The 111,481-nt window shown below is 66.4% G+C and carries 107 protein-coding genes and 2 pseudogenes (1 of these 109 cut by a window edge); 50 read left to right on the top strand and 59 right to left on the bottom strand.

The features are described 5' to 3' along the window. Nucleotides 1-20 precede the first annotated feature (20 nt). The 3 genes from ald to PCA10_RS12220 all read left to right on the top strand — a co-directional run bounded on the left by ald (nt 21) and on the right by PCA10_RS12220 (nt 4,493). Nucleotides 21-1,142 carry an alanine dehydrogenase gene (gene ald / locus PCA10_RS12230; protein WP_016492399.1) on the top strand — a complete coding sequence of 374 codons (1,122 nt, stop codon included), beginning with the start codon at nt 21-23 and terminating at the stop codon, nt 1,140-1,142. Nucleotides 1,143-1,532: 390 nt separating this feature from the next. Beyond that, nucleotides 1,533-3,425: a methyl-accepting chemotaxis protein gene (locus tag PCA10_RS12225; RefSeq protein WP_016492398.1), complete on the top strand. Its 1,893-nt coding sequence runs from the start codon at nt 1,533-1,535 to the stop codon at nt 3,423-3,425. A 222-nt stretch (nt 3,426-3,647) separates the two neighbouring features. Beyond that, a complete protein-coding gene (locus tag PCA10_RS12220) occupies nt 3,648-4,493 on the top strand; it encodes an EamA family transporter (protein ID WP_016492397.1) in 846 nt (281 codons plus the stop codon). Here the strand turns inward: PCA10_RS12220 and PCA10_RS12215 are convergent. Then, nucleotides 4,490-4,813, bottom strand: coding sequence for an I78 family peptidase inhibitor (locus PCA10_RS12215; RefSeq protein WP_016492396.1), 324 nt, complete (start codon nt 4,811-4,813; stop codon nt 4,490-4,492). The two genes, PCA10_RS12220 and PCA10_RS12215, sit on opposite strands and share 4 nt — an antisense overlap. 169 nt (nt 4,814-4,982) lie before the next feature. Here PCA10_RS12215 and PCA10_RS12210 point away from each other — a divergent pair, with 169 nt between their 5' ends. Beyond that, nucleotides 4,983-5,864 (top strand): pseudouridine synthase, encoded by an 882-nt coding sequence (locus tag PCA10_RS12210; protein ID WP_016492395.1) that lies wholly within the window; start codon nt 4,983-4,985, stop codon nt 5,862-5,864. A 139-nt stretch (nt 5,865-6,003) separates the two neighbouring features. Then, nucleotides 6,004-7,404, top strand: coding sequence for a dihydrolipoyl dehydrogenase (gene lpdA, locus PCA10_RS12205; protein WP_016492394.1), 1,401 nt, complete (start codon nt 6,004-6,006; stop codon nt 7,402-7,404). Between the two features lie 167 nt (nt 7,405-7,571). On the opposite strand, the gene PCA10_RS12200 is transcribed toward lpdA, so the two are convergent. Beyond that, nucleotides 7,572-7,997, bottom strand: coding sequence for a GNAT family N-acetyltransferase (locus PCA10_RS12200; RefSeq protein WP_016492393.1), 426 nt, complete (start codon nt 7,995-7,997; stop codon nt 7,572-7,574). A 149-nt stretch (nt 7,998-8,146) separates the two neighbouring features. Next, nucleotides 8,147-8,833: pseudogene (locus PCA10_RS12195) on the bottom strand (L,D-transpeptidase family protein); the annotation flags it as partial. Between the two features lie 230 nt (nt 8,834-9,063). On the opposite strand from PCA10_RS12195, the gene PCA10_RS12190 reads away from it, so the two are divergent. The 4 genes from PCA10_RS12190 (at nt 9,064) to PCA10_RS12175 (ending at nt 11,772) form a co-directional block, all read left to right on the top strand. Continuing rightward, nucleotides 9,064-9,942: a LysR substrate-binding domain-containing protein gene (locus tag PCA10_RS12190; protein ID WP_016492391.1), complete on the top strand. Its 879-nt coding sequence runs from the start codon at nt 9,064-9,066 to the stop codon at nt 9,940-9,942. A 154-nt stretch (nt 9,943-10,096) separates the two neighbouring features. Next, a complete protein-coding gene (locus PCA10_RS12185) occupies nt 10,097-10,489 on the top strand; it encodes a tautomerase family protein (protein WP_016492390.1) in 393 nt (130 codons plus the stop codon). Nucleotides 10,490-10,734: 245 nt separating this feature from the next. Beyond that, the gene (locus PCA10_RS12180) at nt 10,735-11,220 is read left to right on the top strand and encodes a GNAT family N-acetyltransferase (RefSeq protein ID WP_016492389.1); all 486 of its coding nucleotides are present in this window, start codon (nt 10,735-10,737) and stop codon (nt 11,218-11,220) included. A 303-nt stretch (nt 11,221-11,523) separates the two neighbouring features. Further along, entirely contained in the window at nt 11,524-11,772 is a 249-nt protein-coding gene (locus PCA10_RS12175) for a hypothetical protein (RefSeq protein ID WP_144276969.1), read from the top strand. Nucleotides 11,773-11,948: 176 nt separating this feature from the next. Here the strand turns inward: PCA10_RS12175 and PCA10_RS12170 are convergent, their stop codons facing one another. Together PCA10_RS12170 and PCA10_RS12165 are read right to left on the bottom strand one after the other, a co-directional pair. After that, nucleotides 11,949-12,692 (bottom strand): anti-sigma factor family protein, encoded by a 744-nt coding sequence (locus PCA10_RS12170; RefSeq protein WP_016492387.1) that lies wholly within the window; start codon nt 12,690-12,692, stop codon nt 11,949-11,951. Continuing rightward, on the bottom strand, nt 12,689-13,195 hold the full coding sequence (locus tag PCA10_RS12165) for a sigma-70 family RNA polymerase sigma factor (protein WP_016492386.1): 507 nt from the start codon (nt 13,193-13,195) through the stop codon (nt 12,689-12,691). Before PCA10_RS12165 ends, PCA10_RS12170 begins: the two co-directional genes overlap by 4 nt. Nucleotides 13,196-13,334: 139 nt before the next feature. On the opposite strand from PCA10_RS12165, the gene PCA10_RS12160 reads away from it, so the two are divergent. The 7 genes from PCA10_RS12160 (at nt 13,335) to PCA10_RS12130 (ending at nt 17,946) form a co-directional block, all read left to right on the top strand. Further along, entirely contained in the window at nt 13,335-14,393 is a 1,059-nt protein-coding gene (locus tag PCA10_RS12160; protein ID WP_016492385.1) for a catalase family peroxidase, read from the top strand. Further along, entirely contained in the window at nt 14,390-14,950 is a 561-nt protein-coding gene (locus PCA10_RS12155; protein WP_016492384.1) for a cytochrome b, read from the top strand. Before PCA10_RS12160 ends, PCA10_RS12155 begins: the two co-directional genes overlap by 4 nt. A 47-nt stretch (nt 14,951-14,997) precedes the next feature. Next, nucleotides 14,998-15,255: a DUF2790 domain-containing protein gene (locus tag PCA10_RS12150; protein ID WP_016492383.1), complete on the top strand. Its 258-nt coding sequence runs from the start codon at nt 14,998-15,000 to the stop codon at nt 15,253-15,255. 152 nt (nt 15,256-15,407) lie between these two features. Further along, complete coding sequence (locus PCA10_RS12145; protein ID WP_016492382.1) at nt 15,408-15,728, top strand: hypothetical protein; 321 nt, start codon at nt 15,408-15,410, stop codon at nt 15,726-15,728. 119 nt (nt 15,729-15,847) lie between these two features. Continuing rightward, entirely contained in the window at nt 15,848-16,948 is a 1,101-nt protein-coding gene (locus PCA10_RS12140; RefSeq protein ID WP_016492381.1) for a 2OG-Fe(II) oxygenase, read from the top strand. A gap of 55 nt (nt 16,949-17,003) precedes the next feature. Beyond that, nucleotides 17,004-17,339 (top strand): DUF5629 family protein, encoded by a 336-nt coding sequence (locus PCA10_RS12135; protein ID WP_016492380.1) that lies wholly within the window; start codon nt 17,004-17,006, stop codon nt 17,337-17,339. A gap of 136 nt (nt 17,340-17,475) precedes the next feature. Next, on the top strand, nt 17,476-17,946 hold the full coding sequence (locus PCA10_RS12130; protein WP_016492379.1) for a hypothetical protein: 471 nt from the start codon (nt 17,476-17,478) through the stop codon (nt 17,944-17,946). A gap of 3 nt (nt 17,947-17,949) precedes the next feature. Here the strand turns inward: PCA10_RS12130 and PCA10_RS12125 are convergent, their stop codons facing one another. Further along, the gene (locus PCA10_RS12125) at nt 17,950-18,540 is read right to left on the bottom strand and encodes a helix-turn-helix domain-containing protein (RefSeq protein ID WP_041770682.1); all 591 of its coding nucleotides are present in this window, start codon (nt 18,538-18,540) and stop codon (nt 17,950-17,952) included. A gap of 59 nt (nt 18,541-18,599) precedes the next feature. On the opposite strand from PCA10_RS12125, the gene rhtA reads away from it, so the two are divergent. Both rhtA and epsC read left to right on the top strand, forming a co-directional pair. Next, a complete protein-coding gene (rhtA, locus tag PCA10_RS12120) occupies nt 18,600-19,490 on the top strand; it encodes a threonine/homoserine exporter RhtA (protein ID WP_041770231.1) in 891 nt (296 codons plus the stop codon). 90 nt (nt 19,491-19,580) lie between these two features. Beyond that, nucleotides 19,581-20,522, top strand: coding sequence for a serine O-acetyltransferase EpsC (epsC, locus tag PCA10_RS12115; protein ID WP_016492375.1), 942 nt, complete (start codon nt 19,581-19,583; stop codon nt 20,520-20,522). 180 nt (nt 20,523-20,702) lie between these two features. Here epsC and PCA10_RS12110 read toward each other — a convergent pair whose 3' ends face one another. Continuing rightward, the gene (locus PCA10_RS12110; RefSeq protein ID WP_016492374.1) at nt 20,703-21,833 is read right to left on the bottom strand and encodes a M14 family metallopeptidase; all 1,131 of its coding nucleotides are present in this window, start codon (nt 21,831-21,833) and stop codon (nt 20,703-20,705) included. A gap of 107 nt (nt 21,834-21,940) precedes the next feature. After that, on the bottom strand, nt 21,941-22,600 hold the full coding sequence (locus tag PCA10_RS12105) for a YceH family protein (RefSeq protein ID WP_016492373.1): 660 nt from the start codon (nt 22,598-22,600) through the stop codon (nt 21,941-21,943). Nucleotides 22,601-23,033: 433 nt separating this feature from the next. On the opposite strand from PCA10_RS12105, the gene PCA10_RS12100 reads away from it, so the two are divergent. Continuing rightward, nucleotides 23,034-23,624: a hypothetical protein gene (locus PCA10_RS12100; RefSeq protein WP_016492372.1), complete on the top strand. Its 591-nt coding sequence runs from the start codon at nt 23,034-23,036 to the stop codon at nt 23,622-23,624. 107 nt (nt 23,625-23,731) lie between these two features. Here the strand turns inward: PCA10_RS12100 and PCA10_RS12095 are convergent, their stop codons facing one another. The 4 genes from PCA10_RS12095 to PCA10_RS12080 form a co-directional block, all read right to left on the bottom strand. Then, the gene (locus PCA10_RS12095) at nt 23,732-24,697 is read right to left on the bottom strand and encodes a CobW family GTP-binding protein (RefSeq protein WP_016492371.1); all 966 of its coding nucleotides are present in this window, start codon (nt 24,695-24,697) and stop codon (nt 23,732-23,734) included. A 25-nt stretch (nt 24,698-24,722) separates the two neighbouring features. Further along, a complete protein-coding gene (locus PCA10_RS12090) occupies nt 24,723-26,459 on the bottom strand; it encodes an amidohydrolase (RefSeq protein ID WP_016492370.1) in 1,737 nt (578 codons plus the stop codon). A gap of 71 nt (nt 26,460-26,530) precedes the next feature. Next, the gene (locus tag PCA10_RS12085; RefSeq protein WP_016492369.1) at nt 26,531-27,922 is read right to left on the bottom strand and encodes a YjiH family protein; all 1,392 of its coding nucleotides are present in this window, start codon (nt 27,920-27,922) and stop codon (nt 26,531-26,533) included. 98 nt (nt 27,923-28,020) lie between these two features. Continuing rightward, the gene (locus PCA10_RS12080) at nt 28,021-28,761 is read right to left on the bottom strand and encodes a class II aldolase/adducin family protein (protein ID WP_197539864.1); all 741 of its coding nucleotides are present in this window, start codon (nt 28,759-28,761) and stop codon (nt 28,021-28,023) included. 183 nt (nt 28,762-28,944) lie between these two features. On the opposite strand from PCA10_RS12080, the gene PCA10_RS12075 reads away from it, so the two are divergent. Next, nucleotides 28,945-29,850 carry a LysR substrate-binding domain-containing protein gene (locus tag PCA10_RS12075; protein ID WP_041770229.1) on the top strand — a complete coding sequence of 302 codons (906 nt, stop codon included), beginning with the start codon at nt 28,945-28,947 and terminating at the stop codon, nt 29,848-29,850. Nucleotides 29,851-30,070: 220 nt separating this feature from the next. Here PCA10_RS12075 and PCA10_RS12070 read toward each other — a convergent pair whose 3' ends face one another. From PCA10_RS12070 to PCA10_RS12055, 4 genes are all read right to left on the bottom strand, one after another. Next, nucleotides 30,071-31,051, bottom strand: coding sequence for an IS110 family RNA-guided transposase (locus tag PCA10_RS12070; RefSeq protein WP_016492035.1), 981 nt, complete (start codon nt 31,049-31,051; stop codon nt 30,071-30,073). Nucleotides 31,052-31,320: 269 nt separating this feature from the next. After that, nucleotides 31,321-32,232: a dimethylarginine dimethylaminohydrolase family protein gene (locus PCA10_RS12065; RefSeq protein ID WP_016492366.1), complete on the bottom strand. Its 912-nt coding sequence runs from the start codon at nt 32,230-32,232 to the stop codon at nt 31,321-31,323. 13 nt (nt 32,233-32,245) lie between these two features. Next, the gene (locus tag PCA10_RS12060; protein ID WP_016492365.1) at nt 32,246-33,493 is read right to left on the bottom strand and encodes a Zn-dependent hydrolase; all 1,248 of its coding nucleotides are present in this window, start codon (nt 33,491-33,493) and stop codon (nt 32,246-32,248) included. Between the two features lie 108 nt (nt 33,494-33,601). Beyond that, a complete protein-coding gene (locus tag PCA10_RS12055) occupies nt 33,602-34,405 on the bottom strand; it encodes a helix-turn-helix transcriptional regulator (protein ID WP_144276968.1) in 804 nt (267 codons plus the stop codon). A 136-nt stretch (nt 34,406-34,541) separates the two neighbouring features. Here PCA10_RS12055 and PCA10_RS12050 point away from each other — a divergent pair, with 136 nt between their 5' ends. Genes PCA10_RS12050 through PCA10_RS12040 form a run of 3 tightly spaced genes read left to right on the top strand, consistent with a single transcriptional unit; the run spans nt 34,542 to nt 37,344 of the window. Further along, nucleotides 34,542-35,315 carry a (Fe-S)-binding protein gene (locus PCA10_RS12050; RefSeq protein ID WP_016492363.1) on the top strand — a complete coding sequence of 258 codons (774 nt, stop codon included), beginning with the start codon at nt 34,542-34,544 and terminating at the stop codon, nt 35,313-35,315. Then, complete coding sequence (locus PCA10_RS12045) at nt 35,315-36,727, top strand: lactate utilization protein B (protein ID WP_016492362.1); 1,413 nt, start codon at nt 35,315-35,317, stop codon at nt 36,725-36,727. The genes PCA10_RS12050 and PCA10_RS12045 overlap by 1 nt, the downstream gene beginning before the upstream one ends. Further along, the gene (locus PCA10_RS12040; RefSeq protein WP_016492361.1) at nt 36,724-37,344 is read left to right on the top strand and encodes a LutC/YkgG family protein; all 621 of its coding nucleotides are present in this window, start codon (nt 36,724-36,726) and stop codon (nt 37,342-37,344) included. Before PCA10_RS12045 ends, PCA10_RS12040 begins: the two co-directional genes overlap by 4 nt. 4 nt (nt 37,345-37,348) lie before the next feature. Here the strand turns inward: PCA10_RS12040 and PCA10_RS12035 are convergent, their stop codons facing one another. The 4 genes from PCA10_RS12035 to PCA10_RS12020 all read right to left on the bottom strand — a co-directional run bounded on the left by PCA10_RS12035 (nt 37,349) and on the right by PCA10_RS12020 (nt 42,383). Next, nucleotides 37,349-38,377, bottom strand: a complete 1,029-nt coding sequence (locus tag PCA10_RS12035; protein ID WP_016492360.1) for a LacI family DNA-binding transcriptional regulator — start codon at nt 38,375-38,377, stop codon at nt 37,349-37,351. Between the two features lie 185 nt (nt 38,378-38,562). After that, nucleotides 38,563-40,173 (bottom strand): 5-guanidino-2-oxopentanoate decarboxylase, encoded by a 1,611-nt coding sequence (locus PCA10_RS12030; protein WP_016492359.1) that lies wholly within the window; start codon nt 40,171-40,173, stop codon nt 38,563-38,565. Between the two features lie 215 nt (nt 40,174-40,388). Then, nucleotides 40,389-41,969: a threonine ammonia-lyase, biosynthetic gene (ilvA, locus tag PCA10_RS12025; RefSeq protein WP_016492358.1), complete on the bottom strand. Its 1,581-nt coding sequence runs from the start codon at nt 41,967-41,969 to the stop codon at nt 40,389-40,391. Nucleotides 41,970-42,191: 222 nt separating this feature from the next. Then, on the bottom strand, nt 42,192-42,383 hold the full coding sequence (locus PCA10_RS12020) for a hypothetical protein (RefSeq protein WP_016492357.1): 192 nt from the start codon (nt 42,381-42,383) through the stop codon (nt 42,192-42,194). 156 nt (nt 42,384-42,539) lie between these two features. On the opposite strand from PCA10_RS12020, the gene mltA reads away from it, so the two are divergent. The 6 genes from mltA (at nt 42,540) to PCA10_RS11990 (ending at nt 49,816) form a co-directional block, all read left to right on the top strand. After that, a complete protein-coding gene (gene mltA, locus PCA10_RS12015) occupies nt 42,540-43,718 on the top strand; it encodes a murein transglycosylase A (RefSeq protein ID WP_016492356.1) in 1,179 nt (392 codons plus the stop codon). After that, nucleotides 43,715-44,221: a GNAT family N-acetyltransferase gene (locus tag PCA10_RS12010; RefSeq protein WP_016492355.1), complete on the top strand. Its 507-nt coding sequence runs from the start codon at nt 43,715-43,717 to the stop codon at nt 44,219-44,221. The genes mltA and PCA10_RS12010 overlap by 4 nt, the downstream gene beginning before the upstream one ends. 76 nt (nt 44,222-44,297) lie before the next feature. Next, nucleotides 44,298-45,281 (top strand): sensor domain-containing diguanylate cyclase, encoded by a 984-nt coding sequence (locus PCA10_RS12005; RefSeq protein WP_016492354.1) that lies wholly within the window; start codon nt 44,298-44,300, stop codon nt 45,279-45,281. Between the two features lie 98 nt (nt 45,282-45,379). Further along, the gene (locus PCA10_RS12000) at nt 45,380-45,886 is read left to right on the top strand and encodes an RNA polymerase sigma factor (RefSeq protein ID WP_016492353.1); all 507 of its coding nucleotides are present in this window, start codon (nt 45,380-45,382) and stop codon (nt 45,884-45,886) included. Next, entirely contained in the window at nt 45,883-46,818 is a 936-nt protein-coding gene (locus PCA10_RS11995) for a FecR family protein (protein ID WP_016492352.1), read from the top strand. The genes PCA10_RS12000 and PCA10_RS11995 overlap by 4 nt, the downstream gene beginning before the upstream one ends. Nucleotides 46,819-47,437: 619 nt before the next feature. Then, on the top strand, nt 47,438-49,816 hold the full coding sequence (locus PCA10_RS11990; protein WP_016492351.1) for a TonB-dependent receptor: 2,379 nt from the start codon (nt 47,438-47,440) through the stop codon (nt 49,814-49,816). Between the two features lie 223 nt (nt 49,817-50,039). Here PCA10_RS11990 and PCA10_RS30620 read toward each other — a convergent pair whose 3' ends face one another. Further along, nucleotides 50,040-50,177: a hypothetical protein gene (locus tag PCA10_RS30620; protein WP_016492350.1), complete on the bottom strand. Its 138-nt coding sequence runs from the start codon at nt 50,175-50,177 to the stop codon at nt 50,040-50,042. A 227-nt stretch (nt 50,178-50,404) separates the two neighbouring features. Between PCA10_RS30620 and PCA10_RS11985 the strand changes: the two genes are divergently transcribed. Then, the gene (locus PCA10_RS11985; protein WP_016492349.1) at nt 50,405-52,306 is read left to right on the top strand and encodes a potassium transporter Kup; all 1,902 of its coding nucleotides are present in this window, start codon (nt 50,405-50,407) and stop codon (nt 52,304-52,306) included. A gap of 6 nt (nt 52,307-52,312) precedes the next feature. On the opposite strand, the gene PCA10_RS11980 is transcribed toward PCA10_RS11985, so the two are convergent. Continuing rightward, nucleotides 52,313-52,852 carry a cysteine hydrolase family protein gene (locus PCA10_RS11980; RefSeq protein ID WP_016492348.1) on the bottom strand — a complete coding sequence of 180 codons (540 nt, stop codon included), beginning with the start codon at nt 52,850-52,852 and terminating at the stop codon, nt 52,313-52,315. A gap of 225 nt (nt 52,853-53,077) precedes the next feature. Here PCA10_RS11980 and PCA10_RS11975 point away from each other — a divergent pair, with 225 nt between their 5' ends. After that, nucleotides 53,078-53,875 (top strand): alpha/beta fold hydrolase, encoded by a 798-nt coding sequence (locus PCA10_RS11975; protein WP_016492347.1) that lies wholly within the window; start codon nt 53,078-53,080, stop codon nt 53,873-53,875. A 23-nt stretch (nt 53,876-53,898) separates the two neighbouring features. On the opposite strand, the gene PCA10_RS11970 is transcribed toward PCA10_RS11975, so the two are convergent. Continuing rightward, nucleotides 53,899-55,578 (bottom strand): arylsulfatase, encoded by a 1,680-nt coding sequence (locus PCA10_RS11970; RefSeq protein WP_016492346.1) that lies wholly within the window; start codon nt 55,576-55,578, stop codon nt 53,899-53,901. A gap of 163 nt (nt 55,579-55,741) precedes the next feature. Between PCA10_RS11970 and PCA10_RS11965 the strand changes: the two genes are divergently transcribed. The 3 genes from PCA10_RS11965 (at nt 55,742) to PCA10_RS11955 (ending at nt 58,001) form a co-directional block, all read left to right on the top strand. Further along, nucleotides 55,742-56,143 (top strand): hypothetical protein, encoded by a 402-nt coding sequence (locus PCA10_RS11965; protein ID WP_016492345.1) that lies wholly within the window; start codon nt 55,742-55,744, stop codon nt 56,141-56,143. Nucleotides 56,144-56,208: 65 nt separating this feature from the next. Next, nucleotides 56,209-57,072 (top strand): GNAT family N-acetyltransferase, encoded by an 864-nt coding sequence (locus PCA10_RS11960; protein ID WP_016492344.1) that lies wholly within the window; start codon nt 56,209-56,211, stop codon nt 57,070-57,072. A gap of 2 nt (nt 57,073-57,074) precedes the next feature. Then, nucleotides 57,075-58,001 (top strand): polysaccharide deacetylase family protein, encoded by a 927-nt coding sequence (locus PCA10_RS11955; RefSeq protein ID WP_016492343.1) that lies wholly within the window; start codon nt 57,075-57,077, stop codon nt 57,999-58,001. 4 nt (nt 58,002-58,005) lie between these two features. Here PCA10_RS11955 and PCA10_RS11950 read toward each other — a convergent pair whose 3' ends face one another. The 7 genes from PCA10_RS11950 to PCA10_RS11920 all read right to left on the bottom strand — a co-directional run bounded on the left by PCA10_RS11950 (nt 58,006) and on the right by PCA10_RS11920 (nt 67,157). Beyond that, nucleotides 58,006-58,965, bottom strand: coding sequence for an HlyD family secretion protein (locus PCA10_RS11950; RefSeq protein ID WP_016492342.1), 960 nt, complete (start codon nt 58,963-58,965; stop codon nt 58,006-58,008). 3 nt (nt 58,966-58,968) lie between these two features. Further along, a complete protein-coding gene (locus tag PCA10_RS11945) occupies nt 58,969-59,322 on the bottom strand; it encodes a DUF3302 domain-containing protein (RefSeq protein WP_016492341.1) in 354 nt (117 codons plus the stop codon). 116 nt (nt 59,323-59,438) lie between these two features. Continuing rightward, a complete protein-coding gene (locus PCA10_RS11940; RefSeq protein ID WP_016492340.1) occupies nt 59,439-61,988 on the bottom strand; it encodes an efflux RND transporter permease subunit in 2,550 nt (849 codons plus the stop codon). A gap of 12 nt (nt 61,989-62,000) precedes the next feature. Continuing rightward, nucleotides 62,001-63,059: a WD40/YVTN/BNR-like repeat-containing protein gene (locus PCA10_RS11935; RefSeq protein WP_016492339.1), complete on the bottom strand. Its 1,059-nt coding sequence runs from the start codon at nt 63,057-63,059 to the stop codon at nt 62,001-62,003. Nucleotides 63,060-63,124: 65 nt separating this feature from the next. Continuing rightward, on the bottom strand, nt 63,125-64,483 hold the full coding sequence (locus PCA10_RS11930) for a DUF1329 domain-containing protein (RefSeq protein WP_016492338.1): 1,359 nt from the start codon (nt 64,481-64,483) through the stop codon (nt 63,125-63,127). A 40-nt stretch (nt 64,484-64,523) separates the two neighbouring features. Beyond that, the gene (locus tag PCA10_RS11925; RefSeq protein ID WP_016492337.1) at nt 64,524-66,458 is read right to left on the bottom strand and encodes a DUF1302 domain-containing protein; all 1,935 of its coding nucleotides are present in this window, start codon (nt 66,456-66,458) and stop codon (nt 64,524-64,526) included. A gap of 135 nt (nt 66,459-66,593) precedes the next feature. Continuing rightward, nucleotides 66,594-67,157 carry an RBBP9/YdeN family alpha/beta hydrolase gene (locus PCA10_RS11920; protein WP_016492336.1) on the bottom strand — a complete coding sequence of 188 codons (564 nt, stop codon included), beginning with the start codon at nt 67,155-67,157 and terminating at the stop codon, nt 66,594-66,596. Nucleotides 67,158-67,532: 375 nt separating this feature from the next. On the opposite strand from PCA10_RS11920, the gene PCA10_RS11915 reads away from it, so the two are divergent. The 3 genes from PCA10_RS11915 (at nt 67,533) to PCA10_RS11905 (ending at nt 70,021) form a co-directional block, all read left to right on the top strand. Further along, nucleotides 67,533-68,537, top strand: coding sequence for an AraC family transcriptional regulator (locus tag PCA10_RS11915; protein ID WP_016492335.1), 1,005 nt, complete (start codon nt 67,533-67,535; stop codon nt 68,535-68,537). Nucleotides 68,538-69,311: 774 nt separating this feature from the next. Then, nucleotides 69,312-69,779, top strand: a complete 468-nt coding sequence (locus tag PCA10_RS11910) for a BRO-N domain-containing protein (protein ID WP_016492334.1) — start codon at nt 69,312-69,314, stop codon at nt 69,777-69,779. Next, nucleotides 69,776-70,021 carry a hypothetical protein gene (locus PCA10_RS11905; RefSeq protein WP_016492333.1) on the top strand — a complete coding sequence of 82 codons (246 nt, stop codon included), beginning with the start codon at nt 69,776-69,778 and terminating at the stop codon, nt 70,019-70,021. Before PCA10_RS11910 ends, PCA10_RS11905 begins: the two co-directional genes overlap by 4 nt. Before the next feature lie 272 nt (nt 70,022-70,293). Here PCA10_RS11905 and PCA10_RS31290 read toward each other — a convergent pair. From PCA10_RS31290 to PCA10_RS11865, 10 genes and pseudogenes are all read right to left on the bottom strand, one after another. After that, nucleotides 70,294-70,422, bottom strand: a pseudogene (locus PCA10_RS31290) (cell filamentation protein Fic); the annotation flags it as partial. 24 nt (nt 70,423-70,446) lie between these two features. Continuing rightward, a complete protein-coding gene (locus PCA10_RS29580) occupies nt 70,447-70,617 on the bottom strand; it encodes a YhfG family protein (protein WP_016492332.1) in 171 nt (56 codons plus the stop codon). Between the two features lie 447 nt (nt 70,618-71,064). Beyond that, nucleotides 71,065-72,075: a YeiH family protein gene (locus PCA10_RS11900; protein ID WP_016492331.1), complete on the bottom strand. Its 1,011-nt coding sequence runs from the start codon at nt 72,073-72,075 to the stop codon at nt 71,065-71,067. Beyond that, complete coding sequence (locus PCA10_RS11895; RefSeq protein WP_016492330.1) at nt 72,057-72,404, bottom strand: Rieske (2Fe-2S) protein; 348 nt, start codon at nt 72,402-72,404, stop codon at nt 72,057-72,059. The genes PCA10_RS11900 and PCA10_RS11895 overlap by 19 nt, the downstream gene beginning before the upstream one ends. Beyond that, nucleotides 72,401-73,069 (bottom strand): DsbA family oxidoreductase, encoded by a 669-nt coding sequence (locus tag PCA10_RS11890; RefSeq protein WP_016492329.1) that lies wholly within the window; start codon nt 73,067-73,069, stop codon nt 72,401-72,403. Before PCA10_RS11890 ends, PCA10_RS11895 begins: the two co-directional genes overlap by 4 nt. Next, nucleotides 73,069-74,370, bottom strand: coding sequence for an MFS transporter (locus tag PCA10_RS11885; protein WP_016492328.1), 1,302 nt, complete (start codon nt 74,368-74,370; stop codon nt 73,069-73,071). Before PCA10_RS11885 ends, PCA10_RS11890 begins: the two co-directional genes overlap by 1 nt. A 111-nt stretch (nt 74,371-74,481) precedes the next feature. Continuing rightward, nucleotides 74,482-75,534, bottom strand: coding sequence for a beta-keto acid cleavage family enzyme (locus tag PCA10_RS11880; RefSeq protein WP_041770671.1), 1,053 nt, complete (start codon nt 75,532-75,534; stop codon nt 74,482-74,484). A gap of 69 nt (nt 75,535-75,603) precedes the next feature. After that, complete coding sequence (locus PCA10_RS11875) at nt 75,604-76,452, bottom strand: TauD/TfdA dioxygenase family protein (protein WP_016492326.1); 849 nt, start codon at nt 76,450-76,452, stop codon at nt 75,604-75,606. 11 nt (nt 76,453-76,463) lie between these two features. After that, nucleotides 76,464-77,444 (bottom strand): quinone oxidoreductase family protein, encoded by a 981-nt coding sequence (locus tag PCA10_RS11870; protein WP_016492325.1) that lies wholly within the window; start codon nt 77,442-77,444, stop codon nt 76,464-76,466. Between the two features lie 145 nt (nt 77,445-77,589). After that, on the bottom strand, nt 77,590-78,609 hold the full coding sequence (locus tag PCA10_RS11865) for a hypothetical protein (RefSeq protein WP_016492324.1): 1,020 nt from the start codon (nt 78,607-78,609) through the stop codon (nt 77,590-77,592). Between the two features lie 284 nt (nt 78,610-78,893). Here PCA10_RS11865 and PCA10_RS11860 point away from each other — a divergent pair, with 284 nt between their 5' ends. After that, a complete protein-coding gene (locus PCA10_RS11860; protein ID WP_016492323.1) occupies nt 78,894-79,259 on the top strand; it encodes a hypothetical protein in 366 nt (121 codons plus the stop codon). A 68-nt stretch (nt 79,260-79,327) separates the two neighbouring features. Here PCA10_RS11860 and prpD read toward each other — a convergent pair whose 3' ends face one another. Continuing rightward, on the bottom strand, nt 79,328-80,812 hold the full coding sequence (gene prpD / locus PCA10_RS11855) for a 2-methylcitrate dehydratase (RefSeq protein ID WP_016492322.1): 1,485 nt from the start codon (nt 80,810-80,812) through the stop codon (nt 79,328-79,330). Nucleotides 80,813-80,935: 123 nt separating this feature from the next. Between prpD and PCA10_RS30725 the strand changes: the two genes are divergently transcribed. Continuing rightward, nucleotides 80,936-81,085, top strand: a complete 150-nt coding sequence (locus PCA10_RS30725; RefSeq protein ID WP_016492321.1) for a hypothetical protein — start codon at nt 80,936-80,938, stop codon at nt 81,083-81,085. 221 nt (nt 81,086-81,306) lie between these two features. Here the strand turns inward: PCA10_RS30725 and PCA10_RS11850 are convergent, their stop codons facing one another. The 3 genes from PCA10_RS11850 to PCA10_RS11840 all read right to left on the bottom strand — a co-directional run bounded on the left by PCA10_RS11850 (nt 81,307) and on the right by PCA10_RS11840 (nt 85,384). Beyond that, nucleotides 81,307-83,697: a TonB-dependent siderophore receptor gene (locus PCA10_RS11850; RefSeq protein WP_041770667.1), complete on the bottom strand. Its 2,391-nt coding sequence runs from the start codon at nt 83,695-83,697 to the stop codon at nt 81,307-81,309. Between the two features lie 158 nt (nt 83,698-83,855). Next, the gene (locus PCA10_RS11845) at nt 83,856-84,809 is read right to left on the bottom strand and encodes a FecR family protein (protein WP_016492319.1); all 954 of its coding nucleotides are present in this window, start codon (nt 84,807-84,809) and stop codon (nt 83,856-83,858) included. An 83-nt stretch (nt 84,810-84,892) separates the two neighbouring features. Further along, nucleotides 84,893-85,384: a sigma-70 family RNA polymerase sigma factor gene (locus PCA10_RS11840; RefSeq protein WP_016492318.1), complete on the bottom strand. Its 492-nt coding sequence runs from the start codon at nt 85,382-85,384 to the stop codon at nt 84,893-84,895. Nucleotides 85,385-85,571: 187 nt separating this feature from the next. On the opposite strand from PCA10_RS11840, the gene PCA10_RS11835 reads away from it, so the two are divergent. After that, nucleotides 85,572-86,141, top strand: coding sequence for a COG3904 family protein (locus PCA10_RS11835; RefSeq protein WP_016492317.1), 570 nt, complete (start codon nt 85,572-85,574; stop codon nt 86,139-86,141). A 310-nt stretch (nt 86,142-86,451) separates the two neighbouring features. Here the strand turns inward: PCA10_RS11835 and PCA10_RS11830 are convergent, their stop codons facing one another. The 6 genes from PCA10_RS11830 to PCA10_RS11805 form a co-directional block, all read right to left on the bottom strand. Further along, nucleotides 86,452-87,738 carry an OprD family porin gene (locus tag PCA10_RS11830; RefSeq protein ID WP_016492316.1) on the bottom strand — a complete coding sequence of 429 codons (1,287 nt, stop codon included), beginning with the start codon at nt 87,736-87,738 and terminating at the stop codon, nt 86,452-86,454. Between the two features lie 90 nt (nt 87,739-87,828). Next, a complete protein-coding gene (gene phnX, locus PCA10_RS11825; protein ID WP_016492315.1) occupies nt 87,829-88,656 on the bottom strand; it encodes a phosphonoacetaldehyde hydrolase in 828 nt (275 codons plus the stop codon). Nucleotides 88,657-88,738: 82 nt separating this feature from the next. Further along, the gene (locus tag PCA10_RS11820; protein ID WP_016492314.1) at nt 88,739-89,620 is read right to left on the bottom strand and encodes a LysR substrate-binding domain-containing protein; all 882 of its coding nucleotides are present in this window, start codon (nt 89,618-89,620) and stop codon (nt 88,739-88,741) included. Between the two features lie 39 nt (nt 89,621-89,659). Continuing rightward, a complete protein-coding gene (locus PCA10_RS11815) occupies nt 89,660-90,961 on the bottom strand; it encodes an MFS transporter (RefSeq protein WP_016492313.1) in 1,302 nt (433 codons plus the stop codon). Nucleotides 90,962-91,075: 114 nt separating this feature from the next. After that, complete coding sequence (psrA, locus tag PCA10_RS11810) at nt 91,076-92,167, bottom strand: iron-containing alcohol dehydrogenase PsrA (RefSeq protein WP_016492312.1); 1,092 nt, start codon at nt 92,165-92,167, stop codon at nt 91,076-91,078. A 335-nt stretch (nt 92,168-92,502) separates the two neighbouring features. Then, complete coding sequence (locus PCA10_RS11805; protein WP_016492311.1) at nt 92,503-93,705, bottom strand: NAD(P)/FAD-dependent oxidoreductase; 1,203 nt, start codon at nt 93,703-93,705, stop codon at nt 92,503-92,505. Nucleotides 93,706-94,034: 329 nt separating this feature from the next. On the opposite strand from PCA10_RS11805, the gene PCA10_RS11800 reads away from it, so the two are divergent. Beyond that, a complete protein-coding gene (locus tag PCA10_RS11800; RefSeq protein ID WP_016492310.1) occupies nt 94,035-94,565 on the top strand; it encodes an RrF2 family transcriptional regulator in 531 nt (176 codons plus the stop codon). A gap of 12 nt (nt 94,566-94,577) precedes the next feature. Here PCA10_RS11800 and PCA10_RS11795 read toward each other — a convergent pair whose 3' ends face one another. Then, entirely contained in the window at nt 94,578-96,008 is a 1,431-nt protein-coding gene (locus tag PCA10_RS11795) for an HD domain-containing phosphohydrolase (RefSeq protein ID WP_016492309.1), read from the bottom strand. Between the two features lie 114 nt (nt 96,009-96,122). Between PCA10_RS11795 and PCA10_RS11790 the strand changes: the two genes are divergently transcribed. The 4 genes from PCA10_RS11790 (at nt 96,123) to PCA10_RS11775 (ending at nt 100,498) form a co-directional block, all read left to right on the top strand. Further along, nucleotides 96,123-96,884, top strand: coding sequence for an alpha/beta hydrolase (locus PCA10_RS11790; RefSeq protein ID WP_016492308.1), 762 nt, complete (start codon nt 96,123-96,125; stop codon nt 96,882-96,884). A 204-nt stretch (nt 96,885-97,088) separates the two neighbouring features. Continuing rightward, nucleotides 97,089-98,531 (top strand): SulP family inorganic anion transporter, encoded by a 1,443-nt coding sequence (locus PCA10_RS11785; protein ID WP_016492307.1) that lies wholly within the window; start codon nt 97,089-97,091, stop codon nt 98,529-98,531. A 67-nt stretch (nt 98,532-98,598) separates the two neighbouring features. Then, a complete protein-coding gene (locus PCA10_RS11780; RefSeq protein ID WP_051148067.1) occupies nt 98,599-100,017 on the top strand; it encodes a hypothetical protein in 1,419 nt (472 codons plus the stop codon). A gap of 94 nt (nt 100,018-100,111) precedes the next feature. Then, nucleotides 100,112-100,498, top strand: coding sequence for a VOC family protein (locus PCA10_RS11775; protein WP_016492305.1), 387 nt, complete (start codon nt 100,112-100,114; stop codon nt 100,496-100,498). 123 nt (nt 100,499-100,621) lie between these two features. Here the strand turns inward: PCA10_RS11775 and PCA10_RS11770 are convergent, their stop codons facing one another. The 3 genes from PCA10_RS11770 to PCA10_RS11760 form a co-directional block, all read right to left on the bottom strand. Continuing rightward, nucleotides 100,622-102,079 (bottom strand): sensor histidine kinase, encoded by a 1,458-nt coding sequence (locus PCA10_RS11770; protein WP_041770227.1) that lies wholly within the window; start codon nt 102,077-102,079, stop codon nt 100,622-100,624. A gap of 252 nt (nt 102,080-102,331) precedes the next feature. Then, nucleotides 102,332-103,156: a class I SAM-dependent methyltransferase gene (locus PCA10_RS11765; protein WP_016492303.1), complete on the bottom strand. Its 825-nt coding sequence runs from the start codon at nt 103,154-103,156 to the stop codon at nt 102,332-102,334. A 63-nt stretch (nt 103,157-103,219) separates the two neighbouring features. After that, nucleotides 103,220-103,960, bottom strand: a complete 741-nt coding sequence (locus tag PCA10_RS11760; RefSeq protein WP_016492302.1) for a sulfite exporter TauE/SafE family protein — start codon at nt 103,958-103,960, stop codon at nt 103,220-103,222. A 157-nt stretch (nt 103,961-104,117) separates the two neighbouring features. Here PCA10_RS11760 and PCA10_RS11755 point away from each other — a divergent pair, with 157 nt between their 5' ends. Further along, nucleotides 104,118-104,432, top strand: a complete 315-nt coding sequence (locus PCA10_RS11755) for an NIPSNAP family protein (RefSeq protein WP_016492301.1) — start codon at nt 104,118-104,120, stop codon at nt 104,430-104,432. Between the two features lie 28 nt (nt 104,433-104,460). Here the strand turns inward: PCA10_RS11755 and PCA10_RS11750 are convergent, their stop codons facing one another. The 3 genes from PCA10_RS11750 to PCA10_RS11740 all read right to left on the bottom strand — a co-directional run bounded on the left by PCA10_RS11750 (nt 104,461) and on the right by PCA10_RS11740 (nt 106,471). Continuing rightward, entirely contained in the window at nt 104,461-104,964 is a 504-nt protein-coding gene (locus PCA10_RS11750; protein WP_016492300.1) for a thioredoxin family protein, read from the bottom strand. Nucleotides 104,965-104,997: 33 nt separating this feature from the next. Further along, complete coding sequence (locus PCA10_RS11745; protein ID WP_016492299.1) at nt 104,998-105,216, bottom strand: VF530 family protein; 219 nt, start codon at nt 105,214-105,216, stop codon at nt 104,998-105,000. 109 nt (nt 105,217-105,325) lie between these two features. Next, nucleotides 105,326-106,471, bottom strand: a complete 1,146-nt coding sequence (locus PCA10_RS11740; RefSeq protein WP_016492298.1) for an AI-2E family transporter — start codon at nt 106,469-106,471, stop codon at nt 105,326-105,328. 505 nt (nt 106,472-106,976) lie between these two features. On the opposite strand from PCA10_RS11740, the gene PCA10_RS11735 reads away from it, so the two are divergent. Beyond that, nucleotides 106,977-107,279 (top strand): YgaP family membrane protein, encoded by a 303-nt coding sequence (locus PCA10_RS11735; RefSeq protein WP_016492296.1) that lies wholly within the window; start codon nt 106,977-106,979, stop codon nt 107,277-107,279. Nucleotides 107,280-107,299: 20 nt separating this feature from the next. Here PCA10_RS11735 and PCA10_RS11730 read toward each other — a convergent pair whose 3' ends face one another. Then, nucleotides 107,300-107,881, bottom strand: a complete 582-nt coding sequence (locus PCA10_RS11730; RefSeq protein ID WP_016492295.1) for an MliC family protein — start codon at nt 107,879-107,881, stop codon at nt 107,300-107,302. 234 nt (nt 107,882-108,115) lie between these two features. Between PCA10_RS11730 and PCA10_RS11725 the strand changes: the two genes are divergently transcribed. After that, nucleotides 108,116-108,817, top strand: coding sequence for an rRNA pseudouridine synthase (locus PCA10_RS11725; protein ID WP_016492294.1), 702 nt, complete (start codon nt 108,116-108,118; stop codon nt 108,815-108,817). 223 nt (nt 108,818-109,040) lie between these two features. Here PCA10_RS11725 and PCA10_RS11720 read toward each other — a convergent pair whose 3' ends face one another. Continuing rightward, complete coding sequence (locus PCA10_RS11720; protein ID WP_016492293.1) at nt 109,041-109,925, bottom strand: LysR substrate-binding domain-containing protein; 885 nt, start codon at nt 109,923-109,925, stop codon at nt 109,041-109,043. A gap of 249 nt (nt 109,926-110,174) precedes the next feature. Here PCA10_RS11720 and PCA10_RS11715 point away from each other — a divergent pair, with 249 nt between their 5' ends. Together PCA10_RS11715 and PCA10_RS11710 are read left to right on the top strand one after the other, a co-directional pair. Continuing rightward, nucleotides 110,175-111,296, top strand: a complete 1,122-nt coding sequence (locus PCA10_RS11715; RefSeq protein ID WP_016492292.1) for an ABC transporter ATP-binding protein — start codon at nt 110,175-110,177, stop codon at nt 111,294-111,296. Between the two features lie 28 nt (nt 111,297-111,324). Beyond that, nucleotides 111,325-111,481 carry the 5' end (the start) of an ABC transporter permease gene (locus PCA10_RS11710; protein ID WP_016492291.1) on the top strand. Its footprint extends 770 nt past the window's final position, so only the first 157 of its 927 coding nucleotides appear in the window; the start codon lies at nt 111,325-111,327; the stop codon falls past the right edge of the window.

Below are 111,481 nucleotides of genomic sequence, written 5' to 3'. Positions count from 1 at the left end.
CAAGAACCCTGGAGGTCGCCATGCGTATCGGAGTGCCAAAGGAGATCAAGAACCACGAATACCGGGTCGGCCTGACCCCGCAATCAGTGGCCGAATTGACCCGCCTCGGGCATGACGTCTGGGTTGAAACCAGGGCGGGCGCCGCCATCGGCTTCGACGACGAGGATTACCGCGCGGCCGGTGCCAAGGTGGCCAGCAGCGCCGGGGAGGTCTTCGAGCAGGCCCAACTGATCGTCAAGGTCAAGGAACCCCTGACCCAGGAACGCGCGCGACTGCGCCCCGAGCAGACCCTCTTCACCTACCTGCACCTGGCACCCGACCGGCCCCAGACCGAAGAACTGATCGCCTGCGGCGCCACCTGCATCGCCTACGAGACCGTCACCGACAGCCATGGTCGCCTGCCCCTGCTGGCGCCCATGTCGGAAGTGGCCGGACGCATGTCGATCCAGGCCGGCGCCAGCTGCCTGGAAAAAGCCCGTGGAGGCCGTGGCGTATTGCTCGGCGGCGTGCCGGGCGTGGCACCGGGCAAGATCGTGGTGCTCGGCGGCGGCGTAGTGGGCACCCATGCCCTGGCCATGGCGGTGGGCCTGGGCGCCGATGTCAGCGTGCTGGACAAGAACGTCGATGCGCTGCGCCGGCTCGATGCCCTCTACGGCAATCGCATCACCACCCTCTACTCCACCCACGCTACCGTGCGCGAACAGGTGCTGGCGGCGGACCTGGTGATCGGCGGCGTGCTGATTCCCGGCGCGGCGGCACCCAAGTTGGTCAGCGCGGAAATGGTGGCGCGCATGCAGGAAGGCGCGGTGCTGGTGGACGTGGCCATCGACCAGGGCGGCTGCGCGGAAACCTCGCGGGCCACCACCCATGCCGAGCCCACCTATGTAGTCGATGGCGTGGTGCACTACTGCGTGGCGAACATGCCCGGCGCCGTGGCGCGCACCTCCACCCTGGCGCTGAACAACGCCACCCTGCCCTTCGTCATCGCCCTGGCGCAGAAAGGCACCCGCCGCGCCCTGGAAGACGACCTGCACCTGCGCCACGGCCTCAACGTGGCCAAGGGGCGCCTCACCAATGGCAGCGTCGCCGCCGCGCACCACATGGAGTACGTGCACCTGGAGGAGATGCTGAAACAGCTGTGACGAACCTGTGGGGGCGAATGCATTCGCCCCCACAACACCCCTGCCCCGACTCAATGCTGCACATCTTTGCCGCAAATCCGACTAACGGCGATTCTGCATTTGACGTCAAAATGCCAGCATTCGCACCCCGCTCCCGGCAGCTCTGCCGGGAGCGCGAAAATCGCCCCACTCCGGACAATAACCATCAACCGGTGAGGGCACGCGGCACGTCGATACCCCGGCGGCCGTGATCCAGGCAGCCCCCAGCACCCCGTTCCCGCCTCCCCGACCCGCTTTGCGGCGCCGGGATAAACCCGTGGTGCGCGCCCCTGGATCGACTGACCCGCCGCAGGCACAACCTGCGCGCGGCCACCGGCGTACCCCGCCGACACCTAGGACGGATACCTTGCGATGCCCTCCACCCTGAAGTTCAGCCAGAAGATCCTGCTGGCCGCCTCGCTGGTCATGATCGTGGCCTTCACCCTCTTCGTGCTGTTCAACGACTACCGCCAGCGCCAGGCCCTGAACGCCGACGTGCACGCCTCTCTGGAAGAAGTGGGCAGCCTGGCCACCCGCAATATCAAGACCTGGCTGGAAGGTCGCATCCAGCTGGTGGAGTCCCTGGCCCAGCAGCTCTCGGCCAACGGCCAGCAGGGCGATCCGCTGCACGCCGCGCTGAATCTGCCGGTGTACGGCCAGCGCTTCCAGCTCACCTACTTCGGCGGCGCGGATGGCGCCATGACCTCGGTGCCCGCCGGCAACCGCCCCGCCGACTACGACCCGCGCGCCCGTGGCTGGTACCAGGCGGCCAACGCCGCCCAGGGCAGCGCGCTCACCGAGCCCTACGTGGCCGCGTCCTCGCAGAAACTGGTGATCACCATCGCCACCCCGGTGCGCCAGGACGGCCAGATGGTCGGCGTGGCCGGCGCCGACATGGAGCTGGCGAGCATCGCCCAGCTGCTGGATTCGCTGAAGTTCCAGGGCCACGGCCATGCCTTCCTGGTCAGCGCCCAGGGCAAGGTGCTGCTGCACCCGGACAGCCGCTACATCCTCAAGGGCATCGACACGGTCTACCCCCAGGACACCCCGAAGGTGCAGGCCGGCGTCAGCGAGATCGAGGTGGACGGCAAGACCCAGTTCATCGCCTTCACCCCGCTGGAGGGCCTGCCCTCGGCCAACTGGTACGTGGCCCTGGTGCTCGACCAGGATGCCGCCTTCGCCATGCTCGACGAAGTGCGCACCTCGGCCATCATCGCCACCCTGATCGCCGTGGCCGCCACCGTGCTGCTGCTGGGCATGCTGATCCGCCTGCTGATGCAACCGCTGCATCAGCTCGGCCACGCCATGCGCGACATCGCCGAAGGCGACGGCGACCTGACCAAGCGCCTGACCGTGCAGGCCCACGACGAATTCGGCGCCGTGGCGACCTCCTTCAACCGCTTCGTCGAGCGTATCCACGGCTCGATCCGCGAGGTGTCCTCGGCCACCACCCAGGTCAACCAGGTGGCCAAGCTGGTGCTCAACGCCTCCAACTCGTCCATGAGCAACTCCGACGAGCAGGCCAATCGCACCAACAGCGTCGCCGCGGCGATCAACGAGCTGGGCGCCGCCGCCCAGGAGATCGCCCGCAACGCCGCCGACGCCTCGCACCAGGCCTCCTCCGCGCGCACCCTGGCCGAAGACGGCCGCCAGGTGGTGGAGCGCACCATCTCGGCGATGAACGAGCTGTCCGGGAAGATCCGTGCCTCCTGCGGCAACATCGAGACCCTGAACAGCAAGACGGTGAACATCGGCCAGATCCTCGAAGTGATCAAAGGCATTTCCGAGCAGACCAACCTGCTGGCGCTCAACGCCGCCATCGAAGCGGCGCGCGCCGGGGAAGCCGGCCGTGGCTTCGCCGTGGTGGCGGATGAGGTGCGCAACCTGGCCCACCGCACCCAGGAGTCGGCCCAGGAAATCCAGCAGATGATCGAGGAACTACAGGTGGGCGCCCGCGAGGCGGTCAGCACCATGACCGAGAGCCAGCGCTACAGCGAGCAGAGCGTGGAAATCGCCAACCAGGCCGGCGAACGCCTGGGCAGCGTGACCAACCGCATCGGCGAGATCGACGGCATGAACCAGTCGGTGGCCACCGCCACCGAGGAGCAGACTGCCGTGGTCGACTCGCTGAACATGGACATCACCGAGATCAACACCCTCAACCAGGAAGGCGTGGAAAACCTCCAGGCCACCCTGCGCGCCTGCGCCGACCTCGACCAGCAGGCCGCACGCCTGCAGCAACTGGTGGGCAGCTTCCGGATCTGAGCCCCCCGCCTTTGCAAAGTCTGTGGGGGCGAATTCATTCGCCAAGGGCAGCGCAGCTGCCCCGGCCATGCCCAACGGCGGACCTGCGGCCCGCTTGGCGATTGAAATCGCCCCCACAAAAATCTGCACCGCGCGGTCGCCTTCCACCTGTGAGGGCTCCCCTGCCCCCCACCGTCCTATGGCACTATCCATCCCTTTCCCCCGTGCCAAGGACAGCCCCGCGTGGACACCCCGGTATTCCTCCTGGTCATCACCGCCGCCGCCCTGCACGCCGGCTGGAACGCCCTGCTGAAGATCGGTCTCGATCGCTTCCTCACCGCCTCCCTGATCCAGATCGCGGCCGGCCTCGTCGCCCTGGCGGCGCTGCCTTTCGTGGCCTTCCCCAAGCCCGAAGCCTGGCCCTGGATCGGCCTCTCCGCGTTGCTGCATATCGGCTACAACAGCTACCTGGCCCGTGCCTACCAGCATGGTGACCTGGGCCAGGTCTACCCACTGGCGCGGGGCAGCTCGCCCCTGCTGGTGGCGTTGCTGGCGGTGCTGCTCCTGGGCGACCGCCTCACCGCCGGCGAACTGGCCGGGCTGCTGGTGCTGGTGGGTGGCATCTGGCTGATGGCGGTACGCGGCGGACACGGCAAGAGCGGGCTCAACCGCTCGCTGCTGGGCTGCGCGCTGATGACGGCGGCGTTCATCGCCGGCTACACCCTGGCCGATGCCACGGGGGCGCGCAGCAATGGCGATGCGCTGTCCTACTCGATGTGGTTGTTCGCGGTGAACGGTGCGGTGATGGCGGCGGTGATCGCCCTGACCCGGGGGCCAGGGACCTTTCTGCAACTCGGGCCCCACTGGCGCGGCGGCCTGGCGGGTGGGGCGATGTCCCTGGCGGCCTACAGCATCGCCATCTGGGCCATGACCCAGGCCCCGGTGGCGCTGGTTTCCGCGTTACGGGAAACCAGCGTGCTGTTCGCCCTGCTGATCGGCGCGCTGCTGCTCAAGGAGCCGCTGCCGCCGATCCGCCTGCTGGCATGCGGGGTGATCGCGGCAGGCGTGGCGCTGTTGCGGCTGCTCTAGCCGCAGGAGAACTGCTTGACCACACCAGCGTCATCGACGTCGATGTTCAGGCGGCGGGAGTTGTAGTCCATGGTCACCGGCTGGTGGGGTTGCAGCACACGGGCGGTTTCGGCGCCGGACTGGCGTTTGGCCTGTTCCACCAGGGCGGTATCGGCGCTCTTGCCCACCAGGGAAGCCACGGCGGCGCTGTCGCAGGTACCGGAGAGCGCTGCGCTCGGGGCTTGTTCGGCTGCGGGAGTGGCGGGCTTGTCGGTCGAGCTGCAGCCGGCCAGGAGCAGGCCGGCCAGGGCGAGACTGAGGGAAACGGGTTTGAAGTACATGAATCGATCCTCTTCTGAAAATATCCTGGCGTGCGCCTGCAACGGGGCGTCCATCGCGGCGGGGCTCCTGCCCGCGGGCGCACGGCCGGTGCATTCTATCCTCTGCCTTTGACTCCGGTCAGTCCGCTGCGGCCTAATGCCTCGCCCCTGAAACTCGCCGAAACACTCCATGTCCCACACCCCCAGCATCCGTCCCAGCATCCTCCACCTGCCCCAGGGCGACTGGCCCACGGTGCTCGACTGCCTCTGCGCGCGCTTTCCCGCCATCCCCCGCGAGACCTGGCTGGAGCGCATGAACAGCGGCAAGGTGACGGACGGTGCGGGCAATCCGCTGGGTCCTGCGCATCCCTACCGGGAAGCGCTGCGGGTACATTACTACCGCGAGGTGAAGGGCGAGCGGGCGATTCCCTTCGAGGAACAGGTGCTGCACGTCGACGAGCACCTGGTGGTGGCCGACAAGCCGCACTTCCTGCCGGTGATGCCGGCCGGCGAGTACGTCGAGGAAACCCTGCAGGCACGCCTGACGCGGCGCCTGGGCAACCCGCACCTGGTGCCGCTGCACCGTATCGACCGGCACACCGCCGGCCTGGTGCTGTTCTCCGCCAACCCGGCCAGTCGCAACATCTACCATGCGCTGTTCCGCGACCGCGAGATCCACAAGCGCTACGAAGCCATCGCCCCCGCCCTGCCCGGCCTGGACTTCCCGTTGCTGCGGGAGACCCGCCTGGCCAAGGGCGAGCCTTTCTTCCGCATGCAGGAGGTCGCCGGCGAGCCCAATAGCCGCACCCGCCTCGAAGTGCTGGAGAAGCACGGCGACCTCTGGCGTTACGACCTGTCCCCCATCACCGGCAAGCAGCACCAGCTGCGCGTGCACCTCGCCGCCTTGGGTGCGCCCATCTGCAACGACGGTTTCTACCCCGAACTGACCGACAAGGGCGGCCCGGACGACTACCAGCGCCCGCTCAAGCTGCTGGCCCGCAGCCTGGACTTCATCGACCCCATCAGCGGCCAAGCGCGCCGTTTCGACAGCCGCCTGCGCCTGGACTGGTAAGCCGGCGGACCTTGACGGAACGCATGGCAAGAATAATATTACGACCATAATACACGCAGGATATTGCCAGGCTGGAAGGCTCGGCGTTGTCCACTAGGCTTCTGCTTTCAACTTGCGAATCTCAACCGAGGAACAACCCATGAGCGCATACGACGTGGTGGTGATAGGCGGAGGCCCGGGCGGCTACAACGCGGCCATCAAGGCCGGCCAGCAGGGCATGAAGGTGGCCTGCATCGAGGGCCGGGAAACCCTGGGCGGTACCTGCCTGAACGTCGGCTGCATGCCCTCCAAGGCCCTGCTCCACGCCTCCGAGCTGTATGAAGCGGCGGCGGGCAAGGAATTCGCCACCCTGGGCATCCAGGTGGAGCCCAAGCTCGACCTGGCGCAGATGATGAAACAGAAGGCCGACAGCGTCGCCGCCCTGACCAAGGGCATCGAGTTCCTGTTCCGCAAGAACAAGGTGGAATGGGTCAAGGGCTGGGGCCGCATCGCCGGCGCCGGCAAGGTGGTGGTGACCGCCGCCGACGGCTCCGAGCAGACCCTGGAAGCGCGCAATATCGTCATCGCCACAGGCTCCGAACCCACCCCGTTGCCCGGCGTGACCATCGACAACAAACGCATCCTCGACTCCACCGGCGCTCTCTCCCTGCCGGAAGTGCCCAAGCACCTGGTAGTAATCGGTGCCGGGGTGATCGGCCTGGAACTGGGCTCGGTCTGGCGTCGCCTGGGTGCCCAGGTGACGGTGGTGGAATACCTCGGCCGCATCTGCCCCGGCCTCGACGACGAAGCCGGCAAGACCCTGCAGCGCTCCCTGACCAAACAAGGCATGAGCTTCAAGCTCAGCTCCAAGGTCACCGGCGCCAAGACCAGCAAGACCGGCGTCGAGCTCTCCATCGAACCTGCCGCCGGCGGCCTGGCCGAGACCGTGAAGGCCGATTACGTGCTGGTAGCCATCGGCCGCCGCCCCTACACCGCAGGCCTGGGCCTGGAAACCGTGGGCCTGGCCACCGACAGCCGCGGCATGCTCGCCAACGACCGCCACCAGGCCAGCGCGGCCGGGATCTGGGTGATCGGCGACGTCACCTCCGGCGCGATGCTGGCGCACAAGGCCGAGGACGAAGGCATCGTCTGCATCGAACGCATCGCCGGCCAGGCCGCCGAGGTGAACTACAACCTCATCCCCAGCGTCATCTACACCCGTCCGGAAGTGGCCACTGTGGGCAAGAGCGAGGAACAGCTGAAGGCCGAAGGACGCCCCTACAAGGTGGGCAAGTTCCCCTTCACCGCCAACAGCCGGGCCAAGATCAACCACGAGACCGAAGGCTTCGTGAAGGTCCTGGCGGACGAGCGCACCGACGAAATCCTCGGCGTGCACATGGTGGGCCCGAGCGTCAGCGAGATGATCGGCGAATACTGCGTAGCCATGGAGTTCTCCGCCTCCGCCGAAGACATCGCCCTCACCTGCCACCCCCACCCGACCCGCTCCGAGGCCCTGCGCCAGGCGGCCATGGATGTGCACGACGCCGCCATGCAGGCCTGACCCTCCCATCCCGCAGGAGTCGAGCTCCCCTTCGCGAGCAGAGCTCGTTCCTACGGGTTCGGAGAATCCACGACGTGCATTGATGACGGGCCTCCTCCGCCCGCACACGCCCCTCGCTTTCGTAGGTTGGGTAGAGCGAAGCGAAACCCAACGAGCGGTGGTGCGCGTCAGCCCAAGCGCTTCTGGAAATAGAAGCGCTTGTGCCCGGGCGGAAAATCATCGAGATGACCGAACTCGGTATAGCCAAGCTTCTGGTAGAAGCCCGGCGCCTGGAAATCGAAGGTATCCAGCCAGATGCCGACGCAGCCTTTCTCGCGCGCCAGGTCTTCAGCCATCTTCATCAACCGGGCTCCGATACCCTGCCCCTTCGCTTGCTCAGGGATGGCCAGCAGTTCGATGAACAGCCAACGATAAAAAATCTCGCCGGAGAGTCCGCCAATGATCTCGTCGCTCTGCTCATCGCGGACGACGAGGGCGACCGCCTCCGGCTTCGGATCTCCCGCCTTGGCCAGGTTATGAGCCCGCAAGGGCCTGAGGATGGCCGCGCGCTCTTCCTCGCCCGGGTTCGTCGCAATCTCGATACGGGTACTCATTCGCTGATCCTTCAGTTCGTGGGTTGGCACCGCACGGGTTTCGTTCACCAACGGCGGCTGATGACGAGGCTATCGGATTGCCAGCGAAGCGTCGCCGGGTGCGTGCTGCCGCCCCTACCCTACTCAGCTTTCGCGACCCTGACTCCCTCGATGATTCGCACTTTTGTGCCAACCTTCACGTTCGCGAAAAACTCTGCGACATCCTGGTTGTACATGCGGAAACAACCATGGCTGGTACGGGTGCCGATGCCGAACTTCTTGTTTGAACCGTGAATCAGGTACGCAGGTATTCCCAACCGTATCTTGTAGGGGCCGAGTGGATTGTCCGGCCCAGGCCGCACGCGGCTTGGCAACGGATCACCCTCCGCCGCGTGCTCGGCGCGAATCGACGGCGTAGGGAACCAGGAGGGGTTGGCGACCTTCTCCGTGATGCGGGTCGTGCCCACCGGTGAGGCCCACCCTTCGCGGCCAATGCCTAGCGGGTAGGTGTAAACAAGCCGGGTTCCGCTCGGGAAGTAGTAGAGACGGAGTGCAGCCAGGTCGATCACCACCCCTTCACGTGGCCCCTGCGGCAGGGAGAACTGGGTGGGGATCTGAATCGGCGTACCGACCTTCGGCAACCAGGCATCCACGCCGGGATTGGCGTCGAGCATTTCCTGATAGCCGAGATCGAAGCGCTCCGCCAGATCGGCAAAGGTGTCTTCATAACGCGCGATGACGACCTGCCTGGCACCCACCACTGAACTGCCATCGGACGGAAGTTCGAAGCGGGCGGCCAACCCCGGCCCAGACAACAGGCTCGCTACCAGTGCGGATGCCAGCCGCACCCGACGCATCTTCGAACCGCCTCCTTCACTGAACGGAAATGCCCGTACCGCGTTGATCATCAAGCGTGCCCCTCAATAAGCATGGTGTATTGGCGGTGGCTCGCTGCCGGCCACTGTTTTCGGCGGCGAAGACGATGCGGGCAGGCTGATTCGAAACCACGGGGCGCGATGTTCGGTGTTTGTTATCCAGCAGACAAACGCATAACCTTAATTCCATCTAGTTGAATAACGAATCAATCATGCAAGCCGGTGGTGTGGAAATCGATTTGCTGCGGGCCTTCGTGGCGGTCGCGGAAACGGGGAGTTTCACCGCGGCGGCCGAGGTGATCTCTCGATCGCAATCAGCGGTAAGCCAGAAGATCATCCGCCTGGAAGCGGCCCTTGGCCTACGGGTGTTCGAGCGCACCAGCCGGGCCTTGGCGCTGACGCCGGACGGCGAGCGCCTGTTGGTGGGCGCGCGCAAAATGATCCTGCACTTCGACGATTTCCTCCGGGAGTTCAGCGAGCCGGTGCAGGTGAAGGTGCTGCGCCTCGGGTTCTCCGAAAACCTCGTGCCCACCCAGTTGCCCAAGCTGCTGTCACGCTTCACCAGGCTTTACCCGGACATTCAGCTGGAGCTCACCACTGGCCTTGGCAGCGACCTGTTGGTCGACTACGAGGCAGGGCTGCTGGATGTGGTGATCGCCAAGCGCAGAACCAGCGCCACAGCCCAGCGCGGCAGAATGATCTGGCGCGAACCGCTGGTATGGATGGCCGCCAGGGATTACCAGATCGAAGCGTCGCGCCCGGTGCGCCTGGTGATGATGCGACCGCCCTGCGCCTACCGCGCCGTCATGGTCGAAGCCCTGGCCTCGGTACGGCGCGAGTGGACGTCGGCCTGCCTGGCGAGCAGCCTGATTGGCGTACAAGCCGCCGTGGCGGCTGGGCTGGGCATCACCGCGCTGGGTACGTCCTTCCTGCAGGAAGACATGCGGATCATCGAGCCCTCGGAAAAGCTGCCCGCGCTGCCGACCACCGAAGTGGTGGTCATCGGTGATGAAACCCGCACCCAGCATCTGGTGCAGCCGTTGGTGTCGCTGCTGACCGAAGGCCTGATTTCCAGCAGCAGCCTGACCTGACCCTCCAGACGTTACCCCCATTCACCGGCATCAGCGGCAGCCCGTTGGCTTACGTGCTTTATTGATTGCTGGTGCTGGGCACTGGTGCCCGGTTGAAACCATCCGCAGACGAACACCGCATCGAACCGCCCAACCCTCCCAGCAGGAGCGCTCCATGCCCTTGGTCAGAATCGATCTTGCCGCCGATACCTCCGCCGAAACCGCTGCCGTGATCGGCGACGTCGTCTATGAGGCCCTGCGCAGCACGGCCAATGTGCCCGAGCACGACAAGTTCCAGGTCATCAGCCGCCACGCCCGGGATGAACTGGTCTACCCGGCGGCGGGATACCTGGGCATCACCTACTCCGAGCAGATCGTGTTCATCCAGATCACCTGGAGCACCGGCAGGAGCACCGAGGTCAAGCGAGCCCTCTACCAGGCCATCGCCGATGGCATCCACGCGAAAACCGGACGGCGCAAGGAGGACATCTGGATCAATCTGGTGGAGGTGAACCGCGAGGACTGGTCATTCGGCAATGGGGAGATGCAGTACGTGCCGAGGGAGTGAGGTAGGGCGCGCAGACTTCACTCTCCGGCGTTTCCGCCCAAATTGACAAGCCTTGGCACCACAGAGACTATTCCCCCCATGAATCGCTTCTGCCGCCTGAACATGATGTGCCTTTTCATGACCGCCTCTGGCGGGCCATGAGGTCGTGCGCATTCAGGAGTCAGCGTATAACCCAAAAGCCCCGCCAGAAATGGACGGGGCTTTTCAATTCTCCGTCCGCTATGGCCAACGAATGGAGAATCAATATGCTGGAGATCCGACGAGCCTGGCGGTGCGATGCCCAAGCTGCCTACGATATTCGTCTGCAAGCGATACGGCATCAGTGCGGCACTGCGTATTCCGCCGAACAAGTTCGAGCCTGGACTGCCGTACCCCTTTCCAATTGGTACAGAGATCTGGTGGAGAGCCACTTTTATCTGGCATGCATTAAGGGCCGACCCATCGCCACAGGCATGATTGATCTCGAGAAGGGAGAGATAGGTGCACTCTTCGTCCTTCCCGAATTTATGAAACGGGGCGTAGGAAAGAACATGATCGCGCATCTTGAGGACTTGGCTCGTGCTGCCGGATTGACCGACGTGCACCTTGAAGCAACGCTGAACGCGGTCGACTTTTACCAACGGTGCGGCTTCACTGGCGATGTGGAGTCAACTTATCAATCACCTTCCGGGCTCCAATTGGCCTGTATACCCATGCGAAAAAGTCTGGTGGGGACTTTTGACTGTTGGTGAAGATGGAGGTGTTGCCGCTGGGGTGAAGTGAGGCTTGGTCCCTCTTCCGTGTTGGAAGAGGGGCCGTTATTTGGGGCAGCGAGGCAGATCGCGAGCAGAGCTCGCTCCTACGACAGTGCCCCGGTGCGCTCGGCGCACCCTACGGGATGATTTTGGCGTTTGGATCGGTCGTGCTGGGGATTGCCGATTGGGTCTAGCGTTTAGCAAATGAATTCGCCTCTACAGAGATGGCGGATTGAAATCACGCCTGCCCGCTGTCTAGGATTGACTCCCGACAGCCATGAGCATTCACCCGAGGGAAGCATGCCAACCAGATTCGTTGTGCAGTACAAGTCAGGGAAAGAAATCCAGTTCATTCATCGCCAGGTATCCAGTCCCGGCCCCGTGAACATCCGGGTCAAATTCGAGGACTTCCTCAAGACCGGCAAGCAGGATGTCTGGACCTTCCATTTCCGCGACCGCCCGAACGGTGATCCGGTCGTCAATAACAACATTCAGTTCACGGTGGACTTCAAGGATTTGTCGTCGGTGGTGGAGACCGAGGAGAAGTAACCGGACTGGTGTTCTGTCAAAAGCCCGCGTCGAGCGGGCTTTTTCGTTGCTGGGGATGAGGGTCGTTCGCGAGCAGAGCTCGCTCCTACGGCGGTCCTCCAGCAGGTAGGGTGCGGCGCACCCTACGGCATGGATCGACGTCGCGAGGTTGATCGCGATTGAAATCGCTCCTACGCCTAGAACGCCAACGCCTTGCCCAGCACCTCGCCGCGCGGGTCTCCTTCGCGGCTGACCAGGGCGTAGTTGTAGCCGTCCCGTGACCAGTAGCGCGCTTCCAGTTCGCCGTCGCGGCGCTGGCCCTTGGGCATGGTCGGGTAGAGGGAGCCGGGCGCGCGCAGGTAGAGGCTCACCCGCTGTCCCTGGCCGTCTTCGAACAGCATCAGCGCCGCCGCGCCCTGCTCGGTCACCAGCCAGCGGCCGCCCACCGGGCTGAAGCCGTAGGGCGTGAGGTCGGGGATGCGCGCGGCGTGGCTGAAGCGCTGGTCCAGCCAGGCCTGGAGTTCGCCGGGCTGGCGCGCCTGGATGTCCACCACGGGGCTCGCGGCGAACAGGCGATGGGCCTGCAGGGCGTCCTGCATGGGTGGGTTGGCCGCCAGCAGGCTCATGTCCCGCGCCTGCCAGCCGCCCAGGCCGCCAGCGCCGAGCGCCAGCACGAAGGAAGCGGCCAGGGCCAGGCGGCGTTGCTTGCGGGCGCGCAGTCCGGCACGGATGGCCAGTGGGTCTAGCCGTGGATTGGGCGCCAGGGCCGGGTTGGCCAAGGCCGCGCGAAGCGACTGGGCGTCCCGCCGCCAGGCCTCCACCTGGGCCGCCACCTCGGGGTTGGCGGCCAGATAGGCCTCCACCATCTGGCGTTGCTCGGGGTCGAGCTGGCCATCGAGGTAGGCGTGCAGGTCATCTTCGCTGGGATGGAATGTGTTCATTTGAGTACCCGCAGCTGGGGGTTGGATACTTCGCCCTCGGCCAGTTCGCGCAGCGCCTTGCGCGCGCGGGAGAGCCGGGACATCACGGTGCCGATGGGTATGTCGAGGGCCTGTGCGGCCTCCTTGTAGCTGAGCCCCTCCACGCTCACCAGCAACAGCAGCGCGCGCTGTTCGGCGGGCAGGCGGGAGAAGGCTTCCAGGGTGGCCTGGTTGACCACCAGGTCCTCGGTGGACGGCGCTTCCTCCGTGCGCCCGCCGAAGAATTCCAGCAACCGCGCATGGCGCCGGGCCTTGCGCTGGCCGTCGAGGAACTGCCGGTAGAGGATGGAAAACAGCCAGGCCCGCAGGTTGCCCTCGCCCTTGCTGCTCCAGCGCGAAAGCGCCCGCTCCAGGGTCCCCTGGACGAGGTCGTCGGCGCTGCTGGCGTTACGCGTCAGCCACAGGGCGAAGCGCCGCAGCCGCTGTAACAACTCCCGTAGTTCCGCGTCATCGATCATGTTCATAGCCAGGTCGTGTGCTGCTCTTGCCGTAGGTGCGACAGGCAGACGCGCGAGCCGGGATTTTATTCCCGGCCGGGAATAAATCCCCGGGGCCTGCGTCTCACCGGCTCATGGACAAGGGCATGTGGCCCGGGAGTATCGCATGAGCAAGGCACCACCCAAGGAGATCGACCTGGCGGCGCGACTGGCACTGATCGGCCTGGCCGTCGGCGGCCTGGCCGCAGGCTTCGCCTATGCCGCCGGCTGGATCGGCGGCGAACGCCTGACCCCGCAACGAATCATCGACACCTTCGAAGCCAACGCCGGCAAGTTCCCCGGCTACCGCAAGAATCACGCAAAGGGCATCTGCATTGCCGGGCACTTCGAAAGCAGCGGCGAGGCTGCCGGGCTGTCCCGCGCCAGTGTGTTCGCCCCCGGCACAGTACCGGTCATAGGCCGCCTGGCCATCGGCGGCAGCAACCCCCACGCGCCGGATGCCGGCGTACCCGTGCGCAGCATGGCGCTGCTCTTCCAGCTGCCGGGCGGCGAGCAATGGCGCACCGCCATGAACACACCGCCGGTGCTGCCGGTAGCCACCCCGGAGGCCTTCTACGAGCAGGTGCTGGCCGGCCGACCCGACCCGGCAACCGGCAAGCCGGACCCAGCGAAGATGCAGGCCTTCTTCGCCGCCCACCCGGAAAGCGCGGCCTTCCGCCAGTGGGCCCAGGGCGCCAAGCCCAGCAACAGCTTCGCCAATATCGCCTACAACGGCATCAACGCCTTCCGCCTGGTGGACGCCGCCGGCAACGCCCGGTACGTGCGCTGGTCGGTGCTGCCGGAGGCGCCCTTCGAGCCCCTGGGAGATGCCGGCACGGACCCGGACTTCCTCAGCCATGACCTGCAGCAGCGCCTGGCCCAGGGGCCGCTGCGCTGGCGCCTGGTGCTGACCCTGGCCGAACCCGGCGACCCCACCGACGACGCCACCCGCCAGTGGCCGGCCGAACGCCGCCAGGTGAACGCCGGCACCCTGGTGGTGGAAAGCGCCGAAGCCCAGGCCAACGGCGCCTGCCGCGACATCAATTACGACCCGCTGGTGCTGCCGGACGGAATCCAGGCCTCGGGCGACCCGATCCTCGCGGCGCGCTCGGCCGCCTATGCCGTGTCCTACAACCGCCGCACCCGCGAAGGTGCGCCCCAGCCCGAGACAGGAGTCCGGCCATGACCGCGCCCACCCATTTCGCCCCGCTGCTGCGGGTCATCCACTGGCTGATGGCGATCCTGCTGCTGGCCATGCTGTTCATCGGCATAAGCATGGTGGGCGACCTGTCGCCGCGCCATGACGCGCTGGTGGCCCTGCACAAGCCCCTGGGGATAGCCCTGCTGGCACTGGCGCTGGTGCGCCTGGCGGTGCGTCTGGCCCGCCCCCTGCCGCCGCTGCCGGCGGACATGCCGTCCTGGCAGCAACGCCTGGCCAAGCTGTCCCATCTGTTGCTCTACGCGCTGATGATCGCCCTGCCCCTGGTGGGCTGGGCGATGCAGTCCGCCGGGGGTTACCCGGTGGCGCTTCACGAGCGTCTGCTACTGCCGCCCATCGTCCCGCACGACGCACAGCTCTATGCCGCGCTGCGCCTGGCCCACACTGTACTGGCGTACCTGCTGTTCATCGGCATCCTGGCGCACCTGGCGGCGGCCCTCTACCACGCACTCATCCGCAGGGATGGGGTGCTATCGAGCATGACCACCGGCACTGGCATCCGCAGGTTGCCTGACGGTCAGTAGGCGCGGGACTTCCCGCAACCTCCCCCTCTCCAGTAGGAGAATCCACCATGAAAACCCTTGTCGTCGCCTTGACTCTCAGCCTTGCTTCCACTGCCACCCTGGCCGCCACCACGGACCAGGCGACGCAGCCGGTAACGGAATACGAGTACGGCATGCGCCTGGACATCCAACGGGTAGTGCAAATGACCGACCTGACCACCTTCTGTGGCATCGGGCCGGCGCGCATGACCTTCGAGGACAGCCAGATGCAGGAGAGGACGATCGAGTACCTGGTCTGGGGAACCGGGTGCAAGAACGACTATTGAGCAGTGCCTCGTAGGAGCGGGCTCCACTCGGGAGGAGACGCCGTTCGCGAGCAAAGCTCGCTCCTACAGGGATTTGACGCCGAATCGGGAAACCGATGGGCGCTCGCGGATGTCCATGGCAGGATCGCCAACCCGAAAGCGAGGAACACCCCTTGGATATCCGCTACCTGCTGCTTGCCGCCACCCTCTTCGCCGCCCAGGCCAACGCCTCCGGCGACCAGGCCTGGAAGGACCACGACGCCCGCCTCCTGAATGCCTGCAAGGCCGCCAGCGGCCTGAAGGATGTCCGCCCCGCCGGCGCACCGGTGTTGTTCGACGACCGCCTCGGGCTCACCGCCCTGCTGCTGGAAGGCCGCTACCCGCAGCCGCACATGAAGAACCAGCGTGGCCGCGAGCTATGCCTGTACGAGCGCAAGTCGCACAAGGCCCACATCGCCGAAGCCGACACACTGGCGGCGCCGCGCAAGCCCTGATGAGGATCATCCGGGGCGGGCAGAGTGCCGCTCAGACCTCGCGAAGCCGCGTCCGGCGCCCCGGCAAGGCAGGAGTTCGGCATTTCGGCTAGCTTGAGGTCAGGCTACCGGAGGCAATCATGACCCAGCGCAACTCACCCGTGGGCCCGGGCGAAGCGGTGCCCTGGTTCACCAGCAGCACACCCAGCCGCGAGCGCTTCACCTTCGACACCGCTGCCGGGCGCTACATCGTCCTCAGTTTTCTCGGTTCCTCCGCCGACCCCACCGCCTCGCGGGTCCTCGCTGACCTGCTGGCGCGCCGCGAGCATTTCGACGACGACCAGGCGAGCTTCTTCGGCGTCACCGTGGACCCGCGGGACCGCGAGCAGCAGCGCCTGCGCGACCTGTTGCCGGGCATCCGCTTCTTCTGGGACATGGACCGCAGCATCTGTGGCCTCTACGGCGCGCAGCGTCCGGACGGCGCCATCCGCCAGATGAGCTACCTGCTGGACCCGCGCCTGCGGGTGATCGCCGTGCTCCCCATCGCCCCCGGTGGCGAAGGCCATGTCGACGCCTTGCTGGCCCTGCTCCGGGCCCAGGAGCCGATCCCCGCTACGGCCGGCGCCCGGGTACAGGCGCCGGTGCTGGTGATCCCACGGATCTTCGAGCCGGAGCTGTGCCGGGAGCTGATCGGTTACTACCAGCGCTTTGGAGGCAGCGAGTCGGGCTTCATGGTCGAGCGCGATGGCAAGACGGTGCAGATGCAGAAGCACGAGCACAAGCGCCGCCGCGACTGCGCCGTGGAGGACGAAACGCTGCGCCAGGCTTGCATGCAGCGCATCACCACGCGCCTGGTACCGGAAATCCACAAGGCCTTCCAGTTCCAGGCCACACGCATGGAGCGCTATCTGGTGGCCTGCTACGACGCCGCTGAAGGCGGCCACTTCCGCCCCCATCGCGACAACACCACCAAGGGCACCGCCCATCGCCGCTTCGCGGTTTCCCTGTTCCTCAACAGCGGCGAATACGAGGGCGGCTGCCTGCGCTTCCCGGAGTTCGGCCACAGTCTCTACAGCGCCCCCACCGGCGGCGCCGTGGTGTTCTCCTGCTCACTGCTGCACGAGGCCACGCCAGTCAGCGCCGGCTGCCGCTACATGTTCCTGCCCTTCCTCTATGACGAAGCGGGCAAGCGAATCCGCGACGAGAACCAGCAGTACCTGGAGAGCCCGGCCGAGCAATGAGGGGCGTCCTGTCTTATCATGCCGCGCCCCTCCGCCCCCTGATGGAAGAACACCGATGCCCCACGAAACCCTGCTGGACGCCCTGCTGGCCGCCGACATGCTCGAAATCGACGACCTGCACGCCTGGGAGTTCGACCTGGACGAGTCCCTGCTGGACGCACTGGAAGCGGGTCAGCCGGGCGAGCCCGACGCGCAGCTGCTGCGTGTGGAGTGCATGGACGGCCGCAACCGTCGCGAATGGCGCTTCACCCAGGCCGCCGTGCAGGCCGCGCGCTTCGATGCCGAAAGCGGTTGCTGGAAGCTCGCCGGCAGCGACGCCGAGCACGCCCTGCGCTGCCTGGATGCCTTCGGCGGCGATGCCGAGGATGAGGACGAAGACGCGCAGGACTGAGCGTCCGCCCTGATACCTTGCAGGGGCAGCCAGGCCGCCCTTGGCGAATGAATTCGCCCCCACAACGAAAACGCTCCTGCGCGCGCGATGGCCTCTATAGTAAGGAGGCATCTTGAAGGCGAGGAGCGCCTGTCCCATGAAATCCGTCCGACTACCGACAGTCCTCACGTTGGCGCTGACCGCAACGCTCGCCCAGACCAGTTGGGCCGAGGAATGGAACTGGTACCTGCAGACCAGCGCCTACACCACACACTTCAATCACGACCCCGACCACAACAACCACCAGGAGCTGATCGGCCTGGAGTACACCACCAGAAACGACCTGATCATCGGGGGCGCGACCTTCAAAAACTCGTTCTACCAGCGCAGCCAATACGTCTATGCCGGCAAGCGTTTCAACTTCGAAGACACGCCCTTCTACTTCAAGATTTCCGCCGGTGCCCTGCAAGGCTACCGGGGCGATTACCGCGACAAGATTCCGCTGAACCGCTTTCACGTAGCGCCGGCCATCATCCCCTCGCTGGGGGTGCAGCTCGGCCGGGTCGGAGGCGAGGTGGTGCTGCTGGGGGCGGCGGCGCTGATGGTCAACGTCGGGGTCTACTTCTGAGGTTCAGGTCAGTACGTTGCGGATGAACCGCACCGGCTCGTCGCCCTCGTTGGCGTAGACGTAGGAGCGGTCGCTGCCGAACACCAGGAAATCCCCGGCCTCCACCCGCTTGCACTCATCACCGCTGTGCACGCTCAGGCAGCCCTCGATCACATAGATCATCTCGCGCCAGCCTTCGGCGTCCGGTTCCGCCCGGTAGCGCTCGCCCGGCGCCAGGGACCAGCTCCAGAGTTCCACCTCGCGCCGCGCCGCCGTGCTCGCCAGGAGCGTGGCGCGGCTGCCCGGCTTGCTGCCGACCCAGGCCACGGCGTTGATCCGCGAGCGATCGGGACGGTCGGGCTGCTGGACCAGGTCCGGAAACAGTACGCCCAGCGCGGCGGCGATGCGGTCGAGGGTGGCCAGGCTGACGTTTACATCGCCGCCCTCGATACCCACCAGCATGCGCCGGCTGACCCCCGCAGCGGTCGCCAGGGCCTCCTGGCTGAGGCCAGCGGCGCGACGCAGGCGGCGGACATTCTCGGAGACGTGCTCGAGGACATTGGGGCGTTCATCTGTCTTGGGCAACATATTGCTCATACCCTGCCTTTTGCGCATTATGTTGCACATAACCATTCCAACGCGCCAGCCCCCTGGCCATCGCCCGGATTCGCCCCATGTCGTCGCTGTCGAGTCGCTTCGCTTCCACCTTACTGCCCGTTTCCGTCCTCCTGGTCGCCATGGCCTCCATCCAGAGCGGGGCCTCCCTGGCCAAGACCCTGTTCCCGGTGATCGGCGCCCAGGGCACCACCACCCTGCGCCTGGTGTTCGCCGCCATCTTCCTGGTGCTGATCCTGCGGCCCTGGCGCGCCCGGATCAGCAAGTCGTCCCTGCCCGCGCTGCTGATGTACGGCGTGGCACTGGGCGGCATGAACCTGCTGTTCTACATGTCCCTGCGCACTATCCCGCTGGGGATCGCCGTGGCCCTGGAGTTCACCGGGCCGCTGGCCGTCGCATTGTTCGCGTCGCGTCGCACCATCGACTTCGTCTGGATCGGCCTGGCCGCGCTCGGCCTCTGGCTCCTGCTGCCCCTGGGCAAGACCGAAGCGCATCTGGACCCGACCGGCATGGCCTATGCCCTGGGCGCGGGTGTCTGCTGGGCGCTCTACATCATCTACGGCGCTCGCGCCGGCAGCGACCACGGCATGCAGGGCGCGGCCCTCGGCGTACTGGTGGCGGCCGTCTTCATCGCCCCGGTGGGCATCGTTCACGCAGGCGCCGACCTGCTGCGACCCGAGCTGCTGCCCGTGGCCCTGGGGGTCGCCCTGCTCTCCACCGCCATTCCCTACACCCTGGAAATGGTCGCCCTGACCCGCCTGCCGGCGCAGACCTTCGGCACCCTGATGAGCATCGAGCCGGCGTTCGGCGCGCTCTCCGGGCTGTTGTTCCTCGGCGAGCACCTGACGGCGCTGCAATGGCTGGCGATTCTCTGCATCATCCTCGCCTCCGTCGGCTGTACCGTCACCACGGCTCCACGCAAGCAGGTTCAACCCCTGCCCGCCGACTGAAACGGGCATTTCCGGCGAATCACCTCTTGCGCAGAACAGGTGATTCTCCGCACGCTATAGCGATCCGGACCGCGCCTTACAGGTACCCCAATGAACAGACTCCCCTATGTCGCCACCGGCTGCCGGCCGGTCAATTGGCAGCTCGACCAGATCGTCAATGAGCTGCGCGACGCCCGCGCCCAATGGCGCAGCCAGCATGGCCGACTGCAGGACCGCGGCGGCCGCGAGCTGCCTTCGCGGGTCACGGTCGGGCACATCATCGAAGCCCTGTCCGGTGCCCTGTTCCCCATGCGCCTCGGCCCGGCCGACCTGCGTGAGGAAAGCGAAGACTTCTACGTTGGCCATACCCTGGACGTGGCGCTGAACGCCCTGGCCGGCGAGGTACGCCGCGAACTGTCCTATGCCGCCCGGCACAACGGGGCCAGCGGCGACGACATCGCCTGCCAGGCCATCGAGATCGTCAAGGGCTTCGCCGCCACCCTCCCCCAGCTGCGCATCCTGCTGGATACCGACGTGCTCGCCGCCTTCCAGGGCGACCCGGCGGCGCGCAGCGTGGACGAGGTGCTGATCTGCTATCCGGGTGTGCATGCGGTGATCCACCACCGCCTCGCCCATTACTTCTACAAGGCCGGCCTGCCGCTGCTGGCGCGGATGATCGCGGAGATCGCCCATTCCGCCACCGGCATCGACATCCACCCCGGCGCCACCATCGGCAAGAGCTTCTTCATCGACCACGGTACGGGCGTGGTGATCGGCGAGACGGCCATCATCGGCGAGCGGGTACGCATCTACCAGGCGGTCACCCTGGGCGCCAAGCGCTTCCCGGCGGATGAGGAAGGCAACCTGCAGAAGGGCCAGCCGCGCCATCCGATAGTGGAAGACGAAGTGGTGATCTACGCCGGCGCCACCATCCTCGGCCGCATCACCATCGGCAAGGGCTCGACCATCGGCGGCAACGTCTGGCTGACCCGCAGCGTGCCGGAAGGCAGCAATATCACCCAGGCCAACCTGCAGAACGAAAGCGGGGTTTGAGCCTATCGGCCGGACATGGCCGATGGGTATCGTTCCTCAACCCATCCTACGGGTGGCCCAGTGCTTTTCGTAGGATGGGTCGGGCGGCGTTCCGCGAGCGAAGCGAAACCCATCGATTCGTAGTTCAGCGCCACCAACGAAAACGGCCCCATCAGGGGCCGTTTTTCTGTCACCGCGCACTCAGCGCAGCTTGTCCACCATGGCCGCCACCACCGACAGCACATCCTTGCCCAGGCGCTTGGAGCGCTCGCCGTTCCAGGCCGTGCGCGGGTGCGGGTTGTCGTCGTGGTCCTTGAACGGCATCTCGATGGTGAACGACAGGCAGTCGAAAGCCATGCCCACGGCGTTGCAGGCCAGGGTGGTATTGGCCTTGCCCGGCTCGTCGCGCGGATAGCCGAACGCGATCTGGAACTCGGCGCCCATGTCCACCAGGCGCTGGCGGAACTCGCTTTCCAGGGCCTCCAGGCGCGGCGTGTAGCCGGGGTTGCCTTCGCAGCCGGCCGTGAACACGTGGGGGATTTCCTCGTCGCCGTGGATGTCGAGGAACAGGTCCACGCCCACCTTGCGCATCTGCTGCTGGACGAAGAACACCTCGGGGGTCTCGCTGTCGTCGGCCGACTGCCAGGCACGGTTGAGGTCCTTGCCGGCGGCGTTGGTGCGCAGGTGACCACGGTAGGCGCCATCCGGGTTCATGTTCGGCACCAGGTAGAGGTCGGCCTTGGCCAGCAGCGCGTCCATCTCCCCATCGTCGCGGCGCGACAGGCGCTCGATCACGCCCTCCATGTACCACTCGGCCATATGCTCGCCGGGGTGCTGCTGGGCGATGATCCAGACCTTGCGCTGTGCCTCGGGGTTGCGGCTGATCCGCAGCAGGGGGATCTCGCGACCCTCGATGCTCTTGCCGATGGCGACGATCTCGGCGTCGGCCTTGTCCAGGGCCTCGCTGATCAGCCAGTCGTGGCGGGCGCGGCTGTAGGGTTCGAAGTAGGCGAACCAGATCTGCTCGTGGGTGGGTTCCAGGGCGAAATGCAGACCCTTCTCGTCGAAGCTGCTGGGAACACGGAACCAGTTCACCTGATCGTAGGAAGCGGCGGCGTTGTAGCCGGTCCAGGCGTGGCTATAGGCCGACTGCCCGGCGTTGGTCAGGCTGAAGCCATGGCGCTGGCCGGGGGTCAGGCCCTCGACCTTGAAGTGGAACCACTGGAAGTGATGGCTCTTCAGGTCCGGGCGCATGGCCAGCAGCACCTGTTGCGGATTGCTGGCATCAATCACTTCGATGTTGCCGCTGTCGAAGTCCGAGCTGATCTTCATGGATACCTCAGGGGCGGTGTTTCACGGTAAGTGCAGGATCGCAGGTCGCGCCGCAGTGGGAAATCGTCGGGGCGACATCGACGGACAGCCGCCGCCCCGTGCCAGGCTCACTCGCCCTGCTGCTCCAGACGCGCCAGCCGCGCTTCCAGGTCGACGATCCGAGCTTCCAGCTCCTCGAGACGGCTGTCGGACGCGGCACGGGAGTCGCCGCGCTCCGGCTGGCTGGCACGGGCCTCCAGCAGCGCCTCGAGATCGGCCGGCTCACCCATCAGGTGCATGTAGCGGTCTTCGCGCTGGCCACCCTGGCGCGGCATCAGCACCACCAGGCCACGGGCAACCAGGCGTTCCAGCTGATGGCGCACATCTTCAGTGTCGTCGAAATCGGCCATGCGGTTGCTGCGGGTCAGCAGCTCGCCGAGGGTCTGGGGGCCACGCAACAGCAACAGACCGATCAGGATCAATTGCGGCTGCACCACTTCCAGTGCCTTGTCGGTGCGCTGTTCCCAGCGGTCGGCGCGACTGCCCATCACCAGCTTCACCAGGCCGCGCGACTCCAGGTTGCGCAGCGCCTGGCCAGCCTGGCCGGGGGTGACGTTCATCACTGGCTCGCGGCTGGTCTTCTGGTTGCTGGCCAGCACCAGCGCGTTGAGGGTCAGCGGGTAGGACTCGGGGGTGGTCGCCTGCTTCTCGATCAGGCTGCCAAGCAGCCGGGCCTCGATGGCAGAGAGAGGGGCGTCGGCGAACTGGGCATGGATCTCGGTGGACATAGCACTATCCGTTTGCTGAAAAGTGCCAATAGCCTAGTCCCCGCAGCCTGGGGAGAAAAGCGCTCAATTCCAGCGCTGGCGACAGGACTACCGGCAACCTGCCGAAAGCGCCACGAGCGCTCTGGAACGGCACCTGCAGAGGGGACCAAGCGGCATCGCGACAGGTCGAGCACTCGGGATCGGCAACGATGCAGCGAGTCTATCGCGCAGATTGATCGACTTTATCGATTATACCAATCCAAGGAAAAGGCTATTCCATCTCAGGTAATTACGCCCCATAAAACAGGCTAACTATTTGTTTTATATAGACACGATACAACTATCATTAACGTCGATGGCAACCATCATCGAGCATCACTTCTTCATCGAAATCACATCAGTAACATGGGCCCCGTAGACGAATTCCAACCCCCTCTTCACCAAGGTGCCCAAAATGAAAAAGCAAATCCTCGCCAGCCTGTTCATCGCCAGCCTGTCCGCCACTGCTTTTGCTCTGCCCCAGGGCACCGTTGCTGAAGGTGGTTCCGACCGCACCAGCATCCACCGCGTCGCCGAAGGCGGTGCTGATCGCACCGGTGCCAACCGCATCGCCGAAAATGGCGCCGAGCGCTCCCAATCGCTGCGTGTCGCTGAAGGTGGTTCCGATCGCACCAAGGCTTTCGACGTAGCCGAAGGTGGTTCCGACCGCACCAAAGGCTTCGACGTAGCCGAAGGCGGTTCCGACCGCACCAAGGCCTTCGACGTAGCCGAAGGTGGTTCCGACCGCACCAAGGCCTTCGATGTCGCCGAAGGTGGTTCCGACCGCACCAAAGGCATCGATGTCGCTGAAGGCGGTTCCGACCGCACCAAGGCCTTCGACGTAGCTGAAGGCGGCTCTGATCGCACCAAAGGCTTCGATGTCGCCGAAGGCGGCTCCGACCGCACCAAGGCCTTCGACGTAGCTGAAGGCGGCTCTGATCGCACCAAAGGCTTCGATGTCGCCGAAGGTGGTGCCGACCGCACGGGTGCCAACCGTATCAGCTGATCCCGGAGCACTTCAGAGGCAGGCAATCACGATGTATGCATTCCCTGAAAGGCAGAAGGCGCCCACTGTGGCGCCTTCTTTCATTTCCGGGGTTTGCTCGGTGCCCCCTAAACCAGGCAACCCTCGAACGATGCCTGCAACGCCGCCCCATCGATGGACCCGCGCCGGCCGATGAAGATCAGCTGGGTATAAGGCGCCCCACCCTCCCAACCGTCCTCCGGTTTTATCTCAGTGCGGTTGCCCACCACATGGACGATGCAGCGCTTGCCTGGCGCCTCGGCGATCTGGCACACGCCCTTGGCTCGGTAGATCTCCACCGGCAAGGCGGCCAGTGCCGCGCGCAGCGCTTTCAGCGACAAGGGTCGCTCGCTGCTGAAGCTCCAGGTGTCGAAGAGTTGCGAGTGGTCCTCCGGCCCCGTCGCCAGCTTGCCCGCCGTGGCGGGCACCGGGCGCAGGCGCCAGCCGGCCTGGTGGCGACCGACACCCAGTACCAGCTCCAGGGGCACGTCGCCATGGGCGCATTCCAGCAGGCGGGCGCTGGGGTAGAGCCAGCGCGCCTTGAGCGCATCCAGTTGCTCGCGGCTGACCCGGTCGGTCTTGTTCAGGACGATGATGTCCGCCACATCCAGCTGTTCCATGGCCAACTGCGCCATCTCACCCTGCAGGTCGCCGAACTGCTCGGCATCCACCACCGTGAGGATGCTGTCGATGGCCAGCGCCTCGCGGAACTGCGGATAGCGCAGGGTATTGGCGATCTTGCTCGGGTTGGACACCCCGCTCGCCTCGATGATGATGTACTCCGGGCGATTGACACGGTCGTCGAGCATCCGGCCGAGCTGTTCGATCAGGTCGCTCTCCACGGTGCAGCAGATGCAGCCGTTGGCCAGGCTCAGGGTGGTCTGGGTCTGACTGACGATCAGCTGGCTGTCGATGTTGATCGCACCGAAGTCATTGACCATCACCGCCATGCGCAAGCCGTGGTCGCTGGTGAGGATGCGGTTCAGCAAGGTGGTCTTGCCGGCGCCGAGAAATCCCGACACCAGGGTGACCGGAATGGTGGCCTGTCTGCTCATGGTCCTGTCTCCTGCCCGGTCGGCTTCAGAAATTCGGCAGCTCGCCCTGCCAGGTGGCGGCATGGGCGGTGCCGGCGAACTCGCCGTGGCGGTCCCAGGTCACCTCGCCTTCCAGCAGGGTCAGTTGCACCTGGGCGTTGTGGATGTTGCCCTTGGGCTCCACCTCGAACAGGTTGCGGTCGAGCACGATGAGGTCGGCGGATTTGCCCACCTCGATGGACCCGGCCTTGTCCTCGATGCCCATGCACCAGGCACCGTTGAGGGTCATCACGCGGATGGCTTGCTCCAGGCTGATGGGCTGGCCGTAGAAGCAGCCCGCCTCCTCGCCGAAAGGGTTCTCGCGGGTGACCATGGCTTCGAAGCCGATCCAGGGGTTGATGCTGGAGACCGGCCAGTCGGTGCCCATCACCGCCACGCCGCCGTGTTCCAGCACACCCTTGAAGTTGTAGGCGCGTTGCATGCGGTCCTCGCCGAACACCGCGCGGGCGTAGGCGAAGGAGGATGGGAACCAGCCCACCGGGGAGAACTCGGCGGTGACGTTGAGCTCGGCGAAGCGCGGCAGGTTGGCGTCCAGCAAGGTGGTGCTGTGGGCGCACTGGTGGCGCACGCCGCTGTAGCCGTTGCGCCGGCGGGCCTCGGCCACGGCGTCGAGGAACAGGTCGGAAGCGCCGTCGCCGGTGCAGTGGGCGATCACGCGGATGCCGCGACGGTCCATGTCCACCACCATGTCGGTGATGTGTTCCGGGGTCATGTTGAGGTGGCCGCGCCAGCTTTCGTCACCCGGCCAGGCGCTGGACAGGTAGGACGAGCGGGATTCGTGGGTGCCGTCGAAGTGGAACTTCACCGCGTTGGCGTTCAGCCGCGCGCTGCGGTAGTAGTGCCGTTCGCCGGCCAGCAGCTCCCAGCGGCGCTTCACCGGGAAAATGTCGTCCTGCCAGCTGATGGCGGCTTCCACCCGCACCGACAGCTCGCCCACCTGGTCGATGGACTTCAGCGCATTCAGGCGGTGTTCGCAGACGTGGACGTACTTGGTGCCCACCACGCCGTGGCCGCTCTGGAACCACACCCCCTCGCGGTAGGCGCGCTTGAGCGCGTGCTGCGGGGTGGGCGGCATGGCGGCATGGATCAGCGCATAGGCGCCGTCCACCAGGATGCCGGTGGGCTCTCCGGTGACGCTGTCACGCTCGATGTAGCCATGGCGCGGGTCGAGGGTTTCGGCGTCGATGCCGGCCAGCTCCAGGGCCTTGGAGTTGACCATCATGCAGCCCCAGGAGCGGTCGAGGATGGCCACCGGGCGGTCCGGCAGGACGCTGTCCAGCCAGGCGCGGTCCGGCACCAGGCCGGCCTGCTTGAAGGTGTAGCGGACGAAGTACTGGCCATAGACCCAGCCATCGCCGGGGTGGGCGGCGGCGTAGTCGAGGATGGCCTGGCGCACCTGTTCCGGCGTCGGGTCTTCCAGGCCCACTTCCAGATAGCCCGCATAGCCCGGCGCCAGCTTGAGGTCCGGGTGGGTGTGCATGTCGTACAGGCCCGGCATCACGAAGCGGCCCTTGAGGTCCAGCACCTGGGTGCGCGGACCGATCAGACCATCCATGTCGGCACTGCCGCCGACAGCGATGAAGCGTCCGCCGCGGATAGCCACCGCTTCGGCCCAGTAGTTGGCGGCATCCACCGTGTAGATGCGGCCGTTGGTCAGCACCAGGTCGGCGGCGCCGGCCGGGCCGGGCACGTTGCTGGAGCGGTAGTCGGTGTGTTGGTCCATGGCAGTCGAATCCGAAGCGAGGGAATTTTCTGGTTATGGGCCGGAGCGCCGCGGGGCGCTCCGGTGGGGCATCAGCCGACGATCAGGTGGCCGAACAGGGCGAGGATCGGCAGGGACACGAGCACTCGCACGACGTAGATCATCAGCAGGTCCAGCGGTTTCAGGCCAATGTCGGCACGAATCAGCAGGATGGCGGCTTCAGTGAAGAAGATGATCTGGTTGACCGCTACACCCACCATGACGAAGCGAGTCACTTCGCTCTGGATGGACGCACCGAGGATCGACGGCATGATGCTGTCGACCATGCCGGCCAGCAGCGCGGGCGCGGCCTTCTCGGCTTCCGGCAACTGCAGCAGCTCCATGTAGGGCACCAGCGGCATCGACAGGTACTTGAACAGCGGAGTGAATTCCACGAGCGACAGGCCCAGGCAGCCGATCACCATCATCGCCGGGTAGACGGAGATGGCGATGTCCAGGCTCACATGCACGCCATGGCGCAGCTGGGTGAGGATCGACGGCGCGGTATCGGCGCGCTCGATGGCGCGGCGCAGGCCCAGGGCCACCAGGCCTTCACCTTCGCGGCGGTCGGTGCGCAGCTGCTTGCCGACGATCGGGTCGTAGGCGTTGGGCTTGCCACGCAGGGGCGGCAGCTTGGGCACGATCAGGGCGCAGACCAGGCCGGTGACGGCAACAGCGCCGTACCAGGGCAGGAACACGTGCTCCATGCCGATCAGTTTCAGCAGCAGGTAGGAATAGGCGATCGACACGATGGAGAAGTTGGTGGCGATCACGCAGGCTTCGCGGCTGGTGTAGAAGCCCTGGCGGTACTGCTGGGTGGTGAGGATGATGCCGACGCTGGAGGCGGCCAGCCAGGAGGCCAGGCAGTCCACCGCGGCGCGGCCAGGCAGGCCGAAGAGCTTCTCGAAGCCACGGCTGACCAGGCTACCGACGAACTCCATCAGGCCATAGTCGGTGAGCAGCGGCAGCAGCACGGCGGAAAGGAAATAGATGGCCAGGACCACCGGGCCGACGTCATAGAGCATCACGCCGCCGGTGTTGCGATGCCAGACCCACTCCGGGCCGATCTTCCAGTAGGTCATCACCATCAGCACGGCGCCGATGACGCGCACGATCGTCCAGCCCATGCCCGGGTTGAACAGCTGGACGAAGCGGTTGGGGTTGTTCTTCAGCGAGCTGAAGGTGACCAGCACGGTGAGCAGGCTGGGAATGGTGGCGACGCCAACGGTCACCGGCACCATCAGCGGCTTGACCACGTCGTTGATGTAGTCGATCAGGAAGGCGATCAGGATGTTGCTCTTGCCGTTGATCTCCATCGGCACCAGGAACAGCATCACGCCGATCAACGAGGGGATCAGGAAGCGCAGCAACTGGGCTGGGCTGTATTGGCTCAAGAGGCCTCCGGCCTGTGGCAGCGCCACCCCGGCTTCGGGTTGTTCGTTCATGGGCTCACACCTTTTTGTAGTTGTAGTGGACCTGGCACCGGCTGGGGCACCGGCACGCTGGCAAAGGGGTTGGGTATTTCACGGTGGAACGGATGGGCTCAGGCGCGGAAGGTGGCATCCAGGCGGTCAAGCCGGCGCAGTTCGGCCTTCCAGACCAGGTCGACGCTTTCCAGGTGGTAGCGCTCGTTCTCCAGTTGCCGTGCGGTGAACTCGCAGGCGTCGTGGTCCGGGACGGTCAGCGGGCGGCCGGTCTTCATGGCTTCCAGCTGAATGCGGCACGCCTGGTCCAGGTAGTACATGCGGAAATAGGCTTCGGCGACGCTGCGGCCGACGGTGAGCAGGCCGTGGTTACGCAGGATGGCGCTGTGCTTGTCGCCCAAGGCGGCGACGATGCGCTGGCGCACTTCCAGGTCCAGGGGAACGCCTTCGTAGTCGTAGTAGGCCACGCGGTCGTAGAACATCATGTTGGTCTGGTTGAGCGGCAGCAGGCCCTCTTCCATGGCGGCGACGGCCATGCCGGCCATGGTGTGGGTGTGCATCACGCACACGGCGTCGTGGCGGCTCATGTGCACGGCGCTGTGCACGGTGAAACCGGCGGGGTTCACCTCGGGGGCGTTGTCGTCCAGCTTGCGGCCGTTGACGTCGATGGCCACCAGATTGGAGGCGCAGACCTCGCCGGGACGCAGGCCATACTGGTTGATCAGGAAGGCTGGCTCGTCCGTCGGCAGCCTGACCGAGATGTGGGTGAAGACCTGGTCGCTCCAGCCGTTGACCTCAAGCAGCCGGTAGGCGGCGGCGAGATCGGTGCGGAGCATCTGTTCGTTCATTGTTGTAGTCATGGAGCCATCCAGCCGGTCAGGTACGGACATCGCAGGGCAGTACGGCGCATCCCTGATGCCTACGCACCGCTTGCGATGCGCCTACCCGTCTATGGTCCTTCGAGGTCGCAGATTAGGGCCCTTGCCCAGGTGCGAATATCGATTTATCTTGCAGATATTCATTCCAAAACGTCATGAACTCAGATGCGCCGACAGCTCCCCAGCATGATTTCCCTCTGCTGCTTTGCCGCCTTCGCCCGGCACATGAGCGTGACCCGTGCTGCCGAGGAGCTGAGCCTCACCCAGAGCGCCGTGAGCCGGCAGATCAAGAATCTCGAGGACATGCTCGGCTGCCCCCTGGTGGAAAAGGTGCGCCAGCGTCTGCTACTGACCGACAAGGGCCGCGAATACGTGCAGGAGGTCGCCCTGCTGCTGGACCAGCTGGAAGCCGCCACCATGCGCGTGCGCAGCAGCCATTCCGGTCGCCTACGGGTTGGCGCCGAGCCCTCCTTCACCACCCGCTGGCTGCTGCCCAAGCTCAAGGCGTACGCCCGGGAACACCCCGAGATCGAGCTGGAGATCATGAACGACCTGCGTCGCCTCTATGACCGGCACGAAGGCTATGACGTGGGGATTCTCTACGGCGACGGCGAATGGACGGAGTTCGAGTCGCGCCTGCTGATGGACGGGGAGATGGTCGCGGTGTGCACCCCTGACCTGCTGGAGCGTTTCGGGCCCATCGTCGAGCGCCGCGACATCCTGCGCTATCCGCTGCTGCACCACAGCTCCCTCACCGACCTGACCAAATCATCCACCCAGCTCTGGCTGCACACGGCCGGCCTGTCGACCAAGGAAGTCGAGGCCCTGCCCGGCCAGCGCCTGGAGCATTTCCAGTTCGTGCTCGACGCCGCCCTGCACGGGCTCGGCGTCACGGTGCTGCCGCGCTTCTTCGTCGAGCGGGAAGTATCCGAAGGCCACCTGGTGATCGCCTGCCAGGAGCCGCTGGTGGCGGGCAGGTACTACGTGGTGTGGCCCAAGCAGAGCCAAGACCCCAAGGCGAAGCACTTCGCCGAGTGGTTGCTCCAATGGGCGGAGCCGCAGTCGGATTGACATCCGGCACGATCAACCAAGCACGAATTATCGCCCTGCCTGCGGAAACCACCCTCTCCCCCATCCCCTCTCCCGGAGGGCGAGGGGTGACTCTCGCCGGCGAGCGCGAAGCAGGTCTGATACCTAAACCGGCCTGAAACGAAGCAGAGAGGATGACGCCGCGCAAAGCGCCCGTTCGGTTCGTAGATACCATCTCTCCGATCAGATGCAACCGACCCTATCAGGTCGGTTGCGGCTGATAGGGTGTCTGCGTCTTGAGCACGCCATAGGCAATCTGCAACAGCTTGCGCATGGCGGCACCCAGGGCGCTCATCTTGGCTTTTCCCCGCGCCAGTAGACGTTGGTAAAGCGCTCTAACCGTGGGGTTGTACTGCTTGGCGACAATCGCGGCCATGTAGAGCTTGGCCCGCAGTCGAGGCTGCCCCGCCTTGGTCAAACGAGGTTTGCCCTTCACCGATGAGCCGGAGTCCCAAGGTCGTGGCACCAGGCCCGCAAAAGCCGCGCATTGTCGGGCAGTGCCAAAGTCGCGGCTGTGCAGAAACGCCAGCAGATGACGGGAGAGGACATCCCCGATGCCCTGGATGCTCTGCAGCAGCTGTCGGTTGCGTTTGAGCTGGTCGTGCCGGTCGATGTGATCGTCGATCTCTTGTTTCAGGCGCTCGGCTTCCTGGCGCAACGCACTGAGCATCGTATCGATGGAGGCCATTACGCTGAGGCTGGCCTGACTGACCTCGGCCTTTTCCCGCCGGTTCAGTTCGCGCTGAAGGTCCTCTTGCAGCGCCTCATAGCGCACGATCATCGCTTTCAGCTCGCGGATTTCCCGCGCTTCCGGCAACCAGCGCCGGGCCTTCTGGGTTGCGCCAAAACGGGCGAGCACCAGGCTGTCTTGTTTGTCCGTCTTACCACGAATGCCCTGGCTGCGCGCATAGTCGCGGACCTGCGCCGGGTTCAGGACAAAGACTTGAACGCCGCGCTCGTGCAGGTAATACGCCAAGGATTCGTGATAGACCCCGGTGGCCTCAAGGAACACCTTCAGTTCCCCGGCTGTGGCTCCGGTGTGCGTGCAACACCAATCAACCAACGCGGCGAAGTCGTCCACTTGATTGGTAAATACCTTGGTTTTGACCTTCAGACTTTCCGGGTCGCGTAGCCACAGACAGTCGAGCTTTTGCTTGCTGACATCGATTCCAATAACCGCCATCTCTCGATCCTTGCCTTGTTCATACAGCCTCACTCCGCTGGAGGGGCTTGGATACCATTCAGGAGTTGGAGAAGTGGGCCGGGAGCACAATCTACGAAACAGAGTCAGGCTCTCAGGATGGGAACGGCTTTCCCGGCCTTGGGCATCAAGGTAGCTAACCTCATTGCCCTGGAGAGATACAAGGATGGGTCGAGCGAAGCGATACCCATCTGAGGGATATCGCAAGCTCGACCCATTCCAGGTTGCTGAAAACCTGAGTGTGTATGCGACTACACCAGATCCCGACGCAGCGGCTGGCACATGCAGTGCACGCCACCACCGCCCTTGGCGATCATGCTGATGTCCGGGTCATAGACCTTCAGCCCCAAGGCCAGGCATTTCTCCTTCAGAGTCAGGCTGGTGGACGGCAGCAGCACCCTGCCCTCGCCCAGGGCCACCACGTTGCAACCCAGCTCCATGGCGTCCTTGAAAGGGATGTCGACGATCTCGATGCCCTTGGCCTTCAGCCAGTCCACCAGCTCGGGCTCCACCGCATCGACGCAGACCGCCGCCAGGCGCTCGGCGAGCATCACGCAGAGCGCGTCCATGTGCACGAAGAAAGGGTCCATGCCATAGAGCTTCACTTCCCAACCCTCGGCTTCCAGCCAGCCCTTCATCTGCTGCACCGCCGGCTCCTGGGAGCGCTCGCCGGTATAGCCGCAGAGGATCACCCCCGGCTGCAGCATCATGAAGTCGCCGCCCTCGAAGGAGCCGGCGCTGATCATGTCGTAGATCGGGATGTCCTTGTCCTTGTAGAACTGGATCACCGGGGCGTACTCGCCACGGCGCCACCACTGGGCCATCTGGGTGACGATCGGGCCGAAGGGCGTCATGACGCTCGAGTCACGGGCGAACACCTGGTACTTGAGGTTCGGGTCGGTGGGCAGCATGTGCACCTTCACCCCCGCCTCGCGGTAGGCGTCGACCATCTCGGCGTGCTGGGTGCGGGCCACGGCGGCGTCGAAGCGGTAGCCCAGGCGCAGGCTCTTCTTCGAGATGGAGCTGGTTTCAAGCCAGTGGTAATGGTCCACCGGGCCCAGCAGCACGTCACGCAGGGTGCCGTATTCGGAGTTCGCGCCCCAGCTTTCCAGGCGCGGGGTGTCGCCGCCGTCACGGCGGTGCTTGAGGGTGAATGCACTCATGGTGTTCTCCAGGTCAGGAATGGGCCATGCGCAACATGGCGTGCAGCAATACGTTGGCGCCGGCCTCGAGGTCGGCGGGGGCGGCGTCTTCCGCCTCGTTGTGGCTGATGCCCCCCTTGCAGGGGACGAAGATCATGCTGGTGGGGGCGACCCGCGACAGGTACACCGAATCGTGGCCGGCGCCACTGCACATGGGCATGTGCGAGTAGCCCAGCTGCTCCACGGCGCCCTGCACCGCGGCCACGCAGTCGGCATCGAAGGCCACCGCCGGCGAATGCCACTCCTCTCGGATATCGGCCGCAAGGCGCAAGCGCTCGGCTTCCTCGGCGACAATGGCGCGGAAGGCCGCGTCCAGCCGGTCCAGCACCGCCTGTTCGGGGTGGCGCAGGTCCACCGCCAGCACCAGGCGCTCCGGCACCGTGTTGCGTGAGCCGGGTTCGGCGCGAATGTCACCGAAGGTCACCCTGGCCCAGGGCCCGTGTTCCTCGGCCAGGCGGTACAGACGCGGGAGAATGCCGGCCAGGCCCATGAAGGGATCGCGGCGCACGGTCATCGGCGTCGGTCCGGCATGCACCGGTTGGCCGGTGAGGGTCAGGTCGTACCAGCGGATACCCTGCACCCCGGTCACCACGCCCACGGTCAGGCCCTCTGCTTCCAGGATGGGGCCTTGCTCGATATGGACTTCGAAGGCGGCGGCCAGAGGGCGCACGCTGGCCGGTTGGTCGCCGAGGTAGCCGATGCGTTCAAGCTCATTGCCGATGCTCAGCCCCTGGCGGTCGGTGCGGCCATGGCCATAGGCGAGGTCGAAGGCGCCGGCCCAGACGCCGGAGCCGATCATCGCTGGCGAGAAGCGCGCGCCCTCCTCGTTGGTCCACACCGCCACCTCCAGCGGAGCGCGGGTGCGCAGGCCGGCGTCGTTCAGCGTCTGGATCACCTCCAGGCCGGCCAGCACGCCATAGACGCCATCGAAGCGTCCGCCGGTGGGCTGGGTGTCCAGATGGGAACCGGTGAGTACCGGCGGCAGGCTGTCGTCGAGCCCGGCGCGGCGGGCGAAGATATTGCCCATGCGGTCGACGCTCACCGTGCAGCGGGCTTCACGGCACCAACCGACGAAGAGGTCGCGACCGGCCCTGTCGAGGTCGGTCAGGGCCTGGCGGTTGCAGCCGCCCTGGGCGGTGGCGCCGATGCGCGCCATCTCCATGAGGCGAGCCCAGAGTCGCTCGCCGTCGATGCGAAGTGATTGGATGTTGGTATTGGCCATTGGGCGCTCTCCCGACTGACCACCGGCATGGGGCCGGCGGTGGATTCGAGAGGCAGCCTAGAGTCGGCGGGCCAACCCAACCATACCCGGATCAGGGTAAGGCCCGGTTCAGGCCGCGCCGGAAGCGGTGGCGCTGGCAAGGAACAGGGAGAACAGCTCGCCCTGGGAGCTGATGCCGAGCTTGGCATGGATGTTCTTGCGGTGGACGCCCACCGTATCGGTCGAGATGGCCAGCTCGTGGGCCACCGACTTGGAGGAGTGCCCACGCAGGATCAAGCGCGCCACCTCCGCCTCCCGCTCGGTCAGGCATCCATCACCGAAACGCTCGAAGGCGCGTTCCAGCTGCCGGTGCAGGGCCTGCCCCGTGCCCTCCCCGTCCACCGGGCTGGTGCCCCAGTGCCGGCGGGCGGCCGCCCCGACGAGGGGTTCGATCGCGCGCAGGGTCGCCAGCTCGACCTCGTCGAAGGCGCCATGGGCGGCGAGGCGCCCCATGGACAGGGCCAGACCGCCGGTACCGGCCAGGTCGATGAGGATGTCCACTTCATCCGCCAGCCCGTGGGACACGTAGAAGCTGCGGTAGTACTCAGATTCCTGGAAGCGGTCCGGAGCGATGTCCGCCAGCCGCAGCAGGCCCCTGCGGCCTTCGATGCAGGCCTGGCGCACCGGGTCCAGCAGGTAGGGCCCCACCAGGTAGCGCTGGATCTCCTCCCGCCGTTCGGGCAGCACCCGGCCCGCCTCTAGCATCGCCGGCGGCCGTCCGGGCACATGGGCGACGATGAAGGCGGTGTCGATGGGCACCGCCGCAAACAGCGATGCCAGCAGCCGCGCGGGGAAATCGGCGCGGCCGATGGCCTCGATCAGCGGGGCTTCCTGGCTCAGCCAGCGGGCCAGGTCGAAGGCTTGGGCGGTCAAGGGCAACTCGTCTCGTGGCGCTCAAAGGCGCCCATTGTCCGACAGCCCAGGCTGCGGGCCAACTCTCGGGATTCGTATTTGACGAAAATGTTATCGCTAACATAGATTATTCGCCCCTTTCCTTTGGAGACGTCCCATGTCCATCAGCCAGAGAAAACCCCGTGTGGGGCTGTTCGTTACCTGCCTGGTGGACCTGCACCGCCCCAGCGTCGGCTTCGCCGCCGTGCGCCTTCTGGAACAGGCGGGTTGCCGGGTCGAGGTGCCGGAAACCCAGACCTGCTGCGGCCAGCCGGCCTACAACAGCGGCGCTGGCGACCTGGTCCGCGCGCTCGCGAAACGGCTGATCGAGGCCTTCGAGGCCTTCGACTACCTGGTGGCCCCTTCGGGCTCCTGCCTCGGCATGATCAAGCGGCACTACCCCGCACTGCTGCAGGACGACCCCGCTTGGCATTCCCGCGCCCAGGCCCTGGCCGAGCGCAGCCATGAGCTGCTGAGCTTCCTCGACGAGGTGATGGACTGGTGCCCCGACAGCGCTTACCCCGGCAGTGTCGCCTATCACGACAGCTGCTCCGGCCTGCGCGAGCTGGGCATCAAGCAACAGCCACGGCGATTGCTGGCCGGCGTGGCGGGGCTGGAACTCGTGGAGATGCCGGAAGCGGAGACCTGCTGCGGCTTTGGCGGCACCTTCTGCATCAAGTATCCGGACATTTCCGCACGCATGGCCAGCCAGAAGGTCGCCAACCTCCACGCCAGCGGCGCCGACACCCTGCTCGGCGGCGACCTCGGCTGCCTCCTCAACATCAGTGGCCGGCTGACCCGCCAGGGCCATCCGGTGCGGGTATTCCATACCGCCGAGGTGCTGGCCGACATGACCGACGCCCCGGCCATCGGCGAAGGCGGGAGGCCCTGATGGAACTGCGCTCCGCCCATTTCCAGCCCAATGCCCGCGCAGCCCTGTTCGATCCGGACCTGCAGGAGGCCATGGCCGACAACCGCCGCTTCGCCGCCCACGTGCGTGAACAGGTAGCTGCCAGCGGCAACTTCCAGGCCCTGCGTGAACGCGCCAAGGCCATCAAGGACCACACCCTGGCCCACCTCGACCACTACCTGGAACGCTATGAAGCGAGCGCACAAGCGCGGGGCATCCAGGTGCACTGGGCCGCCACCCCGGAAGAAGCCCAGCAGCAGGTGCTCGCCATCTGCCGCCAGGCCGGTGCGCGCAGGGTGATCAAGGGCAAGACCATGATCGGCGAGGAGATGGGCATCAACGCGGCGCTCGCCCGTGCCGGCATCCAGCGCTTCGAGACCGATCTCGGCGAGTACATCCTGCAATTGGCCGACGAGCCGCCAAGCCATATCAACGGCCCGGCGATCCACAAAACCCTGCGCCAGGTGCAGGAACTCTTCCACCAGCATCACCAGGAGCTAGGCCGCGAGCACTACCTGGAGGACCCGGCGGAGCTCCTGGCCGAGGCCAGGCGCCTGCTGCGCGGGCACTTCCTGGCGGCCGACGTGGGCATCACCGGGGCCAACTTCCTCATCGCCGAGGACGGCACCCATGTGCTGGTGACCAACGAAGGCAACGGCGACCTTACCAGCCTGCTGCCGCCGGTCCGTATCGTCCTGGCCAGCATCGAGAAGGTGCTGCCGACCCTGGACGATGCCGGCACCCACCTGCAGCTGCTGGCCCTGAGCGCCACCGGCCAGCCGCTGACCAGCTACACCTCGGTGTACGGCGGCGCCGATCCCGACGGCCCCGCGCAATGCCACGTGGTGCTGCTGGACAACGGCCGCAGCGAGATGCTCGCCGGCGCCTTCCGCCCCATGCTGCGCTGCATCCGCTGCGCCGCCTGCATGGACAACTGCCCCGTGTACAACTGGGTCGGCGGCCATGCCTACGGCTGGATCTACCCCGGCCCCATGGGCTCGGTCTGGACACCGAACCTGGTCGGCCTGGAAGAGACCCGCGACCTGCCCAACGCCTGCACCCTGAACGGCCGCTGCAAGGAAGTCTGTCCCATGCAGATTCCCCTCCCCGACATGCTCCGCGAACTGCGCGACCAGCAATGGCGGCGGCAGCTGACGCCCACCGGCAATCGTCTGGGCCTGCGCCTGTGGGCGGCGCTGGCGCGGCGGCCGGCGCTGTACCACCGGGTCACCGCCCTGCTCGCCCGCGGCCTGAAACTGATTGCGGGCAGCCGGGGCCGGCTACGCCGCCTGCCACTGGCCGGCGCCTGGACCGCCGAGCGCGACATGCCCGCGCCCCAGGGCGCCACTTTCCAGCAACTCTGGCAACGACAGCAGAAGGAAAAGCACCAATGACGTCGTCACGTGCAGCCATTCTCGGCAAGGTGCGCCAGGCGCTCGGCCGCAACCAGGGCGACCCGGTCCCGCCGCCACCGCTGCCCGCCGCAATCGCCACGGGCGATGGCGCCGACCTGGCACAACGCCTAGCTGAGCGCTTGACGCTCACCGGCGTGAGCCTGCAGACCCTGGCCAGCCTGGACGAACTCGCCGGCGCCGTGACGGCCTACCTGGCGCGCCATGGCCTCAACAACGCGGTGGCCCTGGCGCCCGGGTTGGCGAACGAGAGATGGCAGGGGCTGGCCGTGGACGTGGGCGGCGCCCTGCCCCATCACCAGGTAGCAGTGACGCGCGCCTTCGCCGCCGTGGCGGCCAGCGGCAGCCTGGTGTTTCTGGCCGGGCCAGATCATCCGCCGCGCTCGGGCTTCCTGCCGGAGCATCATCTGGTGGTGCTGTCCAAGCGACGCCTGCTGGGCCGCCTGGAACAGCTGTGGCCGCTACTGGATGGGCAACCGGGCGAGGCCGTGCACCTGGTAGGCGGCCCTTCCAGCACCGCCGACATCGGCGGCCACCTGCTCTATGGCGCGCATGGGCCGCGTGCCGTTCACGTGCTGCTGGTGGAAGACCGGAACTGAGGATTCAGCGCCGCAGCGCCGTCGACTCCCGCGCCACCAGCTCGCTGCCCACATCCACCAGGGCGTCCCACTGCTGGTCGCCGCGAATGCGCTGGCAGAGCAGATCCACCGTGGCGTTGGCCACCCGTTCGGCGGGAATCCGCACGCTGGTCAGGGACGGCGTGGCGACGCGGGCGATGGGCAGGTCGCCGAAGCCGCAGATGCCGAGCTGGTCCGGCACCCTGATCCCCAGGCGCTGGCAGGTGAAAAGCGCGCCAATGGCCGGCATGTCGTTGGTGAAGAAGGCCCCGTCGCAGTCGATCTCGCCACGGGCGAAACGCTGGATCACCTCCACGCCGTCGTCGATATGCGGCACGGGCGAGGTGTTCAGGCGCAATGGCTCGATACCCAGCCCCTCTTGCACCGCCTGGCGGAAGCCTTCGAAGCGCAGGTTCTCGCGCTCGTCGTCGAAACCGAAGAACGCCGGCCTGCGATAGCCGCACTCCACCAGATGACGCCCGGCCGCGGCGCCGGCCGCCCAGTTGGAGAAGCCCACCACCTGCCCTACCGGCTGGCGGGGCACTTCGCCCTCGGGCAGGTCCCAGAGTTCGATCAGGGGGATATCGGTGGCCTGGAGCAGTTCCAGGGTTTCCGGCGCGTGGTAGCCATAGGCGAGGATCAGGCCGTCCAGCTGGCGGCCGAGGAAGGCCCGCAACAGCTTGCCCTCCTCTTCCTGGGAGAAGCGGGTCTCGCCGATCAGCAGGTGGAAGCCGGCCCGGGCCAGGCCCTGCTGGAGCACTTCGATGGTGGTGGCGAGGATGGGGTTGGTGATGGTGGTGATCAGCGCGCCGATGATGCCGCTGCGGCCGGTCACCAACTGGCTGGCGGCCAGGTTGGGCACGTAGCCCAGCTCGCGCACCGCCTGCTCGACCTTCTCGCGAGTGCGCTGGGAAACCATGTCCGGCTTGGACAGCGCCCGCGACACCGTCATGCCGGAAACACCGGCCAACAGGGCGACGTCCTGCAGGGTGGCGGGTTTGCTCTTGGTGGACATCCTGGCCTCTGGCGCCAAATCGAGGGGGCGCATTATCCCTGAACTGCCTTGGGCGTGGGGCAAATCCCCGTAGGGGCGATTTCAATCGCCAAGCGGACCGCAGGTTCGCCCCGCGGCCCCACAGGGCGGCTGCGCCGCCCCTGGCGAATGAATTCGCCCCTACAGGCCCGATCAGCGCCCCGGTATCAGGCCAGGAACTCGGCGTGCTCCCATACCTCGATCAAGGTTGGGCGGTCGGCCTTGGCGGCGCTCTTCAGCAGCTCTTCCAGGTGCTCCAGGCTGGTGGCCGTTTCGGCGTTGCAGCCGAAGGCACGGGCCAGGCCCTGGAAGTCCGGGGTGTAGATGTCGACGCCGATGGTGGGGATGTCGCGGTTCTGCATGTAGCGCTTGATCTCGCCGTAGCCGCTGTTGTTCCACAGCAGCACGATGATCGGCGCGCCGGCTTCCACCGCCGAGGCCAGTTCCGGCAGGGTGAACTGGATGCCGCCGTCGCCGATCAGCGCGATCACCGGGCGCTCCGGTGCCGCCAGCTTGGCGCCGATGGCGGCCGGCAGGCCGTAGCCGAGGGTGCCGTAGCCGGTGGCGGAGTTGAACCAGCTGCGGGTGCGAGTGGCTTCGAACAGGTGGTTGCCCGAATACACCGGCTGGGTGGAGTCACCCGCCACGATCAGGTCCGGCAGGGTGCGCTGGAGGGTATCCAGCACCTTGCGCTGGCCGTTCCAGGTTTGCGGCCACTGGGCCTCCAGCTCGTCGCGCACCTTGGCGGCGCGCTGGCAGCCGACGCTGTCGGCGCTGAAGGCCGGCGCCGGGTCGAGTGCGGCCAGCAGCGCCTTCATCGCCAGGCACGAGTCGCTGAGGATGGCCACGTCGGCGGGGTAGTTGCGATTGAGCTGCTCGGCGTCGATGTCAACGCGAATCAGCTTGCTCTCGATACGGAAGTTGCCGTCGAACACCACGTCGTAGTCGGTCTCGCCCAGCTCGGTGCCGATGGCCAGGATCAGGTCCGACTCCAGCACCATCTGGCGCACCGGCACCCAGGCCTGGTTGCAGCCCAGCGCCAGCGGGTGGCCCTTGGGCAGCACGCCCTTGGCATTGATGGTGTAGGCGGTGGGCGCATCCAGGGCCTCGACCAGGCGCTGGGCCTCGCCATCGGCGTCGGCGCAGCCGCCACCCAGCAGCACCAGCGGACGCTTGGCCGCCTTGAGCAGCTGCGCGGCGCGCTGGATGGCGTCCGGGCAAGGGCCGGGACGGCTCGGCAGCGCGCCCAGCTTGCGGCGTACGTGGTCGGCCGGCGCCGTGATCACGTCGATCGGGATCTCGATGTGCACCGGGCGCGGACGGGCGCCGTTGAACACGGCGAATGCGCGGGTCAGCACCTCCGGCAGCTCGTCCGGACGCATCAGGGTGTGGCTGAAGGCGGCGACACCGGACACCAGGTTGCTTTGGGACGGCAGCTCGTGCAGGCGGCCGCCGCCCATGCCCAGTTGCTCGGTGTTGTTGACGGCGGAAATCACCAGCATCGGGATGGAGTCTGCATAGGCCTGGCCCATGGCGGTGGTGATGTTGGTCATGCCCGGGCCGGTGATGATGAAGCACACGCCTGGCTTGCCGGAAACGCGGGCGTAGCCGTCGGCCATGAAGCCGGCGCCCTGCTCGTGGCGCGGCGTCACATGACGGATACGGGTATTGGGCAGGCCGCGATACAGCTCCACCGTGTGTACGCCAGGGATACCGAACACGGTATCCACGCCAAATCCTTCCAGCAGCTCAACCAGCAGTTCTCCGCAGGTCAACATGGGCAGTCCTCCAAGGGATCGGTCAACGAATGGGCGCACTCTAACACCAGATTGTTAGCGTTAACATCGCTTTTGTCGGAATCCGTTTGAGCACGGGACGAAGCCTGTAGGGGCGATTTCAATCGCCAAGCGGACCGCGGGTCCGCCCGACGCATGTCGGGGCGGCTAGGCCGCCCTCGGCGAATGAATTCGCCCCTACAACAAGCCGTGGCGGCCTAGCCCAGGAACAGCTTGCAGGCCGGGTTGTCGCTCTCGTCCCAGTAGGGGTAGCCGATGGCGTCCAGGGCCTCGCGCACCGCCCCGCGCTCTTCCACCGGTACCGCCAGGCCCGCCAGCACGCGGCCATCGGCGGCGCCGTGGTTGCGGTAGTGGAACAGGGTGATGTTCCAGCGCCCGCCCAGCTTGTCGAGGAAGTTGAACAAGGCCCCCGGCCGCTCGGGGAATTCGAAGCGCAGCAGCATCTCGTCGCCGGTCTGCGGCGCGCGGCCGCCCACCATGTGCCGCACGTGCAGCTTGGCCAGTTCGTTGTCGGTCAGGTCCAGCACCGGGAAACCCTGAACCTGCAGGCCCTCCACCAGGGCGGCGCGCGGGTCGTTCTGCGGATGGGTCTGCACGCCGACGAAGATGTGCGCCTCTGAGCCTGAGTTGTAGCGGTAGTTGAACTCGGTGATCTGCCGCCGGCCCAGCGCCTGGCAGAAGGCGCGGAAGGCGCCGGGGCGCTCTGGCAGGGTCACGGCGATGATCGCCTCGCGCTGCTCGCCCAGTTCGGCGCGCTCGGCCACATGACGCAGGCGGTCGAAGTTGATGTTGGCCCCCGAGTCGATGGCCACCAGATGCTCCCCGCTCAGGCCTTCGCGCTCCACGTAGCGCTTGATCCCGGCCACGGCCAGGGCGCCGGCGGGTTCGGTGATGGAGCGGGTGTCGTCGTAGATGTCCTTGATCGCCGCGCAGATCTCGTCGGTGCTCACCGTCAGCACCTCATCGACGAAATGCCGGCAGACCTCGAAGTTGTGCGCGCCGATCTGTGCCACCGCCACGCCATCGGCGAACAGCCCCACCTGGCTCAGCACCACCCGCTCGCCGGCGGCCAGGGCGGCCTGCAGGCAGTTGGAGTCCTCCGGCTCGACGCCGATCACCTTCACCTCCGGGCGCAGGTACTTCACGTAGGCGGCGATGCCGGCAATCAGGCTGCCGCCCCCCACCGGCACGAAGATGGCGTGCAGCGGGCCGCCGTGCTGGCGGAGGATTTCCATGGCCACGGTGCCCTGCCCGGCGATCACGTCCGGGTCGTCGTAGGGCGGCACGAAGGTCAGGCCCTTCTCCTCGGCCAGGTGCAGCGCGTGGGCCAGGGCATCGGGGAAGGCGTCGCCGTGCAGCACCACCTTGCCGCCACGGGAGCGCACACCCTGGACCTTAAGCTCGGGGGTGGTGCACGGCATCACGATGGTCGCCTGCACGCCCAGTTCGCGGGCGGCCAGGGCCAGGCCCTGGGCATGGTTGCCCGCCGACGCGGCGATCACCCCGCGCGCGCGCTCCTCGGCGCTCAGCTGCACCACGCGGTTGTAGGCGCCGCGGATCTTGAAGGAATAGACCGGCTGCAGGTCCTCGCGCTTGAGCAACACCTGGTTGCCCAGTCGCTCGGACAGCTGCCGCGCCGGCTGCAACGGGGTCTCGATGGCGACGTCGTACACCGGTGCGGCGAGGATCTTGCGCACGTAGTGCTTGAGCAGCCCCTCGCGTTCATTCAGAGGTTGCTCGCTGAGTCCGTCGCCGGGTCGGGTAGTGAAGGTGGTCATGCTGGGCTCCTGGTTTCGATTTCGGCGCCCAGGAGACAGAAGGAAAAAACCCGCCTCGAGGGCGGGTTTCTGTTTGGTCGTCGGCTAACCCGCCACTGCTGGAATGGCGGTAATAATCGCGGGGCCGGACAACCAAGGGGATTTAGTCATGGCGGGCAATCTAGAGGGACGCACTCCTTCAGGTCAAGCAACAATTTCATACAGACCAACGGAATTCATCCCTCAGACGTGATCGCGCACCACCCGCAACTCGGCCGCATCCTGGTTCATCCGCTGGATCACATTGAACAGTTGCTCCTTCAGGGCCTGGTCGCCGATACGGTCCGCCGCGCGCATCACCGCGATGGCCGCGGCCTCGTTGTTGGTCGCTACCGCATCCAGGGTCTTGCGAAAATTTCTTACCGTACGGGTCACGACAGAGGTCTCTAGAAAACTGCGAGCACCCTATTAGATGAATATTTCCTTTTCGTTTCAGTGGCTTGGATCAATGGATCGGTGCATCCGATTTGACGATGCAGCGGCCATTCACCAAGCTAACCGGCTTCTGATCCCCCACCAGGACATCAAGACGTGATTGCCCCCCTCTTCCGCCGGGGCCGACTGGCGCTGTGCGTCGCCGCCCTGCTCACCCTGGTCGCCGGTTGCGACAAGGAACCCGCCAAGCCCGAGCCGCCCAAGGTCGACACCTACACCCGCGCCAGCTGGGACGAACTCCCCGTCACCAGCGACGCCGACCTGCTCGCCGGTTTCAACGCCTGGCGCTCGGCCTGCGCGCGCCTGGCCAAGGACCCGGTCTGGGCTCCCACCTGCGCCAGCGCCGTCCAGGTGCCGGAAGACCCGGCGGCGATCCGCGCCTTCCTCAAGGCGCAACTGGAGGTCTTCAGCCTGCGCAATGCCCGCAACAGCCCCCAGGGCTTGATCACCGGCTACTACGAACCGGTGTACGCCGGCAGCCTGGAACAGAGCGAGCAGACCCCGGTGCCGGTCTACGGCATCCCCGAGGACCTCATAGTGGTGTCCCTCGACAGTCTCTATCCCGAACTCAAGGGCAAGCGCCTGCGCGGCCGCCTGGAAGGCCGTGTGCTCAAGCCCTACGACGATGCCGCCGCCATCCGTAGCAACGGCGTCAACGCGCCGGTGCTGGCCTGGCTGACCGACCCCATGGACCTGCAGTTCCTGCAGATCCAGGGTTCCGGCCGTATCCAGCTGGAAAGCGGCCGCCAGCTGCGCATCGGCTACGCCGACCAGAACGGCCACCCCTACCGCCCCGTGGGGCGCTGGTTGGTGGAACAGGGCCAGTTGAAGCAGGAGCAGGTGAGCATGGGCAGCATCCGCGACTGGGCCCGGGCCAACCCGCAACGGGTGCCGGAGCTGCTGGCGAGCAACCCCAGCTTCGTGTTCTTCGGCCTCAACCCGGACAGCAACGAAGGCCCGCGCGGCTCCCTCAACGTGCCGCTGACCGCCGGCTACAGCGTGGCCATCGACCGCAAGGTGATCCCGCTGGGCAGCCTGCTCTGGCTCTCCACCAGCACCCCGGACGGCAACCCGGTGATCCGCCCCGTGGCGGCCCAGGACACCGGCGGCGCCATCGCCGGCGAAGTCCGCGCCGACCTTTTCTGGGGTACCGGCATGGAGGCCGGCGAGCTGGCGGGCAACATGAAGCAGCAGGGACAGATCTGGCTGCTCTGGCCCAAGGGCGTGCCCCTGCCCAACACGGCCCCGGCGCCGGCCCAGGAAAAACGCACGTGAGCCTCGTCATCCGTGCCGAGCGCGCCGGCGACATTGCCGCCATCGAAGCCCTCACCGCCGCCGCCTTCGCCACGGCGCCCCACAGCAGCGGCACCGAACAGTACATCGTCAACGCCCTGCGTCGCGCCGGGCAGCTGTCGATCTCCCTGGTAGCCGAGGACGACGGCGCCATCGTCGGCCATGTGGCCCTGTCGCCGGTGCGGATATCCTCCGGCGCCAGCGGCTGGTACGGCCTGGGGCCCATCTCGGTGGCACCGGCACGCCAGGGCCAGGGCATTGGCGCGCGGCTGATGGAGGCAGCCCTGACCGGGCTGCGCGAGCTGGGTGCGCAGGGCTGCGTGCTGCTGGGCGACCCGGCTTGGTACGCGCGCTTCGGCTTCGCCCCGCAGCCCGGCCTGGTGCTGCCCGGCGTGCCGCCGGAGTATTTCCAGGCCCTGTCCTTCAGCGGCGATTGGCCTCAGGGCGAGGTGAGCTACCACTTGGCCTTCGAAGCCACTGCCTGAAACCTCACCGGATTAGGTATAAGAGGGCTTCGCGCACGAGAACGCGCCAACCGAACCGGGCAGCACGGGGGCAGCCATGAGCGACAAAGCCGATACCACCCAGGAGGTCTACAAGGCCTTGCTGGAGTCCACCCAGGCGATTCCCTGGAAGATCGACTGGAAGACCATGACCTTCGCCTACATCGGCCCGCAGATCGAGGCGCTGCTGGGCTGGAGCCAGTCCAGCTGGATATCGGTCAATGACTGGGCCGAGCGCATGCACCCGGACGACCGCGACGCCGTGGTCGCCTTCTGCGTCTCCCAGTCCCAGTCCGGCACCGACCACGAGGCGGACTACCGCGCCCTGACCGCCAACGGCGACTACGTGTGGATCCGCGACGTGGTGCACGTCATGCGCAACCCCGAGGGCGAGGTGGAGGCCCTGATCGGCTTCATGTTCGACATCAGCGAGCGCAAGCAGGCCGAACAGCAACTGATCGACCTGCAGAAGCAGCTGGAAGAGTATTCCTACAAGGACGGCCTGACCGGCGTCGCCAACCGCCGCATGTTCGACTCCATGCTGGACGTGGAATGGGCCAACGCCCAGCGCACCGGCGAGTCGCTGTCGCTGATCCTCCTGGATATCGACTACTTCAAGCAGTACAACGACCACTACGGCCATATCCAGGGCGACGACTGCCTCAAAAGCGTGGGCCAGGCGCTGATGAACGCGGCCATCCGTCCCCGTGATTTCGTCGCCCGCTTCGGCGGCGAGGAATTCGTACTGATCCTGCCCGCCACCGACGAACCGGCCGCCCGCCAGGTGGCCGAGCGCTGCCGCAAGCTGATCCGCGAACAGTGCATCCCCCACGAAAGATCCGCCATCGCTTCCCTGCTCACCATAAGCCTGGGGGTAGGCACCATCGCGCCGGGCCACGGCGACGCCGCCCTGCCCTTCATCCAGGCTGTCGACCGCCTGCTCTACCAGGCCAAGCAGCAGGGTCGCAACCGCCTGGAATCCGCCACCTGGGCATCCACCGGGAGCATCACGGCGCAGGTGGAACCGGTCGAAGGTTCCTGACCTTCGACCGGTGTGGCGCTGGGACCGCGAAAGTCGCAATTGCAAACAATTATCACTTGATATATTTTCGCGACCCTTCCCAGCCTTGCCACGCCGCCGTGACCACGCCATCCGATCCCCAGTCCGCCGACGGTCAGTTCCAGCGCCACTCCGGTGAGCTGCTGCGCTTCCTCACGCGGCAGGTCAAGTGCGCGGAACTGGCGGCCGACCTGCGCCAGGAAACCTGGCTGCGCTTGCGCCGCCGCGAACCCGGCGAGGAAATCGGCAACCTGCGGGCCTTCCTCTACCGCATCGCCCGCAACCTGATCATCGATCACCGCCGGCAGCAGGACGCCCGCCCGGCCCAGGAAGAAATCTCCGTCGAGCTGCCCAGCGAGCAGCCCGGCCCCGAGCGGGTCGCCAGCGACGCCCAGCGCCTGGAGCAGTTGCAGGACATCCTCCAGGAGCTGCCACCGCACCTGCGCCAGGCACTCTTGTGGAACCGCCTGGAAGGCCTGACCCAACGGGAAATCGGCGAACGCCTGGGTGTCTCGGAAAGCATGGCCGGACGCTATATCCTCAAGGCCCTCGAACGCTGCCAGCAGCTTATGGACGTCTCGCCGTGACACAATCCCCCCACCTCGCCCGCGCCAGGGAATGGCAAGTGCTGCTGCACTCCGGCCGCGCCACCGCCGCCGACCGCGAGGCCCTGGCCGCCTGGCGCCAGGCCGCGCCCGAGCACGAGCAGGCCATGGGCGAGGTGGAAAAACTCTGGGCGCTGCTCGGCCAGGTGCAGCTCCCACGGGAGTCGGCCACCGTGGTGCCCCTGGCCCGGCGCCGCAAGGTGGTGCGCTGGGCCGTACCCCTCGCCAGCGCTGCCGCGTTGCTCCTCGCGGTCTGGCTGCCCCAGGGCGTCTGGCTCGGGCTCTACGCCGACGCCCACACCGCACCCGGGGAAGTCCGCGAACTGCGCCTGGAAGATGGCTCGGTCCTGACCTTGAACGGCGATACCGCGCTGGACTGGAACTTCGTCGACGGCCGCCGCGAGGTGCGCCTGTACCGTGGCGAAGCGGACTTCCAGGTGTTCCCGGACGCCAACCACCCCTTCCTGATCACCGCAGGCCCGGCGCGCATCCGCGTGACCGGCACCCGCTTCGACGTCAACCGCAGCGGCGAGCGGGTCGACTTGTCAGTGACCCAGGGCCATGTCCAGGCGGCCGACAGCGGTGCGCCCGTGGCGGTGAAGGCCGGCCAGCAGGTGAGCTGGCAGGACGGCCGCCTGCAGGCCGTGGAGCCGCTGGACGCCCAGCAACGCCTGGCCTGGCAACGGGGCAAACTGGTGTTCCGCGACCGTCCCCTGGCCGACGTCTTCGCCGACCTGCAGCGCAGCCAGGGTGCCCGCGTGGTCTTCCTCGACGACGCCGTACGGCAATTGCAGGTGACCGGCGTGTTCGCCCTCGACGACCCGCAAGCCGTGCTGCGCGCCATCGAAGGCCACCTGCCGGTGCGCCTGGTGCGCCTGCCCGGATTGATCCTGGTGGCCTCCCGCGCGCCTTGATGGGTGCCGACAATTTCCGGATTTCATCTGAGCGACGAAGCTGGTGTGCGGTTCGGTTGCCCAGTTCATTGCCGAGCAGGCTGCGGTTTTTTGTTTCGCCCACCCGGGCGACTTCCTTTGGCAGTCGCCCCAAAGGAAGCAAAAGGCTTGCCCCGACATCCGGGTTTGGCTTCGCCAAACTCCCCTTGCTCCATCCTTGCTCCGGGGGCCCGCCGCGAAGGGCCATCCATGGCCCTGCGCGGCTCTCGCGGCATCCATGCCGCTCGTCCCCCTGCGCAAGGATTCCACTCGGCCTCCTGAAGGGGCGGAGTCCCTGCCTCACTTCTTCAGCAAGGTTGCAGGCCATGAGTGGGCATCGGGATTCTTGTGCCTAGCCGGCGCGAGTCACCCCTCGCCCTCCGGGAGAGGGGCGGGGGAGAGGGAAGCATCCGCCGGTTGGGAGCCAGGCAGGGCAATCACACGAATTTGCCCATCCCGTATTAACCAATGCATTACCCCACTCGAAGCCCCCACAAAAAAATTTTCCATTCGCGGTTCAGATTCCCGCAGCGCTTTCGTCTTCCGTATCTGCAAATGCGACTACTTCGCATGAACAGTTAGCCGAGAACAGGAATTCAGCATGCGGTCGACCTTCTCCCTCCTACCGGCATTCGCCGCCCTCCCCCTGGCCCTCGGCGTGGCGAGCGCCCATGGCCTCGAGCTCGACGTCCCGGCCCAGAGCCTGGACGCCGCGCTCACCGATTTCGCCGAGCAGGCCAATGTGCGGCTGCTATTCGATGCCTCGCTCACCCGTGGGAGCAAGGCGGCGCCGGCACTCAAGGGCGATTATTCGGTGGCCGAGGGCCTGGAGCGCCTGCTGCAGGGCAGCGGGTTGACCTACCGCATCGATGCCGACGGCACCGTCAGCCTGCTGCCCCGGCCCGTGGAACAGGGAGCAATGGAACTGGACAGCACCCTGGTCAACGGCCAGCTCGCCGGCCGCCCGGACCTGCCCAGCGAATTCGCCGGCGGCCAGGTGGCCCGTGGCGGGCGCATCGGCCTGCTGGGCAACCAGGACATGCAGGACACGCCGTTCAGCATCGCCAGCTACACCAGCGGCCTGATCCGCAACCGCCAGGCCCAGACCCTGGGCGAGGTGCTGCGCAGCGACCCGGCGGTGCGCCAGTCCTACGGCTTCGGCAACTTCTCCCAGGTCTTCGTGATCCGCGGCTTCCCCCTGGTCAGCGACGACATCGCCTTCAACGGCCTGTTCGGCGTGCTACCGCGCCAGATCATCGCCACCGAAGCGGTGGAGCGGGTCGAGGTGTTCAAAGGTTCCAGCGCCTTTCTCAATGGCGTGTCCCCCAGCGGCAGCGGCATTGGCGGCGGCATCAACCTGGTGTCCAAGCGCGCCGAAAACGACCCGACCCGCAGCATCAGCCTCGACTACGCCAGCGACAGCCGCGTGGGCACGCACCTGGACCTGGGCCAGCGCTTTGGCGAGGACAACCGCTTCGGCGCGCGCATGAACCTGGCCCAGCGCGAAGGCGAAACCGCCGTGGAGGACGAGCACAACCGCTTCAGCCTGGCGGCCTTCGGCCTCGACTACCGGGGTGACCGCCTGCGCCTGGCGGCCGACTTCGGCTACCAGAAGCAGCGCGTCAACGAGGGGCGCTCGGTGGTCTACCTGAGCGGGCTGAAGAAGGTGCCCAAGGTGCCGGACGCCAATGACAACTACGCCCAGCCCTGGGCCTGGTCGCAGCTGGAAGACAGCTACGGCATGCTCAGCGGCGAGTACGACGTGAACCAGCAATGGACCGCCTACCTGGCCGTGGGCGGCCGCTACACCCGCGAGAACGGCGTGTACTCCTCGCTCTATGTCAGCGCCCTGGACGGCACCGCCAGCGTCGGCCGTCTCTACGCCCCGCGCGATGAAGAAAGCGAAAGCGCCACGGCCGGCCTGCGCGGCAACTTCGCCACCGGGCCGGTGAGCCATCAGCTGAACCTCGGCCTCAGCGGCAACTGGCGCGAATTCCGCAGCGCCAACGAATCCACCTCGGCCGCCAATCGCCTGCCGGGCAATCTCTACAACCCCTTCCCCTCGCCGATTCCCCGCGCCACGGTCGCCGGCGATATCCACCACCCACGCAAGACCGGCACCACCGAAGCCCGCAGCGTGGCGGTCTCGGACACCCTGGGTTTCTTCGACGAGCGCGCCCTGCTGACCCTCGGCGTTCGCCGCCAATCCATCGCCACCGATGGCTGGAGCGCCGCCACCGGGCTGCGCACCACCCAGTACGACGACAGCATCACCACCCCGGTCTACGGCCTGGTGATCAAGGCCACCGACTACCTGTCCTTCTACGCCAACCGCATCGAAGGCCTGGCCCCCGGCCCCACCGCCCCCAGCACCGCGAGCAACAGCGGCGAGATGTTCGCGCCCTTCCGTTCCAAGCAGATCGAGGCCGGCGTGAAGCTGGACTGGGGCACCTTCGGCGGCTCCTTGGGCGTGTACCGCATCGAGCAGCCCCAGGGCGTCACCAACAACGGTGTGTTCGGCGTGGATGCCGAGCAGCGCAACCGCGGCGTCGAACTCAGCCTGTTCGGCGAGCTGCAGCCGGGTCTGCGCCTGCTGGCCGGCGGCACCCTAATGGACACCGAGCTGCGCGGCACCGCCAATGGCAGCAACGACGGCAACCGCGCCGTGGGCGTACCGGAGTTCCAGTACAACCTGGGCCTGGACTGGGACGTGCCCGGCGTACCGGGATTGGCGGTCAACGGCTTGCTGATGCGCACCGGCGGCCAGTTCTACGACTCGGCCAACGAGCTGAGCATTCCCGCCTGGACCCGCGTCGACCTGGGTGCGCGCTACGCCTTCAAGCTGGAGCAGCGCGACCTGACCCTGCGAGCCAACCTGGAGAACGTCGCCGACGAGGGCTACTGGGAATCCACCAACGGCGGCTACCTCACCCAGGGTGCTCCGCGCACCTTCAAGCTCTCGGCCACCCTGGACTTCTGAGCCGCGTCCGGGGCGCCCCATGCGCCCCCTTGGCCGCCTCGTCCGGATGGTCGGATCCTGCGCCCCAACGGCGCACTGGCCGCCCGCGGAATCATGCATGTTAGAAACGCGGATCATTCTCGGGTTTGGTCGTCACGGAATGTAGTGCCGGGTTGCGCCATGGCGCCGTGACGACCCTTTTACCCCCCGATCGCAAAGCCCCCGCAAGGCACGAGCCCCGGGTTCAGTGGAACCTCGGCCAGTGCCAGTGGTGATGCTCGAACCAGTCCCGCACCAGCGGGCGGTTGTTCCACAGCACCATGCCGATACCGCAGAAGAACACGCAGCCAATCGCGACCAGGCCCAGCGCATTGATGTCCATGGCTCGCCTCCTCGTCTCTCCAATCACGACTGCTATCAGCTTAGCGCCCGCCTGAACGGCCGACGGGCCAGGGTGCCAGCCGGTCGGCGCCGGCATTTTTTACGCAATCTTTACGGCGTCGGCGCGGGCACGCATGGATACTTGGCGCCCCTTTGTGGGCCGCTCCCGCACCCACCCTCCCGTGCCCCGCCGCTCTCCGCGCCACAGCCCCACCCAGGAGTGAATCGATGAGTTCCAGCGCCCTGGAGCCCCAGGCCCATTCCCGCGCCCATCCATCCTCGTTCGGCCTGCTGGTAGGTGCGGTCGGCGTGGTCTACGGCGATATCGGCACCAGCCCGCTGTACACCCTCAAGGAAGTGTTCGCCGGCCACTACGGCGTGCAGGTCAACAGCGAGGGCGTGCTCGGCATCCTCTCCCTGGTGCTCTGGTCCCTGCTCTGGGTGGTATCGCTGAAGTACGTGCTGTTCATGCTGCGCGCCGACAACGGCGGCGAAGGCGGCGTGATGGCCCTGACCGCGCTGGCGCGCCGCGCCACGGCGGGCTACCCCCGGCTGAGTGGGCTGCTGGTGCTGCTGGGCCTGTTCGGCACCGCGCTGTTCTACGGCGACAGCATGATCACTCCGGCGATATCCGTGCTCTCGGCGGTGGAAGGCCTGGACGTCGCCCTGCCCGGCCTCGGCCACTGGGTGGTGCCGGTGACCGTGGTGCTGCTGATCGGCCTGTTCCTGATCCAGAAGCACGGCACCGCGCGCATCGGCATCCTGTTCGGCCCGGTGATGGTGATCTGGTTCGTGGTGCTGGGGGTGCTCGGCATCCATGGCATCGTCCAGCGCCCCGAAGTGCTGCAGGCGGTGAACCCCTGGTGGGGCTTCAACTTCTTCCTCGCCCACCCCGGCATCGGCGTCACCATCCTCGGCGCGGTGGTCCTGGCCCTGACCGGCGCCGAGGCCCTCTACGCCGACATGGGCCACTTCGGCCGCAAGCCCATCGCCCGCGCCTGGTTCAGCCTGGTCCTGCCGGGCCTGATGCTGAACTACTTCGGCCAGGGCGCGCTGCTGCTCGAGAACCCCGAGGCGGCGCGCAACCCCTTCTACCTGCTGGCCCCGGATTGGGCGCTGCTGCCGATGATCGGCCTGGCCACCCTGGCCACCATCATTGCTTCCCAGGCGGTGATCTCCGGTGCCTTCTCCCTGAGCCAGCAAGCCATCCAGCTGGGCTACATCCCGCGCATGCAGGTGCAGCACACCTCCAGCGCCGCCCAGGGGCAGATCTACATCGGCCTGGTAAACTGGGCGCTGATGACCTGCGTGGTCCTGCTGGTGATCGGCTTCGGTTCTTCCGGGGCGCTGGCGGCGGCCTATGGCGTGGCCGTGACCACCACCATGCTGATCGACACCCTGCTGGTGTCGGCGGTGATGCTGCTGCTCTGGCGCGTGCCGCGCTGGCTGGCGGTGCCGCTGCTGCTGGGCTTCCTGCTGGTGGACGGGCTGTTCTTCAGCGCCAACGTGCCGAAGATCCTCCAGGGCGGCGCCTTCCCGGTGGTCGCCGGGGTGATCCTGTTCGTCCTGATGACCACCTGGAAGCGCGGCAAGAACATCCTCATCCAGCGCCTCGACGAAACCGCCCTGCCCCTGCGCGGCTTCGTCGACAGCATCGGCATCCAGCCGCCGCACCGCGTCCAGGGCACCGCCGTGTTCCTCAGCGCCAGTCCGGATGCGGTGCCCCACGCGCTGCTGCACAACCTGCTGCACAACCAGGTGCTGCACCAGCAGGTGGTGCTGCTGACCGTGGTGACCCGCGACACGCCGCGCATCGATGAGGACCAGCGCTTCGAGGTGACGCGCTACGAGTCCGGCTTCTACCGGGTACTGCTGCACTTCGGTTTCATGGAAGAGCCCGACGTACCCCAGGCCCTGCAGGCCTGCCGCATCGAGGGCCTGAACTTCACCCCCATGGGCACCACCTACTTCCTCAGCCGGGAAACGGTGATCCCCACCCGGCACCTGGGCATGGCGCTCTGGCGCGAGAGGCTGTTCGCCTTCCTGCACAAGAACGCCAACAGCAGCCTGCGCTACTTCCAGCTACCGGTTAACCGGGTGATCGAACTGGGTACCCAGGTCGAAATCTGAGCCGGCTCAGCCTTCGATGGACACCGCCGCGGCCGGCACCACCTGAGCGCGCACGCCGAAGCTGGACATGCTGCCGAGCACCGCGTTGTGGTGGGCGATGATCTGCGGCGCGCTGATGGCGGCGTTGTCCTGGGTGGAATGGCCATCCTCCGGCAGCACCACCTGGTAGCCCAGCGCCAGGGCGCGACGCACCGTGGTGTCGACGCAGTAGTCGGTCTGCAGGCCGCAGATGATCAGGCGCTGGATGCCGCGCTGCTGCAGGCATTGCTGCAGCTCGGTGTTGTTGAAGGAGTCGCAGGTGGTCTTGCCGATGCGGATGTCGTCGTCCGCCACCAGCAGCCCCTCGGCCAGCTTCCAGCCCTCGCTGCCGACCTGGAAGTCGCCGCTGGGTTCCTCATGCTGGATCAGCACCACCGGGATGCCGGCGGCCCGCGCCCTGGCGCTCAGGCCGTTGATGGCGGACAGCACCCGGTCGATCTCGAAGGCGGCGTAGCGGCCGACGCTGATGGCATGCTGGACATCGATGATGAGCAGTGCAGTGTTCATGGACAGGCCTCCGGCAAGGAAAGCCCGCGAGCTTATGCCGGCGCGAGTCTCCACGCCAGAGCCGCATTTCGGACCGTAGGTTGTGGCTGAGCGAAGCGAAGCCCAACGTCCCCCTCCAGCCCTCGTTGGGCCGCGCCACGCTTGGCCCAACCTACAGGTATCCCTATGCTGCCACCCAGGTTCTTTTCTGGCAGCCTATGCGCCTTCCCCGCCTGGAGCCTCCCCGTGCCGAACCCCAGCCACCACACGCAAGACCTCTGGGTCGACAGCCTGCACGGCAGACTCTTCGTGCGTATCTGGAGCCCCGACCAGCAGAGCCCCTGCTTCGAGCAGGCGCCCATCGTGCTGTTCCATGACTCCCTGGGTTGCGTGCAGCTCTGGCGCGACTTCCCCAGCCACCTCGCGGCCGCCACCGGCAAGGTGGTGGTGGCTTACGACCGCCTGGGCTTCGGCCGCTCCGACGCGCATCCGGGCCGGCTCGTCCGGGGCTTCGTCGGCGACGAGGCCGAGCAGGGCTTCACCCTGGTGAAGGACGCCCTGGGCATCCGCGAGTTCATCGCCTTCGGCCACAGCGTCGGCGGCGGCATGGCCACCCACTGCGCGTCGCGCCACCGCGAGCACTGCCTGGCGCTGATCAGCGAATCGGCCCAGGCCTTCGTCGAAGACCGCACCCTGGACGGCATCCGCGAAGCCAAGGCGGGCTTTGGCCAGGACGGCCAGCTGGAGCGGTTGGCCAAGTACCACGGCGACAAGGCGCGCTGGGTGCTGGACGCCTGGACCGAGACCTGGCTGTCGGCGGATTTCGCCGACTGGCACCTGGAGGCCGAAGTGGAGCGCCTGGACTGCCCGGTACTGGCCATCCATGGCGAGACGGACGAGTTCGGCTCCGCCCTGCACCCCCAGCGGATCGCCGCGCTAACCGACGGCCCGGCCCGGGTACTGCTGCTGCAAGGCTGCGGCCACGTGCCCCATCGCGAGCAGCAGGATGCGGTACTCGAAGCGGTGACCGGGTTCCTCGGCTGACCCTAAGGTGCCGGCGGCGAGGCTCAATAGCCGCTGACCTGGTCCGGCAGGATCACCCCGTTGTCGGCGGCGTAGCGTCGCCACAGCTCCTGCAGCTCGGCGCGTTTGTCCGGTTCCGACCGGCTCAGGTCGTGGCGCTCGGCCAGGTCCGTGGCCAGGTTGTACAACTGCCAGTCGTCGTTCCCCCAGGGCCTGGGCATATGCACCAGCTTCCAGTCGCCCTGGCGGATGAAGTACTTGCCGAACAGCTCGCCGCCCAGGCTTCGTTCCGGGTTCGTTGCGCCCTGAAGCAGCGGCAGGATCGACAGGCCCGACATGGGCTCCACCACCCTGCCCTGGTAGCGCCGGCCGGGGGGCGCGACACCCGCCAGCTCCAACAGCGTCGGGGCGAAGTCCTTGACGCTGACCAGCTCATGCAGCAACCCGCCTTCGCCATGCATCGAGGGAATCCGCAGGATGCCAACCGTACGGGTGCCGCCCTCGCTGGCGAACCCCTTGTGCAGCTTGAAGGCCGGTGCCGACGCCCGCGCCCAGTCCGGGCCGAGGAAGGTATAGGAACCCGGCCGGCCCATCTGCTCGAAGCTGAAATCATGGGTCTCGTCGACCACCTTGCGGATCTCCGGGAACAGCGCCGCCGGCCAGGTTTCGTCCAGGTCGTGCCCTTCCGCGCCGTTGTCGGAAATGAACAGCACCACCGTGTTGTCGTACACGCCCTGCGCCTTCAGGTAGTCGAGGACCCGGCCGGTGTTGAAGTCCAGCTCGTCCACCATGGCGGCGTAGGTCTCCATGGCCCGCGCTTCCCGTTCGCGCTCCCGGGGCGACAGGCTGCTCCAGGGCCGGCCCCTGGGCGCGCGTTCGGCGCCCTCGGCGTCGGCAGGGATCAGGCCGAGGGCCTTCTGCTTGTCCAGGCGCTGCTGGAACAACGCATCAAAGCCGGCCTGGTAGCGGCCCCGGTATTTGGCCAGGGCGGCGTCCGGCGCCTGCAACGGCCAGTGCGGCGCGGTGAACGCGAGCATGGCGAAGAACGGCCGGCCATCGTTCTGATCGGCCTTCAGGTAGTCGATCACCTGGTCGGCGTAGAACTGCGACGAGTAGTGGAAGTTCTCCGGCAGGCGCGCAAGCGGCCGCCCGTCCCGGGCGTAGGGCGCCTTGGCGTCCGGCGTCGGCGCATAGGCGGGTTTCATGTCGGCGAAATGGCTGGCGCCGCCGCTCAACAGACTGAAGGAGCGCTCGAAGCCACGGTCGTCCGGGCCGGTGCTGTCGGTGTTGCCCAAGTGCCACTTGCCGCTCAGGTAGGTGTGGTAGCCAGCATCCCGCAGCAGCGACGCCACGGTGACCACGCGCTCGTTGAGGTGCCCTTCGTAGCCCGGTTTGCCCACCTGGTTGGGCGCCAGTTCCTCCGCCATGTTGCCCAGCCCGGCCAGGTGCGGGTCGACGCCGGTGAGCAACGCCGCGCGGGTGGGCGAACAGGCGGGCATGGCCTGGAAGTTGGTCAGGCGGATGCCGGCGGCGGCCAGGGAATCCAGGTTCGGCGTGGCGATCTCGCTGCCGAAGCTGCCGAGGTCGGCAAAGCCCAGGTCATCCGCGACTATGAGCAGGATGTTGGGCCGGGCGGGATCGCTGGAGGCGGCCCGGGCCGCCGGACCACAGGTGAGTGCCAGCAGCCCCAGGGACAGACAGGCAAGGGTTTTGAAGCTGGGCATGACGTCTTTCCTGGTTGTCGGTGTCGGCGCCACTAGGCCACAACGGCAATCCCGCTGGCTTGTCCCTCCCTGCAAAGGGGCTTGGCCCTGCCTGCCAGGCCCATCGACCGCGCGGCGGCCCGGGGTTGGCGCCACGGACCCCGGCTGGCTATGCTCGCAAGCCATGACGCCCACCCTTCCCACCCGCCAACCCTGCCCCCCTGGCGCCTGCAATTGCGGGCGCGACGCGCTGCAGGAAGCCCCTCTCGCGGACTGCCGCATACTGCTGCTCACCCGCCAGGAGGAGCAGCGCCTGCTGGAGCGGCTGGAGAACATCCAGAGCCTCGCCGACCTGGAGCACATGCAGCGGCGCCTGTTCGAGCAACTCGGCCTGCGCCTGCACATCGCCCCGGGGTTCAACGAAGTGCGCACCATGCGCGGCATCGAGATCCGCATCGACGAGTTGCCCGGCCTCTGCCGCAAGACCCGCCAGTCGATTCCAGCCGCCATTCGCCGGGGCCTGGAGCTGCACCCGGAAATCGCCTATCGGCTGCTGGACGCCCACGACCTCCTGCGCGACGCCTGACCCTGGCCGCCGCGCCTGCCGGGCGCTATACCCATAGCGTCAGCCCGGTCCAGGAGTAACCCGCCATGTCCGCCCCGCTGGAAATCCGCAGCATGAGCCGCGCCGAGCTGGACCAGTTGGTGGACTGGGCCGCCCGCGAGGGCTGGAACCCCGGCTTGCATGACGCCGAGCTGTTCTGGGCCACCGATCCCGAAGCCTTCGTCGCGGCGGAGCTGGAAGGCGAGCTGATCGGCGGCGGCGCCATCACCTCCTATGCCGGCGAGTTCGGCTTCATGGGCTTTTTCATCGTGCGCCCGGCGTTTCGCGGCCGCGGCCTTGGCGACCAGCTCTGGCATGCCCGTCGCGACCGGCTGCTGGCACGCCTGCGCCCCGGCGCCGCCATCGGCATGGACGGGGTGTTCGCCATGCAGGACTACTACGCCAAGGGCGGCTTCCGCTTTTCCCATCGCAACCTGCGCTTTCGGGCCGAGATCGGCACGCCGCTGGCGGCTGAGGACGACGAGGTGCTGCCACTCGCCGGGTTCGCGTTCGACGAAGTCCTGGCCTACGACCGCAGCTGCTTTCCCGCCCCACGGAGCAACTTCCTGCGGGGCTGGATCGCCCAGCCCGACGCCCTCGCCCTGGGGTGCCGACGCAATGGCCGCCTCGCCGGCTTCGGGGTGATCCGCCGCTGCCTGGAAGGCTGCAAGATCGGACCCCTGTTCGCCGATGACGCCAACGCCGCCGAGGCCCTCTACACAGGCCTGGCCAACTTCGCCCTGGGCGGGCCGCTGTTCCTCGACGCCCCGGAGAACAACCCGCTGGCCATGGCCCTGGTACGCCGCCACGCCATGCTCGAAGTCTTCGGTTGCGCCCGCATGTACCTGGGCACGCCGGCGCCGGTGGCCGACGGGCGCATCTTCGGCGTCGCCACCTTCGAGCTCGGTTGACCATGCAGCGCGACCTGCTGGGCTACGCCGGCCAACCACCCGATCCGCGCTGGCCAGGCGGGGCGCGGTTGGCGTTGCAGTTCGTGCTGAACGTGGAAGAAGGAGCCGAGTCCACGGTGCTCAATGGCGACGACCGCTCCGAAGCCTACCTGCATGAACTGCCGGGGCGCCCGGCGCGCCTCGGCGAGCGCGACCTGAGCGTGGAAGGCCTGTATGAGTACGGCTCCCGCGCCGGGGTCTGGCGCCTGCTCGAGCTGTTCGCCGAGCGCGGCCTGCCGCTGACCGCCTTCGCCGTCGGCCGCGCCCTGGAGCTGGTGCCGCAGATCGGCCACGCCCTGCGCGCTGGCGGCCATGAAGTGGCCGGGCACGGCTACCGCTGGCTGGATTACCAGCACATTGCCGAGGACGAAGAGCGCCGGCATATCCGCCAGACCATCGAGCTGATCCAGCGCATCTGCGGCCGGCGCCCGCTGGGCTGGTACACCGGCCGGGTGAGCGCCAACACCCGCCGCCTGCTGCGCGAGGAAGGCGGTTTCCTCTACAGCTCCGACGCCTACAACGACGACCTGCCCTACTGGCTGCCCGGCGAGCCGCCGCACCTGATCATTCCCTACAGCCTGGTCAACAACGACGCGCGCTACCTGATGCCCCACGGCTTCGCCTCGGGCCAGGACTTCCTGCAGCAGCTCAAGGACGCCTTCGACTACCTCTGGCACCAGGGCGCGCGGCAGCCGACGCTGATGAGCGTCGGCCTGCACGGCCGGATCAGCGGCCACCCGGCACGCGCCATGGCCCTGGCGCGCTTCCTCGACCATGTGCAGGGCCATGGGGGCGTGTGGGTCTGTCGGCGGGAGGACATCGCCCGGCACTGGATCGCCGAGCACGGCTACAAGGCGGGTGCCCCTGGGGGCAGCGGCAACCCGCCTTAGCGCATCAGTGGAACGGGAAGATGAAGTTCATCCAGGCCGCCATGCGCAGGAGGATCTTGCGCATGATCGCCACATGGTGGAAGTGCTGGCTGTAGAGCGCCGCCTGGCCATAGGCGCCGCCCGGCATCTGCGCCGCGTACTGGGCGTAGTCCGGGTCGGTGATCTCGATGAACACCGGCACCCGTCCGGGCGGCGGCGAGCCGGTGAAGCTGATCAGGGTGCCGGAGGGTTGCACCTGGCCTTCACCAATCACGCCAATCACCTGCTGCACCTTGCCGCTGAAGACCCTGCCGGGAATGCCGTCGAAGGCCACTTCCGCCTCGTCGCCGGGGGAGAGGCGCAGCTGGCTGTTCTGCCGCATCCAGGCGATGAAGTAGTAGCCCTCGTCAGGAATGAACACCATGCTCGGGCGCAGCGGCAGCTTCACCGCGCGCATGCCCGGTCGCAGCGACACATGGGTGACGAAGCCCTTGCTGGGCGCCCGCACCACGGTGCTGTCCAGGTTGAACTGGGCGATGTTCAGTTGCGCCTGCAGGTCGTCCACCCGCGCCGTGGTGAGGTCCACGTCGCGACGGTTACCCACATTGCGCGCGGCCAGCTCGCGAGCGCGGGACTGGTCGGCCTTGGCCGAGACCAGCTGCGCCTTGAAGGACTTCACCTTGTTCTCGAAGGGCGTGGGGTCGATGCGGAACAGCACATCGCCCTTCTCCAGGGGCTGGTTCGCGCGCACCGGCACCTCGATCACCACGCCGGACACTTCCGGCACGATGGGCACGGAGACAAAGTAGGTGCGCGCCACCTCCGAATAGGGGTGGTTGTAGTTCATGGTGAAGATCAGCGCGCCGATCAGCACCACGCCGCCGAGCACGGCGGTGGGCACGGTCCATTTGTTCAGCGGAATCTTGAAGATCTTGAAGATGGCGACGCAGATGGAGGCATAGGTAAGGATCAGCAACAGGTCCATGGCTTAAACCTCCTTCTGTTCGTCAGGCGCCTTGGGCGTGCGCCCTTCGAGCTGCTCGACCCGCTGGCGCAGCTCGGCCAGCTCCCGTTCCAGCTCGGCCGCCGGGCCGCTGGCCGGCTTGCCGTGGTTGAAGCCCCAGCCACGGTCCTCGCGGTACAACATGGCCCAGATCCACAGGAAGGGCCACAGCGCGTGGAGGGTGAAGAGGCTCACCCAGCCGGCGGCATGGATGGCGTCCTGGTGGGGATGGTTACGGTGGACGGCGATCTCGTAAGGGATGTCGTGCATCACGATGATCCCGTAGAACAACACGATCGCCGCGAAGATAAGAATGCCCAGAGCGATGTAGTCGAGCATATGACTTGTCCTTGAAAGCGGTCCTTCGACGAGCCGGCCGGCCCATCGAAGGCTGAATCGGCATCGCCGCCAGGCGCATTGCGACCGGCGGCGATCCCCCCGCCTTGCAGATTAGTTCAAGTTCGCTCGCGCGCCGGTTGTCGTTGCTCCGACTCCACCCGAACGCTCTGCGCCGCGTCCGCGGCAGGCTCGGCCAGTGGCGCCTCGGCGGGTTCGTCCGATTGCGCGGGCTTGCCGACCTTGCGCAGCAGCAGGTAGGACAGCGCCGGAATCAGGATCAGCGCGCCGATCATGTTCCAGAGGAACATGAAGGTGAGCAGGATGCCCATGTCGGCCTGGAACTTGATGGGCGACCAGGCCCAGGGCAGCACGCCGGCAGCCAGGGTGATACCCACCAGCGCCACCACCCGGCCGGTGAAGAACACCGCCTGCTTGTAGGCGGCCGCCAACGGCAAGCCCTGGCGCTGGTAGTGCAACTGCACGCTGAGCAGGTACAGCGCGTAGTCCACGCCTATGCCGACGCCGAGGGCGATCACCGGCAGGGTGGCCACCTTCACGCCGATTCCCATCATCACCATCAGGGCCTCGCAGAGCACCGAGGTGAGCACCAGGGGCAGCAGCGCCACCAGGGTTGCGCGCCAGCTGCGGAAGGTCACCAGGCAGAACAGGGTCACCGCCAGGTAGACGTAGAACAGCATGGTGCGGTTGGCGTCGCGCACCACGATGTTGGTCGCCGCCTCGATCCCCGCGCTGCCGGCGGCCAGCAGGAACTGGCGGTCCGGCTCGCTGTTCTCGGCGGCGAAGCGCTCGGCGATGGCCGCCACCTCATCCAGGGTCTGTGCCTTGTGGTCCTTGAGGAAGGCGATCACCGGCATCACCGAGCAGTCGGTGTTGAACAGCTCCGGCGTGTTCACCGAGGCCTGCTGGGCGGCGTAGTTGAGCACGTCCTGGTTGCGCTGCAGGCTGAGGAACTTCGGGTTGCCCTCGTAGGTGCCGGCGGTGATCTGCCGCACCGCATTGGCCAGGGAGGCCGTGGCCTGCACGCTCGGGTGCTGCTGCAGGGCCCAGGCCAGGCGATCGGCCTGGATCAGCGTCTGGTAGTTCAGGCAGCCCTCGGCCGGGGTCTTCACCATCACCGCGAACAGGTCGCTGGACAGCGCGTAGTGGCTGGTGATGTAGGCGTTGTCGCGGTTGTAGCGCGACTCGGGGCGCAGCTCCGGGGCGCCGGCGTCGAGGTCGCCGATCTGCAGGTTGTGGCTGACCATGAAGCCGGCCACCCCCAGGGCAACCGCCAGGCCCACGGTGGTCAGCGCCCAGCGCTTCTCGGTGAAACGGTCGAGGAAGTCCCAGACCCGGCCGAAGCCCTTGTGGGCGGCGGCATTGGTGTCGATGCGCAGGGCGCGCTCGGCGGCCCTCTTGCCGACGCCGACATAGGACAGCGCCACCGGCATCATCAGCAGGGTGGTGAGGATCAGCACGGCCACGCCGATGCTGGCGGTGATGGCCAGGTCCTGGATCACCGGGATGTCGATCAGCATCAGCACCGCGAAGCCCACGGCGTCGGCCAGGAGCGCGGTGACCCCGGCGAGGAACAGGCGGCGGAAGGTGTAGCGCGCCGCCACCAGGCGATGGGTACCCAGGGCGATGTCCTGCATGATGCCGTTCATCTTCTGCGCCGCGTGGGACACGCCGATGGCGAAGATCAGGAAAGGCACCAGGATCGAATACGGGTCCAGCGCGTAGCCCAGCCAGGCGACTATGCCCAGCTGCCAGACCACCGCCAGCAACGAGCAGACGATCACCAGCAGGCTGCTGCGCAGGCAGCGGGTGTAGGCCAGGATGATGAAGAAGGTGGTGACCACGGCCAGGCCGAAGAAGGCCATGACCCGCAACAGGCCATCGATCAGGTCACCCACCAGCTTGGCGAAACCGATCACGCGGACCTTGATGGCACCCTGCCCCTCCTCGCCCGAGGCCTGGGCCTGGCGGTCGCCGGCGTATTCGAAACGCAGGCGGAACTTGTCTTCCAGGTCCCGCGAGAACTGGTGGTAGTCCACCCCCTGGCCGCCGGCGGCAGCCTGGTCCAGCAGCGGCACCACCAGCATGGTGGACTTGAAGTCGCTGGCCACCAGGCTGCCGACTATGCCGGCACGGGCGATGTTCTGCTTGAGCTGCTCGATGCTCGCGGGGGAGCCGTCGTAGCCGTCGGGCATCACCGGACCACCCTGGAAGCCCTGCTCGGTCACCTCGGTCCAGCGCACGCCGGGGGCCCAGAGGGACTTCATCCAGGCACGGTCGACGCCGGGGCTGAGGAACAGCTCGTCATGCACCTGCTTGAGGGCGTCGAGGTACGCCGGGTCGAAGATGTCGCCCTGGGTGTTTTCCACCACCACCCGCACGCTGTTGCCCAGGCCGCGCAGGGCCTTGCGGTTTTCCAGGAAGTTCTGGATGTAGGGGTGACCCTGGGGAATCATTTTTTCGAAGCTGGGTTTGAGCTCCAGCCGCGTGAGGGCCATGTAGCCCAGCAGCAGCGTCACCAGCAGGATGCCGGCCACGAAGGGCAGGCGGTGGTTGAACACCATGCGCTCGAGCAGGTTGCCGCTCTGCGCATCGAAGTCCGCGATATCCCGGATCACCGGCATCTGATCTTGTTTTATGCCACCCATGATGGGTTCGCCTCACTCTTGTTCTTGTTTTGCTTGAGTCGGGGTGCGCTGGCTGACGCCGCGCGGCCCTACAAGCAGCAGACCGCCGTCCATGCTCGCCAGGGCGCCGTAGACGGGCACCGGCTGGCCGATGTCCAGGGGTTTGAAGCTGGCGCCCTGGTCGGTGCTGGCCAGCGCCTGGCCGGTCTGGCCGAACAGGTAGAGATGGCCCTGGCCATCGCTGGCGGACGCGGTGATGGCGCTGTTCAGCCCGGTCTTCACCTGGCTCCAGCTGGCGCCCTGGTCGTTGCTGCGGTAGGCATTGCCACGCAGGCCGTAGGCCAGCACCAGGCCGGGTTGCACGCTGATGCCGAAGAAACTGCCCTCGTAGGGCGAGGTCAGCGCCTGGAAGCGCTCGCCGCTGTCGTCCAGGCGCAGCAACAGGCCCTGCTCCCCGGCGATGAACAGCTGCCCGCCGTCGCCGGCGATGGCGTTGAGGTGGTAGCCGGACGGGTTGTCGGTGCGGTCGGCCCAGGGCTCCCAGCTCTTGCCACCGTCGCGGGTGCGGAAGATCAGGTTGAACGCGCCGACCACGAAACCGTTGCGCTCGTCGCTGAACCAGAGGTCGAGAAAGGGCTTGTCGGCGCCTTCGGCCTCGATGCGCTTGCCCTCGTCCAGCCATTGCTCGGCACCCTCGCGGGCGGCGTAGTGGTCCAGCATCAGGCGGCCGAGCTGGCGGCCATCGAGTTGCTTCTCCCAGGTCGCACCGGCGTCCTGGCTGTGCAGCACCACGCCATCGTGGCCGACCGCCCAGCCCTGCTGAGGGGTGGGGAACTGCACGGCATTGAGGTCGGAGCTGACCGGCACCTTGGCCTGGGTCCAGCTCTGGCCCTGATTATCGGAATACAAAATATGGCCACGCTGCCCTACGGCTACCAGTCGCTGGCCGGCGTGGGCCAGGTCGAGCAAGGGACCGCGTGCCGCGAGCTCGCTGCGCTGTGCCGGCAGGTCGAGCACATCCACCAGGGGCGCGGCGCCACAGCTGCCGGCCGCCAGGGCCAGGCCCAGGGCGATGAACTTGAAGGTAAACATCGGGACGTCCTCTAGAAAAAAAGGGCCGCCGCCCCCACACGCGAAGGGGCGGCAACCAACCTGGCTCAGCGAATGCCGGCGCCAGCCAGGGACTCTGCTGCCCACTGAGCCTTGGTCAGCGGGTCGATATAACGGATGCCGCCATGGGGGCCGACTATGCCGTTGATGTTGTAGGAGTTGCCCACCAGGTCGTAGATCACGAAGGGCGTGGTGTCAGGCACCTGCTTGTCGTAGCTCTGGCTGAGGAAGGCGAAGGAGCCACGGTAGATCTGCCCACGGGCGTCGTACTGGTCGGAAGCCAGGGCCACCCAGCTGTCCTCGTCCAGGTAGAAGCGGCGCTTGGCGTAGATGTGGCGGGCGCCCTCTTTCAGAGTGCCTTCCACCACCCAGACACGGTGCTTCTCCCAGCGTACGTAGTCGGGCGACAGGTGGTTGGGGGTGGTCAGGGCTTTCGGGTCCTGGGCGTAGGTCAGCTTGTAGGTGTTGTAGGGAACGATCAGCTCCTGCTTGCCCACCAGCTTCCAGTCGTAGCGGTCCAGCGCCCCGTTGAAGACGAACACGTCGTCATAGGTGCCGGCACCGGCGGTGCCCGGGTTCGGGGTGTCGTAGGCCAGGCTCGGCGCCAGCTTCACGCGACGCTGGCCAGGCAGGTACTGCCAGGCGCGGCGCGGTTGCTCCACGGCGTTGGCGGCATCCTTGAGCATGATCGCCTCGCCGGCGCGACGGGCCGGACCCGAGTAGTACAGCTTCATCTGGTAGTACACGTCGGTGTTGGCGATCGGCTTCGACATGTCCTGGTAGATCGGGTAGTTGATGAACGCCTGGCCGGTGGTGGCCAGGGTGGCAACACCCGCGGAGTCGACGTTCCAGGAGTCGTACTTGGAGTTGATGGTCACGCCCTGGTAGCGCAGCAGATGGTTCCACATGGCTTCGGCGCCCGACTGCGGGATCGGGAAGGGAACGCCCGGCAGCACGTTCTCCAGGGCCAGGCCGCCGTTGCCGGTCTTGGCGCCGGTGGCGTTCTTCACCGCGTTGTCCAGCACCGGCTGGGGCATGGCCACGGTACGGTGGGTGGGGTAGACATCCACGCGGAAGCCCGGGTAACGCTTGGCCAGCTCAACGGTGGTGACGCTGAGCAGGTTCTTGTACTGGTCGACGTTCTTGCCATCGATCACCAGCGCCGGCTTCTCGCTGGCGAAGGGGTCCGGACGCATGCTGTCGCCGGACTTGAAGCCGGCCGGCGGCGTGGTCAGGCCACCGTCGTAGGCGGGGATCGAACCATCGGCGCTGGCGGCCTTCTCGGCGCCCACCAGGGTCAGGCTGTTGCCCAGTTTTGCAGCTTCATCAGGCGATACGGCGGCGAAGGCAGAGCTTGCGAAGGCCACCGCGAGGGAAGCCGCCATCAGAGTTTTCACGAAGGTCATCTCGTTGTTCTCCTGCTCGGGTTAGGAGCGGTGCGGATTATCAGAAGGTGGTCTTGAAAGTCAGGTACACCGCGCCACGGTCTTCCGTGGTAGCCCCGCCGCCGGAGAAGGAGGAATAGCCCCCGGCGTAGCAGGTGTAGCGCTGAGCCGCATCCAGTGCGTTGGGTGTCGAGCCGTCTTCGGCTCCGTTGGTGCACTTGTCGGCATCGCCGAAAGAGTCCACGTACTTCAGGTCGACGAAGTACTGGTTGTAGATGGCCGCGCCGACGCCTACGGCGTAGTTGCCGGTGTTCTCGGCGCCGCCGCCCTGGACCGGGGAAACACCGTCCAGGCCGACGTTCACCGACATGGGTGCCGACAGGTCCACACCCGGGAACACCTGGAACCAGGTGGGGGTGAAGTTCACCGCCAGGCCCCAGTTGTCGCGGGTCGGCTGGTCGATGCCGCGGTAGGTGCTCTTGCCCTTGTAGAGCGCCTCGTTGTGGCTATCGAGCTTGAGCAGGTTGCTGTAGTAGAGCTCGCCCAGCAGGCTGGCCGAGTCGAACAGCGGGGTGTCGCCAATGGCCATCAGGCCGTTGATGGTCCAGTGCAGGGTGTCACCGGTGGCGCTCATGCTGTCGCCGCTGCTGGGCAGGTCGGTGACCACGCCGCTGGACGGATCGCGGGGGGGCAGCACGCCCAGGCCGTTGGCCAGGCCGAAGGGGCCGGTTGCGCTGACGATGGCCGGGATGCTCGCCAGGGGCATGTTGTGGCGGACGTTCAGGTCGCTGGCCACGCTGATCCCGCCGATGTCCTTGGACAGGCTCAGGCCGAAGATGTCGATGCCGTCGCCGTAGGCGAACTTGTAGTTGGTGGTGCTGATGGACTGGCGCACGTTGGCGATGGCGCCGGCCGGCAGGGGGTTGGCGCCGAGCACGCTCAGCCCGGTGCCGTCGAGCACCGCCTGGGGCAGGATTTCCGAGGTGCGGCGGTAGTAGGCGCCGAGGGTGCCATCCAGCCACTCCGGCGACCACTTGGCCATCAGGCCCCAGTCGCCACGCTTGTCCGGGGTGACGTCGTGGCCACGGCGGATGCTGGTCAGGGTGCCGTTCGGTCCCGCCAGGCCCGGGCCACCGGTGTGGCCGAGGAGGAAGGACTGGGCGCCGAAGCCCACCAGGTCAGAGCTGCCGTAATAGGTGCCGGCTTCCGGCAGGCGCGCGGCATCCCACTCCAGGAAGTACTGGGCGGCCAGGGTCAGCTCGGGGTTGACGGTGAAGGAGGCGGAAATCTGGTTGCGCGGGACGAACAGCTCCTTGGCCTCGGTGCCGGGCGCTGCGGCGAGCTTGGCCAGGTCCAGCCCGGACTGGCCGTAGCTGATGCCATGCACCGGGTTGAGGATGGTTTCGCCCCAGTACACGTTGTGCTGGCCGACCTTGACGCTGAACATCGACTCTTCGCCCACTTCGGTGCTGTAGAACACGAAGGCGTCGAGGAATTCGCCGGACGGGCCGCTGTAGTAGCGCTGGGCGTAGTTGGACAGGTGCGGGCTGCCGAGCACCGGATTGCCGGCGCCGGGCTGGCCGGCGATGCGCGAGAACGCCTCGTTGCCGTTGACGAAGGGGTTGGAGTTGGAGCCGGTGTTGTCGTAGGCCTTGTCGTACCAGCTGGCGGCGCTGACGCGGAAGCCCTTGTTGCCCTGGTGGATCACGTCCAGCTCGGTCAACAGGTCGACACGGTTGGTGATGTTGGTGCCGGAACGGCGGAAGTTGTAGTCACCGTCGTTGTTGTTCGGGGTAGCGAGCATGCGCTTGTCGGCGCTTTCGGTGCGAACGCCGTAGTTGTACTTCACGGTGTTGTCGAAGCGCACCTGCCAGTCCGGATTGCCGGTATCGACTTCGAAGGCCTGCACCATGGTCGGCGCACCCAGTCCGGCGGCGATGGCCGAAGCGAGGAGGCACCTGCGCAGGTTCAGGTTGTGATTATTGTTGTACTTCATGCGTTGGCTCCGCTTTTTTGTTGTGGTGGCTACCGCAACCCTTTCCTTGCTCCCTGCTTTTCAGCGCGCAGCCGGTTGCTTGGCCGTGCGCCGTCTTCACCGGACTCCGCCGGCTGTATTCGATTGATTTGCGTGTCAGCGATCGAGCAACTGGATCAGCTCATGGGCGTAAGGCCATTCGCCGTAACCCGATGCCGGGTTGAGGTGCCCTACCCGGCCCAGCTGCACCAGGCTGCCTTGCCAGTCGTCTGCCATGGCGCGCACGGCGTCCGCGCTGGCCAGGTGGTCGTTTTCGCTGGAGCAGACCAGGCTGGGGAACGGCAGCGGCTGGCGCGGCAGCGGTGTCCAGCCATTGGCCCTGAGGGACTCGGGGCTGGGGTAGTTCTCCGGCCAGGTGGCGTCCAGATCCGGCGGGGTGGCCAGCAGCGCACCCTTGATCGGTCGGCTGTAACGGGCCGCCCAGTGCACCACCATGAGTACGCCGGCGCTGTGGGCGACCAGGATCACCGGGCCGTCGATGGCTTCCAGCTCGCGCTGGATGGCCTCGACCCGCGCCGGCAGGCTCAGCTTGTCGTGAGTCAGCGGCGGCACGCTGCGCACCTTGGGCAGCTCGGCGACCAGATGGGTCTGCCAGTGCTCCGGCACGTGGTCCCGCAGGCCCGGGACAATGAGGATGGTTGCGCGGTTGTTGTCGTTCACATCATCACCCTGTTGCGTTCGATGGGATCGCCATCGCGGCGTTAGGTACTTGGTGATGCAAACAGTAGAGATGTGGGGGGGCGGTCGCTTTTCATCGGGCGTCAGGTGCTTCGCATTTCATGACAGCCCCACCCTGCCCCCCGGTCGCCCCCGCCAGGCGGCCAATGCCCGTCGTCCGTGGGCTGGGCTGATTGCCACGAATTGGCTTTACTTGCTCCTACGCTCTGGATCGGGCTCGGGCCAGCGTTGTCAGCAAAGGCGAATTAGAAGACCATCCAACACAGCAGACTCACTTCGCTTCCAACGACAATAACCACCGGCGACGGATCTCTCCCGCACCGGCATAACAACAGCGTGGCGATCGACATGACCCCAATGGTTCGCGCAGCGGCCCTGACCAACTACATCGAAGTGGCCCAGCACCTGGGCCTCAACCCGCAGCAGATGCTGCGCCAGGCAGGCCTCAGCCAGGCACTGATCGACAACCCCGACCAGCGCCTGCCCACCGCCGCCGCGGTCAGCCTGCTGGAGGAATCCGCCAAGGCCTGCGGCTGCCCCACCTTCGGCCTACGCATGGCCGAGTCCCGCCAGCTCTCGGACTTCGGCGCCATCAGCCTGCTGCTATCGCACCAGCCGACCCTGCGCGATGCCCTGGTAACCATCGTCCAGTACCGTCACCTGCTCAACGAATCCCTGGCGCTTTACGTCGACCAGGTGGGCAAGACCGTGGTGCTGCGCGAAGAGATCATCACCGACCCGCCGGTGCCCATGCGCCAGGGCATGGAGCTGGCCATCGGCGTGCTGTTCCGCATGTGCGCCGCCCTCCTCGGCTCCGGCTGGCGGCCCCTGGCGGTGCACTTCAGCCACGACGCGCCACCCGAACTGCAACTGCATCGGCGGGTGTTCGGCTGCAAGCTGGAGTTCGGCAGCGAATTCAACGGCATCGTCTGCCAGGCCGCCGACCTCGACAAGGCCAACCCCCTGGCCGACCCGGCCATGGCCCGCCACGCACTGCGCCTGGTGGAAACCCTCCCCGGCGCCGCCCAGCAGTCCACCCTCAACGACGTGCGCAAGGCCATCTACCTGCTGCTGCCCATGGGCCGCGCCACCATCGAACAGATCGCCCAGTCCCTCGGCATGAACGTGCGCACCCTGCAACGGCGCCTGGAAGAGAGCGAAGTGACCTTCTCCGACCTGATCAACGACGTGCGCCGCGACCTGGTGCTGCGCTACATGGAGAACCCGCGCTACTCCCTCTCGCGCATCGCCGACCTGCTGGGCTACTCGGTGGCCAGCTCCTTCACCCGCTGGTTCACCACCCAGTTCGGCATGGCCCCGGCGGCCTGGCGCAAGGAGCACCAGGTGAAGGCGGAAGAGTGACGCCGCTCCCGGATTTCATCCGGGCTACGGACGGTGGGATCACAACTGTGGGGGCGAATTCATTCGCGAAGGACAGCGCAGCTGTCCATATACCCGCCCCCCACATCCCGCTTCGGGAATGGCAGACGTAGGATGGGTTGAGCGAAGCGATACCCATCGGACAAGGCTGACGGGACCGGCTTGATTCGCAAAACGCTGCCCTCCCTCCACACAGCAAACCATCGGCCCTTCGGCCCGTGTCGCGAATGAATTCGCTCCTACACGAGGCAGAGTCGCAGCCCGATATAGGATGGAAATCGCTTTTTATTTCCACCATTCGGCGCCCCCCCGGACTCCAGATGGTGGACCGTAAAAGCGTGGTCAACCCTACGACTTCCCCCGCTCAACGACCTAACCCAAGCGGCCACTTCCTACAGAAAATTCTGACCAACTTTTCTCTCGCCTACAGAGACCTTTCCTACAAGGCATTAGCCTTGAGGCCCTACGCGCGCCCTGGCTAGTGTCCCCTCCGTCACGGTCAATCCCGTGGCCGGGTTTGACAGCCTGAAACTAACGGGCGCGATTGCGCCGCAAGGTGCATGCGAAAAACGGCGGACGTTTTTGCAGGCACTGACACGCATGCAGCTTTACGGCTGCTCTGCTCTATGGCAGATCGCGCGGGGAGATCCTCGTGGTCTGCCGGTTCCCGTTAGCCGGTCTGTCAACCCCGCGCGGTCTGCCACCCTTCGATTGACAGCGAGGTGGCAGCTCCTGAACCCATAACGGAGAACCACCATGCACGACGCATATACCCCAATCGTTTTCTATCACCACCACCAACGCCTGCGCGCGGTGATGGTCGACAACCAACCCTGGTTCGTCGCCCATGACTGCGCGCGGTTGATCGGCCTTCCCGATGCCCTCCCCTTGCTTGCGGCCCTGGAGCCTCACGAGCAGCAAACCCTCTGCCTCGGCTACACCCACGACTTCCACGAAGAGGTCACCGTCATCAGCGATATCGGCGCCTACCGGGCGCTGTTCCAGTTCGGTCAGCCAAAGCACGGCGGGGTTGGCCGCTGGCTCAACGCCGTGCTGGTGCCAACGCTGCATGACTACCACCGCACGCCCGATGCGGCGCCGCGTCGGGAGAACCTGAGCTTCGAGGGCCGGCTGATTGGCGTGCTGCGCTGGCAGGGCGAGGTGTGGGTGGCCTGGCGGGATTTGCCGGCCTTAATGGTTAGCGGCAAGGAGGTGTCGGTATGAACGAGGACGTTGAAGAGCGGCGGCTGTGGGAGCTGGTGAATCGGCTGGATTCGCGGCTGAACACGGTGCAGGTGCTGGCCGAGGTCCTCCTGGACAATACGGCGATGCGAGAGGGGATTCCCGGGCCTTATCTGGATGACGTCCGGGAAGGGGCGGTGATGGAAGCGGTGATCTATTTGTCCCGCAGCAATCAGGAGGATTTCACGCGGTTGGCGAAGATGGCGAAGTTGCCGTTGGTGTGAGGTGAGGTGGGCCCCTCTTCCGGGTTGGGAGAGGGGCCTTGTTTTTGGGGCAACGGGGTTGCCCTTGGCGATTGAAATCGCCCCTACAAGGTTGGGGTGAGCTTCGCGCGGGGGGTTATCGCGAGCAGAGCTCGCTCCTACGGTGGTGCGTCTCGCAATGCGTGTAGCAGCAACGGAAAGCTCAGCTGATTGGCTGGCCAACGCATCGGTCGAAGATTCGGATCAGGGCGCTGTAGTCGCAGACAACAGCGTCGATGTTGGCTTGCAACTGCCAAGGTACGAAAGAACTTCTCGGCCTCGGGCTCGATGCGGGTGACATTGCAGAAGTGGGTGCCGCCTTTGGAAATATCCACGGTGCGCAGCTCGCCAGCCCAGTCGTACACGTCCTTGAACAGCTGGTGGCGAATTCGCGTCAGAGTCGACCATCAGCCTTGCTTGTTGCGGTAAGCATCCAGCGCCGCTTCGCAGGTAGGCAGCTTGCGGTCCGCATCGGCCGGCGTTACGTCAAACCCCTCCAGACGAAGGCTGGCGGCGTAGTTGGACTGGCGGACCTTGGCGAAGTAGGCCTTCTTGGCCTGTAGGGACGGGGCTGGCATTGGGTAGCCTCTCTCGCTGCGTACCGCGCCATTATAGCGGATACCCCGATGGCGAAGTGAGCAAGCGGCCTGCGCTGAGAAGGCTGGACTATGTGCAATGGCAAGCGGCCTTTTTGGGGCAACGGCGTTGCCCTTGGCGATTGAAATCGCCCCCACAAGGTTGGGGTGAGTTTGGCGCGGGGGTATATCACGAGGGACGTAGGATGGGTTGAGGTACGAAACCCATCAGGCGGAGGTGAGTTCGGCGCGGGGATTGTTCGCGAGAGTTGGGAGTACTCGGGCTGTTCGTTGGAGCCGATGGGTATCGCTACGCTCAACCACATCCTACAAAAGCCAGCGCCCGCCCAAAAAAAGCCGCGCTCGAAACCCGTCCCACGAGGCTTCGGCGCGGTGAAGGCCCGCTGTGGCAGGCGTCGATGACCCCCTTTCGGGAGCAGGAGTAAAGCGTTAGAACCCCCAGTGCAGCATCGCCAGCACCAGGGCGGCGAGGAAGGCGGTTTCGCCGACCATCAACAGGATCGGCTTGATCCCTACCGAGGCCAGCTCGCGCAGCTGGGTCTTCATGCCCAGGGCACTGATGGCCACCACCAGGCACCAGCGCGACAGGTCATTGCCGAGGTTCTGCACCACCGTCGGGACATAGCCGGTGCTGTTGATCGCGGCGAGCAGCACGAAGCCCACGGCGAACCAGGGCAGCAGCGGCGGACGCTTGCTGCCGGGCTCGGCGCCCTGGGCGCGGGAGATCAGTGCGGCACAAAGGATCACCGGCAGCAGCATGGCCACCCGCATCAGCTTGACCACGGTGGCGCTGTCGCCGGTCTCGGGGCCCATGCTGTAGCCGGCGCCCACCACCTGGGCGACGTCATGGATGGTGCCGCCGAGGAAGATGCCGGCATCCAGCGGTGTCAGGTCGAAGGCGCGGGCGATCATCGGGTAGAGGATCATCGCCACGGTGGACAGCGCGGACACGCCGATCACGGTGAACAGGGTGGCGCGCTCCTTCTTCGGGTGCGCCGGCAGCGAGGCCGCCAGGGCCAGGGCCGCCGAGGCTCCGCAGATGGCCGTGGCGCCGCCGCTGAGCAGGCCGAACAGCGCGTTGAAGCCCATGGCACGGGCGGCCGCGATGGACACCAGGATGGTCACGACCACCAGCACCACCACCATCACCACCGGCTGCCAGCCGAGGGCGGCGATCTGTTCCAGGGTGATGCGCATGCCCAGCAGGGCCACGCCGGCCCGCAAGACCTCACGGGCGGTGAACTCGATGCCCGGCTTGCACACGCCATCGGCGGCGAGGAAGTTCACCGACAGCCCCAGCAACAGGGCGAAAAGCATCACCGGCGCACCGTAGTGCTCGGAAAGGAAGGTGGCCGCCGCGGCGACCATGGCGCTGACGATCACACCGGGCAGCAGTACCCGGGTACGCGAGCCCAGCGTGGCTATTGCAGTTGCAGACATGGGAGTGATTCCTGCGGCCGGGGCCGCGACAGATCGATGAAACAATGGCCCTGCTGCCGCTCCACCGCGTAGGTGGCGACGCCGAAGCCGGCCACCCCGGGGACGCAGCCAGTGGCCAGGTCGAAGCGCAGGCCATGGGCCGGACACTGCAGCAGCCGGCCATTCAGGCGGCCGCTGAACAACGAGGCGCCGTTGTGCGGGCAGCCTTCGTCGATGGCGTAGAGCTCACCGCCCAGGTTGAACAGCACCAGCGACTTGCCCTCATGGCGGATCAGGCTGCGGCTCCCTTCGGCCGGCACCTGCTCCGGGGCGACTTCCAGGCGGCTCATGACGCCAGGGCTTCGGCGATCGGGCGCAGCTGCAGGGCACGCTCGAACTGGGCGAGCATCAGCCACGGCGGCTGGGCGCCGGCCAGGGACAGGCGGCCATCGATCACGAAGGAAGGCACCGCCTGGCTGACCTGGGCCGCACCGGTCCCGACGAAGGCGCGGCCATCGGTGAACAGCGCACTTTCCAGCCGGCGCGGATCGAAGCCGCATTGCCGCGCCAGGCGCAGCAGCACCTCACCGTCGCCGAGGTCTTCGCCACGCTGGAAGTAGGCGGCGAACAGCATCTCCAGCAGCGCATCGACCTGGCGGGCGCTGCCCTGCCCCGTGGCCAGGGCCAGCAGGCGGTGGGCGTTGGCGGTGTTGGGCATGGTGCGGATACGCGCCAGATCCAGGTCCACATCGGCGTGGTAGGCGGCCTCGCGCACCTGCTCCTGGCGAGCCTGCACCGCAGCCTCGCTACCCAGTCGCGCGAGGTAGAAATCCTTGAAGGGCACACCGTCCGCGGGCAGGTCGGGCAGCAGCTGCACCCCGTGCCAGCGCACGGTCACCTCCACGTCCGGGCGGCTCGCGGCGAGTTTTTCCAGTACCCGCTCCAGGTTGCGCTTGCCGATCAGGCACCACGGGCAGATGAAGTCAAAGGTCATTTCGACCAACAGCGGTTTCATTAACGCTCCTCGCTGGCCATCAGCGGCGCCAGCTTCTGGATGTCCTGGTGGTAATGGCGCTTGCCATACCAGAACACCAGGGCTGCAGCGACGCTGATCAGCGGTATCAACTGGAAGGCACGGTCGAGGCCGAAGTTGTCGGCCAGCACGCCGGTGATGTAGGGGCCGGGGGCCAGGCCCAGCAGGTTGTTGGCCAGGGTCAGGGTCGCGAAGGCCGTGCCGTGGATCGAGTAGTGGGTCAGGTTGGCGACCATCGCGCCGGCCGGGCCGGAGGTACCGGTGGCCACCAGCATGGCCAGGGCGATGAGCACCAGCTGAGGGGCTCCGGGCGCCATGCGGAAGGCCAGGGACAGCAGCACGCAGCTGATCAGGCAGTAGGCGATGGCCAGGGCGATCTTGCGGTCCGGGGCGTTGCGGCACAGGCGGTCGCTGAGGATGCCGCAGAGGATCATGCCGACGCCGCCGGTGAGCACGATGATGGCCGAGACCACGCCGGCCTGGTCCGTGCCCATGTGGTAGTAGCGGTTCAGGTAGCTGGGGAACCAGACCATCACCGCGGCGCCGACGAACAGCTGCAGGCCGCTGCCGACATAGGCGCTGACTACCGAGCGGCTGGCGAACAGCGTCTTGAGCGGACGGCGGCAGGGAAATTCGTCGGTGGCGCTCGCCGCCGGCCGTGAGTGGCCGATGCGGTTCTGCTTCACCACCAGCGGGTAGACCAGGGCCAGCAGCATGCCGAACAGGGCCATGCCGGCGAAGGACCAGCGCCAGCCCAGGTGTTGGGCGAGGATGCCGCCGAGCGCCATGCCCAGCACCGAGCCGAACATGCCGCCGGCCATGAAGGCGCCGGTCAGGGTGGCGCGCATGTTCTTGGGAAACACCGAGATGACCACGGCTATGCCCACGCTGCCGTAGGCCGCTTCACCCACGCCCACCAGGAAGCGGGCGATGAACATGTGCTGGTAGTTTTCCGCCAGGGCGCAGCCCAGGGTCGCCAGGCTCCAGAGCATCGCCATCAACGTCAGGCTCTTCACCCGGCCCCAGCGGTCGGCCAGCAGCGAGAGCGGGAAGGTCAGCAAGCCCACCATCAGCGCGACGATGCCGCTGAGCAGGCCGAGCTGGGAATCGCTCAGCGCCCACTCGGACTTGAGCAGCGGGAAGACCGCGTTGAGGACCTGCCGGGACATGTAGTCGGAGATCAGCAGGCCGAACGTCAGGGCGAATACCACCCAGGCGTAGGTGCGGGAGACATTCACGGTCGAATCGTCGAACTCGGCGGTGGCGGCGGGATGAAAAGCCATGGCGGTACCTGAAGGTTGTGCGCGTTTTTGTTGTTGTCACGCTATCTGGCGCAACGGCGGTTGGCCGTTGCGCCCGGACCGGCCTTGTGGGCCGGCCCTTGGCTACGCAGGTCAGGTCCGCAGCGGGACGTGCTTCTGACCCGGCTGGCGGTTCGGCGCCATGCCGTTCATGCGCAGGGTTTCTTCCACGTCCTTGTACTGCACGCCGATCTTGTAGATCTCGCGCGCTTCCTTGCCAGAGGCGATCTCGCGGCCCAGTTCGTGGGCGATGCGTACCGTCTGCTGGATCTGTTGCACCGAAGTGAAACGCTTGCCGTGCTGGTCGATGATGGTGTCTTCGATGCCGACGCGCGGGTGCAGGCCCATCGCGAGCGCCATGGTGTTGAACGGTAGTACGTTCTTCAGCAGGGACTCGGCGGTGAGGGTGCCGCCGTTGGGCGCACGGTGGATGAAGTTGAAGAAGTTGAACGGGTTGGGGCCATCGAAACCGCCGCCGATGCCGATCCAGGTCAGGTTCAGCGGGCCCTTGTAGACGCCCTTGCGCACCAGGCGCTCGAGGGTTTCCAGGGCGTGCATGCCGGTGAGCTGGAAGTGCGGCTGGATGCCGTTGGCGGTGAGGCGCTTGAGGTGCTCCTCGACCCAGGCGGGGCCGGCCGGCACGGTCATTTCGCTGTAGGCGGCCTGGTACACCGGGTTCTCCAGGGAGGTGCCCTTGAGGTACTCGGGATACAGCAGCTCCATGATGTTCATCTGGGTGGTGTTGATCGCCACCGTCACCTGGTCGGGTTTCGGGGTCAGCTCGGCCAGCATGTGACGGGTGTCGTCGGACAGCCACTTGGCCGCCTCGCCTTCGCCCTCGGGGGCGAAGGAGATCGAGCCGCCCACCTGGATGATCATGTCCGGTACGGCTTCACGCACGCCGGCGATCAGTTCGTTGAACTTGGACAGGCGCTTGGAGCCGGTGCCATCGAGTTCGCGCACGTGCAGGTGGAGCACGGTGGCGCCCGCCTCGTAGCAGTCCACGGCCTTCTGGACCTGTTCGTCCATGGTCACCGGGATGTCTTCGGGGAAGTCGGCCGGCATCCACTCGGGGCCGTAGGGGGCCACGGTGATGACCACCTTTTCCATGTTTTCCGGGTGCAGCGAGTCGTCGAAGAATTGCATGGGAATGTTCTCGTTCAGGTCTTGTTCGGCAGATGAGGCCGGCAGCGCGCCGGCCAGGCGGATCACAGGTCAGAAAGGCGTGTCGCCGATGATTCCGGCACGCTCCATCTTGCGATCGCAGGGTGGGTAATCCATGACCGCGTAGTGCTGGGTGGATCGGTTGTCCCAGATCGCCATGCTGTTCTTCTTCCAGCGCCAGCGAACCTGGTATTCCGGGACGTAGGCCTGGCTGATCAGGTAGCGCATCAGGTCACTGCCGCCCATGCTGAAGTCCTGGCCAAAGCGCACACGCTCGGGGGTGTGGTAGTTGGTGAAATGGGTGGCGAAGGCGTTGACGAACAGCACCCGCTCGCCGGTTTCCGGGTGGATGCGCACCACCGGGTGCTCGGCGTCCGGGTACATGGCCTTGAGCGCCAGGCGCTTCTCCGTGGGCATGGCGGCGCCGAAGCTGGCCTCGATGCTGTGGCGGGCGCGCAGGCCCTCGATGCGCTGCTTCACGTCTTCGGGCAGCTTCTCGTAGGCCAGGGCCATGTTCGCCCACATGGTGTCGCCGCCCACCGGCGGGCATTCCACGCAGCGCAGCACGCAGCCCATGGGCGGCACCTCGCGCCAGGTGGCGTCGGTGTGCCAGGCGTTCTCGTAGCGGTCGTTGGGCTGCTCGGGGTTCTTGTAGATGCGCACCAGGCCCGGGTGTTCCGGGTCGCTGCCGGCCACCGGATGGTCTTCCAGCTCGCCGAAGCGACGGGCGAAGGCCACATGCTCGGCACGGCTGATGTCCTGGTCACGCAGGAACAGCACCTTGTGCTTGAGCAGCAGGGACTTGATCTCGGCGAACAGGTCGTCGTCGCGGGACGCATGGCCCAGGCTCACGCCGCTGATTTCAGCGCCGATGGCGCAGGTGAGTTGCTCGACTTTCATGCTCAGCGCCCTCAGATGACGAAGATTGACGAGCCGGTGGTCTTGCGCGACTCCAGGTCCCGATGGGCCTGGATCGCGTCTTCCAGCGCGTAGTGCTGGTTGATGTCGATGTTGATGCGGCCGCTGCCGACGTGGTCGAACAGCTCGCCCACCAGCTCGGCCTTCTCCGCCGGGTCGGCGATGTAGTCGGCCAGGGCCGGACGAGTGATGTACAGCGAGCCTTTCATGGCCAGCAGCACGGGATCGAAGGCCGGGATCGGGCCGGACGCGGTACCCACGCACACCATCAGGCCGCGACGCTTGAGCGAGTCCAGCGACGCCATGAAGGTGCTCTTGCCAACGCTGTCGAACACCACGTCGACGCCGCGCCCGCCGGTCAGCTCGCGTACGCGCTGGGCAATGTCTTCGTCGCTGTAGTTGATGACGTGGTCGCAGCCATGGGCCCTGGCGACTTCCGCCTTGGCTTCGCTGGACACGGTGCCGATCACGTTCAGGCCCAGCAGCTTGGCCCACTGCGAGACGATAAGCCCCACGCCGCCAGCGGCGGCGTGCAGGAGAATGCTGTCGCCTTCCTTGAAGTCGTGGATGCGGCGCATCAGGTAGGCGGAGGTCAGGCCGCGCATGGTCATGGCCGCCGCGGTTTCGAAGGCGATGGTCTCGGGCAGCTTGATCAGCGGCGCTGCCGGCACCAGGCGCTCGGTGCTGTAGGCGCCGAGGGTGTTGAGGAAGCCGGTGTAGGTCACGCGGTCGCCCAGGGCCACGTTGTTTACGCCCGCGCCCAGTGCCACCACCACCCCGGAGGCTTCGACACCGATGCCGTTGGGCAGCGGGATGGGATAGGTGCCATTGCGGAAGTAGGTGTCCGCGTAGTTCAGCCCCACGGCAACGTGGCGAATACGAACCTCACCGGGGCCGGGATCACCGACCTCGACTTCTTCATAGCGAAGTACTTCCGGGCCCCCGGATTCATAAAAACGAACGGCTTTGGCCATGCCTTTTCTCCAATCTCGATTCTTGTCGTCGGGTCACGGACCCATGGATTGGACTCTAGGCATCCCCCCCTGGCGATGCTTCACATCGCACGACAGGGGCTTTTCATTTCGTGACAGGCCGCCGCTGGGCCGCGGCCAGGGGTGGCTAGTCCCAGGGCACCGGCACCACCCTGGGGGCCGGCTCGAACGGGATGGGCTGGGTTTTCGGCTGGCCGAGGCTGCGCTCCACCTGCCCGGACAGGTGGAACACCCCGGCCATCACGCCGGTGTCGTGGTTGCGCATCAGCTCCAGCCATTCCTCGTCGAAGGCCTCGCTGAGGCTCTTGCGCAGCTTCGCCTCGCGCTCGGGCCGCGATTCTTCGTTGAGCATGGCGCTGATCCCGGTGAAGCCGAAGGACAGCACCGGGCCTGCGACCTTGCCGAGCATGCTGGTCACCACGCTGGCGGCGCCGCTGGTGGCCATTTCCGAGGTCAGTTGCTCGCTGGTCTCATGGGTGATCGACGACAGCCCGGCATCCGTCGCCCAGGCCCCGGCGCCGCTGGGGGCGTTGCGGATGTGCTGCATCAGCCCGGCGAAGGCCGGCAACTCTTCCAGCGGATCGCTGTTGAGCACCTGGAACAGCGAGGCGCGCTGCCCCGGCGGCGCCAGCTCGATGGCCGGGATCTTCTGCAGGTGCTGGTCGAACTGGTCGGCGGGCACGCCGAAGCGCGTCGGGATCTGCTGCAGGCTGTGGTCGAGCTGCTGGATATACAGGCGGGTGGCCTGCTCCATGATGTCGTCCGGGTCCAGCTCGCGGGACACCGGTTCCAGCACCTGTTCGTCGTACTCCTCCTGCAGGTAGCTGGCCAGCCGATTGACTATTTCCTCGCGCTCGCCATTGGCGTCCAGGCGGTACCAGGTGACCTTCATGCCCAGCCACTTGCGGGTCCAGAAGCTGGAGAACCAGGGCAGGAATTCGGCGTCGGTGCGCTGGTAGACCAGGTCCATCCAGCGTTCCATGGAGTCCTGGGCGTAGGTGCGGGCATGGTCGGTGGCGACCAAGGATGCGGCGGCGATGTCCCGGTCCACCTGTCGCCAGGTGCTCTGGGACACGACGACCGGTGGCGCCGGCGGCGGCTTCGAGGCACAACCGCCCAGCGTCACCGCGAGGATGACGATCAGCATGAACAGCAACCTGCCCGGCGGTGCATGGCGCCAACCGGGCAATTGGCCCACCCCGCGTGCGGGAGGGCCGGGCGCAGCGCTCATATCGGTTCGTCCGCCCCTGGGCTCTCGCAGCCCAGGTCTTGTCAGTATAGAAAGCGCCCCCACCCCCGAGTTCCTATCGGACGCACTGCACCACGGAGCAAATCCGCCTCCGCTGTGGTCTGAGCACTGGCCAGACCGCCGACGGCGAAGCAGCGCCCGGGGCTGGCCATCTCCAGCCGTATCGGAACAGAGGAAAACAAATGAAAACAGGCCCGCTAGTGGGTGTGTTTCTCCTGGTCGCCGCCCTTGGCGGCACCCTTCAGAGCGCCCAGGCCTACCACAGAAGTGACAGGGACGATGGCAGGGTCGAGCAGTATCGCGACGGCCCCTGCCGGGTGAAGGAGATCACCGACCGCGGCTATTACCGCAAGGTCATCCGCTGCCCGGACGGGCGCGGCAAGACCTGGCGCCGGGGCAACTGGCAGCGCGACTACCGCGAGGGCTCCTGCCGGGTTCGCCTCGATGCATCCCGTGAGGTCTTCAGCAAGGAACGGGTCTGCGGCGGACGGGATCGCGACCGCTACGACCGCGACTACGACCGCGATCACGATCACTACCGCGACTGAGCCCCCCTGCTGGGCGCCTGGGTGGCAATCCCCCCGAAGGGATTTCCACCCCGTTCACTCACCGCGCTTCAACCGACGAACAGCTCGACGAACTCGTTCACCGGCATGGCCTCCAACCCCGCCTGGTCCTGGCAGAGGGCGAAGATCCGCGCGCAGCGCTGGGGCACGAAGTGGCTTTCCAGGGCAGCCCTGAACTTGGCCTCCAGCAAGGGAATGCCCTCGGCGCGCCGGCGCCGGTGACCGACCGGGTATTCCACTTCCATTTTCTCGGTGTGCCGGCCGTCCTTGTAGAACACCTGCAGGGCGTTGGCGATCGAGCGCTTATCGGCTTCCAGGTATTCGCGGCTGTAGCGCGGGTCCTCGACTATTTCCATGCAGTCGCGCAGGCGGTCGATCACCGGGTGGCTGCGGTGGAAGCCGTCTTCGTAGTGCTCCGCCTCCAGCGTGCCGTAGGCCAGGGCCACCGCCGTCATGTACTGCAGGCAATGGTCGCGGTCGGCGGCGTTGGCCAGGGGGCCACTCTTGGAAATGATGCGGATGGCCGATTCCTGGGTGGTGATGACGATGCGGTCGATTTCCGTCACCCGGTTGCGCACCTGGGGGTGCAGGCGCACCGCCGCTTCGCAGGCGGTCTGGCCGTGGAATTCGGCGGGGAAACTGACCTTGAACAGGATGTTCTCCATCACGTAGCAACCAAAGGGCTGGGGCAGGCTGAACTGGCGCCGGTCCTCGGCTTTGGTGGCCATGTCCTTGTTGGTGTGGCTGTAGAGGACGTCGTAGAAGCCCCACTGGGGCGCGCTCAGCACGCCGGGTATGCCCATTTCGTCGCGCAGGGCGATATCCGCCAGGCGCACGCCGCGACTGGTGGCGTCGCCGGCGGCCCAGGACTTGCGCGAGCCGGCGTTGGGCGCATGGCGGTAGGTGCGCAGGGCCTGGCCATCCACCAGGGCATGGGAAATGGCCGACAGCAGCTGCTCGCGGTTGGCCCCCATGAGCCAGGCGCAGACGGCGGTGGACGCCAGCTTGACCAGCACCACATGGTCCAGGCCCACGCGGTTGAAGGAGTTCTCCAGGGCCAGCACGCCCTGGATCTCGTGGGCCTTGATCATGGCCTCCAGCACCCGGCGCACGGGTAACGGTTCCTTGCCATGGGCCAGGTTGCGCTGGGACAGGTGGTCGGCGACGGCGAGGATGCCCCCCAGGTTATCCGACGGGTGCGCCCACTCGGCCGCCAGCCAGGTATCGTTGAAATCCAGCCAGCGGATCATCGCGCCCAGGTCCCAGGCCGCCTTGACCGGGTCGAGCCGGAAGTTGGTGCCAGGCACCCGCGCGCCCTGGGGCACGACAGTGCCCTCCACCAGCGGGCCGAGGAGCTTGCTGCATTCGGGAAAGCGCAGGGCCAGCAAGGCGCAGCCGAGGCTGTCCAGCAGACAGTTGCGCGCGGTATCCAGCGCCTCCACGGACTCCACCCGGTAGTCCAGTACATAGTCGGCGATGGTCTGGATCACCTGGTCGTAGGGCGGGCGCTGGTTCTGGTCGACATTGGCGCTCATGGTCGGATCTCCACGTCAGGCGATCCAGACAGTGTATGCCGCCCCCGGGGATTCGACCGACGGCCGCTCGCAACGCGGAGATTGTGCTGCGCTTGAAGGAAGGCATCCCCAGGAGCAGCCGCGATGAACAGCGACCCCAACGTCCGCACGCCCACCCCGCCGCCCCGGCCACCGGGCCCCAGCCAGCCGCCGGAACAGGTGCCGGCGGCTGACGTGAAACGCATCAGCGACAACGCGCCGAGCAAGGACCGCAAACCCGACGATTGGGATTGAGCCCCGGCCCGTGTCCGCCGGGCGGTCGCAGGATGGGTAATTGATGTGGGGGCGAATTCATTCGCCAACCGGACCGCAGGTTCGGCCATCGACCTGCAATGGGGCAACTGCGTTGCCCTTGGCGAATGAATTCGCCCCCACAGGGTTCGCCCATACAGGACGGATTGATGGGTATCGCTTCGCTCAACCCATCCTACGGCCTGCTCGGAAAAACCCCTTCGTCAGAACCCCACGCTGGCCTGCACGTACACCGTGCGCGGCTGGCCCACGTAGATGCCGGCGTTGTTGTCGCTGGAGCGGGTGAAGAAGCGCTTGTCGAAGATGTTCTTCATGCCCACGCCCAGCTTCAGGTTGGACAGCTGCTCGCCGAAGTCGTAGGCGCCACGGGCGTTCCAGGTCACGTAGCCGGGAATGTCGCCGAACTGGCCGTCGGCGGTCGGTTCGGTGATGTAGTCGCCGGTGAAGTTGCCGTTGCCGTCGATGCCGGTGCCCGGCGCGCGCTGGCCGGACTGGGCGTAGCCGTCGAAGTTGTAGGTCCAGCGATCCACCTGGTAGCGCAGGCCGATGTTGGCCACGTTGCGCGAGTAGAACGGCAGGTCGCGGGTGCGGAACCCCGGGATGTCGCCCTCGTAGGTGGCGCGGGTGAAGGTGTAGGTGCCGGTCAGGCTCAGGCCGGCGAGCACCTCGTCCAGGTCGTAGCGGCCGGAAAGCTCCAGGCCCTGGTGCTTGGTGGCGCCCAGGTTGGTCCAGCCCACGGAGTTGCTGATGTACTGCAGCTCATGGTCGAAGTCGATGTAGAACAGCGTGGCTTCGCCGCCCCACTTGCCATCGTTGTAGCGGGTGCCGATCTCGTAGGTCTTGGCCTTTTCCGGTTCCAGGCCGTTGGCCGAGTTGTCGCCGGTACCACCCTGGCCGATCTGGAAGTACTGCAGGCTGCCGAAGGATGTCTCGTAGTTGGCGAACAGCTTCCAGGCGTCGGAGACGTGGTACATCACGCTGATGGCCGGCAGCGGCTCGTTGTAGTCCTTGCTGCGGTTCTTCTCCTGCGTGGGCTGGCCGTTGGTGCCGAGCACCGGGCGATCGCGCCAGTCGGTGTTGATGCTCTCGAAGCGCACGCCGGGGGTGATGGTCCAGTTGCCGACGTCGATCTTGTCGTCGATGTAGAAGGAGTTGGCCTCGGTGTTGCCGGTGCGGTCCTGGTACACGTGGCCATCGGCCGACGGGCCGGGGGTGGGCGTCGGGACGTTGTCCACCAGGGTCACGCGGCTGGTCTGCTCGCGCATGGATTCCTTCAGGTAGCGGTAGCCGACCCCGACTTCGTGGGTGCTGTCACCGGCGAAGAAGATGCGCGAAAGCCGCGGCTCGATACCGTAGGTGTAGTAGTTGCGCGGGAAGGAACTGAGGAAGCGCTGGTCGCGGGTGGCGATGTTGCTGCCACGAAAACTGTCGGTGTAGTAGGTCAGCACTTCGAACTGGGTGACGTCGTCGATCAGGCGCAGGTATTTCAGCGAGACATCCTTGCGGCGGCCGCTGAAGTCGTCGTGGTCGCGGTCCGACTGGAAGGGATCGTCGTCGTACTGGGCCTGGGTCAGGCCGCCGGGCATGTCGGCGGTGGCGTCGTAGTAATGGAAGTTCAGCGCCAGGTCGTCCTGCTCGGTGGGCGCCCAGTGGGTCTTGAGCATGACGTCGTCGATATCGTTGCGGTTGTTGCTGTCGCGGAAACCGTCGCCATTCACGCTCGAATAGAGCAGCGCGGCACCCATGCCGTTGTCGGCGGTGCCGCCGATGAAGGCGCTGTTGAGGAACTTCGGACCGCCATGGCCGGTGTCTTCGATGGTGCTGGACACATCGCCCGAGTAGGTTTCCGGAATCGCGCGGGTGACGAAGTTGATGACCCCGCCGACGTTCTGCGGGCCATAGCGCACGGAACCGGCGCCACGCACCACGTCGATGCTGTCGAGGTTGCCGACGGAGATGGGCGCCATGGACAGCTGCGGCTGGCCATAGGGCGCGAATGCCGCCGGCACGCCGTCGATCAGCACGGTGGAGCGCGGCGACAGGCGCGAGGTAAGGCCACGCACGCCGAAGTTCAGGGCGATGTCGCTGCCGCCGGTGCCGTTGGAGTCCTGTACCTGGACGCCGGGCACCGAACGCAGCGCGTCGCGCACGTTCATTGCGCCCTTCTCGATCATGGCCTCGCGGCGTACCACGGTGCGCGCGCCGGGGTGGTTCTGCACCACGCTTTCTTCGGCGGTGCCCAGCCAGTCACCCACCACGTTGATGCTGGACGCCGGCAGCTCCATGGCCGAAGCGCCTTCGTCAGCGGATACCCGACGCAGGATGGCGGTGCCGTCGGCCAGGTCGAAGGTCAGGCCGCTGCCGTGCAGCAGGGTCGCCAGGACCTCTTCCGGCAGCAGGCTGCCGTCCACCGCCGGGGCTTGCTTGCCCGCCACCAGGTCGGGGCTGAAGAACAGCTGCAGCGAAGTCTGCTGGCCCAGCTGACCCAGGGCGCCGGCCAGGGACTGCGCCGGGATATGGATGTCCATGCGCTCGGACGCCACGGCGCCGACGCTGCCCAGGGCCAGGGCGATGGCCAGGCTCAGGGGCAGCAAGCGCTGTGCGCGGGCGGTCTTGCGGGTGGATGCAGGCGATTGCGGTTGTTGCTGTTGATCGTTGTTCACGTTCGTCCGGTCCTGAAATGAAATGCCCGGCCAGGCGGCGGGCGCGAAGAGTCGGACGAGAAGACGTACGAGCTGAAAAAAACCTGAATCTAAAACGAAATTATTTCGCTTGAGCCATCAGGAAGGGTCCTGACCTTGACCGGCAGGATGCGTGGCAGGGCCGCCAGCAAGGCGTTGGTATCGTCGGCGCGGAACACGCTGGAGAAGCGCAGGTTGGCCACTTCCGGCGCTACGCGCAGGGGGTGTTCGCGGTAGCGGGACACCTCTTCCACCACCTCGGCCAGGGGCACGTCGTTGAAAACCAGCTTGCCCTGGCGCCAGGCGGTGATGCTGGCGATGTCGATGCGCTGCACCGGGCCCAGCGCGCCGTCAGCCGCCACGCGAACGCCGTCGCCGGCCAGCAGCGGCCGGCTGGCCTCGCCCTGCCCGCTCGCGACCAGCACCCGGCCCGATTCCACCGCCACCCGCGTGTCGCGGGTATCGCGGCGTACGTTGAAGCGGGTGCCGGTGACCGTCACGCGGCCCGCTCCGGCCTCGACCACGAAGGGCCGCGCCTTGTCCGGGGTCACGCTGAACATCGCCTCGCCGGCTTCCAGCCGCACCAGGCGGCGCTCGGCGCTGAATTCCACGCTGACGCGGGTGCGGCCATTGAGTTCCAGGGTCGAGCCGTCGGCCAGGGCCACCTGGCGCCGCTCGCCCAGCTGGGTCGCGTAGTGTTCGCCGCGCAGGGAGAACGGGTCGAACAGGTAGCTGGCGCCACCGGCCAGCACCACACTGGCGGCCGCCGCCAGGGCGCCCTGGAGGAAGCGGCGTCGGGTCGGCAAGGGCGTGACCTCGGCACTGCAGAGTGCGCGCAGGCGTTGCTCGGGAATCAGGTCGGCGGCATTCCACAGGCGTTCCAGCAGCTCGTACTCCGCGCGATGGGCCGCGTCCGCCGCCAGCCAGGCGTCGAAACGGTCGCGTTCCTCGGCGCCCTGGTCCGGTTCACGATTGCGGCTGAACCAGTAGGCGGCCTCGTCGGCTGCCGTGCGCTCAACGCTCATCGAGTCGCCATCCGGGTGGCGGGTGTCAGGCTGCGGTGCTTGTCCATGTCTCGGGTCCTGCTGCCCTGTGCTGTGTGTCCGGCTCATGAGGCGCTCAGGTCCAGGCGCTCACGCAGATGGCGGAGGGTGCGCATCATATACCGCTCGACCATGTTCCTGGACAGCCCCAGGCGCTCGGCTATCTCGGCCTGGCTCAGGCCTTCGAGTTTCTGCCAGACGAACACCTGGCGGCAGTTCAGGGGCAGTTCCGCCAGGGCCTTCTCGATGGAATCGGCTAGCTGGACGGCGTGCATGTAGGACTCGGGGTCGTCTTTCGCCTCCTCGCCCTGCTCGGCGATCCCCAGCTCCAGCTGCACGCGGCGCTCCTCGCGGCGATAGTGGTCGATCGCGATGTTGCGGGTGGTCTGGTGCAGGTAGGCGCGGGGCTGCTGGACCTTGCCCTGGTCGGTTTCCAGTACCTTGACGTAGGCGTCGTGGGCGAAATCCTCGGCGCGATGACGATTTCTCAGGCGGCGCGTCCAGGTGCCGATGAGTTCTTCATAGTGCTCGAAGAAGCCGGGAGTGCGCTGCGGCATCTGGAATGGGAGGGGCCTGGGACGGAAAGCCGCGAATGATAATAGCTCTCAAGTATTCCCGCAATTTCCCCTCATCCACCGCCGACACCCGGCCGACGAATCGCCTCGTCCGGCCATCTGGAGCCCCGTCACCTTTGCAGGTATCTTCTGCAGCAGTCGCCAATTGCCACCAGGAAATGCCCGCTCCATGAGTCGTACCCTATTCCAGGCCGCCCTCCTCTGCCTGGCCGCCGCCAGCTCGACGGCCGCCCTCGCCAAGGTGGAAGTGCAACCCGTCCAGCACGACAAGGCCGGCCTGATCCTGGCCGTGCAGATCTCCGAAGACATCGCACCCGGCGACTACGAGGCACTGATGAAGGGCCTGCGCGCCAACCCCGGCAAGTTCGCGCGCAAGCTGGTGATGCTGGACAACATTGGCGGCAGCGCCAGTGAAGCCATCCGCATGGGCCGCCTGCTGCGGGAAACCGGCTTCGACGTGATGGTGCCCACCGACGGCGTGTGCCAGGGCAGCTGCGTCTACCTCCTGGCTGCCGGGCTCAAGCGCACGGTACGTGGCTATGTCGGCCTGCACCGCCCCTACTTCCCCCAGGGCGACTCCGCCCTCGCGGCCACCAGCGGCAGCCGCTACAGCCCGGCGGCCTACCTCAAGGACATGAACGTCCCCCTCAGCCTGCTGGACGACATGAACAGCATCGAGCCGACGCGCATGCGCGTGCTGACCCGGGACGAGCTGGCCAGGTACCGGTTGAACCTGTAGTCCGCCCTCCCCCCCTGGCCACCCATCCCTGGCCCGGATGCAGTGCGTAGGGTGGATGACGCTTTTTTCATCCACCAGCGGAGCTCGGTTCAGCGGCGATGGTGGGTCGATGAAGCGTGCCCCACCCTACACGGCAGTCCCGGATTTCATCCGGATCTACAGCCCACGGATGGATGATTCCCCGTGAGCCACGGGTCGAATAAAAGAGGTCGTCTCGCCAACGAAGAGCAACCCGACCGTTCTTCGTTTCAGGCTGGCGGACGACCCAAAGGAGCAACGGGCCGTGCTCAGGCGGGGCGTTGGTAGCGCCTCACAAGCTGATCACGTAGCTGAGGATGACGCGGTTCTCATCGGCACTGTCGGCATAGTTGGAACGGTTCGTGGCGTTCCGCCAGCGTAGCGACAGGTTCTTCAACGGACCGGACTGCACCACGTAGATGATGTCCGAACTGCGCTCCCACTCATGCCCCTTCTCATCCCTGGCCCGCAATTGCGCGGACTTGCTGGTGGCGATGTTGGTGGGGTCGACATCGTCACCGTTCACATAGCGCAGGTTGAGCGTCAGGCCGGGAATGCCCAGGGCGGCGAAGTCGTAGCCATAACCGGCATAGACGGCGCGCTCGTTGGCCAGGGAGAAGGTGCTCACCAGCATCTCGCCGAACAGGTAGGTATCGGTACCCGTGAGGTAGGCGAAAGCGGTGTCGCCGCTGCCTTTCTGGTAACCGGCGCTCAGTGCATGGCCGTGGAGGCTGTAGCCGAAGTTGCTGCTGAAGGTGCGGTTGTCGACGTCGCCGGCCAGTTCGCGGCCCGAGCCCCGGGCGTCGAAGTAGCGCATCTCGGCGAAGGCCTTGCCGGCCCCGACGGGTGCGTTGAATTTCAATCCGTAGTAGTCGCGGCGGAAGATGTCGTCGAGTTCGCTGGCATGGAAGGACAGCACCAGGCCTGGCAGCGCCTGGTAGTCCACCCCACCATAGATCTGGTGATCGCCCGTGGCCGAAGCGGCATATCCACCGAACTGGGTGGTGACCGAAAGGTCCTCGGAGTTGGTCGAGTCACGCAGCTTGACCGAGTCGACGCGTCCCAGGGTGAGGGTCAGCGGGTCCAGATCGCGGGATACCAGCTGCACACCGTTGAAAACCTGGGGCAGCAAGCGGCTGTTGTTCGACGCCATCAGTGGCAGCACGGGATTCAAGCCGCCGATGCGCAGCTCGCTTGCCGCAATCCGCGCCTTGGCCGTGACCGCCAGCTTGGAATAGTCATCCGCCGCGCGCTTGTCCGCGCCTCGCGGCAACAGGCCCGTGCCGCTCCGGTCCGGGCTGGAGTCGAGTTTGATGCCCAGCATGCCGATGGCGTCCATGCCGAAACCGACCGGGCCTTCGCTGTAGCCGGACTGAAGATTGAGGATGAAGCCCTGGGCCCACTCCTCGCGCTTCGACTGGCTGGGTGTTCCATCACGAAAATCGCGGCTGTAGTAGAAGTTGCGCAGTTCCAGGCTGGCCTTGGCGTCTTCGATGAGTCCAGCCGACGCACTGCTGGCGCCACCGGCCAGGCAGAGGCAAATAACGGTGTTCAGGGAGCGATGAGGTCTTGTTGTCATTATGTCCTGATCCCTTTTCTGGGTTGGTCCCCGATCACGGGGCAAGCGAAGCCCTGGCCGGCCAATGCCGGCCAGGGATACCGCTGTGAATCAGCTGGCCTGGGGCATCTCGCCACGGGCCAGGCGCTTGTTGATGTCCTCGATCACCGCCGGCAGCTCGGCGATGGTGTCGATCAGGTAGTGCGGGCGGGAGGGTTCGAACATCTGGCCGATGCGCGCGCGCTCGGCGTCGAGCTTGTCCGCCGGCAGGGCCTTGAACTGCTCGTACGTCAGGCCAAGGGCGTTGCCCGAGCAGGTCAGGGCCACGGTCCACATGCCGGCGCTGCGGCCTTCGAGGATGCCCGGCCAGGTGTCGTCCACCTTCACGCAGGCGGCCACGTCGTCGATGCCCAGGGCAATCACGTTGGCCAGGGACTGCGCCGGGTATGGGCGGCCGTTGGGCACTTCGTCGGTGGCGACAACGTGGTCCGGCACGTAGCCGTTCTCCCGGGCCATTTCCACCACCTTGGCCATCACTACCGCCGGGTAGCCGGAACAGGTGCCGATCTTCAGGCCGTCTTCCCGCAGTGTGGCGATGGCCTCCAGTGCGCCGGGGATCAGCGCCGAGTGCAGGCCGATCTTCTCGATCTGCAGCGGCATGAAGCGTTCGTAGATGGCGGTGACGTCGTCGTCGCTCGGCAGGCGGCCGAAGGCGGCGCGGTAGCGTTCGCCGATGGCCGGGATGTCGCAGAGGGTGCGGATGTGATCCCACTTGCCCATGCCCATGGGGCCACGGGCTTCTTCCAGGGACACGGCGACGCCGAACTCGGCGAAGGCCTCGACGAAGATCTGGGTCGGCGCGAAGGAACCGAAGTCGACGACGGTACCGGCCCAGTCGAGGATCACGGCTTTCAGGTGGGTGGGTTGCTGGTAATTCATGGTGGATCTCCAGTTCAGGGATGAGAGGGGCCGCTCCTCGCGATATGAGGAGTCCGGCTGGATGGCTGAGGGTCAGGTTGAATCAGGGTGGTGGTGCGGGCGGCTGCGCGCAGGAGTCGAACAGTTCGCCGATGATTGGCCGATTGCGGCGGATCGCCAGGCAGCAGAGGTAGTAATCGATGTGGAAGGGATGGTCGACGAAGGTGATCGGCCGGGTGCCGGGCAGCTCGGCGTACTCAACGGCGGAGACGAAACCGATGCCTATCCCCTGGGCGATGGCGTGCACGATCGCTTCGCGACTGTTGAGTTGCATCACGCAGTTGAGTTCGACGTCCAGCTGCCGGCAGCCCTCCTCGACCAGTTGCCGGGTTCTCGAACTGCTCTCGCGAAGGACCAGTTTCTCCTGGCCGATCTCCCGCGCATGGACTTCGCTCTGGCGGGTCCAGGGATGGTCGTCGCGGACCACCGCGATGATCGGATAACTGCGGTAGAGCTGGGTGCTGAGGCGGTGGTCGAACTCCGACAGGGCCAGGATGGCGACATCGATATCGAAGTTGTACAGCCGCTCCAGCGTGTCGCTTTCGGTGTTGAAGGAGGTTTCCAGCTCGATGTGCGGATAACGCTGCATCAGCTGGTAGGTCAGGTTCATCGCGACCGGCGGCGATACCGCGCCGAGGCGCAGCATGCCGGCCTTGCGCTGCTTGAAGCTCTGCAGCAGTTGCACCGCCTCGTCCTCCTGGCCGAACAGCCCCTGGGTGATCGCGTAGAGCTCGTGGCCCGCGGCGCTCAGTTCGATGAAGCGCCCACGGCGGTGAAAGAGTTCCACGGAGAACTGCTTCTCCAGCGAGCCGACCTGCTCGCTCACCGTGGGCTGGCCAACGCACAGGTACTCCGCCGCAAGTGTGAAGCTGCCCGTTCTGGCTACGGCATGAAAGGAGCGGAGCCACTTGTGGTACTGGTACATGAGGAGTCCCGGTCGTTGGCCAATGGGTGGATGTGAAGGTCAGCGTCGCACGAACAGCGCGACCAGGGCGCTGCTGAGGCAGGCACCGGTAACCACGACGAAGATAAGCGAGGTATTGCCGCTGATGTCCAACAGACGCCCGATCAGCGGCTCGGCGAGGCCCGCGAACAGGTAGGACGAGAAGTTCATCACACCGGTTGCCGTGCCGGCCCGCTTCGCGCCGACCAGGTCCGGGCACAGCGCCCAGAAGCTCGACGCCGGGCCGTAGACGAAGAACCCGCAGAGGAACAGCGCCACCAGGCCGATGGTGCTATGGGCCGGCAGGCTCCACATCCACAGGCTGGTGGCAGCGCCGAGGACCATGTAGAGCATGATCGCCAGATAGCGCTTGGAGCCGAACAGCTTGTCCGAGACCCAGCCGTTGCTCAGCGCACCCACCGCCATGCCCACCGGCAGCGCCACGGTGATCCACTTGGGATCGAGCCAGCCGTCGCCGCCACTCTTCCAGTCGGCGCCGAGGAAGTGCACCGGCACCCAGACGATCAGGCCGTAGCGGGCGGCATTCTGGAAGCCCAGGGAGATGGCCGCGATGATCAGCTTGGTATTTTTCAGTACCGCCTTGTAGCGCTGCCCGGAGGTTTCCACCTCGCCCTGCGCCGCTTCCTGCCCCTTGTCGTTGGCGTTCGCCACCCCGGTATCGGCCAGCGGTTCGAACCCCAGGTCCTGGGGCCGCTCGCGGGCGATCAGGAAGAACAGGATGCCGCCAGCCAGCATCAGCAGCACTGGCAGACGGAAGATCCAGCGCCACTCCAGTTGCAGCACTTCGAGCACGACGATGGAGGTGACGTAGGAGAGAATCGAGGCACAGCCTGCGGCGAACACATAGAAGCCGTAGACCTTGCCGCGCTCCGACACGCCCCACCAGTTCGACAGCAGGCGGCTACCTGGCGCCCAGCCAAGGGCCTGGAAGTAGCCGTTGATGCCCCAGGGCAGGATCAGGCTCATGAAGCCGCCGGCGAAGCTGGTGAGCCAGTTGGCGCCGCAGGACAGCACGGCGCCCAGGCTCATGATGCGACGGCCGCCGAACTTGTCGGCGAGGTTGCCGTTGATGGCCTGGCCGATGGCGTAGGTCCAGAGCATGGCGGTGGATACCCAGCCAAGGGTTTCCTTGCTGAGGCCGAATTCGGCCTGCATGCCGGGGATGGCGAAACCGAAGGTCTGCCGGCCGGTGTAGAAGAACAGGTAGCAGAACATCGCCGCCAGCAGCATCCGCCACTGGGCGACGCGGAACGAGGGAGCATGGGGTACGGCCAGGCCGGACAGGGTCTCTGCACGATTCATGAGTTTTTCCTTCTTGTACGTTCCCACCGGCCAAGGCCAGTGGGTGCACTCTTTTATGGTGCAACAGGAAAGGTCCGCGGCGGCAGCCGCGGCCGGGTACGGGGCGGCAGCTCTTTAAGCGGCTCGCGAGCCGATGAAGTTCCTGCCTCGTGCGCCCTGCATGGCGAACTCGATGATCGCCTCGGCTTCCTTGGCTGTCACGCCGTAGTCGCCGAACTCGGTCTTCACGTCGAGGCTATGGAGAAATTCCCGCAGGCGCGCCTGGGCCTTGTGCAGGTCCGGCCCGAACACCCGTTGCAGGGTGCGATCGCGCGCCTCGTCGCGGCCCCAGGCCAGGCCAAGCACCAGCGGCAGGGTGAAGGAGCAGGCAATGCCATGGGGCAGCCCGTAGCGCAGGGTCATTTCGTAGGAAATCGAGTGCGCCAGCGCGGTCTTGGTGTTGGAGAAGGCCATGCCGGCCTTGAGTGCGGCCTGGGCCATGCGCGAGCGCAATTCCCGATTGCCGAGGTCGCGGCGCAACTTCGGCAGGCAATCGAGGATGTCTTCGATGGCGGAAATCGCGAAGGTGTCGGAGATCGGGTTGGCGTTGACGTTCCAGATCGATTCCAGGGCGTGGGACAGCGCATCCAGCCCGGTGGAAACGGTGACGCCGGCTGGCACCGTCATCATCAGTTCCGGATCGACGATGGCCACCTTCGGCCAGGTGCAGTCCAGGTGCAGGGAGTACTTCTTCTGGCCGGCGGTATCCCAGATGGTCGCCCAGGGGGTCACTTCACTGCCGGTACCGGCGGTGGTGGGTGCGGCGATCAGCGTCTTGGCGCGGGCCGGCACGAAGGGTCGGCCGCTGGAGAGCAGTTCCAGCAGGTCGTCGAAGCTACCGGACTCGGTGCCGACGATCAGCGCCTTGGCGGTGTCGATGGCGCTGCCGCCACCCACCGCGATCACGGTCTGGCAATCCGCCGCCTCGCGCCAGAAGCGCTCGTAGGTGTCGCGCAGCTGGGCGACATCCGGGTTGGGCTGGACATCCTCCACCACATGCACCAGGCGCTCACCGAGCAGGAGCTGCAGGCGGTTCAGCAATCCCAGGGCGCGGGCTTCGGGAAAGATCACCAGGGCGACGTCCTGGTTGGCGGTGAGGGACGCAAGCTCACGGAGGCTGCCACAGCCGAAACGCGTATCGACCGGATTATGGAAACGGGCAGTCATGATGGCTCCTTTGTTGTTGTTGTCGGAAGGTGGGCGCATGGTCAGCCCTGCCCGACAACGGCTCAAATCGATTAATCGAAGGTCGGCATCGGGCTAACCGATACAGGCGCCCAGGCCTTGGCCCGCCGCGCCGGAGTCGAGCCGGGCGGCGTGCGAAGGACCTGACCACCGCCTTGGTGGCCGCATGGACGTCGTGCCCTTCCAACGCCGTGAAAGGCGCAATCGACGGCGCCGGGACGATGGAAATGGGGCTGGCGAGCGCCCATGAAAAAACCCCGAAGGGTGCGAGACACTTCGGGGTTGGGGTGGGGCCTGGAGCGCAGGCCCGGGGTGGGTCAGGCCACGACCGGGATCAGCGGGTCGGCGGCTGCCAGGGCTTCGGCGCGGTTGGCCGCCGGCGGGTAGATCCACTGGGTGTTGATCTGGGTCTTGATCTGCTTGCCTTCGTCGCGGAGGAACTTGACCTGGCGGTCCCAGCCCTCGGTGAACAAGGCGCCCCAGGCGCCCAGGTCCAGGCAGGTCACGTACTTGGGCTGGCTGTAGGCGATCGGCTCGACGCCGAGCAGGCTGGCCGCCACGTTGTTGCCGGCCGAACGCCCCAGGGCGATGGCGTGCTGGCAGGTCATCAGGGCGTAGTTGCCGTCTTCGTCCACCGCGGCGTAGGCGACGTCACCGGTGGCGAACACATCGTCCTGGCCAATCACCTGGAGGTTGCGGTCGACGTGCAGGCGGCCCTGGGCATCACGCTCGGCCGGCACCTGCTCGGTCAGCGAGCTGGCGCGCACACCGGCGGTCCAGATGACGGTACGGGCGTCGATGCGCTGGCCATCGGCCAGGGTGACGCCTTCCGCGTCTACCGATGCCACCGTGCTGTTGAGTCGCCACTGGACGCCGAGTTCGCTGGAGGCTTCGGCGATCAGTTCACGGGGGCCCTCGCCCAGCGCGGCGCCGATTTCGCTGCCGCGATCCACCACGATCACCTGTACATCCGCGTTTTCGCCCAGGACCTCCCGCAGGCGTGCGGGCATCTCGGTGGCGGTCTCGATTCCGGTGAAACCGCCGCCGGCCACTACCACGGTGTTACGGGCGCTGGATTCGGGCAGCTTGTCGAGGGACTTGATGTGCTGCTCCAGGCGTACGGCTTCTTCGATGGCGTCGACGTCGAAGGCGTGTTCGATGCCTTCCAGGCGCGGGCGGGCCACCTTGCTGCCACTGGCCAGGACCAGGCGGTCGTAGTTCAGGGTGGCGCTGTTGCCGTGCTCGTCGCGGTAGTCGACCTGCTTGCCGGCGACGTCGATGCGCTCGGCCAGGCCCTTGATGAAGGTCACGCCCACGGCGTCGAACAGGGCGTCGAGCGGCGCGGCCATGTTGTGCACGTTCGGCTCGTAGAAGCGCGGACGGATGCGCAGTTCGGCCTGGGGAGCGAGCACCGCTACCTCGGTGTCGGTATGGCCGTGCAGGTCCAGCAGGCGAGCGGCGCTGAGCGCGCTCCACATACCACCAAAGCCGGCACCGACGATCAGAATGCGTTGTTTCATGTGTATCTCCAGCGAGGAAAGGTTGTTGTGTTTGAACGAGCTCGCACGGGCATCGACGCTTGGCTCCGGCGATGGTGAGGGCCTCCCCATCTCGTAACTGCGACTATATTGATCTCAGTTACATCGAGCAAGCTTTTTCTCGAGCAAACTCCGACCGTCCATCACCAGGGTACCTCCGTAGCCCGATCACTTTTTGTTGCTATATGGAAGGGAAGCCATCTGGGAATGGCCAGCAATGGGGCCTCCGCCCATCGCCTGGCGGGCGCTAGACCTTGCGAGCATGCACCGCACAACCCAAACTAATGCGACACATACAGTCGGAGTTATCCATGTCTCTCTATAGCTCGGGAGTGGAATACGGCATCCATTGCCTGCTCTACCTGGTGGATGAACGGGGCGATGGCCGCGAATCCAGCGTGCGCACCCTCGCGGAACTGCAAGGCGTACCCCAGGAACTGCTGGCCAAGGTCTTCACCAAGCTGGCGAAGGCCCAGCTGGTGGTCGCCACCGAAGGCGTGCGTGGCGGGTTCAGGCTGGCCAGGCCGGCCGAGGAGATCAGCGTGCTGGACATAGTCCGGGCCATCGACGGCGACAAGCCGATCTTCGAGTGCCGGGATATTCGCGGACGCTGTGCGGTGTTCGACGGCTCGCCGCCGGACTGGGCCATCAGCGGCACCTGCGCGATTCACGCGGTGATGCTGACGGCGCAAAAGCGCATGGAAGAAGCCCTGGCCCAGCAGACCATCCTCGACCTGGTACGCCGGGTGGGCCGCAAGGCGCCGGCGGAGTTCGGCGAGCAGGTAGTGCGCTGGATCGATGCACGCCGCGAGGGTACGGCGCGGGCCGGCGGCGCGGATTGAGTGGCAGCAGGGTCAGATCAGTCCCTGGGTCAGCGCCTTGAGCGTGGCGGCGGCACGGGTGGAGCACCCGAGCTTGCGGAACACGCTTTCCACATGGGTGCGCACCGTGCTCGGGCTGATGCCGAGGTCTCGCGCCACTTCCTTGTTGCTGGCCCCTGTGCTGATGCGCCGGAGGATTTCCGTCTCGCGCTCGGACAACGGGCCACTCGCCACCTTGCCGAGCGCTGCGGAACCTTCGCCGCGAGCGGCAGCGATCACCGCCTGGCAGGCGCGGGGGCAGAAGCGCCCCTGCCCCGCCTCGGCCTCCAGCAGGCGCGCGGCCTCGTCCGCGCTGAAGGCCGGGCGCCAGGGCCGCTCGGCGCGTAGCGCCTGCCAGGCCAGCGCCGCCGCCAGCAAGCGGTGTTCGGCCTGCAGCGCGTCAGCTTCGAACGCGCGGAAATAGCCGCTGCCGTCCAGACGTTCGTAGGCATGGGCAGCCAATTGGCCTGGCGCCTTGAGGGCGTCGATCTGCCCGGACGCGCGCAGGGTCCAGTAGGGCACCAGCCGCACCTGCTCCTGGTCTCCGGCGAGCAGCGGCCCCGGCGTGCTCCAGATGCGGTTGGGCACCGCCGCGCGGCCGATGCCATGGATGAGCGCCGCCCGTCCCAGCTGCTCGACACTGTGCAGCGGCAGGCCACAGAGCCTGGCGGCCTGGCGCACCAGCTCGGCCGCCTGGCGCGAGTAGCCGGCGAGCCAGGGCAACTTGAGATCGATCACGTCGCCCACCAGCGTCAGTGCAACCTGCGCATCCGCGGCACCTACCGCCGGCGCGCGGTCCTCGGGCTGCCGCAGGCTTTCCAGCCAGTCACCGGCGTTGCGCGCCAAGAGTGCCGTCCAACTGGCCGGATAGCGGCGGTCGCCCTGGCTGGCGATCCATTCCAGGGCCGCCTCCAGCCCATGGACCCGCGAGAGGATCTCCAGGTCGCCGGCCAGCACCACCTGGTAGACCACCTCCGGCACCTCGGGATGGCCCAGGCCAAGGGGCCTGCCCTGGCCGTCGAACTGCTCGAAGATATGGCGCAGCCCCATCTCCACCTCCGCCGCCAGGCCGAGGGTGCGAGCGATATCCCCGGACACCTCGCAATGCACCTGGGCCAACGGCGTGGAGCGACGCATGGCGCGCAGGCCGGCCGCGCCCAGGGTCTGGCTGAGCATGGCGTTGCGGCCGCCGACATCGTCCCCCAGCAAACGCATGAAGCCTTCGGCGTTGGCCGTGCAGCCCGACCAGCGCAACAGCGCCACCTGCCCCGCCACCTCCGCCTCGCCGCCACAGGCCTGCGCCAGCAGCCGCGCCAGGCGCGCGGTGCGGCGGGACTGGTCGAACGGCTGGCCCATGCTCAGGTCGCCCACCATGGACAGGGCCAGGATGGCGTCTTGCACCGCGACGCGATCGGATTCGCTCATGTTGCTCTCCAGGGACTCCCATGCATTCTCGCCGGCCGGCCTCGGATAAACGACCGATACCGGCACAGTCGGACAATCCCGACACTGGGCTCTCCCAAAACAGGAGATCCAACCATGACCAAACCCAAGGCCCTCGCCCTGGCCCTCGCCGCGACCACCTCGCTCTTCACCCTCGGCAGCCAGGCGGCGAACCCGCAACCTTCCGTGGTGATAGTCCACGGCGCCTTCGCCGACGGCTCCGACTGGGCCAAGGTGGTGCCGCTGCTGCAGGACAAGGGCATCAAGGTGACCGTGGTGCAGAACCCGCTCACCTCCCTGGCCGACGACGTGGCCGCCACCCAGCGCGTGCTGAACAACCAGGATGGCGAGGTAGTGCTGGTGGGGCACTCCTGGGGCGGCACGGTAATCAGCCAGGCCGGCACTGACAAGAAGGTCCGCAGCCTGGTCTATGTCGCCGCCTTCGCTCCCGACGCCGGGCAGAACACCAAGACTAGCCAGGCTGGCTTCCCCACCCCGCCCGGCGTGAGCCAGATCGCCGCCGACAAGAACGGCTTCCTCTACATGACGCCCCAGGGCATGGCCACCGACTTCGCCCAGGACCTGTCCCGCCAGCAGACTGCCGTGATGACCGCGACCCAGGGTCCGATCCGCGCCGCGGCCTTCGACGACAAGACCAGCGCCGCCGCCTGGCAGGCCAAGCCGTCCTGGTACATCGTGAGCAGCCAGGACCGCATGATCCAGCCCGACCTGCAGCGCGCCTTCGCCAAGAAGATCGGCGCCCACACCCGCGAGCTGGACGCCAGCCACGTGCCGCAGCAGTCGCGCCCGGCCGAGGTGGCCAAGGTGATCATCGACGCGGTTCAGGGCGACAACTGAGTACCGTCGGCGCGGCCGCATCGCGCTGCGGCCGCGCCGAGGTCCGGGGAAGACCCGCTTGGCACCGGGAGCGAACGCCCTGTGACGGGAGACGGAAGCGAAGGCCTCGCCAGCGACTGGCCGATTCGCCCTCCTTTCCGTAAAATTCGCCCCCTTTCTCGCCATCCCCGGGCCGGCGTCGCTGGCCTGCACCTCAGGTACGACATGAAACCAGCCCGTCTGCGCGCCGACATCCTGGCCGGACTCACCACGTCCTTCGCCCTCGTTCCCGAATGCATCGCCTTTGCCCTGGTGGCCCACCTCAATCCGCTGATGGGCCTGTATGGCGCCTTCATCATCTGCACCCTCACGGCATTGTTCGGCGGCCGCCCCGGCATGGTGTCCGGCGCGGCGGGCTCGATGGCGGTGGTGATCGTGGCGCTGGTGGTGCAGCACGGGGTCGAGTACCTGCTGGCCACCGTTTTGCTGGGCGGGTTGATCATGATCGCCTTCGGCGTGTTGCGTCTGGGCAAGCTGGTGCGCATGGTGCCGTACCCGGTGATGCTCGGCTTCGTCAACGGCCTGGCGATCATCATCGCCCTGGCCCAGCTGGAGCATTTCAAGACCGGTGAGGAGTGGCTCAGCGGCACGCCGCTATACCTGATGCTGGGGCTGGTGGCGCTGACCATGGCCGTGGTCTACCTGCTACCGCGCCTGACCCGCACGGTGCCGCCGGCCCTGGTGGCGATCCTCGGTGTCGGCCTTGCGGTCTACCTGCTCGGCCTGCCGACCCGCACCCTTGGCGACATGGCCCACATCGCCGGCGGCCTGCCGGCCCTGTCCCTGCCGGAAGTGCCCTGGACCCTGGAAACCCTGAAGATCATCGCGCCCTACGCGGTGCTGATGGCCATGGTGGGCCTGCTGGAAACCCTGCTGACCCTCAACCTCACCGACGAGATCACCGAGAGCCGTGGCTACCCGGACCGCGAATGCGTGGCCCTGGGCGCGGCCAATATCGTCTCCGGTGCCTTCGGCGGCATGGGCGGTTGCGCCATGATCGGCCAGACCGTGATCAACCTCAGCTCCGGTGGCCGTGGCCGGCTCTCGGGCGTGGTGGCCGGGGTCATGATCCTGCTGTTCGTGCTGTTCCTCTCGCCGCTGATCGAGCGCATCCCTCTGGCCGCGCTGGTGGGCGTGATGTTCGTGGTGGCGCAGCAGACCTTCGCCTGGGGCTCGCTGCGGGTGGCCGGCAAGGTGCCGCTGAACGACGTGCTGGTAATCGCGGCGGTGACCGTGATCACCGTGTTCACCGACCTGGCAACCGCCGTGCTCTGCGGCATCGTCATCGCCGCCCTGAACTTCGCCTGGCACCACGCCCGCGAGCTCTACGCCGACAGCCATGTGGAAGCCGACGGCAGCAAGCTGTACCGGCTGCACGGCACGCTGTTCTTCGCCTCCTCCACCCCCTTCCTCAACCAGTTCGACCCGGCCGGCGACCCCGCCCAGGTAACCCTGGACTGCCGCCACCTGAGCTTCGTCGACTACTCGGCCATCGCCGCGCTGAAGACCCTGCGCGAGCGCTACGCCAAGGCCGGCAAACACCTGCGGGTGGTGCACCTTTCCGAGCGTTGCAAGAAGCTGCTCAAGCGTGCCGGGGAACAGCACTAGCGGACGTGGGATCATCCGCTGGAAAGCTTGGTATCCTGCCGCCGGGCCAACTGTGATGGGGGGAATCGTGTTTTCACTGAAGCGCAAGGGCGATTACCGCCTGCAGCTGACTCGCACATTGAAAAAACCCGGCCGGCACCAGGTCGAGCTGTATCTGTTCACCCCTCACGAAAGCAACTTTTCCGCCAGGACCCTGGCCGAGGAACAGTTCTTCTTCGGCGCCCTGACGCACCGCTTCGGCCTGCTGGGCCTGCCCGCCAAGGACCGCGCCAGCAAGGCCGAAAACACCGCGTTCTCGCTGCTCTCGCCCCACTTCGAGATCATGTACGGGTCCTGGTTTTTCCAGTACCAGGCCTCGATGGACCGCTTACGCCAGCAATTGCAGAATTCGGGGGCCACGGCGGAACCGATCGGCCGCGCCCTGCGCCTCAGCCAGAACTTTGCGCAACGCTTGCGCAAGTCCACGCCCCAGCAAAGCAAGCAGCTGCGCTACTTCCGCCAGATGGACGTCTATTTCTCCTGGTATGCCGAGCAGTTTCTGCTGGAAAGCCAGGCCCTGGACGGCTTCGCCAACCTGGACGAGGAACTCAGGCAGTCGATGGCCGACTTCCTGCGCCAGGAATTCAAGCACCGCAAGGAGCGCGGGTACCTGAGCGACTTCCACGGCACGCCGACCCGCGTCTGGAACCGCATGAGCCTGTATCACCGGCTGCTGGAGTATCCGGTGCTGCTGCGCTCGCGGATCACCGAGCTGGGCCCGGGAACCCATAAGCTGGTCAAGGCGGCGTCCACCACGCTGGTGATGTCGATTTTCACCTACTTCCTGTTCAACGCCCGCGACGCCAGCCAGAAGCTGTCCCTCGCCCTGTTGCTGGGCATCGCGCTGATCTACGCCCTCCGCGACCTGCTGCGCGACGACATGATCAGTGCCATTACCCGCTGGATGCGCAAGGGCAAGCCGCGCTGGAAGATCCGCCTGCTGATGCCCTATACGAAGAAGCTGATGGCCCAGCAACTGGTCTGGCTGGACTACCGGAAACTCCCCGAGCTAACCCGGCAGGTACTGGAACACTCCGGCAAGTGGGCCAGCAACGAAGAGCGGCAGATCATCTGCTACCGCTCGCGGCTCACGCTCGAGAAAGCGGCGCTGGAGCAGGACGAGATCCAGGAGCGCCTGACCCTGGACTGCGAACGGCTCTGCGAGATGATCCTGGCCAGCAAGCGCCAACTGTTCGTCTGTGCCGACGAGGCCGAACCGTTCGCCTCCATCCAGGCGCATCCCATCGAGCGGCAGCACGATTACAACCTGCTGCTGGTGCATACCGAACCCGGCCAGTCCCATTCCTCCGCACAGCGCTGGCGTCTACGGCTGGGCACCAAGGGCATCGTGCAATGCGAGGCCAAGAAAACCCACTGGCCCGAGCCACCGGAAGCACAGACCACCAGCTGGCGCCAGCGCCTGGCCGGCTGGTGGCGGCGCGACTGAACCTGGCCGCTGCTGGTCTGGCGAGCTGGCGTGCCAGGCGGTTCTGCGCTGCAGTTAGTTCGAGAGCAAGGCGCAAATCTGCCGGGAGGTCGCCATGGCCATTCAACTCGATCACCTGATGGTGCCGGCCCGCGACAAACTGCGCTCGGCCAGGATGCTGGCGGAACTGCTCGGCGTGCCCTGGTCGGAAACCGGCATCGGGCCCTTCGCGCCGGTATACCTGAACGACGGGCTGACCCTGGATTTCGATGAATGGGGCGAGCCCTTCCCGTTGATCCATTTCTGCTTCCGGGTGGGTGTCGAGGACTTCGACGCCATCCTCGGCCGTCTCCAGGCGGCGGACATTCCCTACCGCAGCGCGGTGCACGGCCCCGTCGACCACCAGGTGGACCGCAGCCACGGCGGTGCGATTGTCTACTGGAACGAGCCGGACGGGCACCAGTGGGAAATGCTCACCCAGAGCTACGCGCGCAAGGCATGACACCCATCGCGATGCCCCCCGTAGGATGGGTCGGGCGGCGTTCCGCGAGGTACGAAACCCATGCTGCCCGTGGCAGAGCTGATGGGTATCGCTTCGCTCAAGCGGAACGCCGCCCGCCACATCCTACGAATCCTGCGCCGCCACCTTGAAGCTCAGGCACACGCGGGTGCCCTGGTGCTCGCGGCTGCTCAGGCTGGCCTTGCCGCCGAAGCGTTCCATGATCTGCTTGACCATGATCAGGCCGATGCCCAGCCCGCCCTGCTTGGTGGTGTAGAAGGACTTGAAGGCCATCATTTCCTGCTGCCGCGACATGCCCTTGCCGGTGTCCTCGATGGCCAGGTGCAGCCATTGGCCGCCGGCGTCGGGCGTTGCCGTGATGCTCAGGCAGCCACCCCCGGGCATGGCCTCGATGGCATTGGCGATCACGCTGTTGAGCACCTGCGCCAGCAGCAGCTGATGGCTGACCACGGCGGGCGCCTCGGCGTCGCTGCACACCACCTGGATGTTCGACCTGGCCAGCTGCTGGTCGAAGTTGGCCAGGCTGGCGCGCACCGCTTCCATGGGTTCGACCTTCTCCGAGTCGCCCTGCAGGGGGCGCAGGCAGAGCAGCAGGTCGCGCACCCAGGCGGACATGCGGTCGACCTGGGTGATGATGTCGTCGATGCACTTGCGCGCCTGCGGCCCCTCCATTTCCTGCGCCAGCTCGGCACTGGAACGGATCGACGCCAGCGGGTTGCGCAGGCTGTGGGCCACGGCCGAGGACATTTCCCCCAACCCCACATAGGTGCTGTTGGCCACCAGTTGCGCCTGCTGCGCCGCCAGCAGCCTCGATGCGCGCCGCACTATCCAGTACAGGCCGAAGTACATCAGCAGACCGCCGATCACGGTGGCCAGCCAGATCATCCGGTAGCCGCGGTTGACCCGGTCGATCAGGTCCACCGGCTCCTTGTAGATCTCCACCATGGCCTTGACCTGGCCCTGTTCGTCGGTGAGCGGGATGTAGTTCTCGATGAAGAACATCTTCGGTGGGCGGAGGAACTTCTGCTCCACCCGGCCCTCCTCCACGTCCTGGTACTCGGCGGAAATCCGACCGCCGGACTCGAAGGCCTCGTCCAACGCCTCGTCGTCGTCGATCTGCTGCCCCACCAGCTCGGGGTTGGTGGACCAGATCACCTTGCGGTCCGGGGAAAAGATGGTGGCCAGCAGGGAGTCCGGCACATGGGAAAGGTGGTCGAGGAACTCCGATCGAGCGCGCTCGCGGCTCGCCGCCGCATCCTTGGTGAGCATGCCGTAGTGATGGGGCACCAGCACGTCGCCCATGTCCATGCCTTCCAGGCCGTGGTGGCGCATCTCGCCCAGGGCCAGGGTCTGGATGAACTGCGCCGAGAGCATGGCATCGCGCTCCAGGCTCTCGCTCACCAGAAAGCGCGTGGACACCGTGCCTATGCCGATGGCCACGGTCCCGATGATGACCAGGCTGAGCAGTGAGAACCAGCGCAACAGGTTGAACTGCCCCGCCGGCGCCATGCCCCCATTCCCCGCCTCCAACTCCCGCTTGCCCAGGATTGCCGCCACGTCCATCTGGATTCCCCCCCCGAAACCGTCCATCCAGACTTATAGCAGCCGCCGGGCGATCCACGCGCCCGGGCGGCCACGACAAGTGGCGTTACATCTGCGGGCACTCACCCGATGGAAGGCCCACGCAGGGTCACGTGTCATGGACTAGGGTAGAAACTGTCCCCTTGCAGAGGACAGTTGGAGTCGCCACGGTCGCAACCTCCCCCCGTAGTTGCGCCGTGGCGACCTTTTTTTGCGCGCGAGAACAGGCGGGCGCTAGGCCCGCTTCACCGCCTGCAAGGTGTAGCTCAGCGGCAACCGCCAGCGGTCCTTCGCCAGGCGCCACTCCCCTGCCCCGTCCACCACCATTCGCCCCGGCAAGGCTTCCCAGGGCAGGCTGTCGTGCTCCTCCAGGGCGCTGAGTTGCAGGCCATGTCGGAACAACGCCGAAACGATCTCACCCAGGCCATGGTTCCACTCATAGGTGCGGGTGGCGGTCAGTGGCGTATCGGTGTCCACGTAGGTGCGGTCGTCATCCCAGGCCACGGGCTCGGCGCATTCGAAATAGGGGTACTCGATCACCAGGCCATCTTCCCGCGCCTCGTTCACCGCCAGGAGCATCGGGTGCCCTTCGCGAATGAACAGCCGCCCTCCCGGCTTCAGCAAGGCGGCAACCACCCGGGCCCAGTCGTCGATGCGCGGTAGCCAGATGAGCGCGCCGATGCCGGTGTAGACGAAGTCGAAGGCGCCGGCCGGCAGCACCTGGTCGGCGGCGTACAGGTCCGATTCCACGTAGCTGATCTCCGCCCCGCAGCGCTGCGCCAGCAAACGCGCCTGCTCCAGCGATGCCGGCGAGAAATCGAGGCCGCTCATCCGCGCGCCAAGACGGGCGAGGGACAAGGTGTCGGTGCCGATGTGGCATTGCAGGTGCACGCCCCGCAGGCCAGCGATGCCGCCCAGGCGCGGCAGGTCGAAACGCACCACATCCGAGAGGTACGCGGGATCGCTGACGAAGGCTTCGGCGCCGTAGCCACGGGAGGCCGCATGCAGGGGGGCGCGCTGGTCCCAGTTGGCCTTGTTCTGGCGCAGGTAATCACTCATGGGGCAGGACTCCTTTCATGCCGAAGAGAAGCGCGAGACGTTACCCCTGGCCCCCAATACCGTCTACAGGTTCTGCACGATCAACTGCACGCCGGTCACCAGCAGCCCGGCCCAGGCGATGCGGTAGAACCAGGTATGGTTGACCCGCCCCTGCAGCCAGATACCCAGCCACACCCCGATCACCACGATGGGCGCCAGCGCCAGACTGGCGGTCAGGCTGCTGGCGCTGAACTGCCCGAGCAGCGCATAGGGCACCAGCTTGATGGCGTTGGTCAGCAGGAAGAAGCAGTTGACCGTGGCGACGTAGCGCACCTTGTCCATCTGCTGCGGCAGCAGGTACATCATGATGGGTGGCCCGCCGGCATGGGCGACGAAACTGGTGAAGCCGGCGATGCCCGACAGCAGCGTGCCCTTGCCCAGCCTGGGGCTGCTGGGCGCCTGCTTGGCGGCGGCGTTGAGCACGTTGAGCAGGAAGAAGGCGATGGCGATGCCGCCGATCATCAGGCCGATCATTCGCTCGCTGAGCAGGCCGAAGCTCAGGGTGCCGATCAGCACGCCCAGCAGCGCGCCGGGCAGCATGATCTTCAGGTTGGCCAGGTCCCACTTGCCGTAGAAACGGCGCAGCCCGGTGATATCGGCCATGCAGAGGATCGGCAGCATGATGGCCGCCGCCTGGGTGGGCGGCATCATCAGCGCCAGCAATGGCACCGCGATACCGCCCAGGGCGCCACCGAAGCCCCCCTTGGAAATGCCCGTGAGCAGGACGGCGGGAATGCCCAGGAGAAACAGCTCGGTAAACGACATGGAATGTCCCGCTCGGTTGGCTCGGCGCAAAGGGGCGCCATTATGACGGGGTCCGCCAGCCAGGGCGATGGAGCTTGCGGGGCTGTTTCGCGCTGGCCTTGGCCCTGCAATCAGGGCGATGATCGACGGCGCGACTCCCCCTGCAAAGAGAACCCCAATGGTCACCTGCTACCTGAACTACGTCCTCGATCCCTACAAGCTCAAGGAGTTCGAACACTACGCCAAGCTCTGGATTCCCCTGGTGGAGAAGTTCGGCGGCCAGCACCACGGCTACTTCCTGCCGTCCGAAGGCGCCAACAACATCGCCCTGGCCCTGTTCAGCTTCCCCAGCCTCGCCGAGTACGAGCGCTACCGCCAGGACTCGATGAAGGACCCCGCCTGCATCAAAGCCTTCCAGTACGCGGAAGAGACCCGTTGCATCATCAGCTACGAGCGCAGCTTCTTCCGCCCGGTATTCGGCGCGGCCAGCTGATTGCGCAGCGGCGGCTTCAGGCGGCTCGCTAGCGGGCCGCTTCGAAGATCGCCAGCAGATCCCGCGCGGTGCTGTCCAGGTAGTCCCCCGCGCGATAGGCCGGTTTCAAGGCATCGCCACCCTCGATCACGTCCCGGGGCCGCTCGACGAACCGGCCCGCCAGCTGGAAGTCGGCGTCCAGCACCGCCACCAGCGGAATCGGGATGCGCTCCAGGCCCAGGCGCTCCTTCAGCTCATCCTCGGCACGGCCCTTGGTGATGATCGCCAGCGCGATGCGCGGCTGCGCGCGCCGCAGGTGATCCATGACGGCAATGTTGATCTGGCAGTCCGGGCACCACATTTCGCCCGCCACCAGCAATTGGTAGCTGCCCTCCAGGGCTTGCAGGCGTTGCCAGGTGCCTTGGCTGATCGCGCCGGGCTCGGCCAGCTTGCGCTGCACGGCCCGCACCGCCTCGATTTCCACCGGCAGCCCGTGGGCGACGAAAGCCTCGAAGCTTTCACCGATGGCGAAGAGTTCGTCGTAAGTGGCCATGGGGATTCCTCGATTGGCTAAGGCTGGCGGGGCTCAGCCCTGGCGCATCTGAATGAACAGGGCTTCGACCTTTTCCCGGGCCCAGGGCGTCTTGCGCAGGAAGCTCAGGCTGGACTTGATGCTGGGGTCGCTCTTGAAGCAGCGGATATCGATGCGCTTGGCCAGCCCGTCCCAGCCGTAGTGGTCCACCAGTTCGATGAGCAGCTTTTCCAGCGTGATGCCATGCAGGGGGTCTTTCGAAGTCATGCTCATGGCCTGCCTTGATCGCGGGTTCGGAAAGAAGGCCGGCAGCTTAGAGCAGTGCTCGCCCCAAGGCCATGCCCGGTTGTGCATCCGGGCATGGCCTTGGCGGCCGGTTCCGTCAGGTCTGCACCGCCTCCGCTTCGCCAGTCGCCTCTATCGCCGCCGTCTCCGCCCTGGCCTCCGGGCTGTCGGCCGCCAGCGGCTGGCGTACCCAGGACATGAAGAGTTCATAGCCCACCGCGAGAATCACCGGGCCGATGAACAAGCCGATGATGCCGTTGGTGACCATGCCGCCCAGGGCGCCGATCAGCACCACCGGCATCGGCACCGCCACGCCACGGCCGAGCAGCATCGGTTTCAGCACGTTGTCGGACAGCCCGGCGATGAAGGTCCAGACGGCGAAGGCGATGGTGACCGCGCCGACACCCTCCTGGGCGAACACGTAGATGATCACCGGAATGGTCACCAGGGCCACCGGCAGCTGCATGATGCCGAGGATCAGCACCGCCAGCGCCAGCAACCCGGCGGCGGGCACGCCCTTGACCACCAGGCCCACGCCGATCAGCAGCATCTGGATGAACGCGATGCCCACCACGCCCTGGGCCACCGCGCGGATGGTGGCGGTGCACAGCTCGGCCAGCTCCGGGCCACGCTCGGGGCCGGAAATGCGCGTGGCAATAGCCACGGCCGTGCCTTTGCCGCCCTCGCCATTGGCCATGATCAGTCCGGCGATCAGCAGCGCGAAGATGAACACCAGCACCCCGGCACCCACCCCGGCCAGTTGCGTCAGCACCGTCTTGCTCACGTCCTTGACGTGGGGCGACACCTGCTGCCAGACCCAGCCCAGGTCGCTGGACGCGTGGGTCCAGATGCGGAACAGCGGTTCACCCACCACCGGCCACTCCTGCACGCTCACCGGTGGCGGCGGGATCTCCAGGCTGTGGCCCTGGACACTGTGCATGCTGTTCTGCACCGACTCGGCAATGGACGCGCCGAGAAAGCCGAGCGGCGTGATCAGCCCGGCCAGTCCCACCACCACCAGCAAGGTCGCCGCCCTACCCGAACGCCCACCCAGCATGGCCGCCAGCCGCTGGTTCAGCGGGTAAAGGGTGATGGCCAGGATCACCGCCCAGAGCATCACGTTCATGAAGGGCCGAAAAATCTCGAAGCACGACACCACCAGCACGGCCACCAGGGCCGCGCGAATCAACACATCCAGCAGTTCTCTCGCCCCCGTGAGCGCGATCACCCGTTTATCGCCCATCTTTCCTCTCTCCCTCGCTACCGTGCATGCTTGAGCGGCCGGGTATTCCAGCCGTCCGGTCGTCCGTCGAACGTCCGAGGGCACAAGCATGGCTGAAGAAAACGAATCCAACCGCTATTTGCGCGAAATCCGTCAATCCCCAATCTTTCGCTGGGCCCCGTGGCGTCACCCTGGTGGCGGTGCTGGGCATGCTCGGGCTGCTGTCCCTGTTGCCGGCGCGCTTCATCCTCACGGTGTACCTGATGAGCCCGGCCAAAAAGGCCACCAAGGACCAGGCCCGGAGCTGACCGCTCATCCCCCCGGCTGAACGCGTACCCGCGCCGGCCGGTCAAGTTTCCAGGGTCCGTACTAAAAGTCTCCGAGCGACGGTCAGGCAAGGCAAAAACAGGCGAAGAAGCGGAGTTTACGAGTTGTAAATGAGCATTCTGAGCCTGTTTTTAACGCAGCATCACCGAGCGCAGGTACTTTTCGTACAGAGCCTAACCAACGTGGGAGGATTCGTACCATGGACAACCAATGGCAGATCATCGGCCCGGCCTACGAACAGAACGTTCACGGCTGGGAGCGCGCGGGCTCCATCGTCAGCGGCCTGCTGATGGCCCAGCGCGGATTGCGTCGTGGCGGGCTGCGGGGCGTGCTGAATATCGGCCTGGGCAGCGCCCTGCTGCTGCGCGGCTTGACCGGCCACTGCTACGCCAAGGAAATACTGCACGACCGCCGCGAGGCACTGCTGCGTCTGCGCGCCGATCTCGAGCGCCTGCAGAACGCGGTGGACAAGCTGGCGCGGGAAAAGGCCCCGAAGGCCTGAACCGAGGTGGCGCGCTGCACTCAGCTCGCCACCTTGCAGGTCATCTGGGTGCCGTACCAGGCCACCTTGGCCTCGCCCTGGTGTTCCCAGAAGTCCACGCCATCGTTGCTGTAGTGGGCGCCGCTGGCGGCGCGCTGGATGATCGCGATCGACTGGTCGCCGGCAAAGGTGAGCACCGCCGCGTTGGGTTCGAGGTCGTTGTAGAAGACCGCGGTGAACGGCTTGCGGTTATCGCCGCAGACGAACTCCACGGGCTTGGGCGCCACCACCGCGCCGGACTCGATCTGCAATTCCACCAGCCGCATCTGGTAGCTCAGGGTCAGGCACTGGTTCTGGTCGCTGGCCTTCCAGCACTCGTCGCGGGCCTTGAGCCAGCCGCGCTGCTCGGCGCGCAGGCGCTTCTGGGTGGCCGCGTCGGTGGCCGCCAGGGACTTCTTGTAGACCTCCGCCAAGCGCCGGTCCATGGCGCTCAACTCGGCGCTCTGGCACACCTGCTTCTCGACCCCCTGGGCCTTGGCGCAATCGAAGGACGGGCCTTCATCGGCCATGGCCAGCGGGCTGGTGGCGCTGAGCGCCAGAATTAGTCCTTTCGCGGTTATCATCTCGGGCCTCCGGGCCATCCTTGGGAGCTTGGAATCGAAGTTAAGACCAAAGCCCCGGGAATTTTCCAGTTCGTTCAGGGGATTGCCCCGGGATTGCGACGTCTGGCCACAGGAGCCAATTCGCTGACGACCCCGCCGTTCGGCCCGTACCGGGATGAATTCCTGCGCCCTTGCCGTGAGTTGCACCGCGATTGGGTTTACCATTGCGGCCTTCCCCCTCCCCTGGCTGCTCCCATGACCGACCCCATCCGCTTGTCCAAACGCCTTATCGAACTCACCGGCTGCTCGCGCCGGGAAGCGGAGCTCTACATCGAGGGCGGCTGGGTGACGGTCGATGGCGAAGTGGTCGAACAAGCCCAGTTCAAGGTGGCCGACGGCCAGGTCGTGGCGCTGCTGCCAGGTGCCACGCCGGACGCCCATGAGCCCATGACGCTGCTGTTGAACCAGCCGGCCGGCCTGGACTTCGACGCCGCCCAACGCCTGCTCAGCCCGGACAGCCGCTGGCCGGACGACCGCGCCCAGGTACGCCTGCTCCGGAGCCATTTCGCCCGCCTGACCACCACCTTGGCGCTGCAGCCCGATGCCAGCGGCCTGCTGGTCCTCACCCAGGACTGGCGCACCCTGCGCAAGCTCAACGAGGACGCCAGCAAGCTGGAGCAGGAATACGTGGTGGAGGTGTCCGGCGAGATGGCGCCCAATGGCCTGGAACGCCTCAAGCGCGGCCTCGGCGACCTGCCGCCGGTGAAAGCCAGCTGGCAGAACGAGACCCACCTGCGCTTCGCCCTGAAAAACCCCCGCCCCGGGGTGATCAAGGCCTTCTGCAAGGCCGTGGGCCTCCATGTGAAGAGCATGAAGCGCATCCGCATCGGCGGCGTACCCATCGGCAAGGTGCCGGCCGGGCAGTGGCGCTACCTGGGGCAGGCGGAGCGCTTCTGACGCGGTGACCAGTTGCTCCGGCAGAGCACCGCTGGTGGATGGAAAAAGCGCCATCCACCCTACCCGACTAAATATTCCTACCCGTTTGTAGGGAACCCGCTGGCAGGCTTCATCCGGGTGGACCACGCTTCACCGGTCCACCATTCGAGGTCCGGCAAAACTCCCGTGAAACCCATCGACTCCGCCTGATGGGTTTCGTCCCTCAACCCATCCTACGACTGGCCTACGGGAATTCCTCCCGCAGGGTGGCCGAGATCCATTCCAGGAACCATTCCACATCCGCCGAGAGCGGTCCCGGCGGCGCCAGCAGCTGATAGCTCTCCAGCGGCACCTCCACCTCCAGCGCCCTTACCAGGCGGCCCTCCTCCAGCGCCTCGCGCACCAGCACCTCATTGGCCAGGGCGATGCCACGACCGTCCTCCGCCAGGGCCAGCACATGGTCGTTGCTGACGTAGAGCACATCCGCGCTGACCTGCATGTCCACGCCGACGGTGCCGAACCAGAGGTTCCACCATTCGCTGTCGTAGTGGATCAGGTCGTGCCGGGCCAGGTCTTCGACGCGTCCGATGGGGCCGCGTCGGTCCAGGTAGTCCGGTGAGCACACCGGGAACACCCGGGGCTGCATCAGCATCGCGCGGGCGCCGCGGTAGTCCCCCGGCATGCCATAGACGATGCCGAGGTCGGCGCTCTTGCCATCCACTTCGGTGAAGCTGGAGTTCGGTTCGATGACGATCTTCAGCCCCGGCCGCATGCGGCTCACGGCCTCCAGCTTGGGGCTCAGCCAGCGCTTGGCGAAGGCCGGCACGGCGATGATCTTCAGCCAGCGCACCGTGCCCTGCCTGGCCAGCTCGTCGCCGGCATCGGCGATCTGCGCCAGGGCCGCGCTGATCCGCGCGTGGTACTGGCGGCCCGCCGCGGTCAGTTCGACGCCACGGGAGGTACGGTCGAACAGCTGCACGCCCAGCCATTCCTCCAGCAGCTTCACATGGCGGCCGATTGCCGGCTGGGTGACGTGCAGGGCCCTGGACGCGGCGACGTAGCTGCCGAGCTGGGCCGCGGCCTCGAAGGCGCGCACGGCATTGAGAGGTGGCAAGCGGCGGATGGACATGGGACCCCGGTGTACCTGTCTGGCTGTTAGTTTTCTTAATACCACATGTAAGAAAATTGAGCTTTATAGGCCGCAGCCCCTGCCAGATGATCCACCCCGAGGCCAGAACAAAAAACCACCTCGCCCGACCATTTCCCTGTTGCCCCGGCCGTGCCGGGACTGCCTAGAACAACAATCGAAAGCCCGTGCCAAGGGCCCGGCCACCCACATCGGGAGCCGCCCGAACCACGGGGAACAGGAGAAGCAGTAATGAATGCGGTGCATCTTCCGCTGCCCACGGCAGCGGTATCGGTTCGTTCGGTACGCAAGGTCTACGGTGATCCGCAGAACGGGCCGGTGGCCCTGAAGAACATCGACCTGGATATTCGCGACAACGAGTTCTTCACCCTCCTCGGCCCCTCCGGCTGCGGCAAGACCACCCTCTTGCGGATGATCGCCGGATTCGAGTTCCCCAGCGCCGGGGAAATCCTCCTCTACGGCGACAACATCGCCGACCTGCCGCCCTTCCGGCGCCCGGTCAACACCGTGTTCCAGCACTACGCGCTGTTCCCCCACATGACCATCGCCGAGAACCTGGCCTTCGGCCTGGAATCCCACCCCATGGGCCAGCGCATGAGCCGCGCCCAGGTGGCCGAGCGGGTCCGCGAGATGCTCGCCCTGGTGCAGATGGAGCGTTTCGCCCAGCGCCGCCCCAGCCAGCTCTCCGGCGGCCAGCAACAGCGCGTGGCCCTGGCCCGGGCGCTGGCGCCCCACCCCAAGGTACTGCTGCTGGACGAGCCCCTCTCGGCCTTGGACCTCAAGCTGCGCCAGGCCATGCGCGAAGAACTCAAAAGCATCCAGGCGCGCACCGGCATCACCTTCATTTTCGTCACCCACGACCAGGAAGAAGCCCTGGCCATGTCCGACCGCATCGCCGTGCTGTCCGAAGGCCAGGTACAGCAGGTGGGCCGCCCGGATGAAATCTACGAGCGGCCGCGCAATCGCTTCGTCGCGGACTTCATCGGCGAAACCAACTTCATCGAGGCGCGCCTGCTGCACGAGGAAGACGGCCAGGCGGTCTACCAGGGACCGGGCGGCAAGCCGTTCCGCGCCGCCGCCCGCGAGGGCATCCAGCCAGGCCAGGCGGTCAGCCTGTCGATCCGGCCGGAACGCCTGCAGCTGGTGGAACCGGCCCAGCACGGCGCCATTCCCTGCCAGGTCGACAACCAGGTCTACCTGGGCACCGACCTGCACTACCACGTCAGCCTCGGCGACGGCAGCCGCCTGACCGTGCGCACGCCCAACCGTGGCGGCCAGGGCCAGCGCTTCCGTCCCGGCCAGGCCGCCGCCCTGTTGCTCGACCCGGACAGCGCCAGCGTGCTGCTGGATTGAAGCCATCACCCGCAAAGGGCCAAACACCATGAACCCGACATCCTTCGTGCCCGGTGCGCAACTGGCGCGCCGCCAGGCCATGCAGAGCTTCCTCGGCGTCTCCCCCGCCCTGGTCGCCATCGGCCTGTTCCTGATCCTGCCGATCCTGATCGTGGTCGCCTACTCGCTGATGGAGGCCAACCCCT

It is taken from the genome of Pseudomonas resinovorans NBRC 106553 (assembly GCF_000412695.1).
GTDB lineage: Bacteria > Pseudomonadota > Gammaproteobacteria > Pseudomonadales > Pseudomonadaceae > Metapseudomonas > Metapseudomonas resinovorans_A.
This window is presented reverse-complemented; position numbering and strand designations above follow the sequence as displayed.

Coding starts and splice junctions, on each gene's coding strand:
- PCA10_RS11790 (WP_016492308.1), top strand. CDS start 96,123: ATGACCAAACCCAAGGCCCTCGCCCTGGCCCTCGCCGCGACCACCTCG.
- PCA10_RS12210 (WP_016492395.1), top strand. CDS start 4,983: ATGTCCCACACCCCCAGCATCCGTCCCAGCATCCTCCACCTGCCCCAG.
- PCA10_RS11745 (WP_016492299.1), bottom strand. CDS start 105,216: ATGAGCATGACTTCGAAAGACCCCCTGCATGGCATCACGCTGGAAAAG.
- ilvA (WP_016492358.1), bottom strand. CDS start 41,969: ATGACCACCTTCACTACCCGACCCGGCGACGGACTCAGCGAGCAACCT.
- PCA10_RS11845 (WP_016492319.1), bottom strand. CDS start 84,809: ATGAGCGTTGAGCGCACGGCAGCCGACGAGGCCGCCTACTGGTTCAGC.
- PCA10_RS12105 (WP_016492373.1), bottom strand. CDS start 22,600: ATGTCCACCGAGATCCATGCCCAGTTCGCCGACGCCCCTCTCTCTGCC.
- psrA (WP_016492312.1), bottom strand. CDS start 92,167: ATGACTGCCCGTTTCCATAATCCGGTCGATACGCGTTTCGGCTGTGGC.
- PCA10_RS11830 (WP_016492316.1), bottom strand. CDS start 87,738: ATGACAACAAGACCTCATCGCTCCCTGAACACCGTTATTTGCCTCTGC.
- PCA10_RS12075 (WP_041770229.1), top strand. CDS start 28,945: ATGCGCCGACAGCTCCCCAGCATGATTTCCCTCTGCTGCTTTGCCGCC.
- PCA10_RS11960 (WP_016492344.1), top strand. CDS start 56,209: ATGTCCGCCCCGCTGGAAATCCGCAGCATGAGCCGCGCCGAGCTGGAC.
- PCA10_RS11910 (WP_016492334.1), top strand. CDS start 69,312: ATGCACGACGCATATACCCCAATCGTTTTCTATCACCACCACCAACGC.
- PCA10_RS11760 (WP_016492302.1), bottom strand. CDS start 103,960: ATGTCGTTTACCGAGCTGTTTCTCCTGGGCATTCCCGCCGTCCTGCTC.
- PCA10_RS11725 (WP_016492294.1), top strand. CDS start 108,116: ATGACCGACCCCATCCGCTTGTCCAAACGCCTTATCGAACTCACCGGC.
- PCA10_RS12190 (WP_016492391.1), top strand. CDS start 9,064: ATGCAAGCCGGTGGTGTGGAAATCGATTTGCTGCGGGCCTTCGTGGCG.
- PCA10_RS11870 (WP_016492325.1), bottom strand. CDS start 77,444: ATGGCCAAAGCCGTTCGTTTTTATGAATCCGGGGGCCCGGAAGTACTT.
- PCA10_RS11915 (WP_016492335.1), top strand. CDS start 67,533: ATGGTTCGCGCAGCGGCCCTGACCAACTACATCGAAGTGGCCCAGCAC.
- PCA10_RS11755 (WP_016492301.1), top strand. CDS start 104,118: ATGGTCACCTGCTACCTGAACTACGTCCTCGATCCCTACAAGCTCAAG.
- PCA10_RS11905 (WP_016492333.1), top strand. CDS start 69,776: ATGAACGAGGACGTTGAAGAGCGGCGGCTGTGGGAGCTGGTGAATCGG.
- PCA10_RS11880 (WP_041770671.1), bottom strand. CDS start 75,534: ATGCAATTCTTCGACGACTCGCTGCACCCGGAAAACATGGAAAAGGTG.
- PCA10_RS11785 (WP_016492307.1), top strand. CDS start 97,089: ATGAAACCAGCCCGTCTGCGCGCCGACATCCTGGCCGGACTCACCACG.
- PCA10_RS30620 (WP_016492350.1), bottom strand. CDS start 50,177: ATGGACATCAATGCGCTGGGCCTGGTCGCGATTGGCTGCGTGTTCTTC.
- PCA10_RS12060 (WP_016492365.1), bottom strand. CDS start 33,493: ATGGCCAATACCAACATCCAATCACTTCGCATCGACGGCGAGCGACTC.
- PCA10_RS12215 (WP_016492396.1), bottom strand. CDS start 4,813: ATGTACTTCAAACCCGTTTCCCTCAGTCTCGCCCTGGCCGGCCTGCTC.
- PCA10_RS11775 (WP_016492305.1), top strand. CDS start 100,112: ATGGCCATTCAACTCGATCACCTGATGGTGCCGGCCCGCGACAAACTG.
- PCA10_RS12005 (WP_016492354.1), top strand. CDS start 44,298: ATGAGCGACAAAGCCGATACCACCCAGGAGGTCTACAAGGCCTTGCTG.
- PCA10_RS11950 (WP_016492342.1), bottom strand. CDS start 58,965: ATGGACCTGTTGCTGATCCTTACCTATGCCTCCATCTGCGTCGCCATC.
- PCA10_RS12095 (WP_016492371.1), bottom strand. CDS start 24,697: ATGAGCAGACAGGCCACCATTCCGGTCACCCTGGTGTCGGGATTTCTC.
- PCA10_RS11930 (WP_016492338.1), bottom strand. CDS start 64,483: ATGACCTTCGTGAAAACTCTGATGGCGGCTTCCCTCGCGGTGGCCTTC.
- PCA10_RS12185 (WP_016492390.1), top strand. CDS start 10,097: ATGCCCTTGGTCAGAATCGATCTTGCCGCCGATACCTCCGCCGAAACC.
- PCA10_RS12085 (WP_016492369.1), bottom strand. CDS start 27,922: ATGAACGAACAACCCGAAGCCGGGGTGGCGCTGCCACAGGCCGGAGGC.
- PCA10_RS11945 (WP_016492341.1), bottom strand. CDS start 59,322: ATGCTCGACTACATCGCTCTGGGCATTCTTATCTTCGCGGCGATCGTG.
- PCA10_RS11990 (WP_016492351.1), top strand. CDS start 47,438: ATGCGGTCGACCTTCTCCCTCCTACCGGCATTCGCCGCCCTCCCCCTG.
- PCA10_RS11875 (WP_016492326.1), bottom strand. CDS start 76,452: ATGAAAGTCGAGCAACTCACCTGCGCCATCGGCGCTGAAATCAGCGGC.
- PCA10_RS11815 (WP_016492313.1), bottom strand. CDS start 90,961: ATGAATCGTGCAGAGACCCTGTCCGGCCTGGCCGTACCCCATGCTCCC.
- PCA10_RS30725 (WP_016492321.1), top strand. CDS start 80,936: ATGAACAGCGACCCCAACGTCCGCACGCCCACCCCGCCGCCCCGGCCA.
- rhtA (WP_041770231.1), top strand. CDS start 18,600: ATGTCGTCGCTGTCGAGTCGCTTCGCTTCCACCTTACTGCCCGTTTCC.
- PCA10_RS12065 (WP_016492366.1), bottom strand. CDS start 32,232: ATGAGTGCATTCACCCTCAAGCACCGCCGTGACGGCGGCGACACCCCG.
- PCA10_RS11865 (WP_016492324.1), bottom strand. CDS start 78,609: ATGCTGATCGTCATCCTCGCGGTGACGCTGGGCGGTTGTGCCTCGAAG.
- PCA10_RS11795 (WP_016492309.1), bottom strand. CDS start 96,008: ATGAGCGAATCCGATCGCGTCGCGGTGCAAGACGCCATCCTGGCCCTG.
- epsC (WP_016492375.1), top strand. CDS start 19,581: ATGAACAGACTCCCCTATGTCGCCACCGGCTGCCGGCCGGTCAATTGG.
- PCA10_RS12135 (WP_016492380.1), top strand. CDS start 17,004: ATGCCCCACGAAACCCTGCTGGACGCCCTGCTGGCCGCCGACATGCTC.
- PCA10_RS11985 (WP_016492349.1), top strand. CDS start 50,405: ATGAGTTCCAGCGCCCTGGAGCCCCAGGCCCATTCCCGCGCCCATCCA.
- lpdA (WP_016492394.1), top strand. CDS start 6,004: ATGAGCGCATACGACGTGGTGGTGATAGGCGGAGGCCCGGGCGGCTAC.
- PCA10_RS12155 (WP_016492384.1), top strand. CDS start 14,390: ATGACCGCGCCCACCCATTTCGCCCCGCTGCTGCGGGTCATCCACTGG.
- PCA10_RS12045 (WP_016492362.1), top strand. CDS start 35,315: ATGGAACTGCGCTCCGCCCATTTCCAGCCCAATGCCCGCGCAGCCCTG.
- PCA10_RS12170 (WP_016492387.1), bottom strand. CDS start 12,692: ATGAACACATTCCATCCCAGCGAAGATGACCTGCACGCCTACCTCGAT.
- PCA10_RS11890 (WP_016492329.1), bottom strand. CDS start 73,069: ATGAAACCGCTGTTGGTCGAAATGACCTTTGACTTCATCTGCCCGTGG.
- PCA10_RS11835 (WP_016492317.1), top strand. CDS start 85,572: ATGAGTCGTACCCTATTCCAGGCCGCCCTCCTCTGCCTGGCCGCCGCC.
- PCA10_RS11980 (WP_016492348.1), bottom strand. CDS start 52,852: ATGAACACTGCACTGCTCATCATCGATGTCCAGCATGCCATCAGCGTC.
- PCA10_RS11840 (WP_016492318.1), bottom strand. CDS start 85,384: ATGCCGCAGCGCACTCCCGGCTTCTTCGAGCACTATGAAGAACTCATC.
- PCA10_RS12110 (WP_016492374.1), bottom strand. CDS start 21,833: ATGAAGATCAGCTCGGACTTCGACAGCGGCAACATCGAAGTGATTGAT.
- PCA10_RS11935 (WP_016492339.1), bottom strand. CDS start 63,059: ATGTTTACCTTCAAGTTCATCGCCCTGGGCCTGGCCCTGGCGGCCGGC.
- PCA10_RS12140 (WP_016492381.1), top strand. CDS start 15,848: ATGACCCAGCGCAACTCACCCGTGGGCCCGGGCGAAGCGGTGCCCTGG.
- PCA10_RS11765 (WP_016492303.1), bottom strand. CDS start 103,156: ATGAGTGATTACCTGCGCCAGAACAAGGCCAACTGGGACCAGCGCGCC.
- PCA10_RS12035 (WP_016492360.1), bottom strand. CDS start 38,377: ATGTCCACCAAGAGCAAACCCGCCACCCTGCAGGACGTCGCCCTGTTG.
- PCA10_RS12090 (WP_016492370.1), bottom strand. CDS start 26,459: ATGGACCAACACACCGACTACCGCTCCAGCAACGTGCCCGGCCCGGCC.
- PCA10_RS11965 (WP_016492345.1), top strand. CDS start 55,742: ATGACGCCCACCCTTCCCACCCGCCAACCCTGCCCCCCTGGCGCCTGC.
- PCA10_RS12130 (WP_016492379.1), top strand. CDS start 17,476: ATGAAATCCGTCCGACTACCGACAGTCCTCACGTTGGCGCTGACCGCA.
- PCA10_RS12150 (WP_016492383.1), top strand. CDS start 14,998: ATGAAAACCCTTGTCGTCGCCTTGACTCTCAGCCTTGCTTCCACTGCC.
- PCA10_RS29580 (WP_016492332.1), bottom strand. CDS start 70,617: ATGCCAGCCCCGTCCCTACAGGCCAAGAAGGCCTACTTCGCCAAGGTC.
- PCA10_RS11860 (WP_016492323.1), top strand. CDS start 78,894: ATGAAAACAGGCCCGCTAGTGGGTGTGTTTCTCCTGGTCGCCGCCCTT.
- PCA10_RS12040 (WP_016492361.1), top strand. CDS start 36,724: ATGACGTCGTCACGTGCAGCCATTCTCGGCAAGGTGCGCCAGGCGCTC.
- PCA10_RS11770 (WP_041770227.1), bottom strand. CDS start 102,079: ATGGACGTGGCGGCAATCCTGGGCAAGCGGGAGTTGGAGGCGGGGAAT.
- ald (WP_016492399.1), top strand. CDS start 21: ATGCGTATCGGAGTGCCAAAGGAGATCAAGAACCACGAATACCGGGTC.
- PCA10_RS11715 (WP_016492292.1), top strand. CDS start 110,175: ATGAATGCGGTGCATCTTCCGCTGCCCACGGCAGCGGTATCGGTTCGT.
- PCA10_RS11940 (WP_016492340.1), bottom strand. CDS start 61,988: ATGGGTGGCATAAAACAAGATCAGATGCCGGTGATCCGGGATATCGCG.
- PCA10_RS11970 (WP_016492346.1), bottom strand. CDS start 55,578: ATGCCCAGCTTCAAAACCCTTGCCTGTCTGTCCCTGGGGCTGCTGGCA.
- prpD (WP_016492322.1), bottom strand. CDS start 80,812: ATGAGCGCCAATGTCGACCAGAACCAGCGCCCGCCCTACGACCAGGTG.
- PCA10_RS12225 (WP_016492398.1), top strand. CDS start 1,533: ATGCCCTCCACCCTGAAGTTCAGCCAGAAGATCCTGCTGGCCGCCTCG.
- PCA10_RS11955 (WP_016492343.1), top strand. CDS start 57,075: ATGCAGCGCGACCTGCTGGGCTACGCCGGCCAACCACCCGATCCGCGC.
- PCA10_RS11750 (WP_016492300.1), bottom strand. CDS start 104,964: ATGGCCACTTACGACGAACTCTTCGCCATCGGTGAAAGCTTCGAGGCT.
- PCA10_RS11805 (WP_016492311.1), bottom strand. CDS start 93,705: ATGAAACAACGCATTCTGATCGTCGGTGCCGGCTTTGGTGGTATGTGG.
- PCA10_RS11800 (WP_016492310.1), top strand. CDS start 94,035: ATGTCTCTCTATAGCTCGGGAGTGGAATACGGCATCCATTGCCTGCTC.
- phnX (WP_016492315.1), bottom strand. CDS start 88,656: ATGAATTACCAGCAACCCACCCACCTGAAAGCCGTGATCCTCGACTGG.
- PCA10_RS11735 (WP_016492296.1), top strand. CDS start 106,977: ATGGACAACCAATGGCAGATCATCGGCCCGGCCTACGAACAGAACGTT.
- PCA10_RS12180 (WP_016492389.1), top strand. CDS start 10,735: ATGCTGGAGATCCGACGAGCCTGGCGGTGCGATGCCCAAGCTGCCTAC.
- PCA10_RS11925 (WP_016492337.1), bottom strand. CDS start 66,458: ATGAAGTACAACAATAATCACAACCTGAACCTGCGCAGGTGCCTCCTC.
- PCA10_RS12050 (WP_016492363.1), top strand. CDS start 34,542: ATGTCCATCAGCCAGAGAAAACCCCGTGTGGGGCTGTTCGTTACCTGC.
- PCA10_RS11740 (WP_016492298.1), bottom strand. CDS start 106,471: ATGGGCGATAAACGGGTGATCGCGCTCACGGGGGCGAGAGAACTGCTG.
- PCA10_RS12165 (WP_016492386.1), bottom strand. CDS start 13,195: ATGAACATGATCGATGACGCGGAACTACGGGAGTTGTTACAGCGGCTG.
- PCA10_RS11720 (WP_016492293.1), bottom strand. CDS start 109,925: ATGTCCATCCGCCGCTTGCCACCTCTCAATGCCGTGCGCGCCTTCGAG.
- PCA10_RS12080 (WP_197539864.1), bottom strand. CDS start 28,761: ATGACTACAACAATGAACGAACAGATGCTCCGCACCGATCTCGCCGCC.
- PCA10_RS12125 (WP_041770682.1), bottom strand. CDS start 18,540: ATGCGCAAAAGGCAGGGTATGAGCAATATGTTGCCCAAGACAGATGAA.
- PCA10_RS12160 (WP_016492385.1), top strand. CDS start 13,335: ATGAGCAAGGCACCACCCAAGGAGATCGACCTGGCGGCGCGACTGGCA.
- PCA10_RS12030 (WP_016492359.1), bottom strand. CDS start 40,173: ATGTTGACCTGCGGAGAACTGCTGGTTGAGCTGCTGGAAGGATTTGGC.
- PCA10_RS11730 (WP_016492295.1), bottom strand. CDS start 107,881: ATGATAACCGCGAAAGGACTAATTCTGGCGCTCAGCGCCACCAGCCCG.
- PCA10_RS12100 (WP_016492372.1), top strand. CDS start 23,034: ATGAAAAAGCAAATCCTCGCCAGCCTGTTCATCGCCAGCCTGTCCGCC.
- PCA10_RS12200 (WP_016492393.1), bottom strand. CDS start 7,997: ATGAGTACCCGTATCGAGATTGCGACGAACCCGGGCGAGGAAGAGCGC.
- PCA10_RS11895 (WP_016492330.1), bottom strand. CDS start 72,404: ATGAGCCGCCTGGAAGTCGCCCCGGAGCAGGTGCCGGCCGAAGGGAGC.
- PCA10_RS11900 (WP_016492331.1), bottom strand. CDS start 72,075: ATGTCTGCAACTGCAATAGCCACGCTGGGCTCGCGTACCCGGGTACTG.
- PCA10_RS11820 (WP_016492314.1), bottom strand. CDS start 89,620: ATGTACCAGTACCACAAGTGGCTCCGCTCCTTTCATGCCGTAGCCAGA.
- PCA10_RS12175 (WP_144276969.1), top strand. CDS start 11,524: ATGCCAACCAGATTCGTTGTGCAGTACAAGTCAGGGAAAGAAATCCAG.
- PCA10_RS11885 (WP_016492328.1), bottom strand. CDS start 74,370: ATGGCTTTTCATCCCGCCGCCACCGCCGAGTTCGACGATTCGACCGTG.
- PCA10_RS12070 (WP_016492035.1), bottom strand. CDS start 31,051: ATGGCGGTTATTGGAATCGATGTCAGCAAGCAAAAGCTCGACTGTCTG.